The sequence below is a fragment of the Comamonas thiooxydans genome, assembly GCF_002157685.2.
Taxonomy (GTDB): domain Bacteria; phylum Pseudomonadota; class Gammaproteobacteria; order Burkholderiales; family Burkholderiaceae_C; genus Comamonas; species Comamonas testosteroni_H.
In genome coordinates this window covers 3,422,752-3,538,094 of record NZ_AP026738.1, presented here as the reverse complement: position 1 = coordinate 3,538,094, position 115,343 = coordinate 3,422,752, and the positions used below count along the sequence as shown (strand labels likewise).

At 57.9% G+C, this 115,343-nt stretch carries 101 protein-coding genes, 1 tRNA gene, 1 pseudogene and 1 riboswitch (1 of these 104 running past the window's edge); of the genes and pseudogenes, 55 read left to right on the top strand and 48 right to left on the bottom strand.

Going from position 1 to position 115,343, the window contains the following annotated elements:
- The 17 genes from CTR2_RS16340 to CTR2_RS16260 all read left to right on the top strand — a co-directional run.
- On the top strand, positions 1 to 1,152 hold the 3' portion of the coding sequence (locus CTR2_RS16340; RefSeq protein ID WP_087082632.1) for a heparinase II/III domain-containing protein. It extends 453 nt beyond the left edge of the window; only the last 1,152 of its 1,605 coding nucleotides appear in the window; its start codon lies beyond the left edge, outside the window; it ends in the stop codon at positions 1,150 to 1,152.
- Positions 1,153 to 1,187: 35 nt separating this feature from the next.
- On the top strand, positions 1,188 to 2,180 hold the full coding sequence (locus CTR2_RS16335; RefSeq protein WP_310220797.1) for a CgeB family protein: 993 nt from the start codon (positions 1,188 to 1,190) through the stop codon (positions 2,178 to 2,180).
- A 21-nt stretch (positions 2,181 to 2,201) separates the two neighbouring features.
- A complete protein-coding gene (locus tag CTR2_RS16330; RefSeq protein WP_087082634.1) occupies positions 2,202 to 4,292 on the top strand; it encodes a capsular polysaccharide biosynthesis protein in 2,091 nt (696 codons plus the stop codon).
- 161 nt (positions 4,293 to 4,453) lie between these two features.
- Complete coding sequence (locus CTR2_RS16325) at positions 4,454 to 5,890, top strand: capsule biosynthesis protein (protein ID WP_087082636.1); 1,437 nt, start codon at positions 4,454 to 4,456, stop codon at positions 5,888 to 5,890.
- A gap of 36 nt (positions 5,891 to 5,926) precedes the next feature.
- The gene (locus CTR2_RS16320) at positions 5,927 to 7,237 is read left to right on the top strand and encodes a hypothetical protein (RefSeq protein WP_087082637.1); all 1,311 of its coding nucleotides are present in this window, start codon (positions 5,927 to 5,929) and stop codon (positions 7,235 to 7,237) included.
- Positions 7,234 to 8,619 (top strand): cytochrome P450, encoded by a 1,386-nt coding sequence (locus CTR2_RS16315; protein WP_087082639.1) that lies wholly within the window; start codon positions 7,234 to 7,236, stop codon positions 8,617 to 8,619. Before CTR2_RS16320 ends, CTR2_RS16315 begins: the two co-directional genes overlap by 4 nt.
- Positions 8,616 to 8,963: a hypothetical protein gene (locus CTR2_RS16310; protein ID WP_034379442.1), complete on the top strand. Its 348-nt coding sequence runs from the start codon at positions 8,616 to 8,618 to the stop codon at positions 8,961 to 8,963. Before CTR2_RS16315 ends, CTR2_RS16310 begins: the two co-directional genes overlap by 4 nt.
- Before the next feature lie 166 nt (positions 8,964 to 9,129).
- On the top strand, positions 9,130 to 9,627 hold the full coding sequence (locus CTR2_RS16305; RefSeq protein WP_087082640.1) for a hypothetical protein: 498 nt from the start codon (positions 9,130 to 9,132) through the stop codon (positions 9,625 to 9,627).
- Between the two features lie 389 nt (positions 9,628 to 10,016).
- Positions 10,017 to 10,709 carry a substrate-binding domain-containing protein gene (locus CTR2_RS16300; protein ID WP_087082642.1) on the top strand — a complete coding sequence of 231 codons (693 nt, stop codon included), beginning with the start codon at positions 10,017 to 10,019 and terminating at the stop codon, positions 10,707 to 10,709.
- A 161-nt stretch (positions 10,710 to 10,870) separates the two neighbouring features.
- On the top strand, positions 10,871 to 12,268 hold the full coding sequence (locus CTR2_RS16295) for an MFS transporter (protein WP_087082644.1): 1,398 nt from the start codon (positions 10,871 to 10,873) through the stop codon (positions 12,266 to 12,268).
- 40 nt (positions 12,269 to 12,308) lie between these two features.
- Positions 12,309 to 13,337 (top strand): amidohydrolase family protein, encoded by a 1,029-nt coding sequence (locus tag CTR2_RS16290; RefSeq protein WP_003067554.1) that lies wholly within the window; start codon positions 12,309 to 12,311, stop codon positions 13,335 to 13,337.
- Between the two features lie 132 nt (positions 13,338 to 13,469).
- Positions 13,470 to 14,153, top strand: a complete 684-nt coding sequence (gene ligK, locus CTR2_RS16285; RefSeq protein WP_003067555.1) for a 4-carboxy-4-hydroxy-2-oxoadipate aldolase/oxaloacetate decarboxylase — start codon at positions 13,470 to 13,472, stop codon at positions 14,151 to 14,153.
- A gap of 44 nt (positions 14,154 to 14,197) precedes the next feature.
- Entirely contained in the window at positions 14,198 to 15,187 is a 990-nt protein-coding gene (locus CTR2_RS16280) for an MBL fold metallo-hydrolase (RefSeq protein ID WP_087082646.1), read from the top strand.
- Positions 15,188 to 15,217: 30 nt separating this feature from the next.
- A complete protein-coding gene (locus CTR2_RS16275; protein ID WP_003067557.1) occupies positions 15,218 to 16,135 on the top strand; it encodes an amidohydrolase family protein in 918 nt (305 codons plus the stop codon).
- 82 nt (positions 16,136 to 16,217) lie between these two features.
- The gene (ligA, locus tag CTR2_RS16270; RefSeq protein ID WP_087082647.1) at positions 16,218 to 16,667 is read left to right on the top strand and encodes a protocatechuate 4,5-dioxygenase subunit alpha; all 450 of its coding nucleotides are present in this window, start codon (positions 16,218 to 16,220) and stop codon (positions 16,665 to 16,667) included.
- Positions 16,668 to 16,670: 3 nt separating this feature from the next.
- Positions 16,671 to 17,540, top strand: a complete 870-nt coding sequence (locus tag CTR2_RS16265; RefSeq protein WP_003054198.1) for a class III extradiol dioxygenase subunit beta — start codon at positions 16,671 to 16,673, stop codon at positions 17,538 to 17,540.
- Positions 17,541 to 17,629: 89 nt separating this feature from the next.
- On the top strand, positions 17,630 to 18,589 hold the full coding sequence (locus CTR2_RS16260) for a Gfo/Idh/MocA family oxidoreductase (RefSeq protein WP_087082649.1): 960 nt from the start codon (positions 17,630 to 17,632) through the stop codon (positions 18,587 to 18,589).
- 159 nt (positions 18,590 to 18,748) lie between these two features.
- On the opposite strand, the gene CTR2_RS16255 is transcribed toward CTR2_RS16260, so the two are convergent.
- A complete protein-coding gene (locus CTR2_RS16255) occupies positions 18,749 to 19,756 on the bottom strand; it encodes an AraC family transcriptional regulator (protein WP_254913288.1) in 1,008 nt (335 codons plus the stop codon).
- A gap of 230 nt (positions 19,757 to 19,986) precedes the next feature.
- Between CTR2_RS16255 and CTR2_RS16250 the strand changes: the two genes are divergently transcribed.
- The 5 genes from CTR2_RS16250 to CTR2_RS16230 all read left to right on the top strand — a co-directional run bounded on the left by CTR2_RS16250 (position 19,987) and on the right by CTR2_RS16230 (position 26,092).
- Positions 19,987 to 21,447, top strand: coding sequence for a flavin-containing monooxygenase (locus CTR2_RS16250; protein WP_087082653.1), 1,461 nt, complete (start codon positions 19,987 to 19,989; stop codon positions 21,445 to 21,447).
- A 54-nt stretch (positions 21,448 to 21,501) separates the two neighbouring features.
- Positions 21,502 to 22,449 carry an alpha/beta hydrolase gene (locus CTR2_RS16245; RefSeq protein ID WP_087082655.1) on the top strand — a complete coding sequence of 316 codons (948 nt, stop codon included), beginning with the start codon at positions 21,502 to 21,504 and terminating at the stop codon, positions 22,447 to 22,449.
- A 10-nt stretch (positions 22,450 to 22,459) separates the two neighbouring features.
- Positions 22,460 to 23,416 (top strand): 3-hydroxyacyl-CoA dehydrogenase, encoded by a 957-nt coding sequence (locus CTR2_RS16240; RefSeq protein WP_087082657.1) that lies wholly within the window; start codon positions 22,460 to 22,462, stop codon positions 23,414 to 23,416.
- A gap of 124 nt (positions 23,417 to 23,540) precedes the next feature.
- Positions 23,541 to 24,959: an MFS transporter gene (locus tag CTR2_RS16235; RefSeq protein ID WP_217896233.1), complete on the top strand. Its 1,419-nt coding sequence runs from the start codon at positions 23,541 to 23,543 to the stop codon at positions 24,957 to 24,959.
- Between the two features lie 110 nt (positions 24,960 to 25,069).
- Positions 25,070 to 26,092: an aldo/keto reductase gene (locus CTR2_RS16230; RefSeq protein ID WP_087082661.1), complete on the top strand. Its 1,023-nt coding sequence runs from the start codon at positions 25,070 to 25,072 to the stop codon at positions 26,090 to 26,092.
- Positions 26,093 to 26,127: 35 nt separating this feature from the next.
- On the opposite strand, the gene CTR2_RS16225 is transcribed toward CTR2_RS16230, so the two are convergent.
- A complete protein-coding gene (locus tag CTR2_RS16225) occupies positions 26,128 to 27,018 on the bottom strand; it encodes a CoA transferase (protein ID WP_087082663.1) in 891 nt (296 codons plus the stop codon).
- 275 nt (positions 27,019 to 27,293) lie between these two features.
- On the opposite strand from CTR2_RS16225, the gene ygiD reads away from it, so the two are divergent.
- A complete protein-coding gene (ygiD, locus tag CTR2_RS16220) occupies positions 27,294 to 28,220 on the top strand; it encodes a 4,5-DOPA-extradiol-dioxygenase (RefSeq protein WP_087082665.1) in 927 nt (308 codons plus the stop codon).
- A 190-nt stretch (positions 28,221 to 28,410) separates the two neighbouring features.
- Here ygiD and CTR2_RS16215 read toward each other — a convergent pair whose 3' ends face one another.
- A complete protein-coding gene (locus tag CTR2_RS16215; RefSeq protein WP_087082667.1) occupies positions 28,411 to 29,607 on the bottom strand; it encodes an amino acid aminotransferase in 1,197 nt (398 codons plus the stop codon).
- 174 nt (positions 29,608 to 29,781) lie between these two features.
- On the opposite strand from CTR2_RS16215, the gene uvrB reads away from it, so the two are divergent.
- The 12 genes from uvrB (at position 29,782) to CTR2_RS16155 (ending at position 40,870) form a co-directional block, all read left to right on the top strand.
- Positions 29,782 to 31,848, top strand: a complete 2,067-nt coding sequence (uvrB, locus tag CTR2_RS16210; RefSeq protein WP_087084545.1) for an excinuclease ABC subunit UvrB — start codon at positions 29,782 to 29,784, stop codon at positions 31,846 to 31,848.
- 228 nt (positions 31,849 to 32,076) lie between these two features.
- Complete coding sequence (iscR, locus tag CTR2_RS16205; protein WP_003054211.1) at positions 32,077 to 32,613, top strand: Fe-S cluster assembly transcriptional regulator IscR; 537 nt, start codon at positions 32,077 to 32,079, stop codon at positions 32,611 to 32,613.
- A 173-nt stretch (positions 32,614 to 32,786) separates the two neighbouring features.
- Entirely contained in the window at positions 32,787 to 34,007 is a 1,221-nt protein-coding gene (locus tag CTR2_RS16200; RefSeq protein WP_087082669.1) for an IscS subfamily cysteine desulfurase, read from the top strand.
- Between the two features lie 34 nt (positions 34,008 to 34,041).
- Positions 34,042 to 34,437: a Fe-S cluster assembly scaffold IscU gene (gene iscU, locus CTR2_RS16195; protein ID WP_003054213.1), complete on the top strand. Its 396-nt coding sequence runs from the start codon at positions 34,042 to 34,044 to the stop codon at positions 34,435 to 34,437.
- 4 nt (positions 34,438 to 34,441) lie between these two features.
- A complete protein-coding gene (gene iscA, locus CTR2_RS16190; RefSeq protein WP_003054214.1) occupies positions 34,442 to 34,765 on the top strand; it encodes an iron-sulfur cluster assembly protein IscA in 324 nt (107 codons plus the stop codon).
- 145 nt (positions 34,766 to 34,910) lie between these two features.
- A complete protein-coding gene (hscB, locus tag CTR2_RS16185; protein ID WP_003067580.1) occupies positions 34,911 to 35,429 on the top strand; it encodes a Fe-S protein assembly co-chaperone HscB in 519 nt (172 codons plus the stop codon).
- Positions 35,430 to 35,523: 94 nt separating this feature from the next.
- Complete coding sequence (hscA, locus tag CTR2_RS16180) at positions 35,524 to 37,383, top strand: Fe-S protein assembly chaperone HscA (RefSeq protein ID WP_087082671.1); 1,860 nt, start codon at positions 35,524 to 35,526, stop codon at positions 37,381 to 37,383.
- Positions 37,384 to 37,398: 15 nt separating this feature from the next.
- A complete protein-coding gene (fdx, locus tag CTR2_RS16175; protein WP_003054218.1) occupies positions 37,399 to 37,737 on the top strand; it encodes an ISC system 2Fe-2S type ferredoxin in 339 nt (112 codons plus the stop codon).
- A 173-nt stretch (positions 37,738 to 37,910) separates the two neighbouring features.
- Positions 37,911 to 38,642: a DNA polymerase III subunit epsilon gene (gene dnaQ, locus CTR2_RS16170; RefSeq protein ID WP_087082673.1), complete on the top strand. Its 732-nt coding sequence runs from the start codon at positions 37,911 to 37,913 to the stop codon at positions 38,640 to 38,642.
- 16 nt (positions 38,643 to 38,658) lie between these two features.
- Positions 38,659 to 38,733: transfer RNA gene (locus tag CTR2_RS16165), tRNA-Val, on the top strand.
- A 161-nt stretch (positions 38,734 to 38,894) separates the two neighbouring features.
- Entirely contained in the window at positions 38,895 to 40,328 is a 1,434-nt protein-coding gene (locus CTR2_RS16160) for a site-specific integrase (RefSeq protein WP_087082675.1), read from the top strand.
- A 194-nt stretch (positions 40,329 to 40,522) separates the two neighbouring features.
- A complete protein-coding gene (locus CTR2_RS16155) occupies positions 40,523 to 40,870 on the top strand; it encodes a hypothetical protein (protein ID WP_087082677.1) in 348 nt (115 codons plus the stop codon).
- A gap of 109 nt (positions 40,871 to 40,979) precedes the next feature.
- On the opposite strand, the gene CTR2_RS16150 is transcribed toward CTR2_RS16155, so the two are convergent.
- The 14 genes from CTR2_RS16150 to nikR form a co-directional block, all read right to left on the bottom strand.
- A complete protein-coding gene (locus CTR2_RS16150) occupies positions 40,980 to 42,140 on the bottom strand; it encodes an IS30 family transposase (protein ID WP_087084546.1) in 1,161 nt (386 codons plus the stop codon).
- 278 nt (positions 42,141 to 42,418) lie between these two features.
- Positions 42,419 to 43,378, bottom strand: a complete 960-nt coding sequence (gene fdhE, locus CTR2_RS16145; protein ID WP_087082679.1) for a formate dehydrogenase accessory protein FdhE — start codon at positions 43,376 to 43,378, stop codon at positions 42,419 to 42,421.
- Entirely contained in the window at positions 43,375 to 44,034 is a 660-nt protein-coding gene (locus CTR2_RS16140; RefSeq protein WP_087082681.1) for a formate dehydrogenase subunit gamma, read from the bottom strand. Before CTR2_RS16140 ends, fdhE begins: the two co-directional genes overlap by 4 nt.
- A complete protein-coding gene (gene fdxH, locus CTR2_RS16135; protein ID WP_046462336.1) occupies positions 44,031 to 44,942 on the bottom strand; it encodes a formate dehydrogenase subunit beta in 912 nt (303 codons plus the stop codon). The genes CTR2_RS16140 and fdxH overlap by 4 nt, the downstream gene beginning before the upstream one ends.
- An 11-nt stretch (positions 44,943 to 44,953) precedes the next feature.
- Positions 44,954 to 48,007 (bottom strand): formate dehydrogenase-N subunit alpha, encoded by a 3,054-nt coding sequence (gene fdnG / locus CTR2_RS16130; RefSeq protein ID WP_217896234.1) that lies wholly within the window; start codon positions 48,005 to 48,007, stop codon positions 44,954 to 44,956.
- A 916-nt stretch (positions 48,008 to 48,923) separates the two neighbouring features.
- The gene (locus CTR2_RS16125) at positions 48,924 to 50,345 is read right to left on the bottom strand and encodes a PepSY-associated TM helix domain-containing protein (protein ID WP_087082683.1); all 1,422 of its coding nucleotides are present in this window, start codon (positions 50,343 to 50,345) and stop codon (positions 48,924 to 48,926) included.
- Positions 50,346 to 52,346, bottom strand: a complete 2,001-nt coding sequence (locus CTR2_RS16120) for a TonB-dependent receptor (protein WP_176391626.1) — start codon at positions 52,344 to 52,346, stop codon at positions 50,346 to 50,348.
- Positions 52,347 to 52,479: 133 nt separating this feature from the next.
- A complete protein-coding gene (locus CTR2_RS16115) occupies positions 52,480 to 52,980 on the bottom strand; it encodes a copper uptake system-associated protein (RefSeq protein WP_087082687.1) in 501 nt (166 codons plus the stop codon).
- Between the two features lie 28 nt (positions 52,981 to 53,008).
- Complete coding sequence (locus CTR2_RS16110) at positions 53,009 to 55,000, bottom strand: TonB-dependent receptor (RefSeq protein WP_087082689.1); 1,992 nt, start codon at positions 54,998 to 55,000, stop codon at positions 53,009 to 53,011.
- A 74-nt stretch (positions 55,001 to 55,074) separates the two neighbouring features.
- The gene (locus CTR2_RS27580; protein ID WP_140401010.1) at positions 55,075 to 55,434 is read right to left on the bottom strand and encodes a DUF2946 family protein; all 360 of its coding nucleotides are present in this window, start codon (positions 55,432 to 55,434) and stop codon (positions 55,075 to 55,077) included.
- A gap of 132 nt (positions 55,435 to 55,566) precedes the next feature.
- Entirely contained in the window at positions 55,567 to 56,040 is a 474-nt protein-coding gene (locus tag CTR2_RS16105; RefSeq protein WP_087082693.1) for a copper chaperone PCu(A)C, read from the bottom strand.
- Positions 56,041 to 56,076: 36 nt separating this feature from the next.
- On the bottom strand, positions 56,077 to 56,682 hold the full coding sequence (locus CTR2_RS16100) for an SCO family protein (protein WP_087082695.1): 606 nt from the start codon (positions 56,680 to 56,682) through the stop codon (positions 56,077 to 56,079).
- Positions 56,683 to 57,414: 732 nt separating this feature from the next.
- Entirely contained in the window at positions 57,415 to 59,472 is a 2,058-nt protein-coding gene (locus CTR2_RS16095; RefSeq protein ID WP_087082698.1) for a TonB-dependent receptor, read from the bottom strand.
- A gap of 99 nt (positions 59,473 to 59,571) precedes the next feature.
- The gene (nikR, locus tag CTR2_RS16090; RefSeq protein WP_087082700.1) at positions 59,572 to 60,012 is read right to left on the bottom strand and encodes a nickel-responsive transcriptional regulator NikR; all 441 of its coding nucleotides are present in this window, start codon (positions 60,010 to 60,012) and stop codon (positions 59,572 to 59,574) included.
- A gap of 894 nt (positions 60,013 to 60,906) precedes the next feature.
- Between nikR and CTR2_RS16085 the strand changes: the two genes are divergently transcribed.
- A complete protein-coding gene (locus tag CTR2_RS16085; RefSeq protein WP_087082702.1) occupies positions 60,907 to 61,734 on the top strand; it encodes an AlpA family phage regulatory protein in 828 nt (275 codons plus the stop codon).
- Between the two features lie 143 nt (positions 61,735 to 61,877).
- Here the strand turns inward: CTR2_RS16085 and CTR2_RS16080 are convergent, their stop codons facing one another.
- Positions 61,878 to 62,642 (bottom strand): response regulator transcription factor, encoded by a 765-nt coding sequence (locus CTR2_RS16080; RefSeq protein ID WP_087084548.1) that lies wholly within the window; start codon positions 62,640 to 62,642, stop codon positions 61,878 to 61,880.
- 482 nt (positions 62,643 to 63,124) lie between these two features.
- Positions 63,125 to 63,331, bottom strand: coding sequence for a hypothetical protein (locus tag CTR2_RS16075; RefSeq protein WP_140401011.1), 207 nt, complete (start codon positions 63,329 to 63,331; stop codon positions 63,125 to 63,127).
- Between CTR2_RS16075 and CTR2_RS16070 the strand changes: the two genes are divergently transcribed.
- The 3 genes from CTR2_RS16070 (at position 63,231) to CTR2_RS16060 (ending at position 65,034) form a co-directional block, all read left to right on the top strand.
- Positions 63,231 to 63,854, top strand: coding sequence for a hypothetical protein (locus CTR2_RS16070; protein ID WP_254913289.1), 624 nt, complete (start codon positions 63,231 to 63,233; stop codon positions 63,852 to 63,854). The genes CTR2_RS16075 and CTR2_RS16070 overlap by 101 nt on opposite strands.
- A gap of 331 nt (positions 63,855 to 64,185) precedes the next feature.
- Entirely contained in the window at positions 64,186 to 64,671 is a 486-nt protein-coding gene (locus CTR2_RS16065) for a hypothetical protein (RefSeq protein WP_254913290.1), read from the top strand.
- A gap of 30 nt (positions 64,672 to 64,701) precedes the next feature.
- Positions 64,702 to 65,034 (top strand): hypothetical protein, encoded by a 333-nt coding sequence (locus CTR2_RS16060; protein WP_012837637.1) that lies wholly within the window; start codon positions 64,702 to 64,704, stop codon positions 65,032 to 65,034.
- 684 nt (positions 65,035 to 65,718) lie between these two features.
- Here the strand turns inward: CTR2_RS16060 and CTR2_RS16055 are convergent.
- Positions 65,719 to 66,231 carry a GNAT family N-acetyltransferase gene (locus CTR2_RS16055; RefSeq protein WP_087082706.1) on the bottom strand — a complete coding sequence of 171 codons (513 nt, stop codon included), beginning with the start codon at positions 66,229 to 66,231 and terminating at the stop codon, positions 65,719 to 65,721.
- Positions 66,232 to 66,298: 67 nt separating this feature from the next.
- Positions 66,299 to 66,523: riboswitch (cobalamin riboswitch) on the top strand.
- Positions 66,524 to 66,611: 88 nt separating this feature from the next.
- Between CTR2_RS16055 and CTR2_RS16050 the strand changes: the two genes are divergently transcribed.
- The 5 genes from CTR2_RS16050 to CTR2_RS16030 are packed head-to-tail and all read left to right on the top strand — an operon-like array spanning position 66,612 to position 71,467.
- Complete coding sequence (locus tag CTR2_RS16050) at positions 66,612 to 67,661, top strand: ABC transporter substrate-binding protein (protein WP_476390645.1); 1,050 nt, start codon at positions 66,612 to 66,614, stop codon at positions 67,659 to 67,661.
- Between the two features lie 52 nt (positions 67,662 to 67,713).
- Positions 67,714 to 68,790, top strand: a complete 1,077-nt coding sequence (locus CTR2_RS16045) for a FecCD family ABC transporter permease (protein WP_087082710.1) — start codon at positions 67,714 to 67,716, stop codon at positions 68,788 to 68,790.
- Entirely contained in the window at positions 68,787 to 69,590 is an 804-nt protein-coding gene (locus CTR2_RS16040) for an ABC transporter ATP-binding protein (RefSeq protein WP_087082712.1), read from the top strand. Before CTR2_RS16045 ends, CTR2_RS16040 begins: the two co-directional genes overlap by 4 nt.
- Positions 69,587 to 70,063, top strand: coding sequence for a pseudoazurin (locus tag CTR2_RS16035; protein WP_254913292.1), 477 nt, complete (start codon positions 69,587 to 69,589; stop codon positions 70,061 to 70,063). Before CTR2_RS16040 ends, CTR2_RS16035 begins: the two co-directional genes overlap by 4 nt.
- 9 nt (positions 70,064 to 70,072) lie before the next feature.
- A complete protein-coding gene (locus CTR2_RS16030; RefSeq protein WP_310220747.1) occupies positions 70,073 to 71,467 on the top strand; it encodes an OprD family outer membrane porin in 1,395 nt (464 codons plus the stop codon).
- Positions 71,468 to 71,758: 291 nt separating this feature from the next.
- On the opposite strand, the gene CTR2_RS16025 is transcribed toward CTR2_RS16030, so the two are convergent.
- The 3 genes from CTR2_RS16025 to msuE all read right to left on the bottom strand — a co-directional run bounded on the left by CTR2_RS16025 (position 71,759) and on the right by msuE (position 74,464).
- A complete protein-coding gene (locus tag CTR2_RS16025; protein ID WP_087082718.1) occupies positions 71,759 to 72,787 on the bottom strand; it encodes a methionine synthase in 1,029 nt (342 codons plus the stop codon).
- Between the two features lie 66 nt (positions 72,788 to 72,853).
- Entirely contained in the window at positions 72,854 to 73,837 is a 984-nt protein-coding gene (locus CTR2_RS16020) for a DUF1852 domain-containing protein (protein ID WP_087084550.1), read from the bottom strand.
- A gap of 45 nt (positions 73,838 to 73,882) precedes the next feature.
- The gene (msuE, locus tag CTR2_RS16015; protein WP_087082720.1) at positions 73,883 to 74,464 is read right to left on the bottom strand and encodes an FMN reductase; all 582 of its coding nucleotides are present in this window, start codon (positions 74,462 to 74,464) and stop codon (positions 73,883 to 73,885) included.
- Positions 74,465 to 75,017: 553 nt separating this feature from the next.
- Here msuE and CTR2_RS16010 point away from each other — a divergent pair.
- From CTR2_RS16010 to CTR2_RS16000, 3 genes are all read left to right on the top strand, one after another.
- The gene (locus CTR2_RS16010) at positions 75,018 to 75,929 is read left to right on the top strand and encodes a LysR family transcriptional regulator (protein WP_087082723.1); all 912 of its coding nucleotides are present in this window, start codon (positions 75,018 to 75,020) and stop codon (positions 75,927 to 75,929) included.
- Entirely contained in the window at positions 75,926 to 76,579 is a 654-nt protein-coding gene (locus CTR2_RS16005) for an epoxyqueuosine reductase QueH (RefSeq protein ID WP_087082725.1), read from the top strand. The genes CTR2_RS16010 and CTR2_RS16005 overlap by 4 nt, the downstream gene beginning before the upstream one ends.
- A 75-nt stretch (positions 76,580 to 76,654) precedes the next feature.
- Entirely contained in the window at positions 76,655 to 78,100 is a 1,446-nt protein-coding gene (locus CTR2_RS16000; protein ID WP_087082727.1) for a methylenetetrahydrofolate reductase C-terminal domain-containing protein, read from the top strand.
- A 58-nt stretch (positions 78,101 to 78,158) separates the two neighbouring features.
- Here CTR2_RS16000 and CTR2_RS15995 read toward each other — a convergent pair whose 3' ends face one another.
- The 7 genes from CTR2_RS15995 to prpC form a co-directional block, all read right to left on the bottom strand.
- On the bottom strand, positions 78,159 to 78,581 hold the full coding sequence (locus tag CTR2_RS15995) for an acyl-CoA thioesterase (RefSeq protein ID WP_254913294.1): 423 nt from the start codon (positions 78,579 to 78,581) through the stop codon (positions 78,159 to 78,161).
- Between the two features lie 11 nt (positions 78,582 to 78,592).
- Positions 78,593 to 79,453 (bottom strand): isocitrate lyase/PEP mutase family protein, encoded by an 861-nt coding sequence (locus CTR2_RS15990; RefSeq protein ID WP_087082729.1) that lies wholly within the window; start codon positions 79,451 to 79,453, stop codon positions 78,593 to 78,595.
- Positions 79,454 to 79,513: 60 nt separating this feature from the next.
- Positions 79,514 to 80,719 (bottom strand): 2-methylaconitate cis-trans isomerase PrpF, encoded by a 1,206-nt coding sequence (gene prpF / locus CTR2_RS15985; protein WP_087082731.1) that lies wholly within the window; start codon positions 80,717 to 80,719, stop codon positions 79,514 to 79,516.
- 65 nt (positions 80,720 to 80,784) lie between these two features.
- Positions 80,785 to 83,424 (bottom strand): Fe/S-dependent 2-methylisocitrate dehydratase AcnD, encoded by a 2,640-nt coding sequence (gene acnD / locus CTR2_RS15980; protein ID WP_087082733.1) that lies wholly within the window; start codon positions 83,422 to 83,424, stop codon positions 80,785 to 80,787.
- Positions 83,425 to 83,464: 40 nt separating this feature from the next.
- Positions 83,465 to 84,442, bottom strand: a complete 978-nt coding sequence (locus CTR2_RS15975) for a tripartite tricarboxylate transporter substrate binding protein (RefSeq protein ID WP_087082735.1) — start codon at positions 84,440 to 84,442, stop codon at positions 83,465 to 83,467.
- A 49-nt stretch (positions 84,443 to 84,491) separates the two neighbouring features.
- Positions 84,492 to 85,004 carry a GntR family transcriptional regulator gene (locus tag CTR2_RS15970; protein ID WP_254913296.1) on the bottom strand — a complete coding sequence of 171 codons (513 nt, stop codon included), beginning with the start codon at positions 85,002 to 85,004 and terminating at the stop codon, positions 84,492 to 84,494.
- A gap of 9 nt (positions 85,005 to 85,013) precedes the next feature.
- The gene (gene prpC, locus CTR2_RS15965) at positions 85,014 to 86,198 is read right to left on the bottom strand and encodes a bifunctional 2-methylcitrate synthase/citrate synthase (protein ID WP_087082739.1); all 1,185 of its coding nucleotides are present in this window, start codon (positions 86,196 to 86,198) and stop codon (positions 85,014 to 85,016) included.
- A 174-nt stretch (positions 86,199 to 86,372) separates the two neighbouring features.
- Between prpC and CTR2_RS15960 the strand changes: the two genes are divergently transcribed.
- Entirely contained in the window at positions 86,373 to 87,821 is a 1,449-nt protein-coding gene (locus tag CTR2_RS15960) for a short-chain fatty acyl-CoA regulator family protein (RefSeq protein ID WP_087082741.1), read from the top strand.
- 118 nt (positions 87,822 to 87,939) lie between these two features.
- Here CTR2_RS15960 and CTR2_RS15955 read toward each other — a convergent pair whose 3' ends face one another.
- Positions 87,940 to 88,335, bottom strand: coding sequence for a BLUF domain-containing protein (locus tag CTR2_RS15955; RefSeq protein ID WP_254913297.1), 396 nt, complete (start codon positions 88,333 to 88,335; stop codon positions 87,940 to 87,942).
- Between the two features lie 414 nt (positions 88,336 to 88,749).
- On the opposite strand from CTR2_RS15955, the gene CTR2_RS15950 reads away from it, so the two are divergent.
- Positions 88,750 to 90,327: a methyl-accepting chemotaxis protein gene (locus tag CTR2_RS15950; protein WP_087082743.1), complete on the top strand. Its 1,578-nt coding sequence runs from the start codon at positions 88,750 to 88,752 to the stop codon at positions 90,325 to 90,327.
- Between the two features lie 37 nt (positions 90,328 to 90,364).
- Here the strand turns inward: CTR2_RS15950 and CTR2_RS15945 are convergent, their stop codons facing one another.
- The gene (locus CTR2_RS15945; RefSeq protein ID WP_087084553.1) at positions 90,365 to 90,544 is read right to left on the bottom strand and encodes a hypothetical protein; all 180 of its coding nucleotides are present in this window, start codon (positions 90,542 to 90,544) and stop codon (positions 90,365 to 90,367) included.
- Between the two features lie 543 nt (positions 90,545 to 91,087).
- Here CTR2_RS15945 and CTR2_RS15940 point away from each other — a divergent pair.
- The gene (locus tag CTR2_RS15940; protein WP_087082745.1) at positions 91,088 to 91,891 is read left to right on the top strand and encodes a hypothetical protein; all 804 of its coding nucleotides are present in this window, start codon (positions 91,088 to 91,090) and stop codon (positions 91,889 to 91,891) included.
- An 85-nt stretch (positions 91,892 to 91,976) separates the two neighbouring features.
- Positions 91,977 to 93,063 (top strand): annotated as a pseudogene (locus CTR2_RS15935) (IS3 family transposase).
- A 1,159-nt stretch (positions 93,064 to 94,222) separates the two neighbouring features.
- On the opposite strand, the gene CTR2_RS15930 reads toward CTR2_RS15935, so the two are convergent.
- The 4 genes from CTR2_RS15930 to CTR2_RS15915 form a co-directional block, all read right to left on the bottom strand.
- A complete protein-coding gene (locus CTR2_RS15930; RefSeq protein WP_087082749.1) occupies positions 94,223 to 94,786 on the bottom strand; it encodes a fasciclin domain-containing protein in 564 nt (187 codons plus the stop codon).
- A gap of 207 nt (positions 94,787 to 94,993) precedes the next feature.
- Positions 94,994 to 95,722 (bottom strand): anti-sigma factor, encoded by a 729-nt coding sequence (locus CTR2_RS15925; RefSeq protein WP_087082751.1) that lies wholly within the window; start codon positions 95,720 to 95,722, stop codon positions 94,994 to 94,996.
- The gene (locus CTR2_RS15920; RefSeq protein ID WP_087082753.1) at positions 95,719 to 96,297 is read right to left on the bottom strand and encodes a sigma-70 family RNA polymerase sigma factor; all 579 of its coding nucleotides are present in this window, start codon (positions 96,295 to 96,297) and stop codon (positions 95,719 to 95,721) included. Before CTR2_RS15920 ends, CTR2_RS15925 begins: the two co-directional genes overlap by 4 nt.
- 66 nt (positions 96,298 to 96,363) lie before the next feature.
- The gene (locus CTR2_RS15915) at positions 96,364 to 96,939 is read right to left on the bottom strand and encodes a DUF3455 domain-containing protein (RefSeq protein ID WP_087082755.1); all 576 of its coding nucleotides are present in this window, start codon (positions 96,937 to 96,939) and stop codon (positions 96,364 to 96,366) included.
- Between the two features lie 750 nt (positions 96,940 to 97,689).
- Here CTR2_RS15915 and CTR2_RS15910 point away from each other — a divergent pair.
- Complete coding sequence (locus CTR2_RS15910) at positions 97,690 to 99,003, top strand: ferredoxin reductase family protein (RefSeq protein ID WP_087082759.1); 1,314 nt, start codon at positions 97,690 to 97,692, stop codon at positions 99,001 to 99,003.
- A 245-nt stretch (positions 99,004 to 99,248) separates the two neighbouring features.
- Here the strand turns inward: CTR2_RS15910 and CTR2_RS15905 are convergent, their stop codons facing one another.
- Entirely contained in the window at positions 99,249 to 99,740 is a 492-nt protein-coding gene (locus CTR2_RS15905) for a GNAT family N-acetyltransferase (protein WP_087082763.1), read from the bottom strand.
- Positions 99,741 to 100,397: 657 nt separating this feature from the next.
- On the opposite strand from CTR2_RS15905, the gene CTR2_RS15900 reads away from it, so the two are divergent.
- The gene (locus tag CTR2_RS15900; protein ID WP_254913299.1) at positions 100,398 to 102,071 is read left to right on the top strand and encodes a GGDEF domain-containing protein; all 1,674 of its coding nucleotides are present in this window, start codon (positions 100,398 to 100,400) and stop codon (positions 102,069 to 102,071) included.
- A 1,367-nt stretch (positions 102,072 to 103,438) separates the two neighbouring features.
- Here the strand turns inward: CTR2_RS15900 and CTR2_RS15895 are convergent.
- From CTR2_RS15895 to CTR2_RS15855, 9 genes are all read right to left on the bottom strand, one after another.
- Positions 103,439 to 104,500: an NAD(P)/FAD-dependent oxidoreductase gene (locus tag CTR2_RS15895; RefSeq protein WP_054075226.1), complete on the bottom strand. Its 1,062-nt coding sequence runs from the start codon at positions 104,498 to 104,500 to the stop codon at positions 103,439 to 103,441.
- Between the two features lie 133 nt (positions 104,501 to 104,633).
- Positions 104,634 to 105,077, bottom strand: a complete 444-nt coding sequence (locus CTR2_RS15890) for a lipocalin family protein (RefSeq protein ID WP_087084554.1) — start codon at positions 105,075 to 105,077, stop codon at positions 104,634 to 104,636.
- A 228-nt stretch (positions 105,078 to 105,305) separates the two neighbouring features.
- Positions 105,306 to 106,094, bottom strand: a complete 789-nt coding sequence (locus tag CTR2_RS15885; RefSeq protein ID WP_087082766.1) for an SDR family NAD(P)-dependent oxidoreductase — start codon at positions 106,092 to 106,094, stop codon at positions 105,306 to 105,308.
- A gap of 5 nt (positions 106,095 to 106,099) precedes the next feature.
- The gene (locus tag CTR2_RS15880) at positions 106,100 to 106,660 is read right to left on the bottom strand and encodes a DUF3833 domain-containing protein (RefSeq protein ID WP_087082768.1); all 561 of its coding nucleotides are present in this window, start codon (positions 106,658 to 106,660) and stop codon (positions 106,100 to 106,102) included.
- Positions 106,657 to 107,949, bottom strand: a complete 1,293-nt coding sequence (locus CTR2_RS15875) for an MFS transporter (protein ID WP_087082770.1) — start codon at positions 107,947 to 107,949, stop codon at positions 106,657 to 106,659. The genes CTR2_RS15880 and CTR2_RS15875 overlap by 4 nt, the downstream gene beginning before the upstream one ends.
- 13 nt (positions 107,950 to 107,962) lie before the next feature.
- Positions 107,963 to 108,532, bottom strand: coding sequence for a chalcone isomerase family protein (locus CTR2_RS15870; RefSeq protein WP_172415207.1), 570 nt, complete (start codon positions 108,530 to 108,532; stop codon positions 107,963 to 107,965).
- Positions 108,525 to 109,796 carry an SAM-dependent methyltransferase gene (locus CTR2_RS15865; protein ID WP_054075229.1) on the bottom strand — a complete coding sequence of 424 codons (1,272 nt, stop codon included), beginning with the start codon at positions 109,794 to 109,796 and terminating at the stop codon, positions 108,525 to 108,527. The genes CTR2_RS15870 and CTR2_RS15865 overlap by 8 nt, the downstream gene beginning before the upstream one ends.
- Positions 109,793 to 110,545: a DUF1365 domain-containing protein gene (locus tag CTR2_RS15860; RefSeq protein ID WP_087082772.1), complete on the bottom strand. Its 753-nt coding sequence runs from the start codon at positions 110,543 to 110,545 to the stop codon at positions 109,793 to 109,795. Before CTR2_RS15860 ends, CTR2_RS15865 begins: the two co-directional genes overlap by 4 nt.
- Entirely contained in the window at positions 110,542 to 111,891 is a 1,350-nt protein-coding gene (locus CTR2_RS15855; RefSeq protein WP_087082774.1) for an NAD(P)/FAD-dependent oxidoreductase, read from the bottom strand. The genes CTR2_RS15860 and CTR2_RS15855 overlap by 4 nt, the downstream gene beginning before the upstream one ends.
- Positions 111,892 to 112,036: 145 nt before the next feature.
- On the opposite strand from CTR2_RS15855, the gene CTR2_RS15850 reads away from it, so the two are divergent.
- The gene (locus tag CTR2_RS15850; RefSeq protein ID WP_034408419.1) at positions 112,037 to 112,672 is read left to right on the top strand and encodes a TetR/AcrR family transcriptional regulator; all 636 of its coding nucleotides are present in this window, start codon (positions 112,037 to 112,039) and stop codon (positions 112,670 to 112,672) included.
- Positions 112,673 to 112,775: 103 nt separating this feature from the next.
- Here CTR2_RS15850 and CTR2_RS15845 read toward each other — a convergent pair whose 3' ends face one another.
- The gene (locus CTR2_RS15845; protein WP_054075232.1) at positions 112,776 to 113,273 is read right to left on the bottom strand and encodes a nuclear transport factor 2 family protein; all 498 of its coding nucleotides are present in this window, start codon (positions 113,271 to 113,273) and stop codon (positions 112,776 to 112,778) included.
- A 694-nt stretch (positions 113,274 to 113,967) separates the two neighbouring features.
- Between CTR2_RS15845 and CTR2_RS27575 the strand changes: the two genes are divergently transcribed.
- On the top strand, positions 113,968 to 114,270 hold the full coding sequence (locus tag CTR2_RS27575) for a transposase (protein WP_087082776.1): 303 nt from the start codon (positions 113,968 to 113,970) through the stop codon (positions 114,268 to 114,270).
- A 71-nt stretch (positions 114,271 to 114,341) separates the two neighbouring features.
- Here CTR2_RS27575 and CTR2_RS15840 read toward each other — a convergent pair whose 3' ends face one another.
- Positions 114,342 to 115,334, bottom strand: coding sequence for a tripartite tricarboxylate transporter substrate-binding protein (locus tag CTR2_RS15840; protein ID WP_087082778.1), 993 nt, complete (start codon positions 115,332 to 115,334; stop codon positions 114,342 to 114,344).
- Positions 115,335 to 115,343: the final 9 nt, after the last annotated feature.

Genomic DNA, 115,343 nt, shown 5'->3' with positions numbered 1-115,343 from the left:
TTACATTATCTTGAGCTGTCTGATCCAAAAAAATTCAAAACTAACAATCATGGTATATTCCAGATACGCGCATTAATGAGTCTTTTGGCTTTGCATCCATATATAGGGGATTTGGATGTGTGTAAAAAATATTCTGTGGAAAAGATTAATTGGCTATGGATTAGGCAGTATGGCAAGCAAAATATTCATTTGGAGAATAGTACTGGGTACCATTGCCATATTTTGAAAGAATTTGAAGAAATATTGCTGAGTCCGGAGTTCGACGGATTTGAATTTTGCTATGATTTGGATACGGTTAAAAAGGTAAAGGAAAATACTAAATATTTATTTCATCCTAATGGCGTTGGAACATTATTTGGAGACTCTAATTATTCACGACAGACGCATGAGACGGCAATAGGTGATCATCTCTTTAATGAGGCTGGTTATGCTGTATTGGCGGGAAATAATCCTGGTGAAGATAATTCATACCTTGCTGTTAGGACCGGTTTCCCAAGTAATGCGCACAGACACTCTGATGATTTCTCATTTGAGTGGTCAGAGAGTGGTGTGGTTATATTGCAAGATTCGGGGAGGTATAGCTATGACTACGAAAGTGATTTCAGAAAATTTGTTAGTGGAACCAGAGCACATAATACAGTATCAGTCAATGGTTGCAATTATCCATGGTGGGGTGATTTTAAAAAGAATGATTTCTATGAGGATGCTATAAATTATTATAGTGGAATGAATGATGAGTCTACGTTAATTCTGGAGAAGTATTTCCATTCGTTGGAAGTGAATTTTAAGAGAAAAATAATTTATTCGAAGGGAAAAAGGCTCATTATTTCTGATAATCTAACGTCAAAGAATAATAATTCATATGAGCAATGGTTCCATTTCTCTAAGGATTTTGAATATTTTGGAACGGATAAACTTGGGCGTACGATATTTAAATCTTCAAAAATAGCTGTGGCGGTCGAGGCTTTGCAAGGGTCAGAGGTTTTTGTAGTGAAGGGGCAGATGGCGCCTTTTATACAAGGCTGGATTAGTTATGGAGAAAGAGAAATATCTCCTCGGTGGTCTATAGGATTCAAAAAAGAGGGAAGGGAGTGCCTCTTTGAAGTCGATTTTTCATTTGTTGATATGAATATTCAAACTAATGTTAATTAGTACATTGCATTTAGCAATGCTGAGCTATGAGTAGAGTGAAAAAAGAGATAAAAATTGCATTAATATCAGATGAATTAACATACTGTGCTTTATCTGAAGAGTGTGATATCTTAAATATTAATTCTATTAATTACTGGTTGGTGCTGAAATTTTGGAAGCCAGATTTTGTTTTTGTGGAATCTGCTTGGCATGGGCACCGTAATGCCTGGAAGTACAAGATCGCGGCATACCCCGACTATCCAAAGCGATCCAATAAAGATTTGGCTAAAGTGATCACTTGTGCCCGTGATCTTGGAATTCCATGCGTTTTCTGGAACAAGGAAGATGCCGTGCATTTCGATCGTTTCATTGCGAGTGCGGCTTTGTTCGACACTGTGTTTACGGTCGATGAAAACTGCATATCACGTTATCAGGAAATTTTGGGTGTCAATTCTAAAGTACGCGCACTGCCTTTCCCTGTGCAGCCCAGAAATCACTTCCCCTTGAGTAGTGACTGTGAAATGCATTCTGGTGCATGCTTTGTAGGGAGTTACAGTCACCATGTTCATGATCAACGGCGAAACTGGCAAGACATGATGTTTTCAGCCGCTCAGCCTTATGGATTGACGGTATATGATCGTAATTCAGATAGAAAATCAAAAAATTACCGTTATCCAGATTGGCCATGGATCGAGGTGAAGGATAGTGTTTCCAATGAAAAGACCGCAGATATCTATAGAAAATATCTAGTTCAATTCAATGTAAATACAGTGACAGATTCACCGAGCATGTATTCACGCCGACTGGTGGAGGCATTGGCCTGCGGCAGCATTGTGGTGACCAATCCGGCCCTGTCAGTGGATCGTTACTTTTCCGAATATTGCGAGGTGGTGCACTCTCGCGAAGAGTGCGATGACGTGCTGGAGCGCATCTTTCGCGGCGGAGGCAAACATGAACGTGAACGTGCGCGTGCCGGTGCGGACTATGTTTTGCGGGAGCTCACCTGGGCCAAGCGGCTGCAGGAAGTCGTGGAAACCATCGGCCTGTAGGCAGTTTCCAAGAAAGATTGCATGAAAGCATGGATTTGCGCCTGCTGGTGGAGGCATCGGCTGCGTCTTCAAGAGCGGCTTCTGGATTTGCCGGTTCGATATTTGCCGCACGGATTGCTGGGCCCTGCCGATGTTGTGGGTTGGGGCGACAAACGCAGTGGGCGAATGGCGCAGCGTCTGGGGCAGTTGTTGAGAGTTCCAGCGCTGCGATTGGAGGATGGCTTTCTGCGCTCATTTGGCACCGGCGAGCATTTCCCGCCGCTGTCGCTGGTGGTCGATGACGCAGGCATTTACTATGACTGCACGAGGCCCAGTGCGTTGGAGCACCTGCTGAGCAGCGATACCAATATGTTGGCACCGGATCCCGAGTTGGTACGGCAGACTCGTGAGCAGCTGTTGTCCGCCGGGCTGAGCAAATACAACCATGCCCCGGACCTGCCTGAGGGCATGCTGCGCAGCGACGATGCTCAGCGGGTACTGGTGGTGGACCAGACGGCGGGCGATATGAGCGTGGCAAAGGGCGGGGCGGATGCCGCTACGTTTGAAGCCATGCTGGCGGCAGCCTTGGCCGAGAATCCGCAGGCCACGGTTTATGTCAAGACCCACCCCGAAGTGACTTCGGGCCGCAAGGGCGGCTATCTGACGGGCGTGCAGCCCGACGCACGCACAGTGGTGTTGCGTGATGCGGTCAACCCGATGAGCCTGATTGCTCAAATGGACAAGGTCTATGTGGTCAGTTCGACCATGGGCTTTGAAGCATTGCTTGCCAGCAAGCCGGTGGTCTGCTTTGGCGTGCCCTGGTACGCGGGCTGGGGTGTGACGGATGATCGCCAGCCGCAGCATGCCGCCATGCTGCGGCGGGCCGGCCGCAGGCGCTCGGTGGACGAGTTGTTTGCAGCCGGCTATATGCACTACAGCCGCTATCTGAATCCAGAGACTCGGCAGCGCGGCAATGTACTGGATGTGGTGGACTGGCTGGCGCGTCAGCGGCAGGTGGCCCAGCGCTTTGGTGGGCGCATGATTGTGGTGGGCTTTCGGCGTTGGAAGGCCGCGAACGTGAAGGCCATGCTGTCGCTACATCCTGGCAAGGTGGTCTTTGTCAAGAATGCCGCTGCAGCAAGGGCTTTGCTGCCTGCTGATGATGATTGCCTGGTCTGCTGGGGTCGGGTGCCGCCAGAAGGTGTGCAGGAGTTGGCTGATGCGGCGGGCGTGCGCCTGCTTCGCATGGAGGACGGCTTTGTGCGCTCCGTGGGCCTGGGCTCCGACCTGATTCCGCCGCAGTCCTTTGTGCTGGATGCCAAGGGCATTTACTTCGACCCGGGTCAGCCTTCGGAGCTCGAGGATTTGCTCAACACCCGGGCATTCACGGCTCAGGACCTGCAGCGTGCGCGCAATGTGCGCGCCTTCGTCGTCGAGCACGGCATCACCAAGTACAACCTGGAGCCCAATCGCCCGGTTGACTGGTTCAGCGATGCACATCCACAGGCCGGTCGGCAGGTGGTGCTGGTGCCGGGTCAGGTAGAGGATGACGCCTCCATTCGCTTTGGCTGCGATGCCGAGGGCGTCTGCACGAACCTGGGTCTGATCCAGGCGGCGCGCACAGCATTTCCTCATGCATTCATTGTCTTCAAGCCGCATCCCGATGTGAGCAGCGGCAACCGCAAGGGCCATGTCGAGCCGGCCCAGGCTTTGCAGCATGCCGACCACATTGAGCGGGGCGCTTCGGTGGTCAGCTGTATCGAGGCCTGCGATGTGGTGGTGACCATGACCTCGTTGACCGGCTTTGATGCCTTGCTGCGCAACAAGCAGGTGGTTGTCCATGGGCGGCCGTTCTACGCCGGTTGGGGCCTCACAGAGGACCGGCTGCCAGTGCTGCGCCGCAGCCGCTCGCTGTCTCTGGATGAGCTGGTTGCCGGGGCGCTGCTGCACTATCCCTTGTACTGGGATCCGGTGCTCAGAGGCTACACGAGCTGCGAAGCGGTGCTCAGGCGCTTGCTTGAGCAACGTACCGCTCTGGAGCAGTCGGGCAGTTTGCATGGCCTGAAGTCCGGTTGGTTGAGGCGGCAATGGCGCAAATCCAAGGTGTTGCTTCAGTCGATTTTGTCGGGTTGATGATACTTACCTTTTTTTGCAATTATTTTTCATCGATTTGTTGTCAACGTGCAGTGATGTGCACAGGTTTCGCTCGGTGAAACCCCTAAAATAGGGCGGTCATATTTCATGACGCCTCCATAAAGATACCAAGCGGCCTGACAGCCCGCAGTTCCTAACGCATGAAGAACAAGAGTGGATTTGCGTCTAAACGTGTTTTGTTGCTACAAGGCCCGGTAGGGCCTTTTTTCTGGAACCTGGCCAAGGACTTGCGCTCGGTGGGGGCGACTGTTTTCAAGTTCAACTTCAATGCAGGGGATTGGCTGTTCTATCCCCGCAAGGCCCATTCGTTCCGGGGGGAACTGGCACAGTGGCCTGAGGTTCTGGAGGCCTTCATCATCAGGCACCGGATTGACGCGGTGCTGCTGTTCGGCGATTGCCGGCCTGTGCATGCGTGCGTGCGCTCCATGACGGAGCGTCTGGGCTGTGCCTTCGGCGTGTTTGAAGAGGGCTATCTGCGGCCCGACCACATCACCTTTGAGCCCATGGGCGTGAATGGGCATTCTCATTTTGAAAAGAGACTGGCCATATGGCTTAAGCAGAGGGCGCAGCAAGAGACTGCGCCGCCGCGCTCTCACCCGAATGGACCGACGACGACGTCATGGAAGAAAGTCGGGAACTCATTCTGGCATTCGGCCATGTGGGGGATGCTGTATTTCTTTGCTGCCTGGCTGGGGCAGTGGTTCTGGAATAACTCCCTGCATCACAGAAGCATGACCGTGCGGGATGCGCCTTGGTGGTGGCTGAGTTATCTGCGTAAATTCTGGTATCGCCGCACGGAAAAAGAGACTGAGAAGCTGCTGCTTGGGGATTTGCGCAAGAAATTCTTCCTGGCACCGTTGCAGGTATATAACGATGCCCAGATCGTGGTTCACTCGAACTATGATTTCGTGACGGACTTCATCAATCACGTTTTGCATTCATTTTCCAGGGCACAGGCGCTGGAGCGCATGAACGGTGTGCCAGAAGGTGGAAAGTCGATTGCGGGTGACGTGGTGGTGTTCAAGCACCATCCCATGGATCGGGGGCACCGGAACTACGCCAATATCATCAGCCTGTTGGCAAGGCGCCATGGTTTGCAGGGCAAGGTCTTATATATTCATGACCAGCATCTGCCTTCCTTGCTCAAAAGCGCCAAGGGAGTGGTGCTTGTCAATAGCACGACCGGTCTTTCCGCATTGGGCCATGGTGCCCCTGTCAAGGTCTGTGGCAATGCCTTGTATGACCTTGAAGGTTTGACCTTTCAGGGAAAGATGCGGGATTTCTGGTTTCGGGCCCATCAGGCCATTCCTGATCAGGATATGCTCTCGCGCTTTCGCAGGGCCTTGATAGAGTGCACGCAGATCAATGGCAGCTTCTATCGCCGGCTTTCGGCTGTCTCATGGCGTTGCGGGGCTGCGCTGGATGGACAGATGGCCCAGCGTCTGTGGGGAGGCGGTTCATCGGTGGATCCCTTGCTTTGGCCGGAAGAGGCAGTGGAGCCGGTATTCGTTTCCCGGCAGGAAAATCAGGAAAATGCCATGCCTTCCATGCTGCAGGGGGTGGCCTCTGTCGAATAAGCCATGGTATGGAAGGGTTCCGTTTTCCGGAGTGCAATGACTAGCAGAGAAAAGAATATCTCATTTGAGTCTTCCGGGAAGACAAGTGATTGCGAGCGCCTGGTGATCTTCATGGGGGGCTTCGATCCCCGTGGGGCAAGACATTATCACCAGTTGATGCGCGCGGAATCGCAAAAGCAGCCGTCTGTTTCCGAGGATAGAAAATACGCGATTGGCAGCAGAGAGAAATGGACTGAGGGCGAAGCCGCGCAAGAAAAATCACTGCATTCTCGATGGCGGGTTTCTCAGACGGGTTCCGAAAATACGGCATCTGCCGATTTCGTTTTCTTTGACTGGCATGATCAGGTTCGTCTTCATTGGCCCCAGAGTCGGGCGGAAGTCTTTCGCCAGGCCTTGGGAACCTATATTGCTGTCTGGAATTTGAGGCAGTGGCTGAAGCCTGTGCGAGAGCAGGCGCGCTTTACTCTGTGGGCGCTGATGTACCCGCTGTTTTATGTGCTGCTGGTGCTGCTGGCCGGAGTCGGCATGGGATCCTTGCTCGTTAATCTATGGGACGGTTTGCCGAAAGAGGGCGCATTCGCGCTGATGCTTGCGGTGCTTGCCGCTGTTGGCTGGGGCGGCTTTGTGCTGGACCGGTATCTGCATATCAGCTGGCTTTTGAGAATTTTGAACTTTGCCCATGCCAGTTCCGGGAAAACATTCCCCGTGCTGGATGCGCGTATCGAGGCGATGGCCGCCGAGGTGGCGGAGGCCATGCAGCAGCAGCGGTGGCGCGAGGTGGTCGTGGTCGGCTTCAGTGTCGGCAGTGTGCAGGCTCTGAAGTTGACTCAGGCGCTTCGCCGTAAGCTGGCTGAAGAACCGTTATCCTCACACGCTTCTCGCAAGCCACTGGTGAGTTTGGTCACCCTGGGCAATTGCATTCCGTTGTTCGGGCTGTTTCCCGGCGCTGGCGCGTTGCGGCAAACCTTGCGTGAGGTCGCCATGGACGAAGCGGTGTACTGGGCCGATATTTCTTCTCCCAGCGATAGCGTGTGTTTCGGCATGTGCGATGTAGTGGGGCTGTCGTTGCGCGAGGATGGGCGCAAGGATGGGGCCACGGCCGTCAACTCCGTTGCTGATTCCAGCAAGCGTCGGCCGCAGTGGGGATTCAATCCGCAAGCGATATGCTCCCCGCGCTTTCACAAGCTGTTTTTGCCGACAACCTACCGTTGGTTGCGCAGGAACAAGATGCGCATGCATTTTCAGTATCTGATGGCCGGCGAAGTTGCCGGTGCCTATGATTATTTCGAGTTGCTCACCAGCGCCGGTCCGATGCGTGACTACATAGAGAGGAAGTTGGTGCGATGAGTCGTTTCTGTCCCGTTTATCCCAAGCCCCACCCCGAGCAGACATCGAAGCTGCGCATGTTCTGGCATGCGCGGCGCTCCTGGATGGACGCCCTGTTCGAGCGCAGCTACAGCATGCAGATGGGGGAGGTTCATCTGCCCGGCGTGGATCTCTACATGCTCAATGACATCAAAGAGGTCAAGAGAGTCATGCAGAGCGAGGCGCAGCAGTTTCCCAAAAGCCATCTGCTGCATGAATCGCTGGAGCCTTTGCTGGGAGACAGCATCTTCACGACCAACGGCGAGCAGTGGCAGCGTCAGCGCACCATGATGAACCCCGCGTTTGCCCAGGCGCGCGTGAACGTCGCTTTCCCGCGCATGCTGGGAGCCGCGCAATCCATGCTGGAGCGCCTGGATGCCGTGGAGGAGGCACAGCCGTACGACATCGAGATCGAGATGACCCATGTCACGGCCGACATCATTTTTCGCACGATTTTCTCCAAGCCCATGCAGGGGCCGGATGCGCATCGCATCTTCGAGGCATTTGCCCGCTATCAGTCACTGGCGCCCAAGCTCATGCTGCCTGCGCTGTTCGGTGCTCGCTGGCTGACCATGCCCTGGTATCGCTGGCAGAGCAACCAGGCGGCCAGGGAGATTCGTGGCTTGCTGCACGCCATGATCAAGCCGCGCTATGAGGCGCATCTGAAGGGGGAGGCCGAGGAGCAGGAGGACATTCTTGCCGCTTTCATGCAGGCCAAGGATCCGAACACAGGCGAGCCTTTCAACGAGGAAGAATTGGTCAATCAGGTCGCCATGCTGTTTCTGGCAGGGCATGAAACTTCGGCCAGCGCACTGACCTGGGCCAGCTATCTTCTGGCCCAGTCACCCGACATACAGCAGCGTGCCTACGAGCAAGTGGTGGAAGTGGTTGGCGATCGTCTGCCGCAGCAGGCGGACATGAAGAGCTTCTCTCAGGTCTGGAATATCTTTCGGGAGACCTTGCGTCTGTTTCCCCCTGTGGGCTTCTTCGCCCGGGAGAATGTTCAGTCCTGCCCTATCAGAGGCAAGCAGCTGAAGGAGCGCAGCACGGTGGTGGTGGCGCCCTGGCTGCTGCAGCGCCACCGAAAATGGTGGAAGAACCCCGATGCCTTCGACCCGGATCGTTTTGATCGTGAGGAGGACAAGGAAGCGATCAAACACGCCTACATGCCGTTCAGCATGGGGCCGCGCGTCTGCCTGGGAGCTGCATTTGCCTTGCAGGAGGCGGTCTTGATTCTGGCCTGCCTGCTGCAGCGCTATGAAATCCTGCCGGCGCCGGGCCATGTGCCGCAGCCCGTGGGGCGGCTGACGATTCGCTCCGAAAATGGCGTACGCATCAATTTGCGCAAGAGAGAGGCTGCATGAAGGAGCGCCTGGCAGGTTTTGCGCTGATGTGTGCAGTCGTCCCGCTGGCGGTCGTGGGCTGGCTGATTCTTTGCTGGGTCGGCCTGTTCGGCAAGACGGAGCGGGGCAGGGCCGGAGTGCGGGCGCTGGATCATTTTGTCAACGCGGCAGTGCTCAATGGCTATGCCTGGGAAAGCGTGTCATCGCATGCCTGGCGCGAACGCGAGAACAAGCGCTGGGCGCGTTGGGTCATCCGGATCACCGATCGCTTCCAGAAGGATCACTGCATGCGAGCCAACAAGCGCGAGCAGCCCGTGGTGGACCTGATTCTGAAAAAAGGTCTGCAGGGCCAGACGATCCGGTGAGGGGCTAGCCGGCCGCTCGGCCGGTTCAGCGTATTACGCCTCTTTACGCTTCACGATTGATCCGGGTCAGCGGGAATCGGCCCTGGCGCGTTAAGGGCTTAAGCGTTTCCGGGTTGAAGCGCGATCTCGCCGCCCCCACGGTGATCTATATCGAGCATGGAGACATATGTCCAATCGCAGTTCAATCATCCGCAGCCTGGCAGCCTTGGCGCTGGTTTGCGCAGCGGGTGCCGCCCAGGCCCAGGCCTATATCAGCGGCTCCATCTCGGGGCAACTGGCGCCCGGGGTTTACGGTCAGGTCAACATCGGTAATGCACCGCCGCAGCTGCTGTATGCGCAGCCGATGTGGGGTGGCCCGGTAGTGCCGCAGGTGCAGCCCATTTATATGTGGGTGCCGCCCGGCCATTCGCGCAACTGGCGCCGCTACTGCGGCCGCTACCACGCCTGCGGCCAGCCGGTCTATTTCCTGCGCAACCCACCACCCCATTGGCGTGCAGGACCTCCGCCGCGCCACCACCACGAGCGACGCGACTGGCGTGATGACCGCCGGGATCATAGGCACTGGGACAGAGACGATCGCCGCGATCGACATGACTGGGACAGGCATGATCGCGATGACAGGGGGCGCGGTCACGGGCGCGGACATGGACGCCATGACGACTGAATTAGGGGTTAACCACTAAATTCACTGTTGCTTATGCACAGCAACGAAGGCTGGGTGCTATTGAAAAAATAGCATCTGGCCTTTTCTATTTGTGGGTTTTATGCCTTGTTTGTAGGTATTTATACGTGTTATGAGTAAACACTTTGCTATGCCTTGGCGGCATAGCTGCTAGCGGAGGGCTTGCCTAGTGGGAGGGCGCAGGGCTACCGACAATAGTCTCATTCGTTTTGACTAGATGGTTGCCCTGATGCAAGCCCCGTCGAGCGTCCCGTCCTGCCGGTGCAGTCTGCCCGCAGCGTGACGGGAGTGGCTCGAAAGGCCTCAATGGCCGGGACGCGGCATTCGAGATTGCGGGGCAGCCATGGCATCCACTTCAGGAGTCTTCCGGCATGAGCGCAGCACTCAAAGGCATTTCTTCCATGGCAACCCGCCAGGTCCTCGCGGATCTGGTTGCAGCCTGGCAGGCCCAGGGCGGCGAGCCGGTACAGATCGAATCCGTGGGCGGTGTGGATGCCGCGCAGCGCGTGCAGTCCGGTGAAGAGGCCTTTGATGTGGTCTTCCTGGCCTCCAACGCCATCGACAAGCTGCAGGCCGCCGGCCGTGTGGTTGCAGGCAGCAAGGTGGATCTGGTGCTCTCCAGTACTGCCGTGGCCGTGCCTGCCGCTGCGGCCCAGCCCGATATCGGCTCGGAAGAGGCCGTGCTCGCTGCCGTGCTGGCAGCGCCCAGCATTGGCTATTCCACCGGCCCCAGCGGTGTGGCGCTGCAAAAGCTGTTCGAGCGCTGGGGCATTGCCGACGAGATCAAGTCCCGCATCGTGCAGGCCCGGCCCGGCGTTCCCGTGGGCTCCATGATTGCTTCGGGCGAAGTGGCCCTGGGCTTTCAGCAGCTGAGCGAGCTGATCCATGTCGAAGGCATCCGCATCGTGGGCAGCCTGCCTGCCGCGATTGCCATCGACACCGTGTTTTCGGCCGGCGTTGTGACGGGCTCGGCCCATGCGGATGCCGTGCAGCGTCTGCTGGCCTTCATGGCTTCGCCTGAAGCCGAAGCGGCCAAACGCCGCCAGGGCATGGAGCCCGCTTGAATTGATTCGTGTCCAGGCGGGGGCCTGGCACTGACACCCCATCCAGCAAAAGGGCAGTCATAGCCCTTTCGTGACGGACGTACCAGATGCCTTTGAGGCTTTGGCGCCAGCCGCGAGACAGGAGATAGAGGCGACAAAGAGAGGCAACTGAGATACCAAATATGACTTCGCAAACTAGCAAACAGAACATCGGCCCGGAGGTCGTCAACGTGCAGACCGTGCTCAACGAGAGCCCGTTTTCGCGCTTCCAGTGGGGGATTTTCTTCCTCTGTTTTTTGATCGTTCTGCTCGACGGCTTTGATACCGCCGCCATCGGCTTCATCGCGCCTTCGCTGCTCGGCGAATGGGGCATCGACAAGTCCCATCTGGGCCCGGTGCTGAGCGCAGCCCTGTTCGGCCTGGCGTTCGGCGCTCTGGGCGCGGGTCCGCTGGCGGACCGCGTGGGTCGCAAGACCGTGCTGATCATCGCCGCGGTGGTGATGGGCGGTGCATCGATTGCTTCCGGCCTGGTGCACGACCTGCAGGCTCTGACCATCTGGCGCTTCATCACCGGCCTGGGTCTTGGCGCCGCCATGCCCAACGCCATCACGCTGATGAACGAATACTGCCCTGACAGCAAGCGTTCCTTCATCACCAACTGCATGTTCTGCGGCTTCCCCATCGGTTCGGCCTTCGGTGGCTTTATCGCAGCCTGGATGATTCCGCATTTCGGCTGGCGCAGCCTGCTGATCCTGGGCGGCGTGGTGCCCCTGATCCTGGCCGTGCTGATGATCGTGATGCTGCCCGAGTCCGTGCGCTTCATGGTGCTCAAGAACTACTCGGCAGACCGCGTGCGCAAGGTGATGGTGCGCATCGCCGCCGGCACCCGCAACGCTGCGCGCTTCGTGCTGAACGACAGCGGCGAGGCTGCCGCGCAGGCACAGCAAGGTCCTCAGGGCCTGCGTCTGGTGTTCTCGCAGAAATATCTGATTGGCACGCTGGCCCTGTGGGTGACGTATTTCATGGGCCTGGTGATCGTCTATGGCCTGGTCAACTGGATGCCTGTGCTGTTCAAGGAAGCAGGCGTTCCCGCCAGCCAGGCAGCCGTGATTGCCGCGCTGTTCCAGCTCGGCGGTGTGGGCGCGATCTTTGTCGGTCTGCTGATGGACCGCTGGAATGCCAATCTGATCATCGCGACGGGCTACTTCCTGACCAGCCTGGGCGTGGCCTTCATCGGCCAGGTGCTCGGCGGCGGCGTGGGCATGCTGGTGGCTTCGGTATTCATTGCCGGTTTGCTGATGAATGCGGCACAGTCGTCCATGCAGGCGCTGGCTGCCGAGTACTACCCCACGGAATGCCGCGCCAGCGGTGTGTCCTGGATGCTGGGCATCGGCCGCTTTGGCGGCATTGCAGGCTCTTTCCTGGTGGCCGAGCTGTCGCGCCGTCACCTGGAGCTGCCGCAGGTCTTCATGGTGGTTGCGATTCCCGGTGTCATCGCCGCGCTGGCGCTGCTGGTCAAGAACCGCTATGCCGGCGGCGCACCGCGCACCTCCATGCTGGGCCTGGGCGGCGCGCACTGAACTTTTTTGATTGACGAATTATTTTTAACGGAGCTTGAAGATGATCATTGACGTACACGGTCACTACACCACGGCGCCTGCGGCTCTGGGCGCATGGCGCGATCTGCAGATCGCCGGCCTCAAGGACCCGAGCAAGACACCGTCGGTGGCCGATCTGAAGATCAGCGACGATGAAATCCGCGAGACCATCGAAACCAACCAGCTGCGCCTGATGAAGGAGCGTGGTTCCGATCTGACCATCTTCAGCCCCCGTGCCTCGTTCATGGCGCACCACATCGGTGACTTCCAGACCTCCAGCACCTGGGCTGCCATCTGCAACGAGCTGTGCTTCCGTGTCAGCGAGCTGTTCCCCGATCACTTCATTCCCGCCGCCATGCTGCCCCAGTCGCCCGGCGTGGACCCTGCAACCTGCATTCCCGAGCTGGTCAAGTGTGTTGAGCAGTACGGCAATGTGGGCATCAACCTGAACCCCGACCCCTCGGGCGGCCACTGGACTTCGCCCCCGCTGTCCGACAAGAGCTGGTACCCCATCTATGAAAAGATGGTGGAGTACGACATCCCCGCGATGATCCACGTCTCCACCAGCTGCAACAGCTGCTTCCACACCACGGGCAGCCACTATCTGAATGCCGACACCACGGCCTTCATGCAGTGCCTGACTTCGGATCTGTTCAAGGACTTCCCGACCCTGAAGTTCCTGATTCCCCATGGCGGCGGCGCCGTGCCTTACCACTGGGGCCGTTTCCGCGGTCTGGCACAGGAGATGAAGAAGCCGCTGCTGGAAGAGCATCTGCTCAACAACATCTACTTCGACACCTGCGTCTACCACCAGCCCGGCATCAACCTGCTGACGGAAGTGATTCCCACCAAGAACATCCTGTTCGCCAGCGAAATGATCGGCGCCGTGCGCGGCATCGATCCGCAGACCGGTCACTACTACGACGACACCAAGCGCTACATCGAAGCCACGCAGAACCTGACGGCCGATGAAAAGCACGCCGTCTACGAAGGCAATGCCCGCCGCGTCTTCACCCGCCTGGACAAGGCGCTGAAGGCCAAGGGCCTGTAACTTCTAAAAAAGAGAGCTGCTAGCGCATGTTATGAAACGTTTTCGATAAGAAAACTATTCAAGTCTGATGAACTGCAAGCGCTACCAGCTCACTTTTTGGATTCAATAACGTCAAAGCAAAGAGGTATTTCCATGTACGAACTGGGAGTTGTCTACCGCAATATCCAGCGCGCCGACCGCGCTGCTGCTGACGGCCTGGCCGCCCTGGGCTCCGCCACCGTGCACGAGGCCATGGGCCGCGTCGGTCTGCTCAAGCCCTATATGCGCCCCATCTATGCCGGCAAGCAGGTCTCTGGCACGGCTGTCACGGTGCTGCTGCAGCCCGGCGACAACTGGATGATGCATGTGGCTGCCGAGCAGATTCAGCCCGGCGACATCGTGGTCGCTGCCGTCACCGCCGAGTGCACCGACGGCTACTTCGGCGATCTGCTGGCCACCAGCTTCCAGGCGCGCGGCGCACGCGCGCTGATCATCGATGCCGGCGTGCGCGATGTGAAGACGCTGCAGGAGATGGACTTCCCGGTCTGGAGCAAGGCCATCTCTTCCAAGGGCACGATCAAGGCCACCCTGGGCTCGGTCAACATTCCCATCGTCTGCGCCGGCATGCTGGTCACGCCCGGTGACGTGATCGTGGCCGACGACGACGGCGTGGTCTGCGTGCCCGCCGCGCGTGCCGTGGAAGTGCTGGCCGCCGCCCAGAAGCGTGAAAGCTTCGAAGGCGAGAAGCGCGCCAAGCTGGCCTCGGGCGTCCTCGGCCTGGATATGTACAAGATGCGCGAGCCCCTGGAAAAGGCCGGCCTCAAGTACATCGACTAATCGGAACATCGGTCCTCAAAAATCATTACAACAGGAGCAACCGCATGTTCTCTTCCTTCAAATCCTCCGTGAACCTCTCGCGCCGTCACTGCCTGGCCGCAGCGGCAAGCCTGGCTGGCGCCGGCGCACTGGGTCTGGGCACTGCCGGCAATGCGCTGGCGCAGGCCGTCAAGGCCGCTGCCGGGAACAAGGGCACGCAGCTCGTGCTGCTGGGCACCAAGGGCGGCCCGCGCGTGGGCGGCGAGCGCTCCAATCCGGCCAGCGTGCTGCTGATCGACGGCGAGCCGTTTGTCGTCGATTGCGCCTATGGCGTGGCGGTCCAGCTGGTCAAGGCCGGCATTGCGCTGCCGCGTCTGAGCAAGGTGTTCATCACCCATATGCACTCGGACCACAACCTGGAATACGGCCCCTTGCTGTATTCGGCCTGGGCTGCCGGCCTGCGCAACCAGGTCGATGTCTGGGGGCCGCCGACGCTGGATGCGATGACGAAGGCCTTCATGGAATCCATGAAGTTCGACATCGATATCCGCATCCCCGACGAGAGCAAGCCCGATCTGCGCAAGATGGTGAACACGCACGAGTTCTCCAAGCCCGGCGTGATTCTGGAGAACGACAAGGTCAAGGTGACGGCGGTGCGCAATATTCATCCGCCCATCGCGGACTCGTTTGCGCTGCGCTTCGACACCAGGGACCGCTCGGTCGTCTTCTCGGGCGACACGACCTACTGCCCGGCTGTGGCCGAGCTGGCCAAGGGCGCCGATGTGCTGGTGCACGAGGTGATCTATGTGCCCGCCGTGGACGCCATGGTCAAGCGCGTGCCCAATGCCGCCACGCTCAAGGAGCATTTGCTGGCCTGTCACACCACCTCGGTGGATGTGGGCCGCATCGCTGCCGCCGCCGGCGTCAAGAAGCTGGTGCTCTCGCACATCGTGCCGGGTGACGACCCCAGCATCACCGACGAAATGCTGCTGTCCGATGTACGCCAGCATTTCAAGGGCGATGCCGTGGTGGGCAAGGATTTGATGGTGATCTGATCACTTTTTCAAGATAAGGACTGGATTGATATGAGCCAATTTGAAAAGACCCCCGGCTGGCTGGACTGGTATGCCAACCCCAGCAAGCCCCAGTTCAAGCTGCCTGCCGGCGCTGTGGATGCGCACTGCCACGTGTTCGGCCCCGGCAACGAGTTCCCCTTCGCCCCCGAGCGCAAGTACACCCCCTGCGACGCCAGCAAGGCCCAGCTGTATGCGCTGCGCGACCACCTGGGTTTTGCGCGCAATGTGGTGGTGCAGGCCACCTGCCACGGTGCGGACAACCGCGCCATGGTCGATGCCTGCAAGTCCTCGGGCGGCAAGGCCCGTGGCGTGGCCACGGTCAAGCGCTCCATCAGCGATGCCGAGCTGCAGGAGTTGCATGACGCCGGCGTGCGCGGCGTGCGCTTCAACTTCGTCAAGCGCCTGGTGGACTTCACGCCCAAGGACGAGCTGATGGAGATCGCCGGCCGCATCGCCAAGCTGGGCTGGCATGTGGTGATCTATTTCGAAGCCGTGGATCTGCCCGAGCTGTGGGATTTCTTCACCGCGCTGCCCACCACCGTGGTGGTCGACCACATGGGCCGCCCCGACGTCACCAAGGGCGTGGACAGTGAAGAGTTCGCCCTGTTCCTGAAGTTCATGCGCGAGCACCAGAACGTCTGGAGCAAGGTGTCCTGCCCCGAGCGCCTGTCCGTCACCGGCCCCAAGGCCCTTCATGGCGAGCAGAACGCCTACCAGGACGTGGTGCCTTTCGCGCGCCGCGTGGTCGAGGAGTTCCCCGATCGCGTGCTCTGGGGCACGGACTGGCCGCACCCCAACCTGAAGGACCACATGCCCGACGACGGCCTGTTGGTGGACTTCATTCCCCATATCGCTCCGACCGCGCAGCTGCAGCAAAAGCTGCTGGTGGACAACCCCATGCGTCTGTACTGGCCCGAAGAGGTCTGACGGAGTTCCGGCGACACATACACCCGGAAACAGGCCGCAGCCTTGTCGCATGGGCTGCGCCATCCGTAAACAAGGAGAATTTATGGCTTTGGAAAAACCGTATCTGGACGTGCCCGGCACCATCATTTTCGATGCCGAGCAGTCCCGCAAAGGCTACTGGCTCAACCAGTTCTGCATGAGCCTGATGAAGGCAGAGAACCGTGAGCGCTTCCGCGCCGACGAGCGTGCCTATCTCGACGAGTGGGCGATGACCGAAGAGCAGAAGCAGGCCGTGCTGGCGCGCGATCTGAACTGGTGCATGCGCACTGGCGGCAATATCTATTTCCTGGCCAAGATCGGCGCCACCGACGGCAAGAGCTTCCAGCAGATGGCCGGCTCCATGACGGGCATGACCGAAGAGGAATACCGCGCCATGATGATGGGCGGCGGCCGCTCTGCCGAAGGCAATCGCTATGTGGGTGAGGACGGTGATGCGCAGGCACACCATCAACCCCAGGGCAGCGCAGGCAATCAGAACCAGGAAGGCAACTAAGACATGGCACGCATCACCGCATCCGTTTTCACCTCGCACGTGCCTGCCATCGGCGCTGCCATGGACATGGGCAAGACCCAGGAAGCCTATTGGGCGCCGCTGTTCAAGGGTTATGACTTCTCCCGCCAGTGGATGAAGGACAACAAGCCCGACGTGATCTTCCTGGTCTACAACGACCACGCCACGGCCTTCAGCCTGGACTGCATTCCCACCTTCGCCATCGGCACGGCTGCGGAATTCCAGCCCGCCGACGAAGGCTGGGGCCCGCGCCCCGTGCCCAAGGTGGTTGGCCATCCCGATCTGGCCAGCCACATTGCCCAGTCCGTGATTCAGCAGGACTTCGATCTGACCATCGTCAACAAGATGGACGTGGACCACGGTCTCACGGTGCCGCTGTCGCTGATGTGCGGCGAGCAAGACCCCAAGACCGGCTCCTGGCCTTGCCCGGTGATCCCCTTCGCCGTGAACGTGGTGCAGTATCCCGTGCCCACCGGCCAGCGCTGCTTCAACCTGGGTCGCGCCATCCGCAAGGCCGTGGAGAGCTACGACCAGGACATCAACGTGCATATCTGGGGCACGGGCGGCATGAGCCACCAGCTGCAGGGCGCGCGCGCGGGCCTGATCAACAAGGAATGGGACAACCAGTTCCTGGACCTGCTGGTCGAGAACCCGCATGGACTGGCGCAGATGCCGCATATCGACTATGTGCGCGAAGCCGGCTCGGAAGGCATCGAGCTGGTGATGTGGCTGATTGCGCGCGGCGCCATGTCCGATGTGGACGGCCCCGCACCGCTGCCCAAGGTGGCGCACCGCTTCTACCATGTGCCCGCATCGAACACCGCTGTGGGCCATCTGATCCTCGAGAATCAGTAAACGTTTCACCACGTTCGCTGCTTCGCGTATTCACTGCCCCCCTGTGGGGGGCTTCGCCTCCTTGAGGCGGCTCTACGGAGATCCCAATCATGAGCAAGACCATCAAAGTAGCACTGGCTGGCGCAGGTGCCTTCGGCATCAAGCACCTGGACGGCATCAAGAACATCGACGGCGTGGAAGTCGTCTCCCTGGTTGGTCGCCGCTTTGACCAGACCAAGGAAGTGGCCGACAAATACGGCATCAAGCATGTGGCAACCGATCTGGCCGAAAGCCTGGCGCTGCCCGAAGTCGATGCAGTGATCCTGTGCACGCCCACGCAGATGCACGCCGAGCAGGCCATCGCCTGCATGAAGGCCGGCAAGCATGTGCAGGTCGAGATTCCTCTGGCCGATGCCCTGAAGGACGCGCAGGAAGTGGCCGAGCTGCAAAAGCAGACCGGTCTGGTGGCCATGGTGGGTCACACCCGCCGTTTCAACCCCAGCCACCAGTGGGTGCACCAGAAGATCGAGGCCGGCGAGTTCAACATCCAGCAGATGGATGTGCAAACCTACTTCTTCCGCCGCACCAACATGAACGCGCTGGGCCAGGCCCGCAGCTGGACCGACCACCTGCTGTGGCACCATGCTGCCCACACCGTGGACCTGTTCGCCTACCAGGCCGGCAGCCCCATCGTCAAGGCCAACGCCGTGCAAGGCCCCATCCATCCGGAACTGGGCATCGCCATGGACATGAGCATCCAGCTCAAGGCCGCCAACGGCGCGATCTGTACGCTGAGCCTGTCGTTCAACAACGACGGCCCTCTGGGCACCTTCTTCCGCTACATCGGCGACACCGGCACCTATCTGGCCCGCTACGACGATCTGTTCAACGGCAAGGAGGAAAAGATCGATGTGTCCCAGGTCGACGTGTCCATGAACGGCATCGAGCTACAGGACCGCGAATTCTTCGCCGCCATCCGCGAAGGCCGCGAACCCAACTCCAGCGTGCAGCAGGTGTTCAACTGCTACAAGGTCCTGCACGACCTAGAGCAGCAACTGAACGCGGATTGATCAGCGCGGACTGATTGCCTGGCGCATCTCCGCACGAAAGCCCCCGCAGCCTGTGGCTGCGGGGGCTTGTTTCATCGCGCAAAGTCTCTGTCGCTGCGCGAGGAGATCGTAGTCACATTCCTGTGTGGCCGAATTCAGGCCCCATACCCTATAGCGGGGCTATGCGTCCCGGGAACCATGGCGCAGTTGACGGGGGGATTGGCCAAACCAGCGCTGGCACGCTCGGGTGAGAACAGCCTGGTCTGAATACCCCAGTAATTGCGCGATATGACCCAGACGCAGGTCGGGCTGCGCAAGCAATTGCGCCACCCAGGTCTTGCGCGCGCTATCGCGCAGTTCTTCGAAGGCTGAGCCTTCCGCCTGCAGGCGTCGCTGCAGGGTGCGCGGGTGCTGGCTCAGGGCGCGTGCCACCGAGGGCAGGTCGGCCATGCCCATGCGGACCAGATTGGTCAGCGCGCTGCGCACCTGGTCTGTCACGCCGGTATCCCTGCCCGGCGCTGCTCCCAACAAGAAACGTTCGACAAACTGCTGCAGCAGCCGGTTGTGTCTAGGCATGGGCTGACGCCAGGCCAGCGGGTCGACGGCAATGCCGTCAAAGCTGGAGCGAAAGCGCGGCAACTGGCCCAGGTGTCGCCGATATTGCGCGCTGCTGCCCACGGGGTCGTGGCGCAGATGGATGGCCGAGGGGCGCAGCGCGCCTTCGGACAGCACATGGATCAGCCGACACATATAGGCCACGCAGATTTCCGTGCCCTGGGGCATGTGGGATTGGGAGGGCAGGCGTGAAAGCACTTCCACGCATTCCAGCCCCTCGTCGGGCGCCATGAAGGTTCTGTAGCTCAGGGTGGGGTTGTGGAAGTGGACGTACTTTCCGCCCTGCATCATGCCTTCACGGACGGTGGGAGCGGACTGTATGACCAGCCCCAGCAGGCCCAGGGTTTCGACACCTTGCAGGGCGCACAGGCGCAGCCCGAAATCCTGCACGTCCAGCACGCAGGCGGCTTCCTCTATGGCCAGGGCCACGGCTTGGCTGGGCAGGTAGCGCTCGGGATCGTCCAGATCTGCCGGCACCAGGCCGCAGGCGCGCAGGATGGCGGCGGGGTCGCCGCCCTGTGCGCGCACCAATTCTTCAAAGCCCGCGAGCGAGGCGGCGCGGACACTGGTCATGACGGCGGAATCAGCGGGCTTGGCAGGCATCGGGGTATGTACTGCATGTCGTTCAACATCAAAATCCTGTCGCACAAACACAAGTTTTGCCAGAGGGCTAGACCTAGCATGGCTGCGTGACAGACACGATTGAGGCAAATCAGACCCAGGCAGGCGCTTCACCACAAGGCCGCAGTCCTTGCACATTCGTGTTGGCGCAAGTCCTAGCAGACAACCAGGAGACACCCCGTATGGCACAGCATTTCGACTTTCTCATCATCGGTGCCGGTATTTCCGGCATTGGCGCGGCCCGCCATCTGCGTGAGCAGTTCGCGGACCGCAGCCTCGCCATCCTCGAAGCCATGGAGGGCTTTGGCGGCACCTGGTGGACGCACCGCTACCCGGGCGCACGCTCGGACAGCGACCTGTTCACCTACGGCTATGGCTTCAAGCCCTGGACGGGCAATGCCATTGCCACGGCGGACGAGATTCGCCACTACCTGGCCGAGACCATTGAGGAGAACAGCCTGGCGCCGCTGATCCGCTACGGCCACAAGGTGCAGTCGGCCTGCTGGTCGTCCGAGGACAAGCGCTGGACACTGGAAGTCACCCACAGCGGCTCGGACGAGGTACAGACATTCACCACCGGTTTCCTCTGGGTCTGCGCTGGCTATTACGACCACGGCCAGGGCTATACGCCCGAGTGGCCGACGCTCAAGGACTTCAAGGGGCAGGTCATTCACCCGCAGCACTGGCCGCAGGACCTGGATTACACGGGCAAGCGCATTGTGGTCATAGGCTCGGGTGCCACGGCGGCCACGCTGATCCCCAGTCTGGCGCCGGATGCGGGCCATGTGACCATGCTGCAGCGCTCGCCCACCTTCTTCCTGCCTGCGTCCGAGCATCCGCTGGTGCCGCTGCTCAAGCCTTTGAACCTGCCCGACGAGTGGTACCACGAGATCATGCGCCGCGCCTTCATCGCGCGCACCGACGAGATCGTGCAAACCTCCAGGCAGCACCCCGAAGCGATGCGCGCCTTCTTACTCGGCGAGATTCGTCCGCATTTGCCCGAAGGCTTCGACATCGACAGGCACTTCAACCCCGGCTACCGCCCCTGGCAGCAGCGCATTGCCGTGGTGCCCAACGGCGACTTCTTCCTGGCCATGCGAGAGGGCAAGGCCTCGGTGGTGACGGACACCATAGAGAACTTCGACGCCAGCGGCATCCAGCTGACCGGCGGCGGGCATCTGGACGCCGACATCATCGTTACTGCCACGGGCTTCAATCTCAAACTGTTCGGCGGCATTGCGTTCAGCGTGGATGGCGCGCCGGTGGATTTTCGCGAGCGCATCTCCTACCGGGGCGTGATGATCGAGGACATGCCCAATATGGCCTATACCCAGGGCTACTTCCGCTCCAGCTGGACGCTGCGCTGCGACCTGGTGTGCGACTGGGTGTGTCGCCTGCTTGCCCATATGCACGAGCAAGGCCATGCCGAGGTGCGGCCCACCGTAGCCTCAGCCGATGCCGGCATGCAGCGCCTGTCATGGATAGAGGCCGACAACTTCAACGCCGGCTATGTGCTGCGTGCGCAGGATGCCATGTTCGGCCAGGGCGACCGCCAGCCCTGGAGGCACGACATGGAGTATGCCGAAGAGCGCGTGGTTCTGACCGCCGCATCGCTGCAGGAAGATGCCTTGGCCTATCGCTAGGTCCGTCCCCCGTATCCCTTGCCTCGATCTTTATAACGACAGGAGACTTCAACCATGGCTCTCGATCCCCATCTGGCCGGCGTCCTGCAGCAACTGGCGGCTGCCAACAGGAAAGCCACCGCCGAAGGCACACCCGAAGAAGGCCGTGCCGGCTATCTGGCGCTGACCCGTGGCTCGCTCACGCCCGAGCAAATCGTGCCCGTGGCCAGCGTGCAGGACATCTCTGTGCCCGGTGGCGCGGGTCCTGTGGCCGCGCGTATCTACCGGCCCGAAGGCGCTGGGCCTTTTCCCACCGTGGCCTATTTCCACGGCGGAGGCTACGTCATCGGCAACCTGGATACGCACGACAACATGTGCCGTGAGATCTGCCGTGGCGCGCAGGCCGTGGTGGTGTCGGTGGACTACCGACTTGCCCCCGAGCATCCCTTCCCCGCAGGCATAGAGGACGCCGTGGCCTCTGCCAGATGGGTGGTTGCCAACGCGCATGAGCTGGGGGGCAGCGCCATGGTGGCTGTGGCGGGCGACAGCGCGGGCGGCAACTTCTGCGCCGTGGTGACGCAGCAGCTGCGCGATGCGGGCATTCCCCTGGCTGCGCAGTTCCTCATCTACCCTGCGGTGGACCACGCCGCCGCCGAGTACGCCAGCGCCGAGCAGAACGCCAAGGGCTATTTCCTGGAGGCCGAAACCATGGCCTGGTTCTACAACCACTACGCGGGCGGCTACGCCGATACGCTGGACCCGCGCCTGGCACCGCTACAGGCCAAGAGTCTGACCAACCTGCCGCCTGCCGTGATCGTGAATGCCGAATTCGATCCGCTGCGGGACCAGGGCGTGGCCTATGCCGAGGCGCTGCGCGCCGCAGGTGGCCAGGCTGAACTGATCGAAGGCGCAGGCATGATCCATGGCTTCTTCGACATGGGCCGTTGGTCGCCGGGCGCGCAGGTCGTCATCACGCGCAGCATCGAGCGCTTTGCCGCGCTGCTGAAGTCGCAAACCCGTTGAGGAGACCAATATGACCCATGTGAATCATTTGACTGTCCTGGGTTCGGGCGTGCTGGGCGGGCAGATCGCCTGGCACAGCGCGTTCAAGGGCAAAACCGTGGCCGTCTACGACATCTCGGATGAAGCGCTGGAGCGCTGCCGCGCCGCACAGGCGCAGTATGCTGCCATCTATCTGGCAGAACTCGGTGCCGGCGAAGCCGACATCGAAGCCACGCGCCAGCGCCTGAGCTTTACCACGGACATGGCCCGGGCCGTGGCCAAGGCCGATCTGGTCATCGAGGCGGTGCCGGAGATCCCGGATGTAAAGACCAGTGTCTACCAGCAGATGGCCCTGCTGCTGCAGGACCACACCGTGGTTGCCACCAACTCATCCACCTTTTTGCCCAGCGATTTCGCGGCTGCCACGGGCCGGCCCGAGAAGTTCTGTGCGCTGCACTACGCCAACTACATCTGGTCGGCCAATGTGGTGGAAATCATGCCGCATGCAGCGACGGCGCGGGCCACGCTGGAGACCGTCGCCCAGTTCGGCATCGAGACCGGCATGGTGCCGATTCCCATCGCCACGGAGCACAACGGCTATGTCATCAACACCTGGTTCCCCGCACTGCTCAAGGCCGCCCAGACGCTGGTGACCAACGGCATCGCCACGCCCGAGGATGTAGACCGCACTTTCCTGATTGCCAACCGCGGTGCCCGCATGGGCCCGTTCGGCATGATGGACATCGTGGGCATGAAGACTTGCTACGACGTGTCCTCCTACTGGGGCCGGCTGCAGGGCGATGCGCAGCAACTGGCCAATGCCGAATACGTCAAGACCCAGTTGATGGACAAGGGGCGCACCGGCATGCTGGCGGGCAAGGGCTATTACGACTATCCGAATCCGGCCTATGCGGCGGCGGGGTTTCTGGATGTGCCAGCGCTGTCGCAGCTGTCCGCCATTGTCGATCGCTGCATTCCCAAGGCCTAAGCCTTCTATGCACTTGCGGTGGGCCGCCGTGCCTGCCTCTCTGCTCGGTGTTGTCGCCAAGCGGTACCGGGCGGGCGCATGACGTGCGCCGATCCTCTAGGCTTGAACGGGAAGGGTTTGCCCCATGAGCGCAACGCCAATGATTCCATCCAGCGTTACCAGTGAGCGACTGCCTCTGGGAGCCGTGTCCTGGTCACTTTTTGAGGCTGGGCGCAATCCCTTCGTCATGCTGGTGACGATCTATGTCTTCATGCCCTACTTCTCCACCATCATGGTGGGTGACCCCATCAAGGGGCAGGCGCTGGTTGCGGCCTATGGGCAGTGGGCCGGCTGGATCGTGGCCCTGACGGCTCCCTTGCTGGGTGCATCGATTGATCGAATAGGCCCACGCAAGCCGCTGCTGCTGGTGTCTACGGCCGTCATGGCCGCGCTGATGATCTCGCTGTGGTGGGCCAGGCCAGATGGCTCAGGCCTGGGCATCACCGGCGTGGTGGTGGCCGCCGTCGTGATCAATGTGTTGTTCGGCTATACCGAAGTGCTGCACAACGCCATGCTGGCCCAGGCAGCCGGCCAGCGCCTGGCACACAAGGCCTCGGGGTTGGGCCTGGCTCTGTCGAATGCGATTTCGGTGATGGTGCTGATCTTTGTTCTGTGGGCCTTTGCCTTGCCTGGCAAAGTGCCATGGGGCTGGATTCCCACTGAACCACTGTTCGGTCTGAACTCTGCCGCCCACGAGCCGGAGCGCATTGTCGGACCCATTGCCGGCATGCTGTTCCTGATCGGCGCGCTGCCGCTGTTTCTTTTCACACCCGACATGGCGCGCAGCAACTCCAGCATTGGGCAGGCACTGAGTGAAGGGGTTGGCGCTTTGCGCGGCATGGTGGGCAAGCTGCGCGGCCACCGCGACATGAGCATTTTCCTGTGCGCACGCATGCTGTATGTTGACGCGATGACGGCGGTGCTGCTTTTCAGCGGTGTCTATGCTGCTGGCGTCATGCATTGGGACACATTGACCATGCTTGGCTATGGCGTGCTGCTCAGCATATTCGCGGCGTTAGGCGGGATTCTGGGCAGCAAGCTGGATGCCTCACTGGGCCCCAAGACTGCCATACAGATCGAAGTGCTGATGACGCTGCTGGGGCTTTGCGCCGTCATCGGAATCTCGCCCGAGCGCATTCTGTTTCTGTGGAGCTACGACAAGGCAACGGCTGCGCCTTTGTGGGATGGTCCGTTTTTCCGCACCCTGCCGGATCTCGTCTACCTGTTGATCGGTTTTTCCAATGCGGCCTTCATCACCGCATCGTATGCGTCCAGCCGTACCTTGCTGCTGCGGCTTACCCCGCCAGGGGAAAGCGGCACCTTCTTCGGAATATTCGCTCTCTCTGGCACGGCAACTGTATGGCTGGGGTCGCTGCTGGTGCATATGGCCACCGAGGCTTATCACTCGCAGCAGGCGGGCATGGCAGCCATTGCCATATTGATGGGGTGCGGGCTGATCGGCATGTGCTTTGTGCGCGGTGGCCGCACATTCGACGAGGGGTGAACGAGTTCCAGACGCGGTGCGGACGCTGGAATAATATTGCTCCAGCTTGTATAGCGGCCTGCGCCCGCGCTTGGTTCGGTTGAAGGCCTTTGGATGCATAAGGAAAGATAATGGAAAACCGCAAAATCGGCCCATTCAGCGTGGCCAATGTGGCGCTGGGCTGCATGAATTTCTGCCATGCCTACGGCAGCCCGGTCTCTACCGAGCAGTCGCACGCCGTGCTGCATGCGGCGCTGGATGCGGGCGTGACGCTGTTCGACACCGCCGCGCTCTATGGTTTTGGTGCCAGCGAATCGCTGATCGGCCCCGTGCTCAAGCCCCACCGCAACCACATCACCCTGGCCAGCAAATGTGGCATGGCAGGCGTGCGTGGCGACGACGGCGTGATGCGCCGCGTCATCGACGGTCGCCCCAGGACGCTGCGCCAGAACTGCGAAGACAGTCTCAAGCGCCTGGGCACTGATGTGATCGATCTCTACTATCTGCATCGCTGGGACAAGAACGTGCCCATCGAGGAATCCGTGGGCGAGATGGCGCGCCTGAAGGAAGAGGGCAAGGTTCGCGCCCTGGGCCTGTCGGAAGTGGGGGCCGATGCGCTGCGCCGCGCGCACAAGGAGCACCCGATTGCCGCGCTGCAAAGCGAATATTCGCTGTGGTCGCGTAATGCGGAGCTGGGCACGCTCGCCGCTTGCAAGGAGCTGGGCATTGCCTATGTGGCTTTCAGCCCCATGGGTCGCGCCTTCTTCAGCGGCAAGCTGCAGCAGGTGGACAACCTGGTCAAGGGCGATATCCGCGCCTCCATGCCGCGCTTTGCCGGAGAGGCCTATGCGCAGAATCTGCGTCTGCTCGCACCTATGCAGGCCGTGGCGGAAAAGGCCGGCTGCACGCTGGCCGAGCTGGCCATCGCCTGGGTGCTGCACCAGGGCGAGCATGTGATTGCCTTGCCCGGCACCACCAGCGTGGAGCATCTGCACGAAGACATTCGCGGCGGCCGCGTCCATCTCGACGCCGAGCTGCTGGCCGAGCTCGATGACATCTTCAAGCCTGAAGCGATTGCCGGCGACCGCTATGCGCTGCAAGGCCAGGGCGAGGTGGATACCGAGAAATACGCGTTTGAAAAGCGGCCGGCCTGAGGCTGGCGCAGATTGCGCCGCTGGGCTCTGGCGGCTTAAGCGGGCAGGGCGTGCAGTGGAATGTCCCTGTCCTGCGCCAGCTGCATCAGCTCCGCGCAGCTGCGGGCGGCCAGAAACCGGGCCACGCCCTGATGGATCTCGGGCTTGCGCATATCGGTGGGGTGGCTGAACACCAGGTCTGCCGCTTCGCACAGGCGCTGGGCAAAGTGAGGCTCCAGCGCGGCCACGGCCACGATGCCGTCGGCACAGGGGTAGATGCGGTAGCCCGCATGGGCGCCGCCGACATCGCCGGCGGGCTGGGTCAGGCCCCAGTGCCAGGGCAGGGCCAGCCATTGCGCGGCCTGGGCCAGGCCGACCTCGCGCAGGATGCCGCGCCCGCTGCGGCTGCTGACGAGCACGGCCTGGAGCACGGCCTCGCTGGCCATCAGTGCCCCCGCCATATCGGCAAACAGGCTCGGGGGCAGGGCAGTGCTGTGCACGAGGCCCGCTTCGGCCTGATAGGTGAGGTCATGGCCGGGGACATCGGCCAGCTCGCCCGCACTGCCGACCACGCGCACCAGCGACAGTGCGGGGTAGCGCTGCTGCAGGGCTTCCCAGCCCAGGCCCAGCTTGCTCAGGGCGGATGGACGGAACGAGGTCAGCAGCACGTCGGTTTGTGCCAGTTGCGCATGCATGCTGGCCTGGCCTTCGGCGGTCTTGAGGTCGGCCTGCAGGGTTTGCACCTTGTCATGCATCTGCGCGTAGGCATCGGGGCAATAGAGGCCCATGGGGTCGGCGCTGCGGCCAGCGTCGGGGGCCAGAGGCTCGAGCTTGCGGCAATCGGCTCCCATGCCGGCGCAGCGCCACAGGGCGGCGGGGCCGGGCAGGTTCAGAGCCAGGCTGAGTATGCGAATTCCTTGCAGGGGCTGAATGGCGGTGCTGGGCATGAGTGGGAATACTCCTTGTCTGGACTTGTGCAAGCCAGGGTGGCATCAGGATGGCTTGCTTGAAGCTAAGCCCTTGCCTGAGCCTGTTTGGCGTGAGACGTGCTTGTGCAACTGCTGTTGTAGTGCAAGCCGGCCCTTGGCGCTGGCACTTTCAGGACAGTCTGTTGCGCAGGCGGTGCTTTCGGGCACTGTTGCGCTGTGGCAAGCTTGCCCTATCTGTAAAAAAGCGCCCCTAGGGGCGTGTTCGATTGACCGAGATGCGTAGACGTACGCTTTTGTCCCTGGGCGCAGCCTCCGTGCTGGCCGCCGGCGGGGGCTGGAAGGCTTTTTCCATGAACTCCACTTCTTCTTCCCTGTTGCCCGAGCAGCTGTTGCAGCAGCTCAAGCCTTCGCCGCGCATGCCGGTGATGTTCCTGGGCCACGGCAGCCCCATGAATGTGATCGAGGACACGCACTGGCGCCAGAGCTGGAAGGCGTTGGGCCAGGAGCTGACGGCCAAGGGCATTGCGCCGCAGCTGATTCTCTGCGTCTCGGCCCACTGGCTGACCGAGTCCGACTGGGCGCTGACCGGCATGGCCCAGCCGCGCACGATTCATGACTTCGGCGGCTTTCCGCAAGAGCTGTTCGACCAGCAATATCCGGCGCCCGGCGCGCCCGAGGTGGCCAGGCAACTCGCGGCCGAGCTGCATTCGCCGCTGGACGGATCGGCCCTGCTGGTGGACCAGAAATGGGGTTTTGACCACGGCACCTGGTCTGTGCTGCTGCCCATGTTCCCCGAAGCCAGCATTCCCGTCATGCAGCTGAGCATGCCCTATGGACTGGCGCCCGAGAAGCATTTCGAGATGGGCCGCCAGCTGCGTGCGCTGCGCGAGCGCGGCGTGCTCATCGTGGGCAGCGGCAATATCGTGCACAACCTGCGCGCCATGCAGCGCGGTGCCAGCGACAACCAGGCCTATGACTGGACGATACAGTTCGACACCGAAGTGCAGCAGCGCCTGGACAGCGGCAATCTGGCCGATCTGAGCACCTTCCTGGACTGGGGCCCGCAGGCCCGTCTGGCCCATCCCACGCACGACCACTATCTGCCCCTGCTGTATGCGGCGGGTGCCGTGCAGGAGGGCGAAGCGCCGCGCGTGTTCAATACGGCCTACCAGTATGCGGCGCTGTCCATGCGCTCGGCCATCTGGGGATTGAGCGCCTGATAGAGATTTTGATAGCTTGCTGCGCTTGATAAAAAAGGTTTTCGGATGCTTTTCTATCTGAAAATAATAAGGATAGAGCGCTGACAGCTATCAAATATTCTGCAGATGCTGATGCCGCCAAAAAAAAAGAGCAACGGACTTTTAATCCGTTGCTCTTTGGTTTTCAGGGGCCAGGCCCTGAATCGTGAGCTTAGATCACGGCGGCGATGGCCTTGCAGACATAGTCGATGTTCTTGCTGTTCAGCGCAGCCACGCACATGCGGCCGGTGTCGGTGCCGTACACGCCGAACTCGGAGCGCAGGCGAACCATCTGCTCCTTGGACAGGCCGGAGTACGAGAACATGCCGATTTGGGTGGTGATGAAGGACATGTCCTGGGTCACGCCGGCAGCCTTCAGGCCGTCGACCAGCTTCTGGCGCATGGCCTTGATGCGCACGCGCATCTCGCCCAGTTCCTTTTCCCACAGAGCGTGCAGCTCGGGGTTGTTCAGCACGGCAGCCACGACGGCGCCGCCATGGGTGGGAGGGTTGGAATAGTTGGTGCGGATGACGATCTTCAGCTGCGACAGCACGCGAGCGGCTTCTTCCTTGTCGGAGGCCACCACGGACAGGGCACCCACGCGCTCGCCGTACAGGCTGAAGCTCTTGGAGAAGGAAGTCGACACGAAGATGTTCAGGCCGGCAGCCACGAACTTGCCGATCACGGCGCCGTCTTCGGCGATACCGTGGCCAAAGCCCTGGTAGGCCATGTCCAGGAAGGCGACCAGGCCCTTGGCCTTGACGACGGCGATGACTTCATCCCACTGAGCGGCAGTGATGTCGTAGCCGGTGGGGTTGTGGCAGCAGGCGTGCAGCACGACCACGGTGCCGGCAGCGGCAGCGTTCAGGTCGGCCAGCATGCCGGCGAAGTCGATGGAGCGGGTCGCTGCATCGTAGTAGGCGTAGTTGCCGACTTCAAAACCAGCGTTGGTGAAGATGGCCTTGTGGTTTTCCCAGCTGGGGTTGGAGATCAGGACCTTGGCGTTGGGGTTGAGCTTCTTCAGGAAGTCGGCGCCGATCTTCAGGCCGCCGGTGCCGCCGATGGCTTGCACGGTGGCCACGCGGCCGGACTTGACCACGTCGGACTCGGCTCCGAACACCAGGGCCTTGACGCCGTTGTCATAGGCGGCAATACCGTCGATGGGCAGATAGCCACGGGCGGTGGGCTTTTCCATCATGGCCTTCTCGGCGGCCTGCACGCACTCCAGCAGGGGCAGCTTGCCGTTGTCGTCGAAGTACACGCCCACGCCCAGGTTCACTTTGTTGGGGTTGGAGTCAGCGTTGAATTGCTCATTCAGACCCAGGATGGGGTCGCGGGGGGCCATTTCGACGGCGGTAAACAGAGACATGAAAAAATCCTTGAGGGATGGAAATAAGTCAGGTCACCCCCAGCTATTGCTCCGAGAGCGTTTGACGGACAGGGCATTGCCCGGTGCTCGAAAAAACGCATCAGCCTAGGTTAGGCTTGAGGGTTGGGCTGCCATTCTACTCGCGCTTACCCTATGCGTCATGGACATGAGATCATGCAAGAACAAAATATGACTGCCGAGCCGCAAGGCCGTTTCGTGCAATATCCGGACTCGCCGTTCGAGCTGTTCCAGCCCTATCCGCCCGCTGGCGATCAGCCTGCGGCCATCGAAAAACTGGTCGAAGGCGTCAATGATGGAGAGTCCTTCCAGACGCTGCTGGGCGTGACCGGTTCGGGCAAGACCTTCACCATGGCCAACGTGATCGCGCGTCTGGGCAAGCCAGCCATCGTGTTTGCTCCCAACAAGACGCTGGCGGCACAGCTGTACTCGGAGTTCAGGGAGTTTTTCCCGAAAAACGCGGTCGAGTACTTCGTCAGCTACTACGACTATTACCAGCCCGAAGCCTATGTGCCCCAGCGCGACCTGTTCATCGAAAAGGACAGCGCCATCAACGAGCACATCGAGCAGATGCGCCTGTCCTGCACCAAGAGCATCATGGAGCGGCGCGACGTGGTGATCGTGGCCACCGTCTCGGCCATCTACGGCATCGGCGAGCCCGAGAGCTACCACCGCATGATCATGACGCTGCGCGCGGGCGACACGCTCAACCAGCGCGACGCGATCGCGCAGCTGATCCGCATGCAGTATCAGCGCAACGATCAGGACTTCTCACGCGGCACCTTCCGCGTGCGCGGCGACACCATCGACGTGTTCCCGGCCGAGCATTCCGAGCTGGCCGTGCGTATCGAGCTGTTCGACGACGAGGTCGAGAGCCTGCAACTGTTCGATCCGCTCACAGGCCGGGTGCGCCAGAACATTCCGCGCTTCACCATCTATCCCAGCAGCCACTATGTGACGCCGCGCGACAAGGTGCTGGCGGCCGTGGAGACCATCAAGGAAGAGCTGGCCGAGCGCCTCAAGCAGCTGGTGGGCATGGGCAAGCTGGTGGAGGCGCAGCGCCTGGAGCAGCGCACGCGCTTCGATCTGGAAATGCTCAGCGAAGTGGGGCACTGCAAGGGCATCGAGAACTACACGCGCCACCTTTCGGCCTCCCAGCCCGGCGATCCGCCCAGCACGCTGACCGACTATCTGCCGCGCGACTCCATCATGTTCCTTGACGAGAGCCATCAGATGATCGGCCAGCTCAACGCCATGTACAACGGCGACCGGGCGCGCAAGACTACGTTGGTGGAATATGGCTTTCGCCTGCCGTCGGCGCTGGACAACCGCCCGCTCAAGTTCGAGGAGTTCGAGCAGCGCATGCGCCAGGTGGTCTTCGTCTCGGCCACACCGGCCGAATACGAAAAGACCCATGCGGGACAGGTGGTGGAACAGGTGGTGCGCCCCACCGGCCTGGTCGATCCCGAGATCGAAGTGCGGCCGGCCATCCATCAGGTGGACGATGTGCTGCAGGAGATCCGCCAGCGCGTGGAGCTGGAGGAGCGCGTGCTCATCACCACGCTGACCAAGCGCATGGCCGAGCAGCTGACCGAATATCTGACCGACAACGGCGTGAAGGTGCGCTATCTGCACTCCGACGTGGATACGGTGGAGCGCGTGGAAATCATCCGCGACCTGCGACTGGGGGCCTTCGATGTGCTGGTGGGCATCAACCTGCTGCGCGAAGGCCTGGATATTCCCGAGGTCTCGCTGGTGGCGATCCTGGATGCCGACAAGGAAGGTTTTTTGCGTGCCGAACGCAGCCTGATCCAGACCATCGGTCGCGCGGCGCGCAACGTCAACGGCAAGGCGATTCTGTACGCGGACCGGATCACCGAGTCCATGAAGAAAGCCATCGGCGAAACCGAAAGACGCCGCGAAAAACAGATGGCTTTCAACGAAGCCAACGGAATCGTGCCAAAGCAGATTGTCAAGAGGGTGAAAGACCTGATTGATGGTGTCTACAGCGAAAAGAGCGGCAAAGAGGCAGAGCGCCTGCAGGAGCAGGCTCTACAACAGGCGCGTGTCGAGGACATGTCAGAGAAAGACATTGCCAAGGAGATCAAGCGTCTGGAGAAGCAAATGCTGGAGCACGCCAGGAACCTGGAATTCGAGCAGGCAGCGCGTGTGCGAGACCAGCTTTCGCTTCTCAAGCAGCAATTGTTTGGGGCGGCACCGTAGCAATATTTCTTCGCAAATCTCGGGGTTATTACGTGAGTGCACGCTGTTACCCGACAAAATTGATGGGGAATGTGCTATACTCGCCTCAAACACTCAACAACAAACTTCCCTCACAGAAGGGCTCTGAACCTAATCACAGGACGGAGTAAGGGCGGAGACTGTGCTCGTCTAGGTACTGTGACCGGGCGTGCGTTTCTGTAACGAACAATCCTGACTGAAGGAGCTCGTATGCGTCTTACGACCAAAGGCCGCTTTGCGGTCACCGCGATGATCGACCTGGCACTGCGCCAGAACAATGGCCCTGTGACCCTGGCTGCCATCAGCCAGCGTCAGCAGATTTCGCTGTCCTATCTGGAACAGTTGTTTGGCAAACTGCGTCGCCACGAACTGGTGGAATCCACCCGTGGCCCCGGCGGCGGCTACACGCTGGCCCGTAAGGCAACGGACATCACCGTGGCTGACATCATCGTCTCGGTGGATGAACCTATTGATGCGACCCAGTGCGGTGGCAAGGAAAATTGTCTGGGCGAAGCCGGTCGCTGCATGACTCATGAACTGTGGGCTGCACTGAATCAGCGCATGGTGGAATTCCTGGACTCCGTCACTCTGCAAAAGCTGGTGGACGAGCAACTGGCCAAGGGCATCCAGATCGAGGACAAGCCCGTGGTGCGCCGCGCCATCTCCACGGCACCCGTGGTCAAGCCCATCCGTGTGAACGCACCGAACTCGGTGTTCGCCCTGGGTAACGCCTTCGCGAAATCCTGATCCGCAGCTGCTCGAGCAGTGCTCGGGCGGCAACCAGATCACTCTGAAGCCCGACTCCGATAGTCAGGGCCTGGATGCATGCATGGCTGTGCGGCATGTTTCCTCGCCCTGATGGCACCACAAGGTGCATCGATTCCTCACGATTTGTCAGCCAAAAACAAGACGAGCCAGTCATGGACATGACCCCGCACTTTCCCATTTATCTCGACTACGGTGCAACCACTCCGGTGGATCCCCGCGTGGCGGACGCCATGATTCCCTGGCTGCGTGAACATTTTGGCAATGCCGCATCGCGCAGCCACGCCTGGGGCTGGGAAGCCGAAGAAGCCGTCGAGAAGGCCCGCAAGCAGGTGGCTGATCTGATCGGCGCCGACCCGCGCGAAATCGTCTGGACCAGCGGTGCAACCGAGTCCGACAACCTGGCCATCAAGGGTGCAGCGCATTTCTACCAAGGCAAGGGCAAGCACCTGATCACCGTGAAGACCGAGCACAAGGCTGTGCTGGACACCATGCGTGAACTGGAGCGCCAGGGCTTTGAAGTCAGCTATCTGGACGTGCAGGAAAACGGTCTGCTGGACATCGAAGTGTTCAAGGCCGCGATCCGCCCCGACACCATCCTCGCCAGCGTGATGGCCGTGAACAACGAGATCGGCGTGGTTCAGGACCTGAACACCATCGGCGCTCTGTGCCGTGAAAAGGGCATCATCTTCCACGTCGACGCCGCTCAGGCTTCGGGCAAGATGGATCTGGACATGCAGACCATGCCCATCGACCTGATGAGCCTGGCTTCGCACAAGACCTACGGTCCCAAGGGCATCGGTGCGCTGTACGTGCGCCGCAAGCCGCGCGTGCGCCTGGAAGCTCAGATGCACGGCGGCGGTCATGAACGCGGCATGCGTTCGGGCACGCTGGCAACCCACCAGATCGTGGGTATGGGCGAAGCCTTCCGCATTGCCAAGGAAGAGATGGCCAAGGATATGGAGCACGCACGTGCACTGCGCCAGCGTCTGCTCGATGGTCTGAAGGATCTGGAGCAGGTGTTCGTGAACGGCGATATGGAGAACGGCGTTCCCCATTACCTGAACATGAGCTTCAACTTCGTCGAAGGCGAGTCGCTGATCATGGGTATCAAGGGCCTGGCCGTGTCCTCGGGTTCCGCCTGCACATCCGCCAGCCTGGAGCCCAGCTATGTGCTGCGTGCCCTGGGTCGCAGCGATGAGCTGGCACACAGCTCTCTGCGCATGACCTTTGGTCGCTTCACGACGGAAGAAGAAATTGACTACGCGATCAAGTCGATCCGCGAAAACGTGCTGAAGCTGCGCGAGCTGAGCCCTCTGTGGGAGATGTACAAAGACGGCATCGACCTCAGCACTATTCAATGGGCTGCACACTAAGCATAGATTACAAAGAGTTCAAGAGGTAGACACCATGGCTTACTCCGAAAAAGTTGTTGACCACTATGAAAACCCCCGCAACGTGGGCTCGTTCGACAAGAGCGATGACTCCGTGGGCACGGGTATGGTGGGTGCGCCCGCTTGCGGCGACGTGATGAAGCTGCAGATCAAGGTCAATCCTGCCACTGGCGTGATCGAAGATGCACGCTTCAAGACCTATGGCTGCGGCTCTGCCATCGCTTCGTCTTCGCTGGTGACCGAATGGGTCAAGGGCAAGACGCTGGATGAGGCTGCAGCCCTGAAGAACAGCCAGATCGCCGAAGAGCTGGCGCTGCCCCCGGTCAAGGTTCACTGCTCCATCCTGGCTGAAGATGCCATCAAGGCAGCTGTGAACGACTACCGCGCAAAGCGCACGGCGACGGAAGCCTAAGGCCATGGCCATCTCAATGACCGAGGCGGCTGCCCGTCATGTGAACCGCTACCTTTCGCGTCGCGGCAAGGGGATTGGCGTGCGCCTCGGCGTGAAGACCACGGGCTGTTCCGGCTTGGCCTACAAGCTGGAGTATGTGGACGAGGTCCAGCCCGATGACGTGGTGTTTGAAGACCATGGCATCAAGGTGCTGATCGACCCCAAGAGCCTGGCCTATATCGATGGCACGGAATTGGATTTTGTGCGCGAAGGTCTGAACGAGGGCTTCAAGTTCCACAACCCCAACGAGCGTGATCGCTGCGGTTGTGGAGAGAGCTTCAGGATTTGATTTCCCCCTGAGTCGCTTCGCGCCTTCCCCCAAGGGGGCGACACCTTCGCTGCGAGGCGGCTCTTGCTCGGTGTCCCTGGCGTGTGTTGCGTCCGGACTAACTACTGAACCGCCTCAGCGCTGCTGCAGGCGGTTTTTTAATGCCATGAATCTGCAATCTGACGACTTTGAATTGTTTGGCCTGCCGCGCAAGTTTGCGCAGGAGCGCAGCCAGATCGACGCACGCTGGAAAGAGCTGCAGCGTGAAGCACATCCAGACCGCTTTGCCGCCCAGGGTGCAGCCGCGCAGCGCGTAGCCATGCAATGGTCGGTGCGCATCAACGAGGCCTATCAGCGCCTCAAGGACCCGCTTAAGCGCGCAGCCTATCTGTGCGAGCTGGCGGGAGCGCCGGTGCGGGCCGAAGACAACACGGCCATGCCTGCGGCATTTCTGATGCAGCAGATGGAGTGGCGCGAAGCGCTGGAAGACGCTGCCAGCGAGCAGGAGCTGGATGCTCTGGAGGGCGAGATGCTCGCTGCCAAAAAGCAGATGCTTGGCGAATGCGGTCGTCTGCTGGACGAGGCAGGCGATGCCGCCGCTGCCGTGCAGCAGGTGAGAGCCCTCATGTTTGTTGCGCGATTTGCGCAAGATGTGGATCGCCGTCGCGATCAACTGGGACAATAAGACCCAGAGCAATGCTTTGTGCCCCTGGCGCATGGCGTATCCATCTTGAGCGGGCCAGCCACGCTGGCCTCTGACGTTTCAAAAGAAGAATTTCATGGCGCTTTTGCAGATTTCCGAGCCCGGTCAATCCCCCGATCCCCACCAGCGACGCATTGCTGTAGGTATCGACCTGGGCACCACGCATTCTTTGGTTGCCGCAGTGCGCAACGGTGTGGCCGAATGCCTGCCCGACGATCAGGGGCGTGTGTTGCTGCCATCGGTGGTGCGCTACATGGAAATGGGCCGCCGACAGATCGGTTTTGATGCCAAGGCCGCGCAGGCGCAGGATGCTGCCAACACTATCAGCTCGGCCAAGCGCTTCATGGGGCGAAGCCTGGCTGATATCGAATCGCCCGAGAAGCTGCCTTATCGCTTCAAGACCGATGACAGCAGTGTCATCTCCGTCGAAACCGTGGACGGAGCCAAGACGGCCGTGGAGATCAGTGCCGAAATTCTGGCGACCTTGCGTTTCCGTGCCGAAGACACGTTTGACGACGATCTCTATGGTGCAGTCATCACCGTGCCTGCGTACTTTGACGATGCTCAGCGCCAGGCCACCAAGGATGCAGCCAAGCTGGCCGGCATCAATTTGCTGCGCCTGATCAACGAGCCCACTGCGGCAGCCATTGCCTACGGCCTGGACAACGCGGCGGAGGGCGTCTACGCCGTCTACGATCTGGGTGGCGGCACCTTCGATATCTCGGTGCTGCGTCTTGCACATGGCGTGTTTGAAGTGATCGCCACTGGCGGCGACTCGGCACTGGGCGGCGACGACTACGATGACGCGCTGGCAGCCTGGGTGGCGGAAAAAACCGGCACGCAGCTGGAGTCTGCAGCAGACAAGACCGCCTGGCGTATTGCCGCGCGCAATTGCAAGCAGGCCCTGACTGAATCAGAAGTTGTAGCGTTTACCGCTGATGTTTCCTCGGGTTCAGTATCTTTTGATGTCAAGCGTGAGGAGTTCATTGCGCTGACTGCTCACTTGACCAGCAAGAGCCTTGCGGCCGTGCGCCGCGCGCTCAAGGATGCAGACCTGGGCCGCGATGAGGTGCAGGGCGTGGTCATGGTTGGCGGCTCCACCCGCATGCCTCAGATTCGCCAGGCCGTGGCCGACTTCTTCGGCAGCGAGCCGCTGACCAATCTCAACCCCGACGAAGTGGTGGCTCTGGGTGCTGCCATTCAGGCCAATCAACTGGCCGGCAACAATACCGCCGGCGACCTGCTGCTGCTGGATGTGATCCCGCTGTCGCTGGGTGTGGAAACCATGGGTGGCCTGTCCGAACGCATCATCACGCGCAACGAGACCATTCCCACGGCTCGTGCGCAGGATTTCACGACGTACAAGGACGGCCAGACTGCTCTGGCCATTCACGTGGTGCAAGGCGAGCGCGACCTGGTGGCGGACTGCCGCAGCCTGGCGCGTTTCGAGTTGCGCGGCATTCCGCCCATGGCTGCCGGTGCGGCGCGCATCCGCGTGACCTTCACGGTCGATGCGGACGGCCTGCTGTCCGTCAGCGCCAAGGAGCAGCTCAGCGGTGTCGAAGCCCATATCAACGTCAAGCCCTCCTACGGCATTTCCGACGACCAGATTGCGCAGATGCTGCAGGACGGCTTTGCCACGGCCCAGGAGGACATGAAGGCTCGCGCCCTGGTCGAGGCCCGCGTGGATGCCGATCGCATGCTGCTGGCCACGCAAAGCGCGCTGGATGTGGATGGCGATGTGCTTGGCGCCGAACAGCGCGACAGCATCGACGCCCTGATGGCCGCGCTGCGCGTGGCCATCGCCAGCGATGACCCTGCCGTCGTGGAAGGCGCGACGCAGGCCCTGGCCAAGGGAACCGAGTCGTTTGCGGCCGAACGCATGAATCGCAGCATCCAGCAGGCGCTGGCCGGCAAGAGTGTCAACACCATTTAATTCATAAACAGAACAATGCCCATCATCAAAATTCTTCCTCACGCCGAGTACTGCCCCAATGGCACCGAAATCGAAGCGCCTGTCGGCACCTCGATCTGCGAAGCCATGCTGGACAACGGCATCAATATCGAGCATGCCTGCGACATGAGCTGCGCCTGCACGACCTGCCATGTCATCGTCAAGGAGGGCTTCAACTCCCTGAACGAGGCGGAGGAAGAGGAAGAAGACCTGCTCGACAAGGCCTGGGGCCTGCAGCCACAGTCGCGCCTGTCCTGCCAGGCGATTCTGGCGCGCGAGAATGTGACGGTGGAGATCCCCAAGTACTCCATCAATCACGCTAAGGAAAATCACTGAGCACCCCCTGAGGCGCTTTGCGCCTTCCCCCTCTCTCTACGCGCTTCGCGCTAGGGGAGGGGGACGACACCCTCGGTGCGCGGCGGCGCGTCCTCGGTGTCCTGGCTTTGGTGCGCGCTTGTTTTAGAAATTGTTGGGCGATGTGAGCGCCGCAGGTAATTGGGAGAAATTGAATGTCGCGCCAAATTGTTCTGGATACGGAAACGACCGGCCTGTCGGCCATCGATGGCGATCGCCTGATCGAGCTGGGCTGCGTGGAACTGGTCAACCGCAAGCTCACCGGCAACAATCTGCATCTGTACTTCAATGCGGGTCGGGACAGCCACCCCGATGCCTTGCGCGTGCACGGCATCACCACGGAGTTCCTCAAGGACAAGCCGCGCTTTGAGGAGAAGATCGACGAGATCTGGGAGTATCTGCAGGGTGCAGAGCTCATCATCCACAATGCGCCGTTCGACCTGGGCTTTCTGAACAACGAGCTCAAGCTGGCCAGGCGCCCGCCACTCAAGCAGTGCGTGGGCGGAGTCCTCGACACCCTGGTCATGGCCAAGGAGATGTATCCGGGCAAGCGCAACTCGCTGGACTCGCTCTGCGATCGCCTGGGTGTCGACAATTCCAATCGCACGCTGCACGGCGCTTTGCTGGACGCGGAGTTGCTGGCGGATGTCTACATCAATCTCACGCGCGGGCAAGATGCCTTGCTCATGACCGAGGAGCCGGCAGATGCTCCGGCGGCTGGAGCGATTGTCGCTCCCTCGGTGGACCTGAGCAGCTTCAAGTTGCCAGTGTTGCGCGCCAATGAGCAGGAGCAGCAATCCCATGACGATGTGCTCAAGCAGATGGATAAATCCAGCGGTGGCAAGACTGCCTGGCGCAATTTTGAAAATGTGAGCGCCAATCCTTGATATAATCACGCCTATCGGGTGATTAGCTCAGCGGTAGAGCACTGCCTTCACACGGCAGGGGTCACATGTTCGATCCATGTATCACCCACCAAATACGAAAACCTCTTAAAACGTTGATTTTAAGAGGTTTTTTGTTTTTGGTGACTCTCCCGATTCATCCCGTTGGAGCATGTTTGGCACCTCATTTTGTGACCCGGTGCCAATTTTGCGCCACTGAACTCCGCAACGTGCCGCCGGCACAAGGAGTACGAGATGGCCAGTATCACCAAACGTAGCTATTCCTCATGGCAAGTCTCAGCCAAGGACAGCACGCTCAAGATCAAGAAGACTTTTCTGAGCAAAAGCGCAGCTCTTGGCTTCGCCGAACAGCTTGAGGCCGATGGCATTGCGGTTGCCAAATTGGCAAAAACCGAGACCATGGCCTGGCAGGCGCGTGTACGCAAAAAAGGCTTTCCGGAATTGGTAGAGACTTTTCAAACCAAGTCCGAAGCCGAAGCTTGGTCGGTGTCTCGTGAAGCCGAGATGCACCAGCGCAAATTCGTCGACTACCGCGAAGCCGAGCGCAACACCTTGGCCGACCTGATGCGCAAGTACGCAAGCAAGGTCCTCAAAGGTAAAAAGGCAGACCATCCAGATCTGGTGCGCATTCACAAAATCTGCCGCCACCCCATTACGCAGATTCCCATGCACATGCTGCAGCCCAGCGATGTAGCGGCCTACCGTGATCAACGTCTCGAAGGTGGGTTCGTCGAACCTGTAGACACCAGAAAGCTTAGCCTTGCCCTGCGAACCTGGTCACCCATCAAAGGCGCTACCGTCAAAAAGGAAATGGAGCTGATCTCCAGGATCATCAGCATTGCCATGCGGGAATGGAACATCCATTTGCCGTTCAACCCAGCCTCAGGCAAACACTGCACCCGCCCCGAGGCTCAATATGGCGACGAGCGCAACCGGCGCCTCGAAGACAGAGCGCCAGAAATCCTGGAACAAGTCCAGGCCGGCAATGTGCAGCGCAGTCGTCGCAAAGTGAAGGACGTGGAATACGTCCTTGATCCAGAGATTTCAGCGCTGCTCCAGGCCGCAGGCGGTGAGCAGATCAACCTGCTGCGTGCCTGCCGCTACCCCGAATGGTTCCGCCCCTTGCGTAAAGAAGTCACCGCTGCCAGCTTGCGCTCACGCAATCTCAGCAAAGCCAAGCCCAAGATCAAGGCTCGGGAGCGCAAAGGCTTGCGGCTCTGGGCCATTGTCAGCTTCGCCATTGAAACCGGCCTGCGCCGTGGAGAAATGCTGGCCCTGCAGTGGCAGCATCTGCATCACACCAAGGATGGCGCCTATCTGCTCTTGCCTGCCGCAATCACCAAAACCCAAACAGAGCGAGTCGTGCCGCTGAGCTTGCGTGCTGAGCGCATTCTGAAAACTCAGCCCAAAGCCAGCGAGCTCATCTTCAACAGCAACTATGAAGCTGTCAAAACGGCTTACAGGAGAGCCAAGGAAAAGGTCCAAATTCAAGACCTACGCATGCATGACCTACGGCACGAAGCCACCAGCCGACTTTATGAGCGAACCGATCTCCGGGAGTCCGAGATTGGTGCCATTACAGGCCATGAAGACGATCGATCCCGCCGCAGATATACGAATATTCGTGCAGCACATCAGGTGAAGCGGTTTCACGAATCTCGTAAATAAGTTCACAGGGAAACTGCTGCATATCATTCAACCGTTTCTCGAAACAACACATAAAGGAGAAGGAATGCTCCTTTATGTGTTTGAGTGACGTGAATTAGAGAATTTTTTGAGAAAATTCACACTAAAATCCAGCTCCAGAAAATTTTTGCCATTTTTTGTGAAAAATAACTTCAGAGAAATTTTTTTGAGAAAACATGAATCTGGAAAACGCGTGGTACGGCAATCGCCAAATTATTCAATCTGAAACTCCTGCAGCCAATGCCACCATTCTGGTTGGCGACGCGTTGCTCGACGACATTTGCCAGCGGCTGGAGAAAGAGCTGCCTGCGGTGGCCTATATGGACCAAGATGCCCTTGCGCTCTTGATCGGAGTCACCCCGAAAACACTGGCCAACCGCAGGGCCATGTATCCCGAACGCTATCCAGCTCCGATCTACTTCGGCGGAAATAAAAAGCCGTTATTCCCTCGTTCCGATATTCTGAACTGGCTGGCCAGAGAGGAATATCAAGCTAAATCGATTCATCGGCATCGATGTGTCTGAATTATTTCACCCTGAACAATCCGCAAACGACGGAGAGGATGAGGCCATGAGCAGCAGCAATCGCTGCAAAGCCGACCTGGAAATCAGAAGTCAGCTTCAGGCTGTGGATTCAACCGATCGATGCAACGCATTCGTTAAACATCTCAGCCGGTGTTCTGTATCCCAAGGTCTTTCTGGGCCGCTCGTTTAATTTTCTCGCAATCGCATCCAACTCCTCTTGCGAGTAGCCCGAGATGTCAATGCCCTTGGGCAGGTACTGCCTGAGTAGCCCGTTGGTGTTCTCGTTCGTTCCGCGCTGCCATGGGTTCTGCGGATCGCAGAAGTAGACTTGGATGTCGGTGGCCACGGTGAATCGCTTGTGTCCTGCCATCTCCGATCCCCGGTCCCAGTTCAAGGAACGGTAGAGCTCTTGCTGCAAGGTCTGTGCATGCCTGGCCAGTGCCGCAGCGACGGTGTAGGAGTCCTTGTCCACCAGTTTGACCAGCATCACGTAGCGGGTGTGTCGCTCCACCAGCGTGGCAATCTGGCTGTAGGCATCGCCGAACAACAGATCACCCTCCCAGTGCCCCGGCACTACCCGATCCTCGATGCAGGCTGGCCGTTCGCTGATGGGCACGGCGTCAACGATCCGGCCATGGATGGGGGTTTTCTGGGTGTAGTGGCGTGAGCGACGCATCCCCCGAGTGCGCCGCAAGTGCTCCAGAAGCTCCTTCTTCAAGGCCCCGCGTGTTTGGACGAAGAGCGTGCGGTAGATGGCTTCGTGAGACACCTGCAAATCCTTTTCGCCGGGGTAAGTGCGTTGGAGCCACCCCGCTATTTGCTCGGGCGACCACTGACTCTGTAATTTAACCGCCACGATGTGAGCCAATGCAGGATTGCTGGCCAACTTGCATGTCTTGGGGCGGTGTGCTCGCGTCCAGGCTGCCTCATCCGCTTTGGCTGCTCGATAGCCAGTCTTGCCTCCATTGCGCAGGAGTTCGCGGCTGATGGTCGACGCAGCTCGTTTCAAGCGGCCGGCAACGCAGCGGATAGATTCACCTGCGGCCAACGCCCTAGAGATTTCTTCTCGCTCAGACATGGTCAATGCCCAGCGAGACCGACGCCTCACTGGTGGCCGGATGCCACCTGTCGCACTCAAGATGGTGTGAATGGAGGTGTGTGGTCGGTCAAACAGCTTGCCGATCTCGTGCAAGGTATCGCCAGCTTTCCAGCGATCCCACATCAGGGCTTTCTGAGCTTCGGTGTAGTAAATCCGCGGTCTTTGCTTCATGCCAACACTCCTTGCGCCAGTGGCAGTCATTGTGTTGCATTGACCAGTTGAATCCACACCTGATTGCAGCCGCACGCAGCAGAAATCCGAATGACTGCTGATGCTCGGAGTAGTCATTGCGTTGGAAGCTTCGTCGCAAGTCTAATCATGGCTTAAAAACTGTCAGGTTGAGGATGGACGAACCAAGTCTGCCGACACAACCCATCGCAGAGCTATCTGCAGATGGGCTGTTAGTCTCTCCTCAAGATAGCCAAGTCACTTGGAGGAGTCTGTGTTGCCTAGCTTGGAACATTGAGTGCAGGCAACATCAATGGGTTGACCCCACTGCGTGCTAGCTCTTTTTCTTCCATTTCAGCATCAAGGGCAAGACTAGCCAAATCGTCGGCTATGAGTTCAAGCTGGTGATCCAGCTGCTGGTAGAACGCTTTCAGGTAGGTGTGGCAGCCATTGCAGCTCTCTGCTTTGATTGGCGCTTTTTCGCTTTCCAAGCACCAGTAGTCCAAAGCACCCGTGCTGTCACAGTTGGTGCAGGTAGTGCGGACCACATGCCATTGGCATTCACACAAACTGCATTGCAGGTAGCGCAGACCAGCCTGAGCACCACCTTGTACTAGGCTGCCAGTAGGAACATGGCCGCACACGGGGCAGAGATGGTTGAGGTCACCCATTTCCGCCTGCCCAGACGCTGGCAACTGGCTGCTTAGCTGGCGCCAGTACATGGACAACGCACACCACAACAACTGTGCAATACCAGGCTCCGGCAATGATGCAACATCAGCCAGTTCTTCGCCACGCAACGCGGTGAGCAGGGCATCTGCCCACACATCGCGCTGCTTGACGTCTGCAGACTGCAGACTTTGCAGTGCCTTTTGTACCGCGCTGGTATGCATGCGCGGCTGCTCGGTCAGTTGCACCAGAAACTGTTCCAGCAGTGCTTGCCAATGAACAGATCGCTTCCATTTGGCCGAGTTCAATGGCGCTTTCTTGCTCTGCTGCAAGGCAGCACCAAGATATTGGCTTTCCTCCTCTGGCAGAGGTAGAGCTTGCGCGGTGGTCTGTTGTGCGTTGACGAGGTCCGCTGCCCATAGCAGATAGTCCGCCATCGCATGATCCTGTGCAAGTGCTTGCAGACGGCTGGATCGCTGTGTGTAGGGAAGCTTGGCGGAGGGAAGTTGCAAGGCCGCGATCTCCCCCACTCCAGGTGAGCGTTCTGATTCAGGAACGATTTGAATACTCATCGTGTTCCTTTGATTTTTGCCTTGTTCTCAGCGTTTTTGTTGCTGATTTCTTGATGCCAACGGTCATGATGGGTACGTGCCCAAGCATGGCTTACGTAGCCCGTAACCATGCCACGGATGGAGCCTTTGACCCAGAAAGCCAGATAGATGTGGCCGATGATCAGTAAGATCAGTCCAACACCTGCAACCGCATGCAGCAGTAACGCAATGCGCAGCACAGGGATGGGGAACAGGTGAGCAAAGTAGGCACGCCAAATGGCCAGACCTGTGAGCAGCAGCACGCTGATCAGCGTCATGATTCCCCAAAACAGGAATTTTTGGCCTGCGTTGTACTTACCAATACGCAGTGGCTTGCGGTGATCGCCAGCAATGACGGACTTGACGTTGTCTGCCCAGATGCGGTCCTCCTTGACGAACAGGTTGTATTTCACAAACCGGACAAACAAATAGACCAGCGCCAGAAACACCACAATGCCAAAGAAGGGATGTAAGACCCGCGCCATCTGTGGGGTACCGAAGACGCCATTGAGCCAGTTCAAGCTGGGAAACACCCAGGACAGCCCTGACATAGCGACAAGGAAGAAGCACACCACCATGGCCCAATGGCACAAACGGTCAGGTAAGGGGGTGCGCAAAATCATGCGGTCTTTTTTCATGCCTTCTCTCCCTTCGAGGTGGATGTGTGATCACCCTCCTCATCGTCATCGTCGACTTCGTTGGGGCCGGTGGTGATGTAGTGAGCGGCAGCTCCTGCCAAGGCAGTCACGAAGCCGAGTGCTGCTAGTGGCTTGAACCAGCCTTTCCAGCCCTGCACTACGCTGCTGATCTGGGGATCTTTGGGCAGCTTGTGGTAGAGCTCGGGCTGATCGGCGTGGTGCAGCACATACATCACATGGGTGCCGCCCACGCCTTGCGGGTTGTAGACGCCGGCGTTTTCAAAGCCCCGGGTCTTCATCTCTTCCACACGGCCTTCGGCCTTGAGCAGCATGTCGTCCTTGGTGCCAAAGCTGATAGCGCCGGTGGGGCAGGTCTTGACGCAGGCCGGCTCCTGACCCACGGCCACGCGGTCGGAACACAGCGTGCACTTGTAGGCCTTGTTGTCTTCCTTACTGATACGTGGCACATCGAAGGGGCAGCCGGCCACGCAGTAGCCACAGCCGATGCAATGCTCGGACTGAAAATCAACGATGCCGTTGGCGTACTGCACGATAGCGCCGGGTTGCGGGCAGGCCTTGAGGCAGCCTGGGTCTTCGCAGTGCATGCAGCCGTCCTTGCGGATCAGCCATTCCAGTTTGCCTTGTTCGTTGACATGCTCGTCAAAGCGCATCAGCGTCCAGCTCTGGGGCGAGAGGTCGCGTGGGTTGTCGTACACGCCGAAGTTCTCACCCACGTCGTCGCGCAGATCGTTCCATTCGCTGCAAGCGACCTGGCAGGCTTTGCAGCCAATGCAGATGCTTACATCGATCAGCTTGGCGACATCGTCTTTGTGGTCGCGTGCGCGGGCGGCGGGCGTGAGGTCGTTGGTGGCCGAGCGCCGCACAATATCTTGGGATTGCATAGTCATGGGTGCTCGCCTTATGCCTTTTCGATGTTGACCAAAAAGGCCTTGAACTCAGGGGTCTGGGCGTTGGCATCGCCAATGCCAGGGCTCAGCGTGTTGGCCAGATAGCCCTTACGCGTCGCCCCCTCATAGCCCCAGTGGCAAGGAATGCCGATCTGCTCGATTTCCTGTCCATTGACTTGCAGCGTCATCACGCGCTTGGTCACCACGGCCTTGCCCTTAATATGGCCGCGCTTGCTGGAAACACGGATCACATCGCCGGCTCGGATGCCTTTTTTCTCGGCCAGTTTTTCGGACAGCTCGATGAACTGCTCAGGCTGGACGATGGCGTTCAAGCGCGAATGCTTGGTCCAGTGGCGGAACATCTCGGTGATCGAGTAGGTGGTGGCCACATAAGGGAACTGCTCGCGCGAGCCCATGCGGGCGGCGTCGTCGGCAAACACGCGCGCCACCGGGCTCTTGCTGACTTTGGGATGCAGCGGGTTGGCCGCAATCGGGCTTTCGGTGGGCTCGTAATGCTCGGGGAAAGGGCCGTCGTTCATGCCCTTGAGCGAGAACAGGCGCCCCAAACCATCGGGTTGCATGATGAAGGGACTCACACCGCTGTTCGGTGCGGCCGTCAGCGGGTAGTCGGGCACATCCGAGCCGCCCCATTTCTTGCCGTCCCAATGCAGGATCTGGCGTTTGGGATCCCAGGGCTTGCCTGCCGGATCGGCCGAGGCGCGGTTGTACAGCACACGGCGGTTGGCCGGCCAGGCCCAGGCCCAGCCAGGGGTGTTGCCATGGCCAGTGTCGGTGTTGTCGCGGCGGGCCATCTGGTTGCCGGCTTCGGTCCATGAACCAGCAAAAATCCAGCAGTAGCTCGATGTCGTGCCGTCGTCTCGCAGCATGCCGAAGTCGGACAGCAGCGTACCCTTCTTGGCGATCAGCTTGCCCGTGTCGTCAAACAGGTCCGCCAGCGCATAGCCATTGGTCTCCTTGGCCACTTCCTCGGGGTGCGGATCGTAGGGGTTGTGGTAGTCCCAGCGCATGTTCATCAGCGGCGCGGGGTTGGCGCCACCTTCCTTGGCGTACAGCTCGCGCAGCTTCATGAAGATGCCGCCCAGGATGCGGCCGTCGTGGCGCGCCTCCGCCGGTGGTTCTTGGGCCGCCCAATGCCACTGCAGCCAACGGCCGGAGTTGACGATGGTGCCGTTTTCCTCGGCAAAGCAAGACGATGGCAGGCGGAACACCGTGGTCTGGATCTGGGCAGGATCGACGTCGTTGAACTCGCCGTGGTTCTTCCAGAAGGTGGAGGTCTCGGTCTGCAGCGGATCGATGACGACTAGGAACTTGAGCTTGGACAGCGCGTCGCGGATCTTTCCCGAGTCCGGCATGGCCGCCACGGGGTTGAAGCCCTGGGCGATATAGCCGTTGACCTTGCCGCGGTACATCAGGTCAAAGTAGGCCAGCATGTCGTAGCTGCGGTCCCACTTGGGCAGCCAGTCGTAGCCCCAGCTGTTCTCGCGCGTGGCGTGCTCGCCGTACAGATCCTTCATCAGGCTGACGAAGAACTTAGGCGTGTTCTTCCAGTAGTTGACCTGGCCGGGCAGGTCGGCCTTGGGCGTGGCGTCCGCCAGGTACTGCTCTATGGCCTGTTGCCTGTCCTCGGGCAGGTTCAGGTAGCCGGGCAGGCGCGTCGAGAGCAGGCCCAGGTCGGTATAGCCCTGGATGTTGGAGTGGCCGCGCAGCGCGTTGACGCCGCCGCCGGCCATGCCGATATTGCCCAGCAGCAGCTGGATCATGGCCGCGCCGCGGATGATTTGCGCGCCGGCCGTGTGGTGGGTCCAGCCCAGGGCATAGAGGAAGGTGGCTGTGCGGTCCGGCACGCAGGTGCTGGCCAGTTGCTCGCACACGTGCAAAAAGTCTTCGACCTTGATGCCGGTGATGGTGTTGACCATCTCGGGCGTGTAGCGCTCCACATGCTTTTTCAAAAGCTGAAGCACGCAGCGCGGGTGTTGCAGCGTCAGGTCTTGTAGCGCATGGCCTTGGGCATCGCGCTCGTAGTTCCAGCTGGTTTTGTCATAGCTCTTTTTGCCTTCGTCGTAGCCGCTGAAAAGGCCTTCGTCAAAGCTGTAGTCCTCGCGCACGATCAGGCTGGCGTTGGTATAGGCCTTGACGTATTCGTGCTGGATCTTGTCGTTTTGCAGCAGGTAGTTGACGACGCCCATCAAAAAGGCGGCGTCCGAGCCTGCACGGATCGGCGCGTAAAAGTCCGCCACCGAGGCGGTGCGGTTAAAGCGCGGATCGACCACCATCAGGTGGGCTTTGTTGTGGATCTTGGCCTCGATGGCCCACTTGAAGCCCACGGGGTGGGCCTCAGCGGGGTTGCCGCCCATGACCAGAATCACGTTGGCGTTCTTGATGTCCACCCAGTGGTTGGTCATTGCACCGCGCCCAAACGAAGGCGCCAGGGCAGACACCGTGGGGCCGTGGCACAAGCGGGCCTGACAGTCAAAGCCCACCATGCCCAGCGCGCGCGCAAAGCGGAAGTCCAGCACGCCGGTTTCGTTGGATGCGGCCGAAGACGCCAGCATGCCGGAGGACAGCCAGCGGTTCACGGTCTGGCCCTTGTCGTTCTTCTCAATGAAGTTGGCGTCGCGGTCGTCCTTGAGCAGGCGAGCGATGCGCTCGTTGGCCTCATCCCAGCTGATGCGCTTCCACTCGTTGGTACCGGCTTCACGCACCTCTGGGTACTTGAGGCGCTGGTCGGAATGGATATAGTCCAGTGCGCCTGCACCCTTGGGACACAGAGAGCCGCGGCTCACCGGGTGGTCCGGGTCGCCTTCGATGTGGAATATCTTGGCCTTGGCGTTCTTGGCGCCGTCGCCCAGGCTATACATCAACATGCCGCAACCCACTGAGCAGTAGGTGCAGTTATTGCGGGTTTCTTTGGCGCGCAGTAGTTTGTACTGGCGGGGAAGAGTGGCTTGCGCCACGGATGGGGCAAAGCCCAAGGATGCAGCAGTGGCGCCAGCAGCAGCCGCGCCGCACAGCTTGAAGAATCGTCTTCTGCCGTGATTTATCATCGTGAGTGGAAGTCATAAACCGCGCTCCCATGACCATGGAGGGCGTTAGGTTTACAGGCCGCGTGTGCATGAGGCACGCCACCTGCTGAGTCGGGGGAACAACCCGAACCCGTAGGCCTCGACCTTGACGATTGCTCACACATTGCCGAGCCTCACGGGCCACGTCGAATGTTGAGGGAATGCCAATGGCAAGCAATTGAGCCACTTGATGAAAAGCAGCTCGCAAGACGAGGAATTGAGAACAAAGCCCTCAAGCTTTGTCACTTGACTCCTATAGAAGAGTCAAAGGTCCGCAAATCTATCACCTGTTACATAAATTTTGAAGAGATACCTGCATAGCGCAGATCTTTTGTCAGTTATTTCAGGCGAATCAGAATCTTTGAATCGACCAGCTTTTCCTAAACGACTTCCGACTTTGCAAAGATGTTTCGATGCGATTCCTTAAACGGCTGCTAATCGGCCGAGAGCAGTCTTTCATGTCATAGATTCGGTTGGCAGCTATCGCCGCATTGCCGTCGCTCGGCCCATGTTGCTGAGCGTCTGCACTGGGTTGAATCCACAGTCGTTCGGCGACAGTCGCAGATCGGCCAGGAGCAGTCCTTGGCCGCACTCTCACAGGCGACTGCTTCGGGCTAATCAGCGGTCAGTCAGCCAGTGGCAGACTTTATGGGACAGAGCCACAGACCTGAGGTACCCATGCGCGGTCGTTCGTGTTGGTCGGCAATCAACCGATTAAAGTCATCGGCGCTTTGACGACCGATAGCTGGGGTGCAGCGATAGTCGTGATTGGCCGGAAACGCCTCAAACCACGCGATTAGCCATGTAACAGGCGCAAAAATTGAGTACCAACTGAGCGATTGCCGTTAGCTAGACCAGATGTCGCTGAATTTCGACTCCAGCTGATATCACACTCGATTCAGCGGGCCGCCCTCTGTGAACTGCTTGAAGAAAACGCAATCCTGTCGGTCAAGGCAATCACCAGTAACGACAGCCCAACGAGCGGAAACAGTGCACCTCCCAGAAGGAGCATTGCCAGAACACCCCGTAAGACACCTCGCTCATTTGGTAGCGGAGGTACTCCCAGTCCTGCACTCGGCCTTCGCTTCCACCACATAACCGCGGCACTCACACACAGCAAAATGATGTCCAGACAAGCTGCGGTCAGAAGTGCCTGGTTCAAAACACCGAACTCTTGCCCCAGGTGCACGTTGATTCCCCACTCCAGAGTTTTGGCAACCGGTCCATAGTCTTCAAACGACATGTCTAGCAATGGGCGACCGGAGTATTGGTCGAGGTGAATCACTCTCTGGTGGCTTATGTCCTCAGGGTATACCGAGGCTGTATAGACGCCTTTGCTGCCTTTGGGCAACTGAACGGCGTAACCTGTTGAGATTCCCGAAGTCTTGAAAATTGCAATAGCTTGATCAAGCGTCAATGCAGGCGGCAACCCTGTTGCGAGGGGGGCAGCCATTGCTGAAGACTGATCATGCCCTTCGTGCACTTCGTGGCCGGATTGAGGAACCTTGGCCTGAAGCAGTGACCAAGCAGCGTTGTCCCCTTCAGACAGCTTGACCTCGGACATTGGGATTTGCACTCGAACACCCGATGGGTATCCGTAGTTCTGTCCGTTGGCCCATTGATTGACCTTTGCCCCCCAGAAGACCGACCATGGCATCCCTGTGACGGCAAGAAATAGCAATATGCCGCCTACGAACAGGCCGGTCACTGCATGTACATCACGCCAGAAGATCCGCTTTGCGGGTTTGCCACGCACAGAGATGACGCCGCCACTGCGGCCTCGTGGCCACCATAGATAAATTCCAGTGAGGACCAGCAAGATGGACCATCCTGCGGCGATTTCAATCACACCGCGTGCGACGGAGCCAAAGTATTTCAGGCTATGAAGTTTTCGCACAGTCCACGCGACGCTGCCTCCGTCAGGTAAGGCACCCAAGACACGAGCGCTGTAGGGGTCGATAAATACCGAGAGTCGCTCGCCGTCATTGGTGGCAATGAGCGCTTCGGCACTGCGCGCTGAGTTTGGAGGCGGCGTGTACCTCACTAGGGTGCCAGGATGTGCCGCTAGCGCGGCAGCTGCTAGCTGACCGTCTGGAAGCGCCTGGTTCGATGCATGCGTGACGGACTTCAGCTCATGATGAAAAAAGTCATCGACCTGGTTCTTGAAGACATAGATTCCTCCGGTGATGGCGAGCCAAATGAGGAATGGCAGCACAAGCAATCCGGCATAGAAATGCCATCGCCATACGGCTCTATACAGATCGCTCGCAAGGCGCTGGTCACTTGGCTTTTGCTCGACGTTGAGATGGACGCTAGACACTTAGAACCTCACATTCAAACTAGCGTAAATCCCGCGGCCATCAGCAGGCGAGTAGCCTGACGAACCACTGTCATACCACGCATAGACATACTTGCGGTTGGTGACGTTTTTGAGCTGTAACCCAAGATCTGTCTTGTCATCCAAGCGGTACGAAGCGCCTAGATTCAGTACCGCAAATTTTCCCGCTCGGCCTTGAGTATTGGTGCGCTCGAGATAGTAGTCCCCTTGCGCATTTCCCCAGGCAGACAGCTTCACTCGATCTGTCGCTTGCCAGTCAACACCGGCCGACAGCAAGTAGTGCGGCACATTTTCGATTTCTTTGCCCAAGGTGTTTGGTGCACTAGGGTCAGGCGCAGTGATACGTGCCGATTGATGCGAGTAGGCAACCCAGGCCATGGTTTGCGCATTCGGCTTCATGTTGAACTGGACGTCAAACCCCTTGCGCAGGGTCTTACCCACGTTGCCCAGACCTCCAGGGTCGGGCAGCCCATCGACACCCAGCACTCGTGCCACTTCGCCCGACGCACGTTGCTCCCAGTAAGCCACTCGGCCGTTGAGCCAGGGTAGGGGCGAAAACTTCACTCCTGTCTCCCAACCGTCATTGATCGACGGTTTGAGGTTGCGCTGCTGCGTACGATAAGCGTCGATTCCAGAGCCGATCTGGAAAGTGCGCCCCCAGTTGGCATAGACGCTGGCTTGGGAACTAAGCGTGTAGGCCACGCTGATTTTTGGCTGCTTGATCAGTCCATAGTCATGAACTGGATAGCTAGCCCCTGTGAGGCGATCGGTGAAGTTTCCATCGACGTTGTCGACCCTCAATGCAGGAATAATCTTGAGTGACTCAATGGGCCGGATCACCGCTTGAACATACGCACCCTGAGTATTCAGGTCGAAGTCCCAGTCGCGAAACTGTGATGTTCTGATACGTTCTGTCGTGCGAAAGCGCTGGCCAACATTGCTTTGCCATTGCGCGTCGAGTCCACCTTCGAGTGTGAACTCATGCGCCCATTGGACTTTAGGGCGCCAGGTCAAGGTGGTTATTGCCCCTTGCTGTTGCTCGTCGTTGTAGCGCTCTTGTTGTGAGCCAGCGGCAGAAAAACGAACCCAGCGCTGGTTCTGGTACTGATTCACATAGAGCTTGGCAGCCAGTGAGAGCTCTGGTGTCAGCTCTCCATCGAGATGGGCGCTCAGTTGACCTGTTTCGCGCTCTCCGCGGTCTGCCGCTGCATAGGCCGGCGAACTGCGCGGTGCTTTCATGGCTTCGTCATAGCTGAGGTAGCCTGACTCCAGCGCTTTGTTGCGGTAGTAGCGCGCAATGACGCCAGTTCTCCAGCGTCCATCGTCAGAGGTATAGAACCACTTGCCTGACATCGAGATCTTTCGGGCATCGGCATGATCTCTGTAGCCGTCCGAGTCGCGCCAAGCCAGAAAATAGTTCTGGCTCCAGTTGCCGCTTTCAATGCCCTTGGAAAGCTGAAACTCCTTGGTGCCGAAACTGCCGACGGTCATGCTGGCTCGTCCTTCATTGCCGCCAGTACGGGTGATCACGTTGGCGTTTCCGGCAATATTGTTCAAGCCGTACCGGGCGTCGTTGGTTCCGCGAACAATTTCTATGGACTCGATGTCCAGAGGAAAGACAGCATCCAAAAACGGCATACCCCCGGCGTTATCGTTGCTCGGGATGCCATCAATGAGGAGCTTCACTGCATTGACACGGCCTTCGCCGTTAAAGCCGCGAAACGAAAATCGGCCCGCATCGGTGCCTTGTTTGAACTGCGTGACCTGGACGCCTGGAGCTTTGGACATCAGCTCCCAGCTGTAGTCGACATGCTCATTGGCCAATACATCCGCGCCCAGGATGTCCACGGAGCTAAATACATTGCGTGCGGACAGAGGGCCTGAGGCGCTGGCACTGACGTTGACGGTGCCAAGGGTTAAAGAGGAATCGCCTGTCGTGCCTGCGACCAGTCCTTGGGCACCAACAGCGGAAGTGAGGGACATCGCAACCGCAAAAGCAATTGGATGACGTTGAAAAAGTGGGAATCGAGCGAGAGTCACGTTAAGCCAAATAGGGTGAGGAAAGCTGCAAATGCCAATGGATGAAGCAGTTGGTCAGTTGCAGCTCCAGTTCATTTCAATGAGTGTTTCCAGTCGAGTGCGCAGGGTGAGCACCATGCGGGTCCATTTGGACCATCCCGTCAAAAGAGGAGAACAGCGCACGTTGCTTGGGTGTCATGGCAGCCTCGGCTTGTGCCACGTTCCACGCCAGTTGGCTTGCGGCAGTTGCTGACAAGCCAGCCATTTCAAGCATCTTGGGGTCTTTGAGACCATCGCCTCCGCATGCGGCAACCGTCCACTGGCCATGAGCGTTGCGCTTGAGCAAAGCACGTCCACCGCGGCTGCCCTGGATCCATCCTGCAACAGCATGCGAACCCAGGATGGAGACTGGGGCCACTTCAAGTCTCGAATCAGGCTTGTCCCAGATATCCTTCATCGCGCGTTGAATCGCAGTTGACTCGGTGGATTCGGCAGACGAGGAAGCAGGCGTTGCTGCAAACGCCTGAGTCGCTAGCAACCCTGGGGCCGTGGCAAAGCAAAGGGCCAAGGCCAAGCCTTTGCATGTGAATCTATTCATGAGTGTGTTCCTATGCACTGGGTCGGAATCAGAAGCTGGCAGCAAGGCCGATTTGTGCGGCCCGGCCCGGCATGGGATAGCCTGGGCGGTACGCGTACTTTCGATCGAACAGGTTCTCTAGTGCCAGGAAGACTTCACCCTTGGAGCCAAGCGCCGGCAAGGGATAAGCCATGCGCAAATTCGCCACGGCAAAAGAGCCTACTTTCTCGGTATTGAGAGCATCCGCTGCCCGCGCGCGGCTGAGTGCCCAAACCTGGGATTGATACTGCGCGTCAAAGGCGATACGTATCGGGCCCGCTTTGCCGTTCACGCCAATCGTCAGTGCACGACGAGGGCTGTAAGGCAAGTTATCGATACTGGGATCCAGCAGCGTTATCGCGGCAAAGCCAGACCAGTTTTTGCCCAGCGCCTGTCGCATTGACAATTCCATGCCGCGCATCCGATAGCTACCAAGATTGATGAACTGGGGAGGCGGAGGCAGGCTAGGCGGGAAACCGAAGACATACCGATTCTTCACCTTGTCCTGGAACACACTGGCATCGAATTGCGTGGAATCCGATGCAGTCCATTTGAATCCCACTTCGGCATGATCCATTTCTTCGGCTGATAGCTGCTTCCAGGTGGAGCCGAGTGCCGGGATGAGAGACGCCAGAAGCGGCGTTTCCAGGCCCGGGTAGTTGATGCCACGCGAGACATTGGCATAGAACGTGAGCCTCTCCGAGGCGAGAGACAAACCTGCGTGTGGCGCAGTCTTGTTGCCGAACTGACTATGCTCGTAAAGTCTCAATCCGGCAGAAGGCACAAGGCTCCATGCACTTGACAGCGGAATGTCCTGACTGAGCCCGATATATGGCGAGGTGATCCTGAATGTCGGCGCATCGAAGTAGCCGCTGGGAGCAGGGGATATGCGCCTGAACGTGGCATCGCCCGAGATCTGATCGTGGTCGATGCCGGCAATGACGCTCCCGCCTTTCCATGGGGAAAATTGCTCCTTCCAACGCAGGCCACTCATCCGGAATTTGTTGATGCTGTCGCCGTCCGGTGCCGGCTGGTTGAGCCAATCGCCCCGTCCCTGGCTGCTGTAGAACTTGAGCTCGCCGCGCCAATCCCCATGCTCATGGGAAACCGAGGTGCTGAGCATGCTGGCCTTGGTGTTGTACTGAGGCGCTACAGCCGGAGCGGCAAGACGCGCATCACCAGGGTCGCGGGCTTTGTTGTCCACATGTAGGAAGCTGGCTGCAATGGACCAGTTGCTATCCAAGCGATAGCCGATGCGTCCCATGAGGTTGCTCAGCTGGCCGTCTGCATTCGTGCGGTGGCCATCAGAACGCGCAAATCCTTGGGCAAGACTCCAATCCAGGTTGCCGCTCTTGCCCAGCAGCGTCGCCTGCTCGGTGACAGTGCCATAGGAGCCGGCAGAAATTCGTGCATCACCTTGCACCCCATCTTCTGTGGCGCGGCGAGTCTCTAGGTTGATGGAGGAAAAGTTGTTGCCGTTGATCTGAGGCTGAGGACTCTTGTAAACGGTGATGGCCTGCATGCCATTGGCCGGCAGCAAATCCAGCAACGGATGGCTCCACAGCCCCATGTAAAACGGTACGCCATCGATATAGGTCTTGATTTCACTGCCTGGACGGCTGACGCCCATGCCTCGAATGTAGACAGCACCACCTTGGTCGCCGCCGAAAGCGCCGACCGGGTTGTAGCGCGAGATCTGAACGCCGGGCGTGCGCCGCAGTGCCGACGCCAAGTCCACGGCATTTTGATCGCGCAGCTGCTCTTGCGTAATGACGGCGGAGCTGGAGGAGAACGGGTCGAGCTCCAACTCCTCAACCACTGGGCGAGCATTCACGGTCACAGTGGGAAGCTGGGCCTGTGATGACTCATCGCTGCCAGCGGCAATTGAATTGGCTTGTTTTGAAGACGGTGTACTTGCAGGCTGAGCACCGGCAACCGGCGCAGAGCAAGCAAAAACACAGGCAATGCCCAGCGGAAGGGGCGAAGAAAGAGAAGAATACATAGTGATTTCTGTTCAGGCTCCTTGGGGAGCACACGAAAAACGGCGCCGGCACAAGCAAGCTTGAGTCGGGTGGTCTAAGCAGAAATCGTTGGTGGAGGTCCGCGCGGCAATGAGGGTTGCCAGGGCGGATCGGGAAGCTCAATCGTCGCTACGGGTGCCGGCGCAAGCACATTGGTAGGACGTAAAACCTCCGGCATCTGGACGACAACCGGTAGTAGCGCGAGGCTGGCGTGCAAACGGCAATACGGACATTCAGCGGACGGTGAGGCAGAAGGGGCGGGTTTGCCGTCCTCTGAAGCCAGACTGCCATCGTCGTGATCAAGCTGTACAAACCGAGTGCCGAGACTGGTGCATACCTGGACCCAGCTTCCCCCGGAGGAGCCCATGGCCTGAGCCAGCGGTGCCGCGAGCCACCCCCAGATCAGCGCGAGCATGACCAACCTGACGCACCGAGTGCGCCAGGAAGCATGGCTGATAAGCGGAAGTGGCAAGAGCACGGCTATTGAGTTACGGATAGGGGACGGCGTGGGATGAAACCCCTAGCACTTGGCTGAGACCAGCCTCAATCAGTGTGTATGGCCGCCGTGGCTGGCAGGAGCTGCGTTGCTATTGAGCGGTCGCACGGGGGCCTGAACCTCGACTGTCTCGCGCTTTCCATCTTTGCCTTCAAAGCTCAAGGTCAGGGAGACGGTGTCCCCCACGCTGACAGGCTTTTGCAGGTTCATCAACATGACGTGATAGCTACCAGGCTTGAGCTCTACAACCTTGCCCGCAGGCAGCTCGATTGCAGGCACTTGGCGCATCTTCATCACGTTGTCCTGCATTGCCATCTCATGCACCTCAACGTTGGGCGTGAGGGGTGAGCTCGCAGAGACCAGCTTGGTATCTTTCGTTGATTGCAGTTGCATAAAGGCACCAGTAGCCTTTTGCTGAGGAACCGTGGCCCTTACCCAGGCGTCTTTGACAGTGACTTGGGCCTGGGCAGCGGCTGCTGCGATCAGCGCGGCTGCGGCGACAAGAGAGCGAATGGCGAGTTTCATAGTGATCTCCTTGGTGTGGTTTGAGAGAGATGGGCCTTAGGCGGTATGAAGAAGCTGGCGTATGTCCTCAGCAAACTCTTGAGCGGTCTGCTGATGGCGCATTGCAAGACGTAGCTTTCCAGCCGGGTCGTAGATGTAGGTCAGTGCCGAATGGTCCATGGTGTAAGACGATCCAGTGGGCACCTTTTTGTAGAAGACTTGGAAGTCTTTGGCTGTAGCGGCAGTTCGTTCCAAGTCCCCATACAGGCCGAGGAAGCTGGGGTCGAAAGCCGCTGTGTATTCCTTCAAGACTTGCGGTGTGTCGCGCTCGGGATCGATCGTGACAAAAATCACCTGAAGACGGTCCGCGTCCTGGCCGAGAAGTTGTTTGACTTCTATCGCCCGCGACAGGGCAGTAGGGCAAACGTCAGGACACTGTGTGAAGCCAAAAAAGATCATCACCGCCTGGCCCTTGAAGTCAGCAAGCGTGCGTTCTCGTCCCTCTGGGTCTTTCAAGCGGAAGTCATGTCCGTAAGTCGACCCGGTGACATTGAGGCCGTGGAAACTCGTCACTTTTTGATCAGAGCAACCGGCGAGCGCCGCAGTAACAGACAGAGCTCCCCATACGAGGACGCTGCGCCGGCGACAGGCGTTTTTATGCATAACAGACTCTTTTTGAATCAGCTACCTCATCGCTCGTTGCATGGCACATGCATAGAAAGCGTCGCGTAGAGGTAGCGGTACTCGCAAAAATGCGAGCACCGAAGCTATGGGAACTGAATATGGAGACTAAGTGCGCTCACTCATGCATGCACAAAAGGCGTGCGGAGAGCCGATGCGATGGCACTGCACGATAGGCAGGCGCAGCTCAGTACCAAGCGCGTAGCTTGGTTGTTTGCGGATTCAAGCCAACGTCGGAGATGGCGGGCCGCGTGGAGGAAGTGGTGCACCTACTCGGGCTGCAAGACTGGCAGCCGCTGCGACTTGAGGCACATGAGCAGGTAGCTGGTTTGCCCCAAGCATCGCCTGGACAATAGGCAATGGCAAGGCTGCCGGAAGGCAAAGCGAGCACTCTAGAGTGTGCTGACCGGCTTGCAATGGCCGACCATCGTCATCAACAGCAACGACCGTGACGTTGCCTCCCGCAGAGCACACCAACTGCATGGAGACTGGATGGACAAGAGGCGATGCCACCGCGACACCCAAAACCACAACAAACCACGCCAGAACGAGGCGTAGCAGTAGTGGAGAGGTGCGCAGAAGATGCATGGCCGCATTATGTATGTAATTTCAGAAATCCCTGAACTGAACGGATAGACATTCCTTGCAGACTTACGGTCATGAGAGTTATTCGATCGGTTCGCCTGTGTCGGGAATGCTGCCAGTCGTGCTTTGTCAAAACTGGTACTGAACACCAGCACTCAATGTGCGCGGTGCACCAGGTGCATAGAGACGGGTACCTCCGATGACCGACGCTGTTGTCGCATAGGCCTTGTCTGCCAGATTGGCGATCTGTGCATAGATGCGGTAGTTCTGGCTGCCTCGCGCTGTATAGCTCACGCCGAGGTCCCAGGTGTTGTAGCCGCCATAAGTCACCGTATTGGCGGCATCGACTGCATAGTTACCAACCTTGCGATAGGTCACTGTCGCGGCCCATTGAGCCAGGGGCTTCCAGGTGGCACTGACAGTGCCGGTGTACTTGGGCACACCAGCGACACGATTTCCGACCAGGCTGGCAGTACCGTTTTCAGTGACCTTGGAGTTGGCACTTCCGTAGGTCATTGCCAGATCCAGAGTCCGGTGCACGGACCAGAACGCACTGGCTTCAATGCCGGTACGCCGCGTGGCTCCGTAGTTCTCATACACGCCGGGGGCAACGGCACGAATTTCGTCACTGGAGTTGAGCCGGTAGGCAGCAATATCCAGGAAGACACCCTGCAAAGGAGTCAGCTGAGCACCAATTTCAGTCTGCTTGAAAACGTTGGGGCTCACCGCAGACGCGCCCAGGGCATATTTGGCAAAGGTGCTTGGCAGCGCAAAGCCTTCAGCCCAGCTGGCTCTCAGTTGCAGAACGCCTGGCAGCACTTCGGACTTCACGCCCACCTTGGGGCTGGCATGACTCATCTTGGCCAGTGGGCCGCAGGGGTCGGAGCCCGTTTCCGGACCCAGTAGCTTGCAGCCGCCACTAAAGCGATCCCAGCGCATTCCCAGGGTTGGCGTCAATAGTCGGTGCAGAGGCACTTCTACCTCGCCAAAGGCAGAAAGGCTGTTGAGTTTGCTCTGTCTGTCGTTGATGGCGGGGCTTGTGCGAATTCGGTTGTTGGTGCCGTCGTAATACTCGTAATCGGTGCTTTCACGAAAGGTCTCAAGCCCCAGAACCCAGTTGACATGCTGGCCGGCCACATCACTGTGACCGTTCAAGCTGGTGCCCGCTCCAAACACCGTGCGATCGTAGGATTCCTCTCGCTGCTTCCAGCCGCTGCTGGTGGGCCTGGTGAACCAGCGTGTGAAGTCTTGGCGCGTCAAATACGCAAAGCTCAGGAGCTTGACCTGCGGCGAGAGCGTGTAATTCACATCAGCGCGTAGCGTTCCAAAATTCTTTTTGGAGCCATCGTTCTGGGTCCTCGGATCGATGCCATAGGGATCAGTCTTGAGCTGCGGCTCAGTGATGTAGCTGGCCGAGTTGCCGTTGGCATGGTGCAGGCGGCCAGAAAGCACGACCTCAAGATCACTCGTGAGACTATGACGCCACCGGCCCGAGACCGTGCTGCGTTCGGCATCCGATTGCGGCCGAAAGCCGTTGCTGCGTGCATGCTGCGCCGCAAAATTGATGTCATCGCCATTTTCCAGCTGGCGACCCAATGCCCATTGGCTATCAAACGTCGAGTGTGAGCCCAGTCGCAGATCCAGGTCGTTGTACACCCCACCTTTGCGAGTGTTGATGGCAACCAGACCCGAGCGATTGAAGTTGCCATACAACGGCGATACCGGCCCTTTGTAAACCGTGAGCCGGTCGATTTCCAGCGGAATGATGACGTTGAAATCAACATAGCCATCTGCATGGGACATCGCTTCATTGAGCGGGATGCCATCCAGCGCCGCTCCAATATCACCGCCATGACCGCCGCCACCGAACCCACGCATCACGATGCCATCCGCAACCCCTGGCAACTGATAGTTCTGGACATTCATCCCCGGCACATGGCGAAACAGCTCCTTGGTTTCGCTGATATGCAGGTCCTTGATCTGGGCGTTTTCGATGGTGGTCGTGGAGTATGCCGCTGACGCATCCGCCATCGCTTGGCCTTTGACCTCGATTGTGGCCAGCTCGGGATGCTCCGTACCTTGTGCTGTTGATTCGTGGGGAACGGATTGAGCCCATCCGAGAGCGGGGAATGCGGCGACTAGTGCAAGTGCCAGTACGCTGCGGGGCTTTTGAAGCATTGTTTGCATGATCCCTCCTCTGTGTAAGAAGGATCTAGCAATCTTCATACCAATCGTTCTGACCAAGCATTGCCTAGCACGAAGCTTGGACGACAGCCCTAACTTGGGTCAGTGGTGATGATGATCTGCACTATGGTGGTGCGACTGCTCGGGGAGTGCAACGATGTTAATGCTGCCATGGTGCACGCCACGCTCGGCCATGATGCTTTCCGCGAAACGGCGTACCGCTTGAGCAGAACCTTTTAAAAGCACAGTCTCTAGGCAGTTGTCGTGATCGAGATGGGCGTGGGTGGTGGAGATCGTCAACTCGTGGTGCTGATGTTGAACCCGCGCCAACCGGTCCGAGAGGTCTCGCTCGTGATGGTTGTAAACATAGGAGAGGCAGGCAATGCAGGGACCCTCAACGTTTTGGGTTTCACGAGCTTTTGCGAGATGCACGTGAAGGATGTCCCGGACAGCTTCAGAGCGATTGCCATAGCCTTTTGCGGCAATGTGCTCGTCAAACTCCTGGGCCAGTCGGTCATCAAGGGAGATAGTGAAACGTTCCATACATCTAATGGCGGACTACAGACTTGAGTATTAACACAAGTGTAGGTCTGAACCCAGGGGAGCTGGGTTGAACTCTCACGAACACAAAATGGAACACGACGTTGGCTTATCTTGACCGACGGCCAGGGATCGCCAGCACCAGTCTGCAACTGCCGATCATGCAAATAGTTCAGTGATTTTTTTGATACATAGGGGAGTCCAGCTAAGTGCTTTAGTGATGCCTGCTTTGCACATCGCCACTAGGTTGAACGACTGCAAACAGCCAGCGACTTGCGTGCCTGCGTGCGCTACGGCAGTCCGATAGAGCTGGGAAGGTAAGTTTCCTGTTGCGCCAGGTGGCCGCTTATCAGAAAACTGCGTCAATTGCCCATCGCTTATCGTTCAGACGAGTTGAAGGTCCGCCCCTGGAGCGGCGCCCCCTGTGAAACCTGTCAACTCGAGAGGGGCACATTGCAGGCTCCACGCATTACCGTCAATCGCCAGCCATGGAGATCGGGCTAGATTAAGAAGCTGCCACTCCAGAGCATTGCGTGTAGGGCTTCAAATGGAAGGACGCATGCACGATCTTGCTCTCTTCAGGTTGGGCACCCATAGCAGATTTGAAGCACTCCCTGACCGTCCAGTTTGGAAATTGGTCGCCGCCATCGGAATGAATAAACTGCGGCTTTGCGACAGGCCGACAAGCTAGTCGTTTGCACCCTAGGAGTCGGCCAGATGCTAGCAGGGTAGAGATGAAGCCTGAAGCAAACGGAGTTTCCTTAAAATACAAGACGTACGAATTTGACATGTGCTTCAGAGTCTCGCCTACATTGAAAACCTCTATCAACAACCAACACTTAGTGCGCAAAGATTAACTGCATTACACACATCGAGTGTTAGGGTTTAAGAGCCAATATGTCTACCGAGAGCACATCAGGCTTTAGCAGGAATGTCATCTCTACGGCGGAGGTCTTGGAGCGTACAGCGTTGTCAAAATCAATGCTCTACAAGCTCTTGCGGCAGGAAAAATTCCCTCTACCCACGCCGATGAGCAACAGAAGCAATGGCTGGTTTGAAGCGGATATCGAAAACTGGCTGCAGAACAGCAAAGCAACTCGCCAAGCCAATCTCACACTCCCGCTCATCTACATGGCGGGCCAAATGGGTGCAACTGAGGGCAATAGAAAGCAGGACAACGATATCTCCTGCTGGCGGATCTTCGACGTTTCCAGCTTCAATGCTCTGGGCGAGCCCGGCGCTGAAGACATACTGATCGCACCGCCGCAAGAAATGGTCTTCCATGGAACGCGCACGAGATTCATGTATTCAGGGCCGTGGAAAGCCCAAGAAACCCATGATGGACACATGCTTGAGGCCACCTCTGCTGTGCTCGACAGGGCTCGGAACGCCGCATATCGTGGTGCTCTTCAAGGCATCTCACGGGCGGATGTCGTTGTGGCGTATCTCGAAGACCTGCAAGCTTATGGCACCTTGGTTGAAATCGGCTACGCACGAGCGGCGGGCAAGAGAGTGATTGTGATTACTTCGCCAGCACTCCATAAGCCACCGCTTAACAATAGCTGGAGCAGCGGTCTATGGGTTGCTATCCGGGCTGCCGACCGACATATCGAACTGCCCGATCAACCCGGCAGTACGTCGGCAGACCACTGGAGACTGGCCCATGCACACGCGGCAATGACGATTGCCGAGTGGTATCCGAACACCGTGGTCAATATCTCCTAGCACCTGGCCTGGTTCCAGTGAGCAAAGGCTTTTAGCCACGGCTGATTCCACTCGGCCGAAACCTCACAGTCCAGCCCAGTTCAGCTCACTCGTTGAAAGCCTCGAGCAAGCCTTACCGCTGAACGATTTCATCTGTGATTGATTCAAATGATGCCTTTCAGTACCCCATGCCTAACAGCCTGCGCTCTAGTCCTGACTTGCAACTTTCGATAAATATTTTTGACATGCGTTGATACAGTCAATGCACTAATCTTCATGTAGTCCCCGATCTCATGGGTTCTTTTTCCTTGAGCAATTAATAGTAAAACTTCTTTTTCCCTATCAGTCAGCTTCTCGAATTTCTTGTTTTCAAGAGGGCTTTCCTCGGATTCGGAGTATTTAAATATTTTGGGAAGAATTTTTTTCGCAACAATTGGAGATATGGAGGCTCCGCCATTGGCCACTTCCAGTACAGCCTGCGAATAACTCCCAAGCCATGAATTCTTCAAAAAATATCCTACGACACCTTTTTTGAAAGCATCCATAGCGATGTCGTCTTTTTCGCAGGAGGAAATTGCGATACTCAACACATTGGGCATTCTCAATTGGACCAGCTCCAGCAAATCTGCCCCTTGTCCTTCGCTAAGAGACAAGTCAACGAGAAGCACATCGAACTCCTGCGCCAAGATGCCCTTGCGCGCTTCTCGGTAGCTGGAAGCCTGCCCTACCAGGATAGTCCTGGGATCACGCATAAGCTCTTGCGCGATCACGCTCCTGATGTGCCTGTCTTCATCTGCCAAGAAAACCCGAACTGGCTGGCTCTTCTGACCTTTCATGTCGGATGGCCACGTGTAACCCAGGACAGAGGAGGTGACTTCGGTGCTGCCTGCATCAAGGTACGGCCCCTTGGGCGAGTCGGAGAGGTACATGGTGACACCCGTCTGTGTAATGAAAAGTGAGAAAAACCTCCTGAAAAATAAAACGGTAGCCTGTAAAAATCTATTGAAAAGCAATAAGGAATAATATAGTTAATATTTTTACAAATTTTCACAACATAAATAGGTATTTATTTCAGGCGTCAAAGAAAGAATAGATGAAAACCCTCTATTTTTTAAAACGAAATAATAGAAATCTAATTGAATTAAAGATTACTTTTTTTAACACTGTAAGAATTTTTCAACAAGCGCTATTTCTTCAATAGCGCACCATCCACCAATAACAATGCTCAAAGCATATTTTTGTGTAGATTTCATTTGCTGGAAAATATTAGCGAATAGGGTATTACTGTTTCCCAGGCATTTTCTGAAACTGCACCTACCGAAATCATGTTTTGGAACGTAACCACGGAATCCAAAGCTTGAAGACGGTCAAACTGGCCCTTGCTTCTTAATACCTAGCACTGGTCTCTCGCTCACAAAGTCTCAGTTGTCTTGAACTCGCTATTTAAAGGAATCATCATGAAAAAGTCTCTGATTGCCATGGCGGTTATTGCGCTGGCTGGTGTTGCTTCTGCTGCTGTGAGCGGCTCAAGCATCGCTGCCACAAACACGACGTCGAGCGCATCTTCAGCTACGGTGTCGGGTGCTGCCAGCTCGGGCAACGGTGCTGCGCTGAGCATGAATAGTGCAACCTCCGGTGCAACTTCCAACGCCAATGCCGCTGGTGGTGGCATTGCTGTAGGCCCTTACGGTGCCGGTGGTGCTGCGGTCAGTGGTGGCGCAACGACCTACGGTAACGTGAAGAGCCTTTCTGCAACTTCGGGCAACGCTGTTGCGGGTGGCGGTGCTGCGACCAACGCTAACGCAGGTTCTGCAGCCCTGGCTGGCTATAGCGCAGGCCCTGTCAGCGGCGGGGCAGCTGGTGCGGCCACTTCGCACACAGCCAACCAGGTTGCCACTGGCGCTGGCCCTGGTGGCGGACTGTCCTATGTGAACAGCAATGCTGGCACCACTTCCGGTTATGGCGCAACTTCGGCAGCTATTTCTGGGCCTGGCGGCGCATGGACCAACACCGGATCGGGCGCAACTTCGGTGGGTACCGTCCATCAGAACGCTGGAGCATTTGGCAACGCTGGCTACTTCTCCAACGGCGGTGGCACCTCCGGTACTGCCGGTGCAGGCTCAGCGGCCAATGCCAACTAAGGCAGCTGTCCCAAGATAGTTGTGTTTGTCCCGAGCCTGGCTGCCTGGCCGGGCTCGGGCAACGTAGGAGCAAAGCATGAAATTCTCAATAGCTCTGTTAAGTCTTTGCGTTCCTTTGTGCAGTTATGCGCAAAGTGCCGACAGCAGCGCGCAAAGCTCCTCCAACTCCTCATCCGTAGGGGCGCAACAGAACCAGTCGGTCACTATTGTCAATCCGGTTGCATCTCCGGCAGAGAGCCGATCAACGGCCACGATGGAGAGCAGATCCACTTCAACGTCAGATCAGAACATAACAACGAGTGGAACGACCACGCAAAACCTGAATAACACGGTGTCAGGAACGTCCAAGAACATCGTCGAGTACAGCGGCACATACACACTGAAGAACGTTCCCAGCGTGAGCGGTCCCAACCTCACAACCAGCAATGACACCTGCATGGGCAGCAGCAGCGGCAGTGCCAACGGCCCTGGCTTTGGCGTGAGCTTCGGCACAACCTGGACGGATGAGCATTGCAAGCGCCTGAAAATGAGCCGCGAGCTCTGGAACAAGGGCATGAAGGCCGCCTCGCTGGCTATGGACTGCATGGATCCTGCCGCTCGCGTGGCACTGGAGATCACGGGGTCGAAATGCCCGCAATCCATGACCGCAGATGAGCGTCGGAACAACTACGGGCCGGATGCTTCGGCACAAGGTAGCCCAACTCCTGCTGCGCCCCCTTCAGAGGCCCAGTCAAGTTTTGCACCGGAAGTCACTCGACCTGCGGCTGCCACCTCTGTGATGGAAGATCCACGTACAGCACAGCTGTACGACAACTAGCAGGCGTGATTCCTAATCTAGGAGACCGCTATGGGCAAGACTCTAGCTCTTTTAGCGATTGCACTATGCTGCGCTTCGTCTTTGGCTGCACCCGACTCTAGAGCCATCAATGAACCGTTGAGCATTCAACGCCAGGTCTTTGGCAGCGGTGAACAAGGTGCGACAGGGATGCAGCAAGCCGAGCCAGTGGGTGACTATGGAGTGTGGCATGTACCGCAGTACCTGCCTGGTTACCCTACTGCAGCAACGATCTGGCCCCGCGCCATACCTGTGAAATGCAAGGACAGGCAATGCGAAGGCTATGCGATTACCCCGCAGATGGGGCCAGGTGAGTACCTGTTTTTTGTGCCGACAAGCGAATAGACTGGTCAAAGGCATCACAGGGCGACAGCACTCGATTAGTGCTAACCGCAACTCACCTAACAAGGGCGGCTTCGTGCCGCCCTTGTTGATATTTGGTGTGCAGTTACGTAGCCACTCACCACTTATAAACGCACATACAGAGGACCTGTACGCGAGAACAGCGGGATGAGACAACACACCACAATCATTGGTGCAACGCGATTGTTCAGAGCAGCACCAAAATAAAGCCTTGCGCCCAGAGATCGACGCTGACACGCATTTCGAGGTGATTTCTCAGTGCCACCTGCTTTCAGTGATGTGCAGTACACAGAACGCGGCTGAGATGTAGGACGCCTATCGCTTTATTCATAGCAGCACATCGCCCTATATGCAGTCAAATAGCTACATTTAGGCGCGGGCGGGCGCATCAATTTTCAAGGGTGAACTGAAACGCTAGCGCCAGTCTGCATGGATCTACAACAATGACCAAAATCTAAAGATGCCAGACCTCTTGAGTCGTGTGCGGGAAAATAGCACGAATGCCGGATGTGGCCCCAAAGAAATTGGTAGCGCGGCTGAGGGAGTAGGTTCGAGCGCGAGGATAAAGACTGGACTTCCGGCCCGTGGGTAAACGGCGCCAGTGAAGAATATACATCTGACTCAACTCCTGGCAAACAGCCCTTTCAGGAATGCCCAAGGAACTGATCAGACCTCTTTATGCACTTCAAGCATACGTTGCATATGAATGGTTTGCCATAGCGGATCTGCTTCGCGGTCGATCACCTCGAAGCCTTGGGTCTGCCAGAACTCGACGGCCCCTGGCAAGAAGGGATGTGTGTGGAGGTAGAGCACTTGCACCTGTTGAGCCTGTGCATGTAGCTTCAATGCATCCACTAGTGCACCACCCACGCCGGATCGTCGAAACTCTGGGGCGACAAACAAGCGCACTAGCTCAACCACCTTCAACTGATGAAAGTTCAGTTGGGGAAATCTGCTGTCGTAGTCCCGGCAAGCAATCGTGGCCTGTACCCTTTGCTGGGAGTCGAGCGCTGCCAACATGCAACCGCTGCCTGAGAGGTAGGTCTCTTCGAAATAGCGCAGGTCCGGAGGAATTTCCAGCGTGTTGCCTCGCCCGGCGAACATGGCAATGCGTGCTTTTTGCAGAAAATCTTGAACCTTGTGCAACTCGCCAACACGCTGGATAGAAAAGCTGTTCATGCGGGACTTAGATAGGAGATCTGAGCGCATTCGGCACTTTGACCTAGGACTGTTGCTACAAAATCAGCTACATTACCGCAACTTTGGTTTCGCCAGAACATGCATGCGCACTCACGAATGCATGAGGGAATCCAGGGTCAGGTGCTCTTTGACACCGGCCCATGAAATGGAACTGCCCCCGCAACTGTAGGCAATGAGCCAACCATCACACAGCCACTGAACCTATGTTTGGGAAGGCGATGGCCAGCGATGATTTGCCAGTCAGGAGACCTGCCAGAGTACCAACCAATCATTGCCGGCGGGGTGTCCGGGAAGTGAGCATTTTCATCGCTCCGGTACCGCGTTGCTGATTCAGGCAGGCTGCAGGCGCATGGCTTGCTATGTCTTCCAGGGGGCTTCCGCCGCTTCTGGAGAGATATCCGATGCTGCTTCGAAGCCTTGCCGCCGCTGCCTTGCTCGCCTGCTCATGGTCTGCTTACGCGACAGACTATCCTTTGCAGCTGCAAAACTGCAGCTACACAGTCACTCTCGACAAAGCTCCCTCATCGGTGGTCACCATCGGTCAAGCAGGCACCGAAATGCTTTATGCCCTCGGGCTGGGCGACAAGGTGGCGGGCACCGCACTCTGGTTCAATCCGGTACAGCCCCGCTTCAAAGCCATCAATGACAAGGTGCCGCGCCTGTCCGACAACATTCCCAGCTTTGAGTCGGTCATCGGCAAGCGTCCTGCCTTGGTGGTGTCGCAGTTCGAATGGATGGTGGGCAAGGATGGGGTAGTCGGTACCCGCGAGCAGTTTCATGATCTCCACATAGCCACCTATGCCATGCCGGCGGATTGCGAAGGCAAAAATAATCTGGTCGGCTCGGACGGCACACGTACCGCCAGCTACGACGTGAAGGCCTTGTACAAAAGCATCCGCCAGTTGGCGCAGGTCTTTGATGTCGAAGCCCGAGGCGAGAGCCTGGTCAAGGATTTGAGCAAACGCCAGGCTCAGGCGGTGGCCAAGGTCAAATCCTCCAAGCTCAATAACCTGTCTGCAGCACTGTGGTTCTCTAGTGCTGATCTCGCAGCCGACCCTTATATGGCTGGTAAAAACGGGGTGGCAGGCTACATGATGCAGACGCTCGGTTTGCGCAATGTCGTCGGCTCTGCAGAAGAATGGCCCACGGTGGGCTGGGAAACCATTGCCAAGGCCAACCCCTCGATCCTGATCATTGCCCGCATGGATCGCCGCCGCTTTCCTGCCGACGATTACCAGAAGAAGCTGGACTTTCTCAAGAAGGACCCTGTCACCCAGCATATGGATGCCGTCAAGAACGGTCGCATCGTGATTGTGGACGCTGACGCCCTGCAAGGCTCCATCCGCCAGGTGGATGGCATGGAGCAGATTGCCAGTGCGGTGCTGAAAATCGAAGGCCTCTCCAAATAAGCCGAGCACAGCGGATGTCGCGCTTCAGGTGCGATATCCCAATCGCAGTGGCATGAATACCTCTACGCTGACTTCAACTTGGCCAGCCATGCCGGCCAGCCAGTTCCTGCGCGCAGTCCTGCTGACGATAGCCGCAGCGGCCATGCTCTTGCTGGCCATTGTTTTGGGCATAGCCATAGGTGAGACCGATATCTCGGCCCGCATTGTGTATGAGGTGCTCACCAACCGGCTGCTTGGGACCAGCTATCCGATAGATCCGATCAACGCGGGGATCGTCTGGAATTACCGGCTGACGCGAGCCTTGGTCGCCGCCAGTTGCGGGGCTGGCCTGGCAGTCTCCGGCGTTATCTTGCAGTCGTTGCTGCGAAATGCCTTGGCGGAGCCATATCTGCTCGGTATCTCTGCAGGCGCGTCCACAGGGGCCGTGCTGGTTTCGGTGGCCGGTCTGGGGGCCGGCTTCATATCGATGACCACGGGAGCCTTTTTCGGCGCGGTGTGCGCATTTGCCTTGGTGGCACTGTTAGCCCATGCCGCCGGCGATGGGGGGTTGCGCAACGGCGGCCAGATTGTGCTGGCCGGCATTGCCGGCTCGCAGCTGTTCAATGCACTGACCTCGTTGATCATCACCAAATCCGGAAGCGCAGAGCAGGCGCGCGGCATCATGTTTTGGCTGCTTGGCAATTTGAGCGGTGTGCGCTGGCCAGACACCGCTCTGACGGCCTCGGTGGCCGTAGCTGGCGTACTGGTGTGCCTGCTACATGCCCGTTCTCTCGACGCATTTGCCTTCGGCAGCGAGTCCGCTGCGGCGCTTGGGGTACCGGTGCGCCGCGTGCAGCTGACTTTGCTGCTGGCTGCAGCGTTGATGACTGCGGTGATGGTTTCGATCGTCGGAGCTATCGGCTTCGTCGGGTTGGTTATCCCTCACTCGGCACGCCTGATTGTGGGCGTGCGCCATCGACGCCTGATCCCCGTCAGTGCAGTGATTGGAGCCATCTTCCTGATTGCTGCCGACGTGGTCTCACGTACCCTGATCGGGGGACAGGTTCTGCCCATTGGTGTGATTACCGCTCTGGTCGGTGCGCCTGTGTTCGCCTGCATCCTGCTCAGGAGCCAGAAAGGTCGCTCATGAAAGAGGCCTTTGACAAGCCGAAGAATACGGCGGCCATAGAAGCGCGGGAGATCAGCTGGAAGATCCGAGGTACCCCAATCGTTCAGCAGGTCTGCTTGCAGGTGCGTCCGGGTGAAATGCTGGGGTTGATTGGGCCGAACGGCTCTGGAAAATCCAGTCTGCTGCGTCTATTGTCAGGCGTGCTTAAACCCAACTCCGGGGAGGTTCTGCTGGAGGGCCAGCGACTGCATCAGTTGCCTCGTCGTATGGTGGCGCGCCAACTGGCTTTTGTGGCACAGACTGCCGATACTGCGGATGCCATCAGTGTGACCGAGGCGGTGGAGCTGGGGCGTACTCCCTGGCTATCAGCCATTGACCCCCTGTCGAGCGTTGATCGATCGATTGTCCGAGATGCGTTGCGCGACGTCGGACTACTCTCCAAGGCAAACAGCAACTGGAGCACCTTGTCAGGCGGGGAGCGCCAAAGGGCACACATTGCCAGGGCTCTGGCGCAGCAACCGCGCCTGTTGCTGCTGGATGAGCCCTGCAATCATCTGGACGTCCATCAACAGCTGTCACTGTTGCAGTTGATCCAGCGTCTTCCAATCACCAAGGTCGTCGCGTTGCACGACCTCAATCAAGCCATGGTCTGCGACCGGCTGGCCGTCATGCATCAGGGCCAGTTGATTCAGCTGGGCGCACCTCATGAAGTGATGAGCCCGGATTTGCTGGAGCAAGTCTTTCAAGTCCAAGTTCGCACCTTGATCGATCCGCAGGATGGCTGCCGCGTTCTGCGCTTCCAGCCAATGCCAAGTCTTTGAATCAGAAAGTTCCCGGTATGCCCGTTCTTAACTCTGCCCGCTATGCAGCCTTGCTGCTGTGCATTTGTACCGCGCCTCCGGTTGCTGCAGAAACGATAGAAATCAAAATGCTCAACCGAGGCCCCCATGGAGCCATGGTGTACGAGCCCGAGTTCGTCAAGATCGCACCTGGTGACAGCGTCAAATTTCTGGCGACCAGCAGCGGTCACGATGCAGTGTCCGTCACAGGTATGGCACCGGCAGGGGCAACGCCTTTCAGGGGCAAGACGAATCAGGAAATCACGGTCACCATGACCGAGCCTGGTCTGTATGGAGTCAAGTGTCAGCCCCACTATGCGATGGGCATGGTGATGCTGATCCAGGTCGGCGACAGCTCGTTGTCCAAGCTCTCCGTGCCGGACGACGTGCCCGAACAAGCCAAGCAGCGCTTCCAAGATATTGTTGCGCGCGCTAAAGCAACTGCTGCTCGGTAATTCAGTGTCATGAGTCCGATATCAACGCGTTCAGGCGCATCGTGCTTGCGCCTGCCTCCACAAATGAATCTGATGAGAGTCTGTCCTTTTCATCTCTATACGCTGAGCGCAACACTGCTGTGCGCAAGCGGTGCTGCAATTGCCGGTGCACAAGATGATGCCAAGGGCTTTGTCGAAGGTAGCGCACTCAATATGCAAAACCGGGTGCTTGTCGAGCAGCTCGACTATCAAAAAGGCAGCAGTTTTCGTGCTACCAGTTGGCAAAGGGGCCAGACCCTTGCTCGCGAATCAGCCTACGGGTTGATGCTCAACTATGAATCGGGCTATACCCGTGGTGTCGTTGGCATGGGATTGGATGCCCATGCCTATGGAGCCCTCAACCTGGGCACCGAAGCAGACCATGCACGCGCAACGCCTCGCTACGTGGCCAAAGACGGACAGGACATTCCTGATCGCTTCGGGCGAGCTGGCGCGGCGCTGAAAGTGCGAGTTTCGTCCACGGAACTCAAGGCGGGCGAGATGCGAACCAAGACACCGATCTTCAGTTCGTCCGACACCCGGTTGCTGCCTGAGACCAATCGGGGCTGGCAAGTCATCAGCAAAGACATCCCGACACTGACGCTGCAGGCGGGGCGATTCACCGGCTGGGCGGACCGCAATGCCCGCAAGAACGGCGCTGACTTGCTGGCCAATTATTCGGGCGTGACCAGCGGATCTTTCAGCTTCATAGGCGGCGCATGGGCGACACCCATCACCAATCTGACGCTCAGCAGCTATTACGGAAAATACGCCGATAACTGGAACACCGCCTACCTGGGCAGTTTCTACAAGCTTCCTCTGTCAGGCCAGCGTGCACTGTCGTTCAATCTGAACCTCTATCGCAGCACCGATACCGGCAAGGCCAAGTCTGGCGAGATTGACACCACCATCTGGAGCCTGATGAGCAGCTACGCCGCAGGCGCTCATAAATTCGGGCTCGGCTACCAGAAGGTCAACGGAAACAATCCGTTTGACTATGTGAATCGTGGTTCTATCTGGTTGGAGAACGCTATGCAGCTGTCCGACTTCAACGGTCCCCGCGAAGCCTCGTGGCAGCTCAAATACGACGTAGACCTAGCCGGTATCGCAACTCCAGGGCTGAGCGCAGGTGTGGCCTACACCCGAGGTTCCGGCATAGACAACAGCCATCTCAATGCTGTCTACGCCGGCTACCTCGGCTACTCAGGAGTCAATGGCAAGCATTGGGAACGAGACCTGATGGTGCGATACGTCGTGCAGCAAGGGACTGCAAAGAATCTTTCCTTGCAATTGCGCTACGGAGTGCATCGTACGAATAAAGCGCAAGGGGAAGCCAATATGAATCAGCTTCGCCTGCAAGCTGAACTGCCGTTCAGCATCTTGTAGAGCGGGCCTTCAAGACGCCGAACGACGGGACATTGGGATCAGCTGCAGAAACTGGAGTGCTACGCGGGTGTTGCCATCACTTGTGAGGCAACACCATGAATAGCTACTTAGAAAGCTGCATCTGGCCAATTGCGACAGTCTCAGAGTGAACTGTTCACCCCAGCCACTGTCACATGGCACCCATTCGTAGAACTTGATGGGCATCGAAACGTCAAGCAATGCAGAAAAGGCAAGCCGATTCACTGCATGTGTGATGCGTCGCGCCATGCTCGACGTGACAGCTGACCGGTCTCACGCGGCGGCGGCGAGACGCTCCTTGGCTAGCTTTGTGCCAGCTGCGAGAGCCTTCAGCTTGCGCCAGGCTACATCTCGGCCCATTGGTGCCAGACCGCAATTGGTGCACGGGAAGAGTCGCTCCTTGGGCACAAACTCCAGCGCGCGGCCAATGGTGTCGGCCACTTCTTCGGGCGTTTCAACCACGTCACTGGCCACATCGATTACGCCGACCATCACGTCCTTGCCGACCAGCAACTTCATCAGGTCAGGCGGCACATGGGAATGGATGCATTCCAGGCTGACCTGATCAATGCTGCTGCGGGCGAGGGCAGGGAACACCGTTTCATACTGGCGCCATTCGTCACCCAGGGTGCTTTTCCAGTCGGTATTGGCCTTGATGCCGTAGCCGTAGCAGATATGCACCGCAGTCGTGCAGATCAGACCCTGCGTAGCGCGCTCGAGCGCCTGTACGCCCCAGTCGGCGGCATCTTTCATGTAGACGTTGAAGGCGGGTTCATCGAATTGAATGATGTCCACGCCATCGGCCTGCAGTGCCAGGGCCTCCTGGTTGAGTAGCTCGGCAAAGGCGAAAGCCATTTTGACCTTGTCGCCGTAGAAGCGATCTGCCACTGTGTCGACGATGGTCATCGGACCAGGCAAAGTGAACTTCAGCTTCTTTTTGGTATGCGCGCGGGCCAACTGTGCTTCGAAGGCATGCACGCGACCTTTCAGACGCAAAGCCTGCACCACCTGAGGCACCATCGCGTCATAACGGTTGTCGCGTATGCCCATCTTGACCTTGTTATCGAAGTCAATGCCTTCGACCTGCTCCAGAAAACCGTGCACGAAGTGTTGGCGCGATTGCTCGCCGTCGCACACGATGTCCAGGCCAGCGTCTTCCTGGGCCTTGATCCACAGCAGGGTTGCGTCGGCCTTGGCCTGCAGCAGTGCATCGCCTTCGGCCATCCACTGAGGCCAGAGCTTGTTGGTTTCAGCCAGCCAGGCGGGTTTGGGCAGGCTACCGGCGATGGAGGTTTCGAACATCTTTGGATTTCTTTCTAGGAATGATGTGGAGTGAACAGGCTTCGGGTAGTGCTGCATTTAAGCAGGTCAATGAGAGAAATTGCGAGCCCATTGTTCCAACACGCCCTTATAGGGCTTGATGAAATGCTCCTCGGCAAACTTCCCCTGCTTGACGGCCAACTGGCTGCGCTCGTCCCGGTCATAGACAATCTGCGTTACTGAGTAATCTTGGTTTTTCAGACTCGGTTGATAAAGCTTTCCGGCCGCAGAATTGGCGTTGTAGATTTCGGGGCGATAGATCTTCTGAAAGGTCTCCATGGTGCTGATGGTCCCGATCAGCTCTAGATTTGAGTAGTCGCTCAGCAAGTCGCCGTGGAAGTAGAAAGCCAATGGCGCGACGCCGTTTGGGGGCATGAAAAAGCGAACCTGCAAGCCCATTTTTGCGAAGTATTGGTCTGTGGATGACAGTTCATTCTGTAGATACTCAACGCCCAGCACGGGGTGGTGATTTTCAGTGCGCTGATAGGTCTTGCTGGTCGAGACGCTGATGCAGATGACGGGTTGCTTGGTGAAGTGCCGCGTGTAAGTGCTGGAACTCGCAAAATGCTGGAACAGCTTTCCATGCAGGTCGCCAAAATCGGTAGGTACACCGAATTGCGGACGGTTTACGTTGTAGTCGGGCAGCAGCACGCTGAAGTCGTAGTCACGCACGTAGGAGGAGAAATTGTTTCCCACAATGCCGTCGATGCGCTTGTTTTCCTTCTTGTCGAGGAAGCTAGTTTTCAGAATCTCAATCAACGGAAATGCGTCGCTGCCGTCTTGGGCCGCAATACTCATTTCCACAGAGATGATCTCCAGCTCGACCGAGTAGCGATCTGCTGTCGGGTTATCCCAATGCGCTAGATCATTGAAGCGGCGGTCAATCATCCTTAGCGTGTTGCGCAGGTTTTGCTGCCGGCTTGTGCCGCGGGCCAAGTTGGCAAAGTTGGTGGTAATGCGAGTGCTGTCCGATGGGAGATAGTTTTCATCGAAACAAATGCTCTTGAGACTAAAGGTAAGTTGTTCGTTCATGGCAATCTGGTGATTCAATATTCAAGTGAAAGACTGGTGTTTTGTTTAGGCCGCAAGCGCTTCATTGACCTCAGTGACTAGGGCATGGCCTGCCAGCTCCAAGAACGGCAAGGCCCGCTGGACCGCCAGCCTGGCTCGCTCAAGCAAGGCCTCGTCCTGCAAGCGATAGTTGGCAAAGTCCCTGTCGGTCGCATAGACCCCCAGAGGCAAGGTGCGCGCCTGGAAGAAGCTGAACAGCGGACGCAACTGATGGTCGATCACCAAGGCATGGCGCTCGCTGCCGCCAGTAGCGGCCAGCAGTACAGGCTTGTCGATCAGGGCGTCCTGATGAATGAAGTCGAAAAAGTGCTTGAACAGTCCCGTGAAGGAGCCTCGATATACGGGCGTGACCACCACCAGGATGTCAGCTTGCTCTACCAAGGCAAGTGCCCGCTCCACGGTCTCGGGCAGATGGGAGCGCCAAACCGAGCCCGCCAACTGCGGCGCGATCTGGCCCAGATCGACCAAACGTCGCTCGCATGGAACGCTTTCCGCAATCAGGCCCAACAGGTGCTCAGCCAGGGCAGCAGATTTGGCGGGGCTTTGCAGGCCACCGGAGACCGCGACCACACGAAGTGTTTTTGTCATTTGTAATTTCCAAGATAGATTTAAACGGTGGGGATTCCCAGCAATTTGCGTGCACGCAGCAACAGTCTTTCCGCATCACGGTCGGTGTACTGTGTGCAATTCACTGCCATCCAGTTCTCAAGAATGGTGCAGGTGACCTGCAGCAATTGCAGGTGCTTAGACCATGCGCCATGCCGTCCGTAAGGCAGTCTCATGCGCAGAGCTAGCTCTAGCACTGCCTGAGCCGCATCTATCCAGCCTTGATCCAAGGCCGGTGCATTTCGCAGCTCGACCGTGCCATATAGCTGTAGAACGAGATCGGCTTTGCGATCTAGCGCAGCTGCTCGAATCTTCTGTGCATGGCTCACCCGGAGTACCCGTCTTTGACAGCAGGGCTTGATCGAAAGAGTGCGCTCATCGGAGAGACGCTCACCAAGTGCCTGTGATATTTGTTGTTAAGCATGCCCATGAGCGCTCCGGAAACCTGAAACAGCAATGAGTGCAGATGGTATTGATGGCGGTCAATGAAGTAAAATGGTTTTATTTCATAAATCCATGAATGTGAATCATCTGAATGCTTGAGCGTATCCACCTCAATATCGTGAAGCAGGTCGAGAAACAAGGGTCGTTGACAGCTGCCGCAAGTGTTCTGAACCTGACCCAGTCGGCTCTAAGCCACAGCATGAAGAAGCTGGAGCAGCAACTGGGCACGGATATTTGGTTGCGCGAGGGCCGAAGCCTGCGGCTGACGCAGGCGGGCCAGTACCTACTGGCAGTGGCTAACCGTGTGTTGCCGCAATTGAACCTGGCCGAAGAGCGATTAGGTCAGTTTGCTCAGGGCGAGCGCGGAGCACTGCGCATAGGTATGGAGTGTCACCCTTGCTACCAGTGGATGCTCAAGGTAGTTGCCCCCTATCTGGCTGCATGGCCTGACGTTGATGTGGACGTCAAACAGAAATTCCAGTTCGGTGGAATCGGTGCGCTATTTGGGTATGAGATCGACCTGCTGGTCACGCCTGATCCGCTGTACAAGCCGGGTCTGAAGTTCGAACCCGTTTTTGACTATGAGCAGGTGCTTGTTGTGGCCAAGGGTCATACCTTGGCATCAGTGCCATACGTGAAGCCCCGCCAACTGACTCAGGAAGTGCTTATCAGCTATCCCGTGGAGATAGAGCGCCTGGACATCTACAACCAGTTCCTGTTGCCTGCCGGAGTTACGCCCAAGCGCCACAAAGCCATCGAGACCACGGACATCATGCTGCAGATGGTCGCTAGCGGACGTGGAGTGGCAGCCCTGCCGCGCTGGCTGGTCGATGAGTACGCGGTGAAAATGGACGTGGTGCCCGTGCGACTTGGGGTACGCGGAATCGCCAAGCAGATCTTTTTGGGCGTGCGCGAATCGGAGACCGCCATCGATTACATGCAAGCTTTCATCGAACTGGCTCGCCAGCCTGTCACCACCGGCAACCAAGGAGCCAGCTCATGAACACCGCCGTAGAACGTAAACCCCTTCCATTGCCCGGTGGTCATGACAAGGTATTGCTGCACTCCTGCTGTGCGCCTTGTTCAGGCGAGGTGATGGAGGCCATGCAGGCCTCCGGCATTGACTTCACAATCTTCTTCTACAACCCCAACATCCATCCATTGCACGAATACGAACTGCGTAAGAACGAGAACATCCGCTTTGCCGAGCAGTTCGGAATTCCCTTTGTTGATGCGGACTATGACCGCGACAATTGGTTTGAACGCGCAAAAGGCATGGAACATGAGCCCGAGCGTGGGGTTCGCTGCACCATGTGCTTTGATATGCGTTTTGAACGCACCGCGTTGTATGCGCATGAGAACGGCTTTCCAGTGATGACCAGTTCGTTGGGAATCTCGCGTTGGAAAAATATGCAGCAGATTAACGACTGTGGCATGCGTGCCGTAGAGCACTACCCCGACCTCATGTATTGGGACTACAACTGGCGCAAAGGCGGCGGCTCTGCCCGCATGATTGAGATCAGCAAGCGTGAGGAGTTTTATCAGCAAGAGTATTGCGGCTGTGTGTACTCATTGCGCGACACCAATGCTCACCGCGTTGCGAATGGTCGGGAGCGCATCAGGCTCGGAGAGTTGTTCTACAAAAACGAGTGAAGTCGATGAGTGCTTTGACCGGCCCGCTCTGTGGCGCGATGTACTTATGCCTAGTCTGAGCGTACAGCTATTGCAATGAGTTTCTTGAAAAAAGCGCTGGATGCGCAGCAGTTTGTTTGTGTGCTTGAATGGACGCCCCGCGACAACAAGGCGTCTGCGGCGAGTCTGCACCAGTTGATGGAGCACCAGCAACTGGCTGGAATGCCACTGGTGGCTGCATTGGCTGACCGTGTCGGGCAAAACGCGCAGCTCAGCTCTTTGGCCAGCTTCGAGCGACATCGAGGGCCGTTTCCGACTTTGCTACATTTTTCGGGTAAGGATCGCGCTCCGCAGCAGTTGCAGGCGCAGCTGGAGCAAATGCAAGAATTCGGTCTTCACGATTTATTGCTGCTCAGCGGTGACCGCGATCCAACTCATACGCCTGGTCAGCGCAGCGTGCGCTATTTAGAGTCCGTTCCAGCATTGCAGCAAGCGCGCCATCAGCTACCTGGGGCGTCACTTGGCGCAGCGCTCAACCCTTTCAAGTATCTGGAAGAGGAAGGCATTGCCCAGTACTACAAGGCACACAAGAAACTGATTGCGGGCGCCGACTTTCTGACCGTGCAACTGGGCTTTGATGTCGCCAAATACGACGAAGCATGGCAGTGGATGCATAAGCAAGTCTCGCCGAAGCCCTTGATGGCTTGCGTGATGGCCTTGACACACACCCGTGCGCAGTTTTTACGCCATGTGCCTGGGGTAGTCATCACACGTAGCATGATGGATCTGCTGGCTGCCGAAGAGCAGCAAGGTGCAGATTGGTCCCGACAGCGCAGCACAGAGCGGCTCGCCTTGCAGATTCTCGGCTTGCAGCTCAAAGGCTACGCAGGCGTACACCTCTCCGGCATACATGGGCAAACACAGTTCAGTGAACTGGAGAATGCACTTGAGCGCTTGCTTGGCAATATTGAAACTCAGGAGCAATGGAGAGAGGCCTGGGCGAGCCTATGGCAATACCCAGGTACCGGCAAAGTGAACTTTGCCCCTGAAGAAAGTGACTGGGCACCTGGCCTGGAGCGCGTGCAGGCTAGCATTGGTGAGCTTAGACGCTTTCACCGGTTGCAAGCCCTTCATCACCTGTTCTTCAGTGAGCAGTCGGTCTTGGGCAAAGCCTTGGGTTCGGTGATGCGCTGGCCCTTGTGGCAATCGCCAATCGCCGCGCGAATCCTGCATCGCGTGGAGCGAGGTATCAAGCGACCTGTGCTTGGTTGCGATACCTGCGGCCATTGTCGGCTGGAGCAAACCTTGTATGTCTGTCCCGAAACCTGCCCCAAAGGGCTGGCCAACGGCCCTTGTGGCGGCACTCACCTCAATCGCTGTGAGTTCGGGGACCGGGAGTGCATTCACAGCGTCAAATATAGAATTTCGGTCAGTGCCCAACAATCACAGGTGTTGCGTGAGGTACTGATTCCCATCGTGCCTGAGCAGACACGGCATCAAAGTTCTTGGCCTCGCTGGTTTCGCCCAGACGATGTCATATGAACTCGGTACTCAGGGGCGAGCCTGTCCTCTAGATCGCGCGTACGAACCAGCCTGACGCCTAGCAAGTGCTGGGCTGCGGCAGACATCCTCTGTCAATGATCACGGGAGCCCCCGCCATGTCCACCGCGACCATTTCGAAAGCTCCTTGCAGGACGACCTGGGGCGGCTCGCTCAGACGGGTTGCCTGCCCCGTGACATTCACCGACATGGAAGATTTGCCAACCCGACTGACCCAGGCCCGAAGCGTAAGCTGAGCACCTACCGGAACAGGAGCCAGAAACTCGGCTCCAGCGACAGATGCCATGACGACCTCTTGTTGAGCCAGTTCGCGCGCTACAAGAAAGGCCGCCTTCGCCATCATCTGCAACCCCTGTCCTGCAAACAGCGTTCCGTGATGATTGGCGAGTGCCGGCAACACCAGCTCGCGAAGTTCGATGGCTCCATAGGACGCCGGCCCAGTAGCGGCCATGTTGGCAGTCATGAGTGGAGCGCCTACTTGTACTTCTGTTCCAGCCCATCCCAGAAGTCCTTGTTCACCAGCCGCTGGCGTTCAAGGAAGGGAGCGACGATGGCAGGGTCCTCATCAACCTTGTGATCGTCGCGCAGCAGCGTCAGGCACTTTTGCATCCCGGCCACGGCACCTTGCAGTGCTGCATTGGCGTAGAGCACAAAGCCATAGCCCAGTTCGCCCAGTTCGTCGGCGTTGAAGATGGGGGTCTTGCCGCCGATGACCATATTCATGAGCTGCGGGGCTTGCAGACGCAGCGGCAGGGTGCGCACTTCTTCGGCCTGGGTGACGGCTTCGACAAACAGGATGTCGGCACCGGCTTCCTGAAACTGCTGGGCGCGCTCGATGGCGGCTTCAAAGCCATGGACGGCTGCAGCGTCAGTTCGGGCCATGATGAGGGTGCCGCTATCGCGGCGCGCATCGACGGCGGCCTTGATCTTGCCCAGCATTTCGCTGGTTTCGATCACGGCCTTGCCATTGAAGTGGCCGCAGCGTTTGGGGCTGACCTGGTCTTCGAGCTGAATGCAGTCGGCACCGGCACGCTCCAGCGTGCGCACGGCATGGTAGGTATTGACGGCGTTGCCAAAGCCGGTGTCGGCATCGACCAGCAGCGGCACCTCCACGGCATCGCGGATGCGGGCCGTATGGTCGGCGATATCGCTGAGGCCCATAAAGCCCTGGTCGGGCATGCCGAACCACATATTGGTCACGCCGGCACCGGTCACATAGATGGCTTCAAAGCCCAGATCGGCGATCAGCCGCGCCGACATGGCGTTGAAGGCTCCGGGAACAATGACGCCACGGCGGGCATCGGCCAAGGCCTTGAGTTTTTGCTTGGGGTTCATGTTGTCTCTCTGTTTGAATGGGGCGGCACTTTTCTTCCGTGCCGTTGTGTTGTGCGTTGCCTATTGCGCGTCCAGGACTTCTCCGGGTACACGAATCCAGCCTTCCATCAGAATGCGGGCGCTACGGCTCATCAGAGCCTTGCTGACTTGCCACTCACCGCTAATCAATGTCGCTTCTGCTCCGACTCGCAGCGTGCCGCTGGGATGTCCGAAACGCACTGCATGGCGCTCACCGCCACCAGCAGCCAGATTGACCAGGGTGCCCGGAATCGCCGCTGCCGTGCCAATGGCTACCGCTGCTGTTCCCATCATTGCGTGGTGTAGCTTGCCCATGGACAGTGCCCGTACTACCAAATCAATGTCCGGGGCTTCAATGGCTTTGCCGCTTGAGGCCATATAGCTTTGCGCGGGTGCCACAAATGCAATTTTTGGAGTGTGCTGACGGGTCGCGGCTTCGCTCAAGTCCTTGATCAATCCCATGCGCATGGCACCGTGTGCCCGAATTGACTCGAATTTCGCAAGCGCTGCTGCGTCATTGTTGATGGCATCCTGCAGCTCGCAGCCCGTATAGCCCAGGTCATTGGCGTTCAAAAAGATGGTCGGAATGCCTGCATTGAGCAGGGTGCAGGCAAAGCTGCCGATGCCGGGAACGTCTAGACGATCGACCAAGTTGCCGGTGGGGAACATGGCACCGCCATCCTCATCATCGGCGGGATCGAGAAACTCCAGCGGTATCTCTGCCGCTGCAAATGTCACGCCATCCAGTTCGAAGTCCCCGGTTTCCTGCACCTGCCCGTCAGTGATCTGCACATGAGCCACGATGGTCTTGCCGATGTTGGCCTGCCAGATACGAATGGTGGCTGTTCCGTTGCGCGGAATGCGCTCGGCGGGAATCAGACCCATGTGAATGGCGCAGGGGCCTACGGCGGCGCTGAGGTTGCCGCAGTTCCCGCTCCAATCCACAAACGGCTTGTCGATAGCTACCTGACCGAACAGATAATCAACATCATGATCGGCACGGCTGCTTTCACTCAGAATCACGCCTTTGCTGGTAGAGGACGAGGCATTGCCCATGCCGTCTATCTGCTTGCCGTACGGATCGGGACTGCCCAGAGCGCGTAGAAAAATCGCGTCACGTACGGGGCCAGGCTGTTGGGCAGCTTCCGGCAGCTCCTTCAGTTTGAAGAAAACCCCTTTGCTGGTGCCGCCACGCAGGTAAGTGGCGGGGATCTTGATTTGCGGTGCAAACCGTTGGTGATCACTCATTCTGTCTCTATCTGTGTTGAGTTCTGAAAATGGCAGCGTCGAGTTGTGATCGGCTGCCGTAGTACTTAAGCCTCAGCAGCCAGTTCCGTGCGGCTGGAGCTCTCTGCCAGAAAATCCTGCGCAAATCGCTGCAACACGCCACCGGCTTCGTAGATGCTGACTTCTTCGGCGGTGTCCAGACGGCAGAGCACAGGCACTTCGGTGCGGGCACCGGTGGTGCGGTAGATATGCAGCGTCAGTTCGGCGCGGGGCTTGCGCTTTCCGATGACATCAAAGGTCTCGGAGCCATCCAGACCCAGCGTGTGGCGTGTGGTGCCGGGCAGGAACTCCAGCGGCAGCACGCCCATGCCGATCAGGTTGGTGCGGTGAATGCGCTCGAAGCCCTCGGCCACGATGGCTTCCACACCGGCCAGGCGCACGCCCTTGGCGGCCCAGTCGCGGCTGGAACCCTGGCCGTAGTCGGCGCCCGCGATGATGATCAGCGGCTGCTTGCGGTCCATATAGGTTTCGATCGCTTCCCACATGCGCATGACCTGGCCTTCGGGCTCCACGCGTGCCAGCGAGCCCTGGCGGGTTTCACCCTTGTCGTTGACCACCATCTCGTTGAATAGCTTGGGGTTGGCAAAGGTAGCGCGCTGAGCCGTCAGGTGGTCGCCGCGGTGCGTGGCGTAGGAGTTGAAGTCCTCCTCGGGCAGGCCCATTTTGTGCAGATACTCGCCTGCGGCCGAGTCCATCAGGATGGCATTGGACGGCGAGAGGTGGTCGGTGGTGATGTTGTCGGGCAGGATGGCCAGCGGACGCATGCCGCGCAGCGTGCGCTCGCCCGCCAGTGCGCCTTCCCAGTATGGGGGGCGACGGATATATGTGCTTTGCGGGCGCCAGTCGTAAAGCGCTTCCTCTTGCTCGCTGTTGTTGGCGTGGATGGCGAACATGGGCTCGTACACCTTGCGGAACTGCTCGGGTTGGACGGCAGCCTTGGCCACAGTGTCGATTTCCTCATCGCTGGGCCAGATGTCCTTGAGGCGAATGTCGCGCCCTTGGAAGGTTCCCAGCACATCGTTTTCAATGTCGAAACGGATGGTTCCTGCGATGGCATAGGCCACCACCAGCGGGGGAGAAGCTAGGAAGGCCTGCTTGGCGTAGGGGTGGATGCGGCCATCGAAGTTGCGATTGCCGGAGAGCACGGCCGTAGTGTAGAGGTCGCGGTCGATGATCTCTTGTTGAATCACGGGGTCCAGCGCGCCACTCATGCCGTTGCAGGTGGTGCAGGCAAAGGCCACCACGCCAAAGCCCAGCGCCTCCAGGTCATGCAGCAAACCAGCTTGCTGCAGATACAGTGGCACGGTCTTGGAGCCGGGGGCCAGCGACGATTTGACCCAGGGCTTGCGCGTCAGGCCCAGATTGCGCGCGTTGCGTGCCAGCAGGCCGGCTGCGATCACATTGCGCGGGTTGCTGGTATTGGTGCAACTGGTGATGGCTGCAATGATCACGGCACCATCGGGCATCTGGCCTTCTTGCTCGGTCCACTCACCGGCAATACCCTTGGCGGCCAGATCGCTGGTGGCCAGACGCGCGTGCGGGTTGGATGGGCCGGCCATATTGCGCACCACGCTGGACAGGTCAAAGCTCAGCGTGCGCTCGTACTCGGCGTGTTCCAGGCTGTCTGCCCACAGACCGGCCTGCTTGGCATAGGTCTCGACCAGTTGCACCTGGGCGAGCTCGCGGCCAGTGAGCTTGAGGTAATCGATGGTCTGCTCGTCGATGGCAAACATGGCAGCCGTGGCTCCATATTCGGGTGCCATGTTCGAAATGGTGGCACGGTCGCCAATGGTCAGGCTGCGTGCGCCTTCGCCAAAGAACTCGAGATAGCCGCCCACCACTTTTTGTTGGCGCAGGAACTGGGTCAGGGCCAGCACGATGTCGGTGGCGGTGATGCCCGGCTGGCGCGTGCCGGCCAGTTGTACGCCAATGATTTCGGGCAGGCGCATCCACGAGGCACGGCCCAGCATCACGTTTTCTGCCTCCAGACCACCCACGCCCACGGCGATTACGCCTAGTGCGTCTACGTGCGGCGTGTGACTGTCCGTGCCCACCAGGGTGTCGGGATATGCTTCACCATTGATAGCGTGGATCACAGGGCTCATGCGCTCCAGATTGATCTGGTGCATGATCCCGTTGCCTGGCGGAATCACCTCGACATTCTTGAAGGCTCGCTTGCACCAGTCGATGAAATGAAAGCGGTCCTCATTGCGCCGGTCTTCGATGGCTCGGTTTTTCTCAAAGGCCTGAGGATCGTAGCCACCACACTCCACGGCCAGCGAATGGTCCACGATCAGCTGCACAGGCACTACCGGGTTGACGGCGGCCGGATCGCCGCCTTGCTCTGCAATCGCATCGCGCAAGCCGGCTAGGTCGACCAACGCAGTCTGTCCCAGGATGTCATGGCAGACCACGCGGGCCGGGAACCAGGGAAAGTCGCGTTCGCGCTTGCGTTCAATGATTTGCGTGAGGTATTCGGTCAGATGGGCCGGATCGCCGCGCCGTACCAGGTTCTCGGCATGGACGCGGCTGGTATAGGGCAGTGTGATCCAGCTGCCGGGGCGTATGGCTTCTACAGCGGCTTGCGCGTCAAAGAAATACAGGTCTGAGCCGGGCAACGGCTTGCGGTAGGCGTGGTTGGCGTTCGTGCTCTGGGGCGAGGTCATGGTTGTTGTGGCCGTTGAGAAGAAATAGGGCGGGTCAGGGTTACTGTCCTGAGATGGCGTTGTCTTGCGCCACCTTGCTGTATCGAGGAATCTCGGTCTTGATGAGCTGGCCGAACTGCTGGGGGCTGCCTCCTGCAGGAGAGACCCCAGTGGGTTCCAACTGGGCAATCAACTCCTTCGATTGCAGCCCAGAGTCCAGCGCTCTGTTCAGAGTGGACAAAATGGAGGCCGGCAGGTTCTTCGAGGCGATCAAACCGTGCCACGCCACCACGTCATAGTCGGGTAATCCGCTTTCAGCCACTGAAGGAATGTCTGGGTAGACCGTAAGGCGTTGGGCAGTGGTTACTGCCAGAGCACGCAGCTTGCCGGACTTGACATGTGGCATCAGGCCTTCTGTGCCAGCTACAAACATGTCCACATTGCCGGCCAATAAATCCGTGATGGCCGGGCCGGTGCCTTTATAGGGAATATGGGTGGCCTTCACCTTGGCCATACCAAGCATGTATTCAGTGGCGATGTGCAGGTGACTGCCGTTGCCGGCAGAGGCGAACGTGAGTCTGCCGGCCTGCTGGCGGGCATAGGAAAACAGCTCTTGCAAGCTCTTCACAGGTAGCTTTGGGTTAACACATACCACATAGGCACCCTTGGACAGCTGGATCACGGGCGTCATGTCGGCCACCGGGTCGAAGCGCAGCTTATAGAGCGCGGGATTGACCGTGTAGCTGCCTGCAATCAGCAGCAGTGTGTAGCCGTCTGCGGGCGAGCGCAGCGCGTATTCCGTACCCAGAGTGCCGCCTGCGCCTGGGCGGTTTTCCACATACACAGGCTGACCCAGACGCTCGTTCAGTACATTGGCAGCCACGCGAGCAATAAAGTCCGATCCGCCGCCTGGCGCAAAAGGACAGACGATCTTTAGAGGCTTGGTGGGAAATGGTGAGTCCGCCCTGGCAAGACTTTGCCAGGCCACACCCAAGGCTGCCAGGCTGCTTTGAAATTGTCTGCGTGAAATGGAAGCCAAGCTTGTCTCCTTGGAAGATGCTGATGTTGTAACTGTGATTGTTGGCGCCTCAGTGAGGGGCTTCCACTTCAAAACGGGTTAGCTTTTCGGTCGCAACATCCCAGTCCCTTCGATGGGCACCGGCAGTTGCGAAATCTGGGCCCAGCGACAGCTGTAGACGTGCCTGCGCCAGTCGGTACATGGCGAGCGTGAGCTCTCGGCAGCTATCCGGTGCTTTAAGCTCAAGTTGCCGCAACCGGGTTGCCAGCAGGCTGCATAGTTGCCTTGCTTCATCCACTTGTTGTGCGCTTAGCTCAGTCACGGTCATGCCCCGTCGGGCATGGGCCGTGAGCAGGCCTTCGTGGCATAGCAGCTTCATCGCCTCACGAACCGGTGTACGACTGACTCCAAATTCCTGCGCCAGAGCACCATCGTTCACATCGCTGCCGGGGGGGATCTGGTGGGCGAGTATTCGTTCACGCAGCTTGTCGGCGATGGCAATGCACAGCGAATGAGGTCGCATGGCTTGGGCGCTCTTTGGAGAAATATTGGGAAAGAAAGTCATACGCAAGCTGGTGTTCAAGGCTCTGCTTTACTGGCGTTCGTCAATAGGAACGAACTGCAAATCATCCGGGCCTGTGTAGTTAGCGCTGGGGCGAATGATCTTGTTGTCCTGGCGCTGTTCGATGATGTGGGCTGCCCAGCCGCTGGTGCGCGCAATCACGAACAGCGGCGTGAACATGGCGGTGGGCACGCCCATCATGTGGTAGCTGACGGCGCTGAACCAGTCGAGGTTGGGAAACATGTTCTTGACGTCCCACATCACCGACTCCAGACGCGCTGCAATGTCGTACATCTTGGTGCTGCCGGCTTCGTCCGACAGCTTCTTGGCTACGCCCTTGATGACGACATTGCGGGGATCGCTCACGGTATAGACCGGGTGGCCAAAGCCAATCACGACCTCCTTGGCATCTACGCGGCGGCGAATGTCGGCCTCGGCTTCGGCAGGGTTGTCATAGCGCTTCTGGATCTCGAACGCCACTTCGTTGGCTCCGCCATGCTTGGGGCCACGCAGCGCACCAATCGCCCCGGTGATCGCCGAATACATATCGCTGCCCGTGCCGGCCACCACCCGGGCCGTGAAGGTCGATGCATTGAATTCATGCTCAGCATACAGATTGAGCGAGGTATGCATGGCACGTACCCAGCTCTCGGACGGCTTGGCGCCATGCAATAGATGCAGAAAGTGCCCACCAATCGAGTCGTCGTCTGTTTCAACTTCGATACGGCGGCCCGAGTTGCTGAAGTGATACCAGTACAGCAGCATGGAGCCCAGGCTGGCCATCAGGCGGTCGGCAATATCGCGGGCACCGGGCAAATTGTGGTCGTCTTTCTCGGGCAGAGAACAACCCAAGGCCGAGACGCCGGTGCGCATCACGTCCATGGGATGGCTGGCGGCAGGCAATTGTTCCAGGGCAATCTTCACAGCAGCAGGCAAGCCCCGTAAAGCCTTGAGCTTGCTCTTGTACGCCTTGAGCTCCGAGCGGGTGGGCAACTTCCCGTGAACCAGCAGATGGGCGATCTCCTCAAATTCGCAGACCTCGGCAATGTCCAGAATGTCGTAGCCTCGGTAGTGCAGGTCGTTGCCAGTCTTGCCCACGGTACACAGGGCCGTATTGCCGGCAGTCACGCCAGAAAGGGCGACAGACTTCTTGGGCTTGAATGCGCCTGCAGCGGTGTTGGGGGATGCAGTGCGAGGTTCGGCCACGATGCTCATGCGGGTCTCCTTGATGTGATTGAGATAGCAGTTGTGTCTGCGATACTTCGCAATCTACGCATTTGCTTTTTCTCCGTATAGAGCTAAATTGGCGAACGCTTGCGAAGGAGAATCTGCATATTTGCAAATATTGCAAATTATTCAGACATAGCAACAAGAAAAAGGAGCGATGAATTGGCCAAGACTTTCATGGGTGTTCGTTTGCGCAGCCTTAGGTCCGAGCGCGGTATGACGCAGGCAGCGCTGGCCAAGGCGTTAGAGCTGTCGCCGAGCTATCTCAACCAGATCGAGCAAGACCAGCGGCCGCTCACCGTGCCAGTACTGCTGAAGATTCACAAAGTGTTGGGTGTAGATATTCAGCAGTTTTCCGAGGATGAGGAAGCCCGTCTGCTGGCTCAGCTGCGAGATGCGCTGGCAGCCATGCCCCAAGCTGACGGGACGGTGCCGCTGCCCGAACTACGCGAGGTGGCCTCCAAGCTACCGCAACTGGCCCAGGCCTTGCTGGCCATGCATCAGCGCCATCTGGCCGATGCCGAACGGCTGGAAGCACTGAGCAGCCGCCTGGGCGACGGACGATCTGAGCTGGAAGGAAGCAGCGTGGTACTGGGCGAGCCAGCAAGGCAGATGCCGTTTGAGGCGGTACGAGACTTTTTCTTTGCGCACCGTAATTACTTTGACCTGCTGGACCGTGCGGCAGAAAACTTGGCCAGGCAGGCCAAAGAGCAAGGCAGCAGCCTGCAGGAATGGCTGCAGTACCGCCTGCAAGCACGGCACAACGTCCTAGTATTGCGCGCATCCAGCGGGCAGGACACGGGACTGGATCAAAGCCATCGCCGCTTTGATACAGGTACACGCACCCTCTATGTCGCACCTCAGCTTAGCCCGGCACAACAGGCATTTCAGTTGGCTACTCAACTGGCGCTGCTGGAGTTTGAGTCGCTGATCGACGAAGCGCTTCATTCCACGCAATGGCAGGACGACGCCACCAAACGCCTAGCGCGCACAGGTTTGGCCAACTACGTGGCGGGCGCTTTTGTTCTCCCTTACCGGGAATTCCTGCAAGCTGCGGAGAGCTTGCAGTACGACATAGACCTGTTGGCTCGGCGCTTTGGAGTTGGGTTTGAGACCGTATGTCACCGTCTCTCCACGTTGCAGCGTGCAGATGCGCCAGGTGTGCCTTTTTTCTTCATTCGAGTGGACCGGGCCGGCAACATCAGCAAACGTCAGTCGGCCACGCATTTTCACTTTTCCAAGACCGGTGGAACCTGCCCCCTCTGGGTTGTATATGAAGCCTTTACGCAACCTGGTCGGATCGTGCCGCAGTTGGCGTCCATGCCTGACGGACGCGTGTATCTATGGATTGCCCGCACCATCAGCCATGCAGGCTCCGGTTGGGGCTCCCCTGGAAAGACTTTCTCTATCGGCCTTGGCTGTGACTTGCAGCATGCTGCACGACTGGTGTACTCCAGAGGGCTAGACCTGCGCAATACTGACGCCGCAACACCTATCGGTATGGGGTGCAAGGTCTGCGAACGCAGCGCCTGCCCGCAACGGGCATTCCCGTTTGTCGGCAAGCCTTTGCGGGTGAACGAGAACGAGAGCGGTTTTGTGCCTTATGGCTAGCATTGCTATTTCATATTACCGCTTGCAATCCAAACTGAGCAAGTAACAAGTGATAGCGCACAGCGGAATCTATCGCGATACAACCATCATTGGCTAATTCGGCGATTTATCAGTAAATTTATGCAGTGTCAAGCTGGGGCAGTAATTGCAACAAGCAAGTGACTGCCGCTTCCCCTTCAAGCGCCCATATTGCCAAGAGAGGATTGGCATCCTCATCCGATACGTAAGCCACGTTCCACTCTGAAAAATGACGCTGCGTTATCCCTTGAGCCTCATGCAGAGGGGTGAATTTTGTATGCCTAGTGTCTAAGGCTATTCTTCCGAAAAGTGCAAGCACGTGCTCACTAGGACCTTCAATGTATTCAACGAAGTGTTGGCCATCAAAAATCAGAAGGCCTGTGATGTCATGATTCTCATTGAAGCCGCGAGAGAGTCTCACTATGTCTGCAACGCAGCTCACATTCTCATCTACAGAAATGTCGCTGTGGTAAAGAAAACAACCGAGTAGTGCCAACGCAACCTCCATCATTTTTGAACGAGTATATGCAACTCAGTAGAAAAAATAGCGGTTGATAAATATCCTATTTTAAATAGGTGCTTGAATTCTGTCTCTTTGTAAAAGTGTGATGTAGAGCTGATCCCTGTGGTTCCTGTACATGGACATTCTTTTAATTGCTGCCTTACATAAACCTTGCTTTTTTGCCCTGCTTGGGGATAAGCCTTTCATGACTTGATCTGCATCAATTTGCAGAAATATTTTGCTGTGTTAGTCAATACGGGTAAAACTCTGTGAAATAATTTGAAACACTTGAGTCTTGTAAAAATTAACAATAATGCGAATTGTTCTCTTTATTTTCTGATTGATGGAGCCAGATGTTTCTGCTCTCCTTTAAGAATTGCAATTTGGTAAATTAGAAAATCCACGATAATGAATTTTATAAATAATCTGAAAATAGGTACTCGACTCACCATAACGCTTTGCATACTACTTGCACTGACTGTTTTGATAGGGGCAGAAAGCTTGATCAAAGCGTCTTCGATACAGAGCAGTATAGTGGATATTACTCAAAGGCGCATGGTCTTAATTGCCCATCTCAATGATTTGCGCCTGGAAGTTAATAGGCAGTCACGCTTCTTGAGAAACATGGTAATCATCAATGAATCAGACAAGATTAATAATGAGCACAAAGCGATCTTGGATTCCAGGGAGAAATCTGAGAGATTACTAAAGTTGCTCTATAAGGAGGTGCATGCTCCAAAGGGTCTTGAATTATTAAATAAGGCAGTAGAAGCGAATAATAAATTTCAATCGGATGGTGATCAATACTTCAAGCTGCTTGATGAGGGAAAGAAAGATCAGGCCACGCATCATTTGATAGAAGGTCTTCGGCCCATTCAGCTTGAATACTTGAATATTCTGAATCAGTCTATTCAGTTTCAGTCTGACTTAGCAAGTGAATCATCGCTTGATGCGGTGAAATCAGTGACCTCTCTTCAGCGAACTACATTAGCGGCTATCGCACTGTCACTCATCATTTCTACGGGGCTTGGATTCTGGATTGTTCGATCAATTACAAAGCCGATTAGTCGTTCCGTGAATATTGCTCAAGCCGTGGCTGATGGTAATTTAAATACAACCATTGAGGTTCAATATCGAGATGAAGTTGGGCAGCTCCTTGAGGCTCTGCGAAACATGCAGACGGAGTTAGTTGCTGTCGTGAGCGCAGTACGTACCGGTTCAGTATCTGTCGCTGCAGCGAGTGCGCAAATTGCACAAGGTAACCTGGATCTGTCACAAAGAACCGAAGAGCAGGCAACTGCTCTTGAACAAACGGCAGCTTCGATGGAGCAACTGTCGGTGACGGTGGGGCAAAACGCCGAGAGCGCTGCAGAGGCCAGCAGACTCGCCCAAAGTGCATCTAGTGTTGCGACCGAAGGTGCTGATTTGGTTTCGCAGGTCGTTGAGACAATGCATGGAATCTCAGTCTCTAGTCAAAAGATCAGTGAGATTATTGGTGTCATTGATGGCATCGCGTTTCAGACGAACATTCTGGCTCTCAATGCTGCAGTAGAAGCTGCCCGGGCCGGTGAGCAAGGGCGTGGATTCGCAGTGGTCGCTGCTGAAGTTCGCAGTCTTGCTGGACGCTCGGCAGAAGCGGCGAAAGAGATTACTAACCTGATTACCGATAGTGTTCAACGAGTGGAGCGCGGAAACAATTTGGCGCATCGCGCAGGTAGCACCATGCAAGACATCGTCGATGGCATCGAGCGTGTTAATGGATTGATGGGAGAGATCAGCGCGGCAAGCAGAGAGCAAAGTCAGGGAGTAGCTCAAGTGGGTGAGGCAATCATGCAAATAGATCACGTTACTCAACAAAACGCCGCTTTGGTTGAAGAAGTCTCTGCAGCTGCAGGTAGTCTTAGCGAACAGGCGAATGAGCTGGTCAAAGTTGTCTCGACCTTTGAACTTGACACTAAGGGCGGCCCTAAACTGGCGCACTCTTAACAATCCAGCGGTACCGTGCTCATGGTTGTTCCTTCAGTCACTGCACCGTCTTGTCATCTAGCCATTCGACAGGCATGCCCGGGCAAGCGAATTCGTCGCACAGGCTCTGGGTGATGGTCTGGGGCGCATCGGTTTGGGTATCAGGTGCGGCCAGCCAGGCTGTGAGAAGCTGGGTACCAACTATGACAAGCAGGGCGTCAACAATCGTCTTCAGCATGAGGATTTCCTGTTTGCTATTAAAGATGAACACCCAGAGGTGCCAGGCTTCTGGCGTGAGCGCCATGGCCACGGCCGCGTCGACTAGACAGAAGAGGCCGAAGCCGGTGAGTGTCCATTGCGCGGCAAGAAGCAGCTTCGTCGCAGGGGTAGGGTGTCCATGAGAATGCATGAAATCTCCTGAGGGCAAAGAAAAAGCCCGCGAGCTGGTACCGCGGGCTTTGAATAGAGGGCCGATGACCTTTCGAGTCATGCCTAGGGAAAGATTGAGGGGGGGCCCAGGCTCGGCGTAACAGGTGGATTGAGTCGAATTCTGCATGACGCTTTCGACCCAAACAAGACGAGTTCGGCTTACACCAAAAGAGGTAGCAACTTCTGGCCTGAGTGAGTATGAGGCTGTGCCAGGTACGGCCACTCTAAGCCCGCGAGCGGGCTGGGGGGCCAACGGTTGCACAACCAATGCATGGGGATATGTGAGCCTTTGCTCTAATTGACGCTACAGATCGAAACACATAGCCTGATTGCTCCACTTTTAGGAGACGGCATGGCGCATAACGATGTGGTCTATTGGTCTATGCAAGAGCTACAGGAGTCTGTTCCGAGTAATGCTCAAGTTCTGGCATTTGGAGACTCCTGGTTCCACTATCCAATGTTGGGCGGATCGCTGATCAACAACATCGGGGATTTGGTCAAGCCAACAGGGCGGAAGATCCTGGTCACCGGCAAAAACGGTGTCGAAATTCGAAAGTTTGCGGAAGGCTACTGGCAGCAGCGTTTTCGAAGTGTAATGCGCTTTTACGGGAAAACATGCGACGCCATATTGCTGAGCGGCGGTGGCAATGACTTCGCTGGGTTTGATGATCTCCGACCTCTTCTCAAAGGCGATTGCTCGAACGCAACCACGGCAGAGGAGTGTTTTAGGGAGGGAGACGGGGAAGACACCATCATCAGACTTCAGCAACAAGTACGTGCAGCCTATGCTCAGCTAATCACTGAAGCATCGCTCACAATCCCAGGTTCGGCGAAGTTTTTCGCGCACAACTATGACTATGCGCCAGTTACTGGCAAGGGTTTTATGGGTGGCGAGGCCTGGATTCGCCCTGCACTAGAGGATGCCAGGGTGCCGAAGAAACTCCACAATGCCTGCGTCAAACTGATCATTGATGGTCACTCGAATACCTTGGCGCAGTTGCAGAGTTCATTGCCTGGCCGTTTCGTGTTTATTGATAGTCGAAACACTCTTGGCCCTAAAGACTGGGCCAACGAACTGCATCCCACTGGAAAAGGCTTTGACAAGGTCGTCAAAGCTGCTTGGGTCAGTCCGCTAAAACTGGCTGGCTTGATTTAAACGACCGGTACCAAGAACGCGACGTCCCCCCGGATTTGAGTAGCGTCTGACTCTGGAGTCCAATCCCGAAGACAGGAGATTGGACGTGAAAAAGAGATTTACAGAAGAACAGATCATTGGCTTCCTGCGAGAAGCGGAGTCTGGACTGCCAGTGGCCGAGTTGTGCCGTCGGCACGGTTTCTCTGAGGCCAGCTACTACCTCTGGCGTAACAAGTTCGGCGGCATGAGCGTCTCGGACGCGAAACGGCTCAAGGAGCTAGAGCTTGAAAACGCCCGTCTCAAGCGGCTGCTGGCCGAGTCCATGCTGGAGAACGAGGTGACGAAAGAAGCCTTGAGAAAAAAGTGGTGAGCGCACCTGCGCGGCGCGAGCTGGTGCGCCACATGGTGGTCTGCGGACTCAGTGAACGCCGCTCACTGCTCGTCATCGGCATGAGCGCCAGCGCCTACCGTTACAAGCCCGCTGAAGACCGAAACGGCGCCTTGAAGGACAAGATCATCGCTCTGGCGCAACGCCATCGCCGTTACGGCGCCGGCATGATCTATCTCAAGCTCAGGCAAGCTGGCGAGATCGTCAACCACAAACGGGTGGACCGCCTGTATGCCGAGGCTGGTTTGCAGGTAAGGAAACGCAAACGCAAAAAGATCCCGCTGGCCGATCGCCACCCGCTACAGCGTCCGATGACAGCCAAGTGTGGTCGATGGACTTTGTCTTTGACCGCACGGCCGAAGGACGCAGCATCAAGAGCCTGACGGTAGTCGATGATTCGACCCACGAGGCGGTAGCCATCGTGGCCGAGCGAGCAATGGGTGGCAACCAGTTGGTGCGCGTCCTGGATCAACTCGCCATCACAAGGGGACTGCCCAAAGCGATCCGAACTGACAACGGCAAGGAGTTCTGCGGTCGAGCCATGCTGAACTGGGCCCACGCCAGGGGTGTTCAGTTGTTTCTCATCGAGCCTGGCAAGCCCAACCAGAACGCCTACATCGAATCGTTCAACGGCCGCTTCAGAGAGGAATGCCTGAACGAACATTGGTTCACCAGCTTGGCACATGCCCGTGTGATCGTCGAGGCTTGGTGCCGGGAATACAACGAGGAGCGGCCGAAGAAGGTCCTTGGCGGACTGACGCCGGCAGCTTATGCCCAAAGGCTGATGCACAACCCGTTAAATTAATCCCCGGACTCCAAAGCCCCGTGCTACTGAAAATGGGGGACGTCGAACGCACAACTACCTCATCAAGAGGTAGTTGTGCTCAGATAAAGAGCCGGTGACCTTTCGGATCACGTCTGGGGAAGAAGGAATGTCGGGAGGAGAGGACACCCCAAGCCCGGCTTAAACAGGTAGATGGTAGGGTAGTGGCCCGATGATGGTCAGGCAATCAATGCGCACTTGGGTTAATGAAAGGTACTGTGCCATCTGGTGTGGCCACTGTCGCTTACGACGCGGAAGCCGTGCTGCACTACCAATTGACGGTAGCCCAGGGGAATGCCTTAGTTGCCGTACATGCTCGAGCAGCCCCGCTAGATGACCCTGAGTTCAGGGAAAAAAGCCACCTTGTGGGTGGCGTAAAGAGGCTCCATCTACGTCCTACTAGCTGGGCCCAACGCGAATGCTACCGGAATAATTTCAAGAAGGGCGGGCTTTTGCAGCTCAATACATTACGAAATGCGTTTGAGCATACATTTCCGCGCTGTGGTGGCACCGGTAAGGCCCTGCCGCATGCAGGTAGCTCATCGCGCAAGCGCATCAGACTGGAAAAATCCGCCTAGAAGGCTAAATGCTGAAGAAATCGAAGACGTTTGGTTCGGTGGTGTATTGGCTAGTCTTCGACATTGCATATTTCGACGCACAGACGAATTTTGTGACCGATGTTCGAGCCACGTATATCCCAAATAAAGTGGAGTACATCCGTGATACGCAGCAACTGTCCTGTCTGTGGCTCAGGATGCCACATCGCGTCTCTGAATCCATTCCAACTCATCTTGTCTCCGACGGAGAAGGGTTGAAATGGTGATGATGACTCAAGATGAACGACCGGATTATTCTTAATTAAACCCTGTGTAATTTCGAGGTGGTAGGTAATAGGGCGTGCCAGCATTTTTCCCTCAAATCGGTTTGAGCTTTTTCTACCACGTTAGTTTGCCTGTCTAGTCGTAGGATCCACAGAGTAGTTACATTGATCTTTGCTGGGGTGCTCAACGTACTCCCACGCATCTCATTGATATGTCGTGGTTGGGATCATGCCGTCAGTGGTGCTGGAGTCGGTCTCAATTGATGTATCCCCTATCCGCAGCTAGATGCCTGATCAGAGCCTCCAGCTGCAGGCTGGCGTTTATTTTGGTAGCAATACCTTGTCGATTACGTGAATCACGCCATTGGATTGATACACGTTAGGAATGGTCACTGTGGCCGTGCCTCCTTTTTCATCCGTCAGCATGATTTTCTTACCGCTTGCCTTCGCCGTCAGGGTGCCGCCACTGACTGTTTTGATCATGGCCTTGTCTTTGCCGTCCTTGATCATCTTGCTGAGTGCTGCGGCATCCCATTTACCCGGAACGACGTGGTATGTGAGGATTGTTGTCAGCGTGTCTTTGTTTTCAGGCTTGAGCAGCGTATCGACGGTACCCGCGGGAAGAGCATCAAATGCGGCATTGGTGGGCGCAAAGACGGTAAATGGACCGGGGCCCTTGAGCGTATCGACGAGGCCAGCAGCTTTGACCGCCGCGACCAGCGTAGTGTGATCCTTGGAATTGACAGCGTTGTCTATGATGTCCTTGGAGGGCAGCATGGGGGCGCCACCCACCATCACATCAGCCATTGCCGAAATGGATACAGCAGACATCGAGATAGCCAGGCTGAATGAGGCCAACTTGCGTGCAGATTGAATCGAGAACATGGATGCTCCTTGATGTACAAGCCGAAAAATGCCGGCTGAAAGGAATACGCAACCACTCCCTATCTGGATTCATTGAATTTCGCTATTTATTTTCTGCTGTCGATTCGATGGGTGCACGGGTGTAAGGCAAGGTTGCCTATGGCGGCCGCAATGTTTGCTTTTGGAGATGCCGGCAAGTGGCTCATCAACCCTCGAGCGGCAGAAGTCCTAGATCTGGACGGCTCGGCCAATGAACTGGATGGGGCCAGTGGGTCGCCCAATCGGGGAGCCGCCATAGGGTTCCAGGGTCAGCTCAAACAATTGATTGGGCTGTAGGGGGGGGAGCTTGTCCACTGGAACCTCTATGGCCTCGCCTGGCTTTACGAGGCCAAGCGATACTGGAGCGCTCCAGCCATCAGCCTTGGTCCAGAATTGCAGGGATTTTTCCGCGGGAACGTTATCGGTGCCTAGTGGCACCAGGCGCAGTCTGCCTTCTGTCTGGGCCTGCACGAGCCAGCCAGGGGACTGACTTTGAGGTGCTGCCAGCACCACAAAATAGCGTGGTGCAGCCGGAGAAGGAGCCTCGCGCGCTACAAGGACTGCCGCTAGCACTGCGGCAGCCGCGAAGCCAGTGCCTGTCAGTCCGCGCCATAGAGCGAGGCTGTCCCATTGCCACCAGCGTACTCGAGCTGGCACGCCTCGAGGGCGACTCGTTGGCGCGATGCTTGCGGCGATCCGCTGCCAGAGGCTGGCTCCTGGCTCCACAGGCTCGGCTAGCGTGGTCAGCGGCAACAAGCGCTGCTCCCATTCGTCCACAGCTGCGCGCAGGGCGGGCTCGTAGGGAAGGCGCGCTTCAATAGAGCGACGCTGGCCTGCATCGAGTGTGCCCAATACATACTCTCCGGCCTGTGTATGCAGGTCGTCTGGAGGTTGTGGTTGTTGGGTTTCGCTGCTCATTGCATGCATTCCCGCAGTGCCCGCAGTCCTCGCTGAATCCAGGCCTTGACTGTGCCCAGGGGGGCTTTGACCCGCTCGGCAATTTCGCTATGGCTGCAGCCGTCCACATAGGCGTGCAACAGGCAGGCGCGGCGCGCTGGCTCCAAGCCATCAAGGCAATGCCCCAGACGGCCAAGTGAGGCCTGTCGTGCAACCTCATCACCACTTTCCTGCCAGGCCGCAAAAGCCGCTTGTGCATCCAGGTGCGCTGTAGCTGGTTCATCCAACATGGTCTCTCGCGCGCTATCGCGCACTCGATTCAGTGCAGCATGTCTTACGATGCTGTAAATCCAGCCTCGGCCAGCACCACGGCTGGCGTCGAAGCTCGATGCACGCTCCCAGATTGACACAAAAGCGTCGTGAAGCACATCCTCTGCCGTAGCGCGGTCACGAACTATTCTGAGAGCAACACCCAGCAGATAGCGTGTTTCGCGCTCATAGATGCTGCGCAGGGCTTCGCGATCACCTCGCGCACAGGCCTGAAGCGCAGCGTCATGGTCGAAAGCGTCGTCTTGGAGGGCGGCAGCAGGCGGCACAAATAGAAGGTCAGAAGGAAATAGAGATAAATCCTCCGACCATTCTAGTCATGCCGTTGCAAAGCCTTACATCGTGGGTTTCCAGAAGATGTAGTCGGCCTGGTACTTGACCATGGTCTTCTGGCCTTTGGTGGCGGTGGTGCAGGGTTTGTCTGCAGGGGCAACACCCCCTTGGAGTGCGACGCGCTGAATGTAGCTCACGTCTACCAGCGCGCCGGCCCCCATGGCGGGATTGGCCTTTACCAACTGATAGGGCAAGCTGCCAGGGCTGGAGGGTGCTACTGCGAGTTGCGTAGCTGTGAGCTTGGATCCGTCATTGGCTTCCCAGGTTGCGGGAGGTCCGTAGTAGCGGCCCACAGTCTTGCCGGAGCGATCTTTCAACACCGCATCGGGACCAACAAAGACCCATTCGGTTTGGCCAGGTGCATTGGCCTTGTCCCGGCACTCATAGGTGATGTCGCCACTGCCAACCGTTTCCCAGGCTACCTTGTGACCGGCGGGAACCTGGATGGGAGCAGGCAGTGAAGCCTGAGAGAAGTTGCTGGCTGGTGACTTCATCGAGCCGCATGCAGCGAGCAGGGCTGCAGCGGAAGTGACGGCAGCAAAGGCGGCGAGGCGGTATGCGAAGCGAGTGGTCGACATTGAGATTCTCCAATTAGATCGGTTGGAAGGATTCACTGAAGCAGCACATTTTTTGCGTTGCTGCAGGTACTACCCACGAGATCGATGTTTGGATGCACCCAGTGCAAATTTTTTTACGTGTACCTTGAAGCTATAGCTAGTGGCCGCTTTAGTAGCCTTCGAACAAAGGCATTTCCGTCCCGTCGACCGCAATCATCACGCCCCACAGCTCATTGGGCTTGGCCAGTGTGAACTGCCGTAGCTCCTAAAGTAGATGAACTTTTGATGAATGGCGAATTCATGCGGGCTTCACGTCATCTTTCAAACAATGAAAGCAAGCGAGATTCTTCTATGCACAGAGATTGGAGCCTGCTGCCACTTCCTTGGCCACAGCGCTGAGCGTGCGAGAGAGATATGACAAGTTACATGCGGCCGGGTACGATCAAATTCGCGAGATTGGATGGAGTAATAGCCGATACAAAGCCGAGTTCTGGAATTCCAAGGGGCATGACATGACGCTGTATGTGAACACCTACATGGGTGAGCTGGAGCGCCGCAATACTCGCCGTTGAGCCTGGCTTGACCTATGGCAAGCAGCTAATCCTGAAGCCAGGTTAGCTTCATTGACATCAATCTAAAAGCAGCTTGAACCGCAAAGCAGAAATTCTGGTCTGCCGTTATGGAGTCGATGTAGCCATTTATGTATGCGTTAAGCCCATACCTGTTTATTTATCCGGTTGCTGCAGGATTCGAGCGAATTGGAGTGCTCTCATGCGCCGTTCTATTTTTCTTGTTCTAACTTCTTTCTTTGTGATCTGGGCCGTCGAGGCTTTTTGGTTGTCGCCATCCCCTTCGGGTGATTTTTTGTGGGTGGCACGCCAAGAAGGCATGCTTCTGACCGGTATTCTGGCTTTGGGGGCCATGACGGCCATCATGGTCTTGGCGTTGCGCCCTCGCTGGGTGGAGTCGCCTTTGGGTGGCATGGATAAGGCCTACCGTTTGCACAAATGGCTGGGCATCATTGCCATTGCGTTGAGCTTGGCGCATTGGCTGGTCAAGCAGTCCAAGCCCCTCATCGCGACGGCTATTGGCAGCACTGGCAGGCTGACCAAGGTGCCCGTGCCCGAGTGGGTCAGCCTCCTAAAGCCCTATGCCAAAACCTTGGGCGAATGGACCTTTTATGCATTGATCCTGATGCTGGTCATTACGCTGGCTCGTCGCGCAGTTCCCTACAAACGCTGGTACTGGTTTCATCGATTCATGCCTCTGGCATATCTGATACTGGTGTTTCATGGCATTGTGCTGACTCCTCCTGGCTATTGGAGCGGAGTGGGCGGCTGGCTGCTGGCGTTGACAATGGCCCTCGGCGTCGTTGCCGCCGTGATGCAACTGGTGCGTGACCTGCGATCGCGCTATCCCCATGCGGGCACCGTACTGTCATGCACGCAGCTCGGTGATGTGCTGGAGGTGCAATGCCGTATGGATGATTCCTGGCCAGGCCATGCTGCGGGGCAATTCGCCTTTTTGCGCCTGCCAGGGGAGAAAGAGGCGCACCCGTTCACGCTGTCCGATGCGGATCAGCAAGATCATGTCGTGCGCTTTCACATCAAACAATTGGGCGACTGGACTCGCAGCCTGCCCGAGCGTCTGCAGCCCGGCATCGTTGTGGAGCTGGACGGTCCTTATGGCCGCTTTGTGCCTCCAGATCACGACGATGGTGCCGTGCATGTATGGGTTGGCGCAGGCGTTGGCGCGACTCCTTTTCTTTCCTGGCTAGGCCAGCTTCACCATGACGGCCATGCCCCACAGGCCTGGCTGCAATACGCCTGCCAGCATGCGACCGATCCTCTTGCTCAAGCTCTGGAAGAGGCTGCGACGCTTCATCCCGATGTGCATCTGGATATCTTTGCCGACGGCCATCGCTGGACGCCCAAAGAGGTGCTTCAACGTTATCAGGCCGACAAGCCATTGCAGGTGTGGTTCTGTGGCCCAGCTTCCATGGGCAAGCAGTTGGAGCAAGCACTGGAGCAATCGTTGCCAACTGCTAGCTGGCAATTGCACAGGGAGCACTTCGAGTTTCGTTGACTAGATCACTCTATACATGCTTCATTTGCTATCTAGTCTCAATACCGACTCTCGTCCCTCGATGAGTTGCATGCACAAGTCAGACCACAGGCTGCCGACGGACCAGCAGGACAAGCGCAGCGTGATCACGATCGAGATGCAGGATGTGACCAGTGGCTGGCGGGGGGCAATATGGGAGGCGGCGCAACTGCTTAGGTTGGCGACTGTGCGTGTGTTTGAGGCGGGGCCGACTTCAGGCACTCTGCTCAGCTAACTGACGGAACGGGGCCGTTGGGCGCATAAAGGCGAAAACGCTGAAAGCGAGTACCTTCAATGTTTACTTCGCCGTCAGGCTGGAAGCCTAGCCTGAAAATCCCTTTGATTTTTGTCCTTGAGGGGGGAAGCAGAATTGTGATGGACTCCAGCCTCAGAGAGGTGAATGCCCGTTTAACGATCTCGTGATAAATCGCTTTTCCACTCCCCCAAAAATCAGGATGAAGCACTAAAGCCAGGTCCGCATCGCCTTTCTCGTATTGCAGGCCACCCCAACCAGCAAATTTCTGATTAATTAGAAATGCCCACGGACCGTAGCCATATTGTTGCCACTGTACGTCTTTTTGCTGGACCCATTCTTTTGCCTTCGAAAGATCGAAATTTGCACTTCCAAGCGGCATTTGCCGTAGCACATCGGGATTGTTGTTGAGCGAAATGATGTCTATCAGGTCGATTTCTGTAAGGCGCTTGAATTCCAAGATCATGCTGAAGCTAAATATGTTTGTCTATCGACTCGCAATAGCATATCAAAGCGGTGCTGGCTGGCTGCTGCGTCTTCTACTGACAGGCAGCTCTTGGTGGTTTGCAGGGCAGCGCTCATTGGGAAAGCCATATCGGCCTGGAGTACACAACAGAGGGCACGTCCTCATCAAGCATCATCACTATTCGGCTTGCGCATTACACCTGACATTGTGTTTTTGTGTGTGCCTAGCCAGTTTTCGTTCAGCGTGCCAGTCACCTCTATGACTGTGAGAGTTCCCTCAACCGGGGTGGCTTCTGGATGTTCCTTTTTAATCATCTCCTCGGAGCAGAGATGCCTGGTGGTGCGCCACTTACCGAGCTTGTCTTGAAAGCGCCAGTTGTAGTGATGTTCGATGTGAATGTGAACCCCATTTTTATACTGTTTATTTACACAGCATTAGAGAAATCCGACTTGCTAGTCTGTACGTATGTGCAACCGCAACAACACCCCGTCAGAGATCAAGATTGAGCGCCACTTTCGCATCGGCCGGGAGTTTCCGGGCTGGTGGAGGAATAAGCGCAACAGTAGCGTAGCGGCTGCGCCGACAATATTGGGCGCTATGCGCCTGAGCCGTCTTTTCCTTTGCACCACTGTGCTGTTGCTTAGTCTGGTCTCGTTGATGCTGGTGCGCACTATGTGGACCGACTGGCAGGACGTGCGCCGTGCTGAATTCGGACTGGAGGCGATGGAGCTGGCCTATGCTGCCATGAAGGTCGCCGAACACGCCTCGGCCGAGCGAGGTCCTGCTATCCCGGTACTCAACGATCCGCCCTCGGACGTTTTGCGCAAGCGCCTGACGCAGTTCCAGTTGGAGACCGATGCGGCCTTCGATGTGGCGCTGACGCGGCTGCGCCGACGTGAGGAAGCCGAGCTGCTGACTGCCCTGCCGGTGTTGGAGCGGGCGCGCACGCAGATGCAGGCAGCCCGGCAAGAGCTTGAGCGGGTGGCGGCCCTTCCCCAGGCTGAGCGCGCGGCCGTCGATAAACGCCGCACCCGTCAGGTCATCGACCAGATGTTCGAGGTCGTCGACACGGTGCTAGAGGCGATTACCCTGCTTTCGGCCAGTGCCGAGCGCATCCATCCCAGCCTGTCGCTGCCGCTGGTTGGCGCGCGCTACGCCGCTGAGCTGCGTGAGCATGCTGGCCGCTTGGGCTCGCAATTCACCGCGCCGCTGGCCAGCGGTTCGCCCCTCGGCCCGCAAGAGCGCGACGGCATTCCTCGAATGCTCGGCCGCATCGAGCAGCTCAAGGCTCTGCTGGATGTAAAGGCGCGCACCAGCCTCTCTGATCCGCGCATTGACGCCGCGCTGCAGGCCCAGCAGGAACGCTATTTCGGTCAAAGTTTGCCCTTTATCGCCGAAATTACCGCTCGAGGCCTTGCCGGCCTGCCCTATGGCATGGACTCGGCACAGTTTGTCTCCCGCCATGTCCCGGGGATGCGCAGCATCGTCGATCTGCGGGACACTCTGCACGAGGTAGGCCGCGAACAGACGCTGGAGAAGGTGGCGGCAGCCTGGCGGCGGCTGCGCGTAAACGCGCTGATTGGATGCTGCATCCTGGTGCTGGAGGTTGGCGTTTTCATCACGCTGCGCCGCCGTGTGCTGTCGCCCCTGCTGCTCATCACCCAGCATATGATGGAACTGATGCGTGGCCGGCTGAACCGGCAGCTACCTGCGGTCCAGCGCAGCGACGAGATCGGCGAGCTGCAGGCCGCAGTGCATGCGTTGCAGGCCAGCCTGCAACGAACCCAGGAGCTGGAGGCCGAGCGCGAGGCCCTGATTACCGAGCTTCGCCAGCTCAGCCACCGCGACCATCTGACCGGGCTGATGAATCGCCGTGCCTTCGACGATCAGGCGCCGGCCCAACTGGCCCAGGCCGAACGTCATCGTTGGCCGCTGGCGCTGATGCTGTTCGATTTGGACCATTTCAAGCGCATCAACGATCAGCATGGTCACGAGACCGGCGACCAGTTGCTACAGCATGCGGCGCAACTCGCGCAGGCCCAACTGCGCAGAGGCGATCTGCTGGCCCGCTATGGTGGCGAGGAGTTCATCGCGCTGCTGCCCGATTGCGATGACAAAGCGGCACTGGCCCTGGCCGAGCGCTTGCGCCAAGCCATGCAGCAGCCGCTGCACCGGCCCGATGGCAGCATGCTAAACCTGAGCGCCAGCTTTGGTCTTGCGGTGCAGCCGGCTGGTCTCCAGTCCTCGCTGCCCGAACTCTTCAGCCGTGCCGACACCGCCCTCTACGCAGCTAAGGCCAAAGGCCGCAACCAGGTGCAGTTGGCTCTCTGAGCAGATCAAGCTATGGTCACAAAGCCGTAAAAAGCCATCTCTGATGACCGCTTGGATCGGCGATTCGTCTGTCATGGAGCACAGACTTTTGGTGCCGAGTGCTCATTTCATCTCGCGCTTCAATAATTGAACTCACTGCTGCATGAATTACTTCCAGCACTAGAGGATGGCTTTGACCTCTAAGTGACCTGATGGCATGTATTTCCTCTCTCACGCTTTGGACTTTTCCAAGTAGACGCAGGTCTCTTATGAATGCGAAATTGTTTTCGCCAAGGTGGCTGACGGGAAAGACGCCCAGACCCCTCTAGGCAAATACCGACAGTAGCGCGCTGTCGTGAAATTCACCAACGATGCGTGGGCGTAGTCCTTGAGTGTCGAACCAGCTATACAGCTCCAGGCGCTAGGCGGAGTGATTAGTCGGCAGCAGCACTGATAAGTCGTTCAGCTTGCTAGGAAAGCCTTAATGCTAACCCTTGCCGATCATGTGCGAGTGCCTGGACCATTCAACATACGCGTCTGCCAGCCGTTAGTTGGTAAGTCGTAGGATGGGGTTGTGCGGTGCAGGCTGACTCGCCGGCACTAGGCCCAGACGGTGCAGGGCCAGCTCGCCCTGAAACTGCTCAAACTCACCTTCATGGCGCACCAAACGCAGGTTCGTTGATACAACTGTCGGCTACCGTAACGTGTGTGCAACTAGTTTAGAAACACTATTTGGAAGGTCTACCGCTAGGGGTGCAACCTTGCCACTCGCTGCTTCACGCACTGCATTGGGGATGACCTGGCCCAACTGGAAGTTCTCTTCGGTGCGAGCGAATGTGGCTATGTGCGTCTGTAGGCCGGCGGCGCGCAGGGCACCGACTTCGGCCTGTTCCTCGGGGGGGGCGGCGATGTCCTCACAGACGATGCGGTTGGCCCCACAGCCTGCGCCAGGCCGGGCAGGGTAGGGGCCTCACACTGATTCAAAATGCTTTGCCGAGAGCGTAGTTGCTGGAAGCGTTGCAGCAGGTGTTGAATGGTGTTGGCCAACCAAGCGCTGCTGTGCGGGCTGATGCGGACAGAGGCCCATTGGGTGGTGGCTTGTACATCGGCTAGGAATACCGCGGGCAGCAGGTGCTGCGCCCCCAGCTAGCAGGCTGCGTGCAGCACGGGCTGGTCGTGCAGGTGCAGGTCGTTGCGCAGCCATACCAGGCCGTGCTCATAGCTTCGCTCCGGGTGAAGGCGGCGGTTTGCGTTGGCTGCGGCAACATTCGGAGCAGTACTTAATCTACTCCCACATCTGGGCCCACTTTTTGTGTCAGGCAAACGGGTACCCCCAGCACGGGCAGGGCTTAGTTGGCAGTGTGGTGCATAGTGCGCTTCCAGTAAGTTTATCCGGCATGGGCGAGCAGTGCCATATGGACATGGCGGGCCAAGCTGATGCCGCTGAGCCAGGCGCCTTCCACGGTGCCGTTGTGCAGCCAGTCACCGCTCATCCCCAAACTGGCAGCCGCGTCCCACCAGGAGCCCATGTTCAGCGGGTTGGCCGTGTCGGCATAGCGCCAGCGGTGGGCCGTCGCCTGCACGCTGGCCGGATCGGGGCCGCCCAGTTTCGCAAAGGCCTTTAACAGGACAGCTGTTACCGAGGCTGCGTCGTCTTCCACATGTGCCTCGCTCCATCTGCCGCTGGCGTGCAACAGCCAGGTTTCGGGGCCGATGCGCCCGGGCTTGCTGCTGTCGCGCGCAATCCAGTGCAGGGGGCTGTGCTCGACCAAGCAGCCGTCCACCGGAAGTGGCACCGGGTGGGCGCAGCGCACCATAACCGACCAGCAGGCGCGCATCCGGGTATTGTTTGACAGAGTGGTGGCTTCAGAAGACACGCCAGCCAGCAACTGCGCGGCCTGCGGTGCGGGCACAGCCAGCAGTAAGGTTTGGTAGCGCAAGGACTCGGTGCCGTGTTCGAGGCTGCGCAGCAGCCAGCCATCGCCCATATCGGCCTGCAATGGCTCGATGGTGGATTGCCATTGAAAGCGTACCGGGTTGGGACTGCCCGTCATGCAGCGCACCGAATGTGCAGCAGGCGAGGTCATGCGCGGAGTGCCGACAAAGCGCTGCCCGGCGCTGGTTTGAAGCATGAAGCGTTGCCCATCGTAGCTGCCGATGCGGGCGGACCATGAAGCTACAGCCCCGGCTTGTTCCCACGTTGCTACCTGGGCGCGGAAATCCGCATCGTGCGCCGTGAAGTACTGGGCGCCATGATCGCACTGCCAGTTCGCATCGCTATCGCTGCTGCGACGCGTGCTCATGCGCCCCGAAGGACCACGGCTTTTGTCAAACACATGCACCTGGTGCCCGGCATGGGCCAAGAACTGTGCACAGCTGAGCCCTGCCGTACCGGCGCCAATGATGGCAATGCGGTGGGCGGTGCTGCCCGCTGTAGGGTGAGAAGTCATCATGTCAATGGAGTGTCTGGCTGAGGTTGACTACCTGTGACTGGCACGAATGAGTCGGTTCACTGCGATGCAAAAGGCCGCGGTGCGAACTTCAAAGTCGTTTGAAAATGCTTGTACCTGGCGGCAATGGGCGCTATTGGGGCACCCGGATTACACGACTGAGATCTACGCCGAAACTTTTAGCCTTTAGCAGCAGCAAATGAAGTTGCTCCTCTGGGATGGACTTCTGGCGCGACAGCAGCCAAAAGTAATCCAGGCTACCGCCTATGACCAGAGAGGTCTGGTATTCGTCGTCTAGGCTGACAACGTTATAGCCGCCGTAAAACGGGCCAAAAAACGAGACTTTCAGTGCCGCTACATTGGACGGTCCTAAAAAGTGGGCTTTCCCCTCGGCTTTGCGCCATTCCTGCTTGCGCGCGTCAAATCCTCGATTCAGCACGGAAATGCTGCCATCCGCGTTGAGCTGATAACGTGCTGCCACTTGGATCAGATTTTTCTCAAAGTGGTGATCAATGCGGGCCAGCTCATACCAAGTTCCAAGATAACGATTGATATCGAAATGGCTCACCGGATCCACCCCACGAGGTACAGATACGGCGCAGCCCGATAAAGCCAGCTGGGTCCCGACAAAGACGGCCGCTAGCGCTGTAGCGCGCATGAAAGAGCTTCTTGAAATATGCATAAAGCGCCTCGATAGTGTGAAGTAAACAGAGACCACGGCAGGCTCTGGTGTACGAGATTCAGGCTGAATGGCAACAGTGCATCGACGTATGCGCACTTGAAGTGCAGACGGCTGCGGGTGAGATCACATTCCGGTGACACGACGTACCGCCGAGAAATACCAGCTATCGGGCAGGCAGCGCATGAGCTTCACCCAGCGCGTGAAGCGACGGGGAAAGTTCATTTCGAAATGCCCCAGCCTCCAGCCGCGCAAGATATGCTGAGCGGCTTCTTCAGGGCTGATGAGAGCCGGCATCTTGAAGCTGTTTTGTGCGGTCAAAGGGGTATCCACAAAACCGGGATTGATGATGGAGACTCCAAGGCCCCGAGGGTGCAGATCCAGATAGAGGTTCTCTGCCAGGTTGTTGAGCGCGGCTTTGGTGGGCCCATAGGCCAGGGACATGGGCAGGCCCCGGTAGCCGGCCACACTGCCGACCAGAGCCAGGTGACCACGCCCGGCCTCCAGCAGCATCGGCATGACAGCGTCCAGCAGTTGCAGAGCGCCGACATAGTTGACCGCCAGATGCTGCTGCATCTCCAGCAGATCGAAAGCTGTCGCGCGTTGCGGTCTGTACCGGCCTGCGCAATACAGCACCAGATCCGGCGCCCCTGCATAAGCTTTCACCGTCGCAGTGGCCTCAGCCATGGTCTCGGGCTGGGTGACATCCAGCGGCAGGACCAGAAAGCCGCTGCGGCCTAGGGTCAAGGAATGCAGAGCAACTGCATCTCTGGCCGATACGATGACCCGAGCGCCTTGCGCATGTAGAGCCTCTGAGGTGGCTCGCCCTATGCCTGAAGAAGCGCCGACTATCCAGGCACATTTCCCTTGCCAGTGGGACAGCGGCGGATTGAGCCTTGCGTGCAGCAGCGACATCGCACTTACTCCTTGACGAAGGACAGAGTCACATCGCCCAGATGAACACCGAATTTGCTCATGGCAGCACGGTTGAGCATGGTGCGCCCATCCATCAGATACATCCAGTCATCCATACTCACGTTCCAGACCTTGCCGTCCACGGGCAGGGCCAGTACATAGTTCCAATGGAAGGCGTTGCCGGCCGTCTGGCCCTGAGCCTGCCCCACCACATCGTCTGCGTGCCCGCTATAGCGGCCATCACCCAGATATTTCAGATGCCAGATGCGCTGCTGCGTGCTGCCGTCGCTGTAGACAAAGTGCTCGTCGAGCACGCCTTCGTCGCCGTTCCATTGGCCTGTCATGCGCACAGTGAAGCGCTTGACCACTTTTCCGGATCTGTCCGTGAACAAGCCGTGAGCGGTCAATGGTCCGTTGAAGTACTGACGCAGATCCAGTTCTGGGCGCTCCTGGGTATATTCCTGCACAGACGGACCCGCGCAGCCGGCCAGCATTCCCATGAACGTCAGTCCTATTGCGGCGCGGCGCCAAGGCAGGAATGAGAAAGTACTTGTCATGGATTTCATTTCAGTCTCCAAGATTGGTGCAGGCGCTCGCCACGCCACAGGCAAGCCCAGGCCATCAGTTTGAACAGGCAGGGAAGGCCTCCATATGCCCATGCCAGTGCCTGCAAGCCGGCAGGGTCGGTCGTGTCGCTGCGGTATCCCATTGCGGCAAGAAGCGGCAGGCACAGTCCAGCTGCCAATGCCAGATTGAGCTTGGCAGCACAGGCCCACCAACCTAGATAGCGTCCCTCTGCAGAGCCTCCTTGGCCAGACTCGTGGATGACGCCGGTCAGTAAAGCCCCAGGCAGCGCCAGATCTGCCCCGAGGGCCAATCCGCTTGTCAGACAGATGATGGTGAAGATCCAGCTGTCGCCGGCCCCGAGCCAGGGGGTGATGGAAAATGCGATCACGCTCGCCAGCATGCCGGCGCGCCAACTGGGCGCCAGCCCCCAGCGCGAGACAGCCTTCACCCACAGTGGCAATCCCGCAGCGGCGGCACCGAAATAGCACAATAGAAGTAGTGGCTGCAGATCCGGCGCATGCAAGCGATCCATCACGAAGAACGGCAGCAGTGTGGCGGGTATTGCTGCTGCCACGCCGTTGAGCATGAATACAGATAGCAGTCTGCGAAAACTTGCGTCCGCCCATGGTGAGGGCATAGCAGGCTTGGTGTGCAGTTGTACGGTGGACGCCGGTATCGCACTGGACCGTCGCAGGCTATGCAGCCCTAGCAAGCCCAGGACAAGCGCCATCATGAGCACCATGCTGGTTGCATCAAAACCCAGCCAGGTGGGCAGCACGCTGGCTAGGAGTACGCCAGCGAGAGTTGAACCTTCGCGCCAAGCGGTCACGCGCGCGCGCCAATCAGGCTCACCTCCCCAGCGCGCGCCCCAGGCCTGGTGCAAGATGCTCACGGCGCTATAGGCCAGAGTGCAGAGCAGCAGGCTGGCAGCCAGCCAGCCCAGCAGACTGGCTTGGCTGGCGTTTGGAGGATGCCACAGCGCAGCGAAGCCCAATGCCATGAGCACGCTGCCGAGCACCGCGGCCAGCCATGCGGCACGCAGCCCGCTTTGCAGCAGGCGATCGGCCATGCGTCCCAGGGCTGGGTCGAGCACCGCGTCCAGAGCGCGGGTGGCAAGCAGTACCGCCCCCAGGCCAGCCAAGGGCACCCCGGCGACCGCTGCATAGTGATGAGGCAGGTTGACATACAGCGGCAGCGACACGAATGCCAGCGGCACGCCGAGACCTCCATAAGCGAGCCCCACACGCCAGGGCAGCGGCTTGGATGGAGCTGAGCTGGGGGAGGGCATGGTCTTTGTCTCCTCAGCGCTTGCCCAGCAGTGCAGCGCGTAGGCCTGGCGCCGAAGTCTGATCAGACAGCCAGATACCAAAAAACAGGCGCGCGTACTCTGCATCCTGCAGGCGTGCGGTTTCGCGTCCATTGTGGAAAAAGCTCACATCCCCGGCTCCGTCAGTCACGCCCAGCAGTCGATCCTGCGCAGCGACATCAGGAAAGGCCTTCTTCATCATCATCAGCCATTGGCGTGCCTGTGCTTCGGAGAAGCTGCCCACGCGCCGCATCTCGGCCACCGATCGCTCGGCGATGGCCTCACCCTCCAGCTTGCGGTCATAGACCAGCTCCAACGCGAACGGCTGGCGTGCATAGTCCGCCGGCTCGAAGTCCGCCTGCGCCCAGAGACGGGCCTCGTAGACCCGCAGACCAAAAAAGCGCAGCACGCCGCTTCCAATCAGGCGCGCCGAGGGCAGGGTGGAGCGCAGCTCCGCAGGGGCGGCAGGCGTAGCTGCCAAGAGGTTGTGGGTCATTAGAGTCATAGTGGGAGCAAGAAGGCTGGCGCTCCAGACCAGGGCTTGGCGCCGTCGAATGTCATGCATGGTCAGGCCTGCGCAAAGTGAACTGGACCACATCGGTGTTGCCCGTATCAAAGGCCGCTTCGCAATAGGCCAGGTAAAACCTCCAAATGCGCACAAAGCGCTCATCGAAGCCCAGGCTTCGCACCTCATCAAGGCGCTGCTCAAAGGCGTGACGCCAGCGTCTGAGCGTTTCGGCATAGTCCTTGCCAAAGCGCATCTTCTTTTCCACCGTCAGGCCGGCGCGTTGGGCCTCTTGCTCGAAGGCCGTAACGCTGGGCAACAGACCGCCCGGGAAAATGAACTGCTGGATGAAGTCGGTGGAGTGCAGATAGCGCGCAAACAGGTCTTCGCGCAGGGTGATGGATTGCAGGCAAGCGTAGCCGCCGGGCTTGAGGCAGTCGCGTAGCACCTGGAAATAGGTACGCCAGTATTCATGCCCGACGGCCTCGAACATCTCGATGGACACAATCGCATCAAAGGGCTGCGCCGCATATTCAGCCACCAGATCCCGGTAATCTTGGTAACGCAGGTCGACTTGAGCCTGCAAGCTTGCTTGTGTGATGCGCTGCATGCCCCACTGCAGCTGCTCGCGCGACAAGGTGACGCCGGTCACCTGTGCGCCAAACTCGGTGGCCGCCGTCTCTGCCAGCGCCCCCCAGCCACAGCCGATTTCCAACAGGCGCTGACCAGGCTGGAGTCCTGTTTCGCTCAACGCACGTCTTACTTTGGATAGTTGTGCCTGTTCTAGGTCGGCGGCTTGTAAGGCTGTACCGCTGAGCCCTTCGAACCAGGCAGAGCTGTAGCTCATGGTCGGATCCAGCCACAGCCTATAAAAGTCGTTACCCAAGTCATAGTGGGCATGAATGTTTTTTGCGCTCCCCGCCCGCGTGTTGCGGCGAAGCAGATGGCGCAGCCTGAATCCCAGGCGGCCCCACCAGTGGCCGTACACCAACTGCTCCAGATGGTCGCGATTGCTGATGCAAAGTCGCAATAGCGCACTGAGGTCATGGCTGTCCCATTGGCCATCTATATAGCCCTCGGCTAGTCCAATATCGCCCGAGCTCAGGATTCGGTCCAAAGCTTCCCAGTGCTGAACTGCACAGCGTGCGTCTGCTTCCGCTGCGATCTGCTTCGGGAAATGGCGCACTCGTCCATCAGGCAATTGCAAATCCAGTTGGCCGTGCGGCAAATGCTCCAACAGTTTCATGACGCGACTGGCGCTGCGTGGCAGGGAGCGCGTTGAACCGGCGGACTTGCTCAGTAGGGGGACAGTGGTCGTGTTCATCGTGTTACAAAGCGCTTGGGCGCAGGTGGTTTGCGATGGAAAGGAAGCCGCTTCGCCCAAAGGCGGAGTGCCTGCCAGTGGATGCGGAAGATGACTCCGAGTGTCATCAGCGGCGTGCCGAAGAAAGCCTGGCGCACTGTGGAGGTGTTCAAGGGATGCAGTGTCCCTTCGACGCCCGTGCGCAGCAGCGGCCCTGTCTCGTCGTAGAGATCCACGAGCGCCAGATTGGTGCTTTCACTGCGTTTGAAGCGGAAGCGATACTCTCCCTGGGTCTCGCAAAATGGTGAGACATGAAAGCACTTGTGCGCCACATGCTCGCAATCCCAGGCGAGCTGAGGTCCTGCGAGAAGATAGGCATGACGCTCACCAAAGGTGTTGTTGACCTCGGCCAGGATTGCTGCCAGCGAGCCATCTGCTCGGTGTGCGTACCAGAAACTCACCGGCTTGAAGGCATAGCCCAGCACGCGGGGAAAGGTATGCAGCCAGATTTCTCCATCTGCATCCCGGATACCTTCTTGCTGCAACAGCTTTTCGAACCAGGCCAAAGAGTCGCAGCTGCCGTCGCCATGATCGCTGTCATGAAAGCTGAGCCAGCCGCGCCGATTGCGCCGCAGCACTGCAACCGGATGCTCACGCAGGCTTCGCATGGGAAGCAGCAGAAAATATCCGGGGTAACGGAATGCATGCTCGACTGGCCGAAGCCGGCGATGCCAGATATGGCCAAAGCCAATCAGAGGAGGAACGCTCATAGAGCTTCCTCCAAGATGGCCCCTGGGAGCACTGGTTGCTGTGTGTGGCTCAGAGAGTGGAGCACTCCATCGGCAGCTTCGAGACCTGAGCGTAAGCCATCTTCATGAAACCCATAGCCACACCAAGCGCCACAAAACCAAGTATTGCGCCTACCTTGTAACTCACCAACACGCTGTTGTGCAAAGATCGCAGCCTGATCGAAAACAGGGTGGCTGTACTGAATACGCGCATGAACTTTGTTCTCTGCGACTGGTCGAGTTGGATTCAGTGAAACCAGTACGGGTTGCTGCCAAGGCAGGGGCTGTAAACGGTTGATCAGATAGTGCAGACAGACACCGGCATTCTCTGCGCTGAGGGATGGTGCACGTTCGTAGTTCCAGGCCGCCCAGGCTGCCTGGCGTTGCGGCAGCACGGCTGTATCGGTATGCAGAACTGCTTCATTGGGCTGGTATCGAATTCCACCTAGCACTGCACGCTCCAACGGTGTCGCATCTTGACCCAGCAAACGCAACGCCTGGTCACTGTGGCAGGCCAAAACAACCGCATCAAAATGCTCCGACCCATGGGGCATCTGCAGCATGACCCCATGCGTATCGCGCTTCAAACTCAGCACTGGGGTGTCCAATCTGGTTTCATGGCGACCATCCTGCTTAATTCGGGCAATCATGCGACGCACGTATTGCTGAGAACCGCCGCGCACGGTGTACCACTGAGGCCGATGTGTGACCTGGATCAGTCCATGGTTGTGGCAAAAGCGAATCAAGGTGGCGACGGGAAAGCGCAGCATCTGATCCGTAGGGCAGGACCAGATGCATCCAATCATGGGCAGCAGATAGTCGCTGCGAAACGCTTTACCGAAGCCATGCTGGTCCAGAAAGTCCTCTATTGAAGCATTGAGCTGTGCCTCGATCTGGCGTTCTGCGATATCTGTGGTCAGGCTGTTGAAGCGCAAGATCTCGAGCAGCATGCCGATAAAGCGGGGACGCAGCAGATTTCTGCGTTGAGCGAAAACTCCTCCTAAGGAGCTGCCGCTCCACTCGAGTCCGCACCTGCCATCGACGCTGGGAACTTGAACTGAAAAAGACATCTCGGAAGGTGCCGTTTCCACATTGAGTTCACTAAACAGCTGCGTGAGCATGGGGTAGGTACGATGATTGAATACTAGGAATCCTGTATCTACGCCATGGCTTACATCATCTAGGCAGAGCTCTAACGTGTTGGCATGTCCGCCGAAATGGCTGGTCGCTTCGATTAAGCAAACGCCGTGCGATGCTTGGGAGGTAGCTAGACGAAATGCGGCGGCCAGACCGGATATGCCCGAACCGATAACAGCTATGCGAGGCATGAAAGCTCCTTGAAGTATTGGGTGAACACTCAAGAAAACCAAAAAGATCAAATCTTGAACTGCTTAGTTCAAACTATAAACCTTAAATTTCAAATTTGCACTATCTGGTGTGCAAGATGATCTTGTGCGTCCTAAAATATTGGCTATGAACGCTCGGTCAACAATCAAAGAACAAATTCAACGTGTACGGGAAGAGGCTGTCGTGGCGGCGGTGAACCGCCTTTTGGCGACTAAGGGCTACGACGCGATGACGGTGGATGAGGTCGCTGCTGAAGCAGGAGTCGCCAAGGCCAGTCTGTACAAGTTGTTTACTTCCAAAGAAGAGCTAGCCGGCGCAGCGATGGTCGGCGTGCTGGATCGTGCTTTGAGTTTTGTGGATGGCTTGCGCCGAGAGGCCGAGCAGGTAGCCGAATCCGGTCAGAGCACTCCTGCGCTGGATCAGCTCAAAGCAGTCGTGCGGTGGGCTATGCAAACGCAACTGGAAGGACAAATGCCCTCACTTCCGGCGCAAAATTCGAGTCTCAGCGCCTCATTGCAATCGAACGACGAGTACATGGATCGACTCATTGCGTTGAGCAATAGGCTCAGTACGTGGATTACCGAAGCCCAGACAGGTGGTCATTTGCAGTTGCGACTACCCGCTGAACTAGTACTCTACACTCTGTTCGCGCGCGCCTGCGATCCGGTCGTGGCATTGCTCAAGGAGTCAGGCCAATACACGCATGACCAGATCATCGACTGGGTAACAAGCACGACTTTCGATGGTTTGGCCGTGAGATAGCGCTGCTCTCTCTTTGCTTTAGGGTTCGGAAGATTCGGACGATATTGATGGTGGGAAAGCCATCTCTTGCCACCGTGGCAAAAATCGCCTCTAACGCCAATTGCTAGGATGCGGAGCCATTCGTGTGTACTGACTTTGCAGGCGCCGACACTTTACGGCGCAACCAGCGCATCAAGACCCCAAGCAACGGCAATTTCTCGTACAACTCTTCTGCGGTGTCCCAGTAATCACGGTGGTGAGTTACGCGGCCTTCGCAATCGAAGCACACAGAAGAAGCGCCGCGAATGCACTGCTCAACCTCGGACCGCCAGAGACCAAGCCGGAAACGGAACTCCCATTCCAGAAATGCTCGATCGCCTTGCACCAGCGTCTGGGTAACTACAAAGCGTGGCTCCTGCAACGAGGCAAACATGTGTTCAAAAATGCTGGCGATCGCTGTCACCCCACGAACTTCGTTGAAGGGATCTTTGAAGAAGGCATCCGCCGCATAGTACGCGTCAAGCCGTTGTAGATGTTCTCCTGTCAGCCCTTCGTAGAACTCGACAAGCCTTTGAACAGCAACCCGACTGTCATGGTTGCACGAAAATTTGTCCACATTCATTGAGTACCACCTGATGGTAAGCGCGTTATTAGGACAAGGCGAGCATAGAACACAGGCTTTAGGAAGCAGGCTTAACTTGCAACTCCCAAATAATAGTAGTTGCTCTGGTATGGCTAGGAGACTTTACTTGTGCTCTACCGGGACTCATTTAGGACTGAGTTTTCCCTAGGCGGATTTGCCGCCTGGGGCGAAGCCAGCTAGATGAAGAGGAGGATTCTTCCATCTTACCGGCCTGTGGGCATAGAGGTCCACATTGTTGAGTTCGTAGTTGTGAGTGTTAGAAGTCGTTGCACGAACATCGAATTTCGTGAGCTCTAAGGAGGGATCGCGGTAGCGTTAGCATTAGTCGTTCGAACACTCAATCTGGAGTCCGTGGTCGACTCATGTGTATTCCGGTTGAATTGACCGCCTGTGCGGTTGTGGCTGACCGGTGTACTGGTCGTGACCGACTGAGTTCGGCCAGAAGCTGTCGTCCGGAGCGTGGCCGCGAACAGCAGGTCTAGGCTGATTGCTGTCGCTACGCCTTGGTAAGTCTGTGACCGCTCCCGCCGATACCAGACGTTGACCCGATATCTGACCAAGCGTCCGCTGAGTACCTCAAACCGGAACTTGCCACCCCATGGCGCTCCATACTGGACTGCCCCTAGGCAAGTAGACAACCGCGATCTATCTTTTTGAGCATAGGAGGCAGTCCATGAGCGCACAGAGGTTTACGCCAGAATTCGAGGAAGAAGCGGTCAAGCAATTCACGAAGAAGGGACCCTCGGTGGCTGAGGTCGCAGTCCGTTTAAGGGCGTCTACACATTACCTGCATAAATGGGGCAAAGCCGTATCTTTAGTCAGAAGCGAGCAGCAGTCCCAAGAATTGTATGTACTGAAAGTCACTGCACTCGCGCCCGCGCAAACGCCTGGTTCAGCACCCGGTGGTCGAAATCCGCGGGCGCTTTTAGTTACAAAGCGAACCGCCCCTCGGCTCAATGTTCAGGCGCAGGTTTAAATATCACAACCTGCTCCCAATTAAAGAACCACTATTCCAGAGCGAGGTTGTTACTTCATACGGTCAAAAGATCAATCATTCGCGATGAAGCCAGAGGACTCAACTATGGGTTTCCACTGCGCGCGCTGCGTCTGGATGATCTTGCCCGCTTCGGAGCCAGGCAAGCCAGTGATTTCCATGCCCGCCACGGCCATCTTGGCGCGCAAGCCCGGATCCTTGACTGCCTCGATGATGGCTTTCTCAAGTCGGCTGACGGTTGCTGCAGGTGTGCCAGCCGGTACGAAGGCCGAATACCAACCTGAGGCCATGTCGAATCCGGGAATTCCGACTTCTTTAAGCGTGGGAACATCAGGGAGCAAAGTGGAGCGCTTGGTACCGGTCACGCCCAGAAAACGCAGCTTGCCGGACTTTTGCAGCCCGACCTGGCTGGCAATGGCGTCAATGCCTATGGGTAGCGAACCACCCATTACATCGGTGACCATCATCGACGCGCCGCGATAGGCGGTGGGAGTCAGAGGTAGATTCAAGGACTTGCTCATCACTAAAGTACCGAAATGAATGGTGCCACCCATAGACGCCATGCCAACGCCGGCAGTTTCGGGATGATTGCGCACCCAGCTAACATATTCGGGCATGGTCTTGAACGGCTGATTGACGCTGGTGGATGCGACCAGCGGTACGTCCGCAAGGTGGGCCACGGGAATGAAATCCTTGTCGGGATCGTAGCCAGGGCGCGCATAAGTCATGGGAAACAGAACAAATGGCGGCGCTGGCGATAGCAAAATTGTTTTTCCATCCGGCGCAGCCCGCTTGACCGCTTCAACCGCCAGACGAGTCGACGCGCCCGTTTTGTTCTCCACCAGGACGGTTCCACCTAGCGAAACCCGCAGCTTGTCCGCAATCGAGCGCGCGAGCACATCGAGGGCGCCGCCCGGCGCAAAGCCAATGACGATGCGTGTGGGCGTGGCATCGGCCTCGCCGGCCACAGCGACACCGGGTGCAATTGCCGCGAAAGCGACAGCCAGCACGGCACTTACTTTGCGCAAGGAGAAAAAACGTTCCATGGATTTGCC

Excerpts from the sequence above, each read along its gene's own strand:
- CTR2_RS16330 (WP_087082634.1), top strand. The coding sequence starts at position 2,202 with ATGAAAGCATGGATTTGCGCCTGCTGGTGGAGGCATCGGCTGCGTCTT.
- CTR2_RS16325 (WP_087082636.1), top strand. The coding sequence starts at position 4,454 with ATGAAGAACAAGAGTGGATTTGCGTCTAAACGTGTTTTGTTGCTACAA.
- CTR2_RS16320 (WP_087082637.1), top strand. The coding sequence starts at position 5,927 with ATGACTAGCAGAGAAAAGAATATCTCATTTGAGTCTTCCGGGAAGACA.
- CTR2_RS16315 (WP_087082639.1), top strand. The coding sequence starts at position 7,234 with ATGAGTCGTTTCTGTCCCGTTTATCCCAAGCCCCACCCCGAGCAGACA.
- CTR2_RS16310 (WP_034379442.1), top strand. The coding sequence starts at position 8,616 with ATGAAGGAGCGCCTGGCAGGTTTTGCGCTGATGTGTGCAGTCGTCCCG.
- CTR2_RS16305 (WP_087082640.1), top strand. The coding sequence starts at position 9,130 with ATGTCCAATCGCAGTTCAATCATCCGCAGCCTGGCAGCCTTGGCGCTG.
- CTR2_RS16300 (WP_087082642.1), top strand. The coding sequence starts at position 10,017 with ATGAGCGCAGCACTCAAAGGCATTTCTTCCATGGCAACCCGCCAGGTC.
- CTR2_RS16295 (WP_087082644.1), top strand. The coding sequence starts at position 10,871 with ATGACTTCGCAAACTAGCAAACAGAACATCGGCCCGGAGGTCGTCAAC.
- CTR2_RS16290 (WP_003067554.1), top strand. The coding sequence starts at position 12,309 with ATGATCATTGACGTACACGGTCACTACACCACGGCGCCTGCGGCTCTG.
- ligK (WP_003067555.1), top strand. The coding sequence starts at position 13,470 with ATGTACGAACTGGGAGTTGTCTACCGCAATATCCAGCGCGCCGACCGC.
- CTR2_RS16280 (WP_087082646.1), top strand. The coding sequence starts at position 14,198 with ATGTTCTCTTCCTTCAAATCCTCCGTGAACCTCTCGCGCCGTCACTGC.
- CTR2_RS16275 (WP_003067557.1), top strand. The coding sequence starts at position 15,218 with ATGAGCCAATTTGAAAAGACCCCCGGCTGGCTGGACTGGTATGCCAAC.
- ligA (WP_087082647.1), top strand. The coding sequence starts at position 16,218 with ATGGCTTTGGAAAAACCGTATCTGGACGTGCCCGGCACCATCATTTTC.
- CTR2_RS16265 (WP_003054198.1), top strand. The coding sequence starts at position 16,671 with ATGGCACGCATCACCGCATCCGTTTTCACCTCGCACGTGCCTGCCATC.
- CTR2_RS16260 (WP_087082649.1), top strand. The coding sequence starts at position 17,630 with ATGAGCAAGACCATCAAAGTAGCACTGGCTGGCGCAGGTGCCTTCGGC.
- CTR2_RS16255 (WP_254913288.1), bottom strand. The coding sequence starts at position 19,756 with ATGACCAGTGTCCGCGCCGCCTCGCTCGCGGGCTTTGAAGAATTGGTG.
- CTR2_RS16250 (WP_087082653.1), top strand. The coding sequence starts at position 19,987 with ATGGCACAGCATTTCGACTTTCTCATCATCGGTGCCGGTATTTCCGGC.
- CTR2_RS16245 (WP_087082655.1), top strand. The coding sequence starts at position 21,502 with ATGGCTCTCGATCCCCATCTGGCCGGCGTCCTGCAGCAACTGGCGGCT.
- CTR2_RS16240 (WP_087082657.1), top strand. The coding sequence starts at position 22,460 with ATGACCCATGTGAATCATTTGACTGTCCTGGGTTCGGGCGTGCTGGGC.
- CTR2_RS16235 (WP_217896233.1), top strand. The coding sequence starts at position 23,541 with ATGAGCGCAACGCCAATGATTCCATCCAGCGTTACCAGTGAGCGACTG.
- CTR2_RS16230 (WP_087082661.1), top strand. The coding sequence starts at position 25,070 with ATGGAAAACCGCAAAATCGGCCCATTCAGCGTGGCCAATGTGGCGCTG.
- CTR2_RS16225 (WP_087082663.1), bottom strand. The coding sequence starts at position 27,018 with ATGCCCAGCACCGCCATTCAGCCCCTGCAAGGAATTCGCATACTCAGC.
- CTR2_RS16215 (WP_087082667.1), bottom strand. The coding sequence starts at position 29,607 with ATGTCTCTGTTTACCGCCGTCGAAATGGCCCCCCGCGACCCCATCCTG.
- uvrB (WP_087084545.1), top strand. The coding sequence starts at position 29,782 with ATGCAAGAACAAAATATGACTGCCGAGCCGCAAGGCCGTTTCGTGCAA.
- iscR (WP_003054211.1), top strand. The coding sequence starts at position 32,077 with ATGCGTCTTACGACCAAAGGCCGCTTTGCGGTCACCGCGATGATCGAC.
- CTR2_RS16200 (WP_087082669.1), top strand. The coding sequence starts at position 32,787 with ATGGACATGACCCCGCACTTTCCCATTTATCTCGACTACGGTGCAACC.
- iscU (WP_003054213.1), top strand. The coding sequence starts at position 34,042 with ATGGCTTACTCCGAAAAAGTTGTTGACCACTATGAAAACCCCCGCAAC.
- iscA (WP_003054214.1), top strand. The coding sequence starts at position 34,442 with ATGGCCATCTCAATGACCGAGGCGGCTGCCCGTCATGTGAACCGCTAC.
- hscB (WP_003067580.1), top strand. The coding sequence starts at position 34,911 with ATGAATCTGCAATCTGACGACTTTGAATTGTTTGGCCTGCCGCGCAAG.
- hscA (WP_087082671.1), top strand. The coding sequence starts at position 35,524 with ATGGCGCTTTTGCAGATTTCCGAGCCCGGTCAATCCCCCGATCCCCAC.
- fdx (WP_003054218.1), top strand. The coding sequence starts at position 37,399 with ATGCCCATCATCAAAATTCTTCCTCACGCCGAGTACTGCCCCAATGGC.
- dnaQ (WP_087082673.1), top strand. The coding sequence starts at position 37,911 with ATGTCGCGCCAAATTGTTCTGGATACGGAAACGACCGGCCTGTCGGCC.
- CTR2_RS16160 (WP_087082675.1), top strand. The coding sequence starts at position 38,895 with ATGGCCAGTATCACCAAACGTAGCTATTCCTCATGGCAAGTCTCAGCC.
- CTR2_RS16155 (WP_087082677.1), top strand. The coding sequence starts at position 40,523 with ATGAATCTGGAAAACGCGTGGTACGGCAATCGCCAAATTATTCAATCT.
- CTR2_RS16150 (WP_087084546.1), bottom strand. The coding sequence starts at position 42,140 with ATGAAGCAAAGACCGCGGATTTACTACACCGAAGCTCAGAAAGCCCTG.
- fdhE (WP_087082679.1), bottom strand. The coding sequence starts at position 43,378 with ATGAGTATTCAAATCGTTCCTGAATCAGAACGCTCACCTGGAGTGGGG.
- CTR2_RS16140 (WP_087082681.1), bottom strand. The coding sequence starts at position 44,034 with ATGAAAAAAGACCGCATGATTTTGCGCACCCCCTTACCTGACCGTTTG.
- fdxH (WP_046462336.1), bottom strand. The coding sequence starts at position 44,942 with ATGACTATGCAATCCCAAGATATTGTGCGGCGCTCGGCCACCAACGAC.
- fdnG (WP_217896234.1), bottom strand. The coding sequence starts at position 48,007 with ATGATAAATCACGGCAGAAGACGATTCTTCAAGCTGTGCGGCGCGGCT.
- CTR2_RS16120 (WP_176391626.1), bottom strand. The coding sequence starts at position 52,346 with ATGTCCCTCACTTCCGCTGTTGGTGCCCAAGGACTGGTCGCAGGCACG.
- CTR2_RS16115 (WP_087082687.1), bottom strand. The coding sequence starts at position 52,980 with ATGAATAGATTCACATGCAAAGGCTTGGCCTTGGCCCTTTGCTTTGCC.
- CTR2_RS16110 (WP_087082689.1), bottom strand. The coding sequence starts at position 55,000 with ATGTATTCTTCTCTTTCTTCGCCCCTTCCGCTGGGCATTGCCTGTGTT.
- CTR2_RS27580 (WP_140401010.1), bottom strand. The coding sequence starts at position 55,434 with ATGCTCGCGCTGATCTGGGGGTGGCTCGCGGCACCGCTGGCTCAGGCC.
- CTR2_RS16105 (WP_087082693.1), bottom strand. The coding sequence starts at position 56,040 with ATGAAACTCGCCATTCGCTCTCTTGTCGCCGCAGCCGCGCTGATCGCA.
- CTR2_RS16100 (WP_087082695.1), bottom strand. The coding sequence starts at position 56,682 with ATGCATAAAAACGCCTGTCGCCGGCGCAGCGTCCTCGTATGGGGAGCT.
- CTR2_RS16095 (WP_087082698.1), bottom strand. The coding sequence starts at position 59,472 with ATGCAAACAATGCTTCAAAAGCCCCGCAGCGTACTGGCACTTGCACTA.
- nikR (WP_087082700.1), bottom strand. The coding sequence starts at position 60,012 with ATGGAACGTTTCACTATCTCCCTTGATGACCGACTGGCCCAGGAGTTT.
- CTR2_RS16085 (WP_087082702.1), top strand. The coding sequence starts at position 60,907 with ATGTCTACCGAGAGCACATCAGGCTTTAGCAGGAATGTCATCTCTACG.
- CTR2_RS16080 (WP_087084548.1), bottom strand. The coding sequence starts at position 62,642 with ATGTACCTCTCCGACTCGCCCAAGGGGCCGTACCTTGATGCAGGCAGC.
- CTR2_RS16075 (WP_140401011.1), bottom strand. The coding sequence starts at position 63,331 with ATGCTCAGCGCAGCACCGTTGCCCGAGCTGGCAGCACCCGACACCGTA.
- CTR2_RS16060 (WP_012837637.1), top strand. The coding sequence starts at position 64,702 with ATGGGCAAGACTCTAGCTCTTTTAGCGATTGCACTATGCTGCGCTTCG.
- CTR2_RS16055 (WP_087082706.1), bottom strand. The coding sequence starts at position 66,231 with ATGAACAGCTTTTCTATCCAGCGTGTTGGCGAGTTGCACAAGGTTCAA.
- CTR2_RS16050 (WP_476390645.1), top strand. The coding sequence starts at position 66,612 with ATGTCTTCCAGGGGGCTTCCGCCGCTTCTGGAGAGATATCCGATGCTG.
- CTR2_RS16045 (WP_087082710.1), top strand. The coding sequence starts at position 67,714 with ATGAATACCTCTACGCTGACTTCAACTTGGCCAGCCATGCCGGCCAGC.
- CTR2_RS16040 (WP_087082712.1), top strand. The coding sequence starts at position 68,787 with ATGAAAGAGGCCTTTGACAAGCCGAAGAATACGGCGGCCATAGAAGCG.
- CTR2_RS16030 (WP_310220747.1), top strand. The coding sequence starts at position 70,073 with ATGAGTCCGATATCAACGCGTTCAGGCGCATCGTGCTTGCGCCTGCCT.
- CTR2_RS16025 (WP_087082718.1), bottom strand. The coding sequence starts at position 72,787 with ATGTTCGAAACCTCCATCGCCGGTAGCCTGCCCAAACCCGCCTGGCTG.
- CTR2_RS16020 (WP_087084550.1), bottom strand. The coding sequence starts at position 73,837 with ATGAACGAACAACTTACCTTTAGTCTCAAGAGCATTTGTTTCGATGAA.
- msuE (WP_087082720.1), bottom strand. The coding sequence starts at position 74,464 with ATGACAAAAACACTTCGTGTGGTCGCGGTCTCCGGTGGCCTGCAAAGC.
- CTR2_RS16010 (WP_087082723.1), top strand. The coding sequence starts at position 75,018 with ATGCTTGAGCGTATCCACCTCAATATCGTGAAGCAGGTCGAGAAACAA.
- CTR2_RS16005 (WP_087082725.1), top strand. The coding sequence starts at position 75,926 with ATGAACACCGCCGTAGAACGTAAACCCCTTCCATTGCCCGGTGGTCAT.
- CTR2_RS16000 (WP_087082727.1), top strand. The coding sequence starts at position 76,655 with ATGAGTTTCTTGAAAAAAGCGCTGGATGCGCAGCAGTTTGTTTGTGTG.
- CTR2_RS15995 (WP_254913294.1), bottom strand. The coding sequence starts at position 78,581 with ATGACTGCCAACATGGCCGCTACTGGGCCGGCGTCCTATGGAGCCATC.
- CTR2_RS15990 (WP_087082729.1), bottom strand. The coding sequence starts at position 79,453 with ATGAACCCCAAGCAAAAACTCAAGGCCTTGGCCGATGCCCGCCGTGGC.
- prpF (WP_087082731.1), bottom strand. The coding sequence starts at position 80,719 with ATGAGTGATCACCAACGGTTTGCACCGCAAATCAAGATCCCCGCCACT.
- acnD (WP_087082733.1), bottom strand. The coding sequence starts at position 83,424 with ATGACCTCGCCCCAGAGCACGAACGCCAACCACGCCTACCGCAAGCCG.
- prpC (WP_087082739.1), bottom strand. The coding sequence starts at position 86,198 with ATGAGCATCGTGGCCGAACCTCGCACTGCATCCCCCAACACCGCTGCA.
- CTR2_RS15950 (WP_087082743.1), top strand. The coding sequence starts at position 88,750 with ATGAATTTTATAAATAATCTGAAAATAGGTACTCGACTCACCATAACG.
- CTR2_RS15945 (WP_087084553.1), bottom strand. The coding sequence starts at position 90,544 with ATGCTGAAGACGATTGTTGACGCCCTGCTTGTCATAGTTGGTACCCAG.
- CTR2_RS15940 (WP_087082745.1), top strand. The coding sequence starts at position 91,088 with ATGGCGCATAACGATGTGGTCTATTGGTCTATGCAAGAGCTACAGGAG.
- CTR2_RS15930 (WP_087082749.1), bottom strand. The coding sequence starts at position 94,786 with ATGTTCTCGATTCAATCTGCACGCAAGTTGGCCTCATTCAGCCTGGCT.
- CTR2_RS15925 (WP_087082751.1), bottom strand. The coding sequence starts at position 95,722 with ATGAGCAGCGAAACCCAACAACCACAACCTCCAGACGACCTGCATACA.
- CTR2_RS15915 (WP_087082755.1), bottom strand. The coding sequence starts at position 96,939 with ATGTCGACCACTCGCTTCGCATACCGCCTCGCCGCCTTTGCTGCCGTC.
- CTR2_RS15910 (WP_087082759.1), top strand. The coding sequence starts at position 97,690 with ATGCGCCGTTCTATTTTTCTTGTTCTAACTTCTTTCTTTGTGATCTGG.
- CTR2_RS15905 (WP_087082763.1), bottom strand. The coding sequence starts at position 99,740 with ATGATCTTGGAATTCAAGCGCCTTACAGAAATCGACCTGATAGACATC.
- CTR2_RS15900 (WP_254913299.1), top strand. The coding sequence starts at position 100,398 with ATGCTGGTGCGCACTATGTGGACCGACTGGCAGGACGTGCGCCGTGCT.
- CTR2_RS15895 (WP_054075226.1), bottom strand. The coding sequence starts at position 104,500 with ATGACTTCTCACCCTACAGCGGGCAGCACCGCCCACCGCATTGCCATC.
- CTR2_RS15885 (WP_087082766.1), bottom strand. The coding sequence starts at position 106,094 with ATGTCGCTGCTGCACGCAAGGCTCAATCCGCCGCTGTCCCACTGGCAA.
- CTR2_RS15880 (WP_087082768.1), bottom strand. The coding sequence starts at position 106,660 with ATGAAATCCATGACAAGTACTTTCTCATTCCTGCCTTGGCGCCGCGCC.
- CTR2_RS15875 (WP_087082770.1), bottom strand. The coding sequence starts at position 107,949 with ATGCCCTCCCCCAGCTCAGCTCCATCCAAGCCGCTGCCCTGGCGTGTG.
- CTR2_RS15870 (WP_172415207.1), bottom strand. The coding sequence starts at position 108,532 with ATGCATGACATTCGACGGCGCCAAGCCCTGGTCTGGAGCGCCAGCCTT.
- CTR2_RS15865 (WP_054075229.1), bottom strand. The coding sequence starts at position 109,796 with ATGAACACGACCACTGTCCCCCTACTGAGCAAGTCCGCCGGTTCAACG.
- CTR2_RS15860 (WP_087082772.1), bottom strand. The coding sequence starts at position 110,545 with ATGAGCGTTCCTCCTCTGATTGGCTTTGGCCATATCTGGCATCGCCGG.
- CTR2_RS15855 (WP_087082774.1), bottom strand. The coding sequence starts at position 111,891 with ATGCCTCGCATAGCTGTTATCGGTTCGGGCATATCCGGTCTGGCCGCC.
- CTR2_RS15850 (WP_034408419.1), top strand. The coding sequence starts at position 112,037 with ATGAACGCTCGGTCAACAATCAAAGAACAAATTCAACGTGTACGGGAA.
- CTR2_RS15845 (WP_054075232.1), bottom strand. The coding sequence starts at position 113,273 with ATGAATGTGGACAAATTTTCGTGCAACCATGACAGTCGGGTTGCTGTT.
- CTR2_RS27575 (WP_087082776.1), top strand. The coding sequence starts at position 113,968 with ATGAGCGCACAGAGGTTTACGCCAGAATTCGAGGAAGAAGCGGTCAAG.
- CTR2_RS15840 (WP_087082778.1), bottom strand. The coding sequence starts at position 115,334 with ATGGAACGTTTTTTCTCCTTGCGCAAAGTAAGTGCCGTGCTGGCTGTC.